111 protein-coding genes (2 of these 111 only partly in view) are annotated in these 113,444 nt (G+C 56.1%); 77 read left to right on the plus strand and 34 right to left on the minus strand.

Translation table 11 applies throughout. The annotated features are described in order from the left end of the window. A protein-coding gene (locus ABWV33_RS01740; RefSeq protein WP_353328865.1) for a trypsin-like serine peptidase crosses the window boundary here: on the plus strand, positions 1-65 show its final stretch. The gene continues 763 nt to the left of window position 1, outside the view; the window shows 65 of its 828 coding nt (coding positions 764-828); its start codon lies off the left edge, out of view; its stop codon occupies positions 63-65. Between the two features lie 4 nt (positions 66-69). Here ABWV33_RS01740 and ABWV33_RS01745 read toward each other — a convergent pair whose 3' ends face one another. Then, positions 70-1,260: a BaiN/RdsA family NAD(P)/FAD-dependent oxidoreductase gene (locus ABWV33_RS01745; RefSeq protein WP_353328867.1), complete on the minus strand. Its 1,191-nt coding sequence runs from the start codon at positions 1,258-1,260 to the stop codon at positions 70-72. A gap of 131 nt (positions 1,261-1,391) precedes the next feature. Here ABWV33_RS01745 and ftsW point away from each other — a divergent pair, with 131 nt between their 5' ends. The 14 genes from ftsW to ABWV33_RS01815 all read left to right on the plus strand — a co-directional run bounded on the left by ftsW (position 1,392) and on the right by ABWV33_RS01815 (position 17,604). Continuing rightward, entirely contained in the window at positions 1,392-2,555 is a 1,164-nt protein-coding gene (ftsW, locus tag ABWV33_RS01750; protein ID WP_113825027.1) for a putative lipid II flippase FtsW, read from the plus strand. A gap of 14 nt (positions 2,556-2,569) precedes the next feature. After that, positions 2,570-3,667, plus strand: a complete 1,098-nt coding sequence (gene murG, locus ABWV33_RS01755; RefSeq protein ID WP_353328869.1) for an undecaprenyldiphospho-muramoylpentapeptide beta-N-acetylglucosaminyltransferase — start codon at positions 2,570-2,572, stop codon at positions 3,665-3,667. After that, entirely contained in the window at positions 3,664-5,061 is a 1,398-nt protein-coding gene (murC, locus tag ABWV33_RS01760; protein ID WP_353328871.1) for a UDP-N-acetylmuramate--L-alanine ligase, read from the plus strand. Before murG ends, murC begins: the two co-directional genes overlap by 4 nt. Positions 5,062-5,065: 4 nt before the next feature. Next, entirely contained in the window at positions 5,066-5,338 is a 273-nt protein-coding gene (locus tag ABWV33_RS01765; protein ID WP_353328873.1) for a DUF2484 family protein, read from the plus strand. Further along, positions 5,335-5,580: a DUF2484 family protein gene (locus ABWV33_RS01770; protein ID WP_353328875.1), complete on the plus strand. Its 246-nt coding sequence runs from the start codon at positions 5,335-5,337 to the stop codon at positions 5,578-5,580. Before ABWV33_RS01765 ends, ABWV33_RS01770 begins: the two co-directional genes overlap by 4 nt. A 78-nt stretch (positions 5,581-5,658) precedes the next feature. Beyond that, positions 5,659-6,582 (plus strand): UDP-N-acetylmuramate dehydrogenase, encoded by a 924-nt coding sequence (gene murB, locus ABWV33_RS01775; RefSeq protein WP_502930889.1) that lies wholly within the window; start codon positions 5,659-5,661, stop codon positions 6,580-6,582. A gap of 106 nt (positions 6,583-6,688) precedes the next feature. Beyond that, the gene (locus tag ABWV33_RS01780) at positions 6,689-7,609 is read left to right on the plus strand and encodes a D-alanine--D-alanine ligase (protein ID WP_353328877.1); all 921 of its coding nucleotides are present in this window, start codon (positions 6,689-6,691) and stop codon (positions 7,607-7,609) included. Then, on the plus strand, positions 7,597-8,616 hold the full coding sequence (locus ABWV33_RS01785) for a cell division protein FtsQ/DivIB (RefSeq protein WP_502930890.1): 1,020 nt from the start codon (positions 7,597-7,599) through the stop codon (positions 8,614-8,616). Before ABWV33_RS01780 ends, ABWV33_RS01785 begins: the two co-directional genes overlap by 13 nt. Positions 8,617-8,623: 7 nt before the next feature. Further along, positions 8,624-9,958 (plus strand): cell division protein FtsA, encoded by a 1,335-nt coding sequence (gene ftsA / locus ABWV33_RS01790; protein WP_113825030.1) that lies wholly within the window; start codon positions 8,624-8,626, stop codon positions 9,956-9,958. Positions 9,959-10,378: 420 nt separating this feature from the next. Continuing rightward, positions 10,379-12,010, plus strand: a complete 1,632-nt coding sequence (gene ftsZ, locus ABWV33_RS01795; RefSeq protein WP_353328879.1) for a cell division protein FtsZ — start codon at positions 10,379-10,381, stop codon at positions 12,008-12,010. A 212-nt stretch (positions 12,011-12,222) separates the two neighbouring features. Beyond that, the gene (lpxC, locus tag ABWV33_RS01800) at positions 12,223-13,143 is read left to right on the plus strand and encodes a UDP-3-O-acyl-N-acetylglucosamine deacetylase (protein ID WP_251134535.1); all 921 of its coding nucleotides are present in this window, start codon (positions 12,223-12,225) and stop codon (positions 13,141-13,143) included. Between the two features lie 121 nt (positions 13,144-13,264). Then, positions 13,265-14,119, plus strand: coding sequence for an outer membrane protein assembly factor BamD (locus ABWV33_RS01805; RefSeq protein WP_113824858.1), 855 nt, complete (start codon positions 13,265-13,267; stop codon positions 14,117-14,119). Between the two features lie 36 nt (positions 14,120-14,155). Continuing rightward, positions 14,156-15,805: a DNA repair protein RecN gene (gene recN, locus ABWV33_RS01810; protein WP_353328882.1), complete on the plus strand. Its 1,650-nt coding sequence runs from the start codon at positions 14,156-14,158 to the stop codon at positions 15,803-15,805. Positions 15,806-15,915: 110 nt separating this feature from the next. After that, positions 15,916-17,604, plus strand: a complete 1,689-nt coding sequence (locus ABWV33_RS01815; RefSeq protein ID WP_353328884.1) for a chloride channel protein — start codon at positions 15,916-15,918, stop codon at positions 17,602-17,604. A 78-nt stretch (positions 17,605-17,682) separates the two neighbouring features. Here ABWV33_RS01815 and ABWV33_RS01820 read toward each other — a convergent pair whose 3' ends face one another. From ABWV33_RS01820 to cobS, 5 genes are all read right to left on the minus strand, one after another. Next, positions 17,683-18,027 carry a DUF427 domain-containing protein gene (locus ABWV33_RS01820; RefSeq protein WP_121999110.1) on the minus strand — a complete coding sequence of 115 codons (345 nt, stop codon included), beginning with the start codon at positions 18,025-18,027 and terminating at the stop codon, positions 17,683-17,685. Between the two features lie 64 nt (positions 18,028-18,091). Next, a complete protein-coding gene (locus tag ABWV33_RS01825) occupies positions 18,092-19,882 on the minus strand; it encodes an aminopeptidase P family protein (RefSeq protein WP_353328886.1) in 1,791 nt (596 codons plus the stop codon). A 159-nt stretch (positions 19,883-20,041) separates the two neighbouring features. Beyond that, complete coding sequence (gene cobT / locus ABWV33_RS01830) at positions 20,042-21,919, minus strand: cobaltochelatase subunit CobT (RefSeq protein WP_353328888.1); 1,878 nt, start codon at positions 21,917-21,919, stop codon at positions 20,042-20,044. Continuing rightward, positions 21,916-22,611 (minus strand): aspartate/glutamate racemase family protein, encoded by a 696-nt coding sequence (locus ABWV33_RS01835; protein ID WP_353328890.1) that lies wholly within the window; start codon positions 22,609-22,611, stop codon positions 21,916-21,918. The genes cobT and ABWV33_RS01835 overlap by 4 nt, the downstream gene beginning before the upstream one ends. 37 nt (positions 22,612-22,648) lie before the next feature. Further along, entirely contained in the window at positions 22,649-23,635 is a 987-nt protein-coding gene (cobS, locus tag ABWV33_RS01840; RefSeq protein WP_113824865.1) for a cobaltochelatase subunit CobS, read from the minus strand. A gap of 406 nt (positions 23,636-24,041) precedes the next feature. Between cobS and ABWV33_RS01845 the strand changes: the two genes are divergently transcribed. The 3 genes from ABWV33_RS01845 (at position 24,042) to ABWV33_RS01855 (ending at position 26,280) form a co-directional block, all read left to right on the plus strand. After that, positions 24,042-25,496 carry an arylsulfatase gene (locus ABWV33_RS01845; protein WP_353328893.1) on the plus strand — a complete coding sequence of 485 codons (1,455 nt, stop codon included), beginning with the start codon at positions 24,042-24,044 and terminating at the stop codon, positions 25,494-25,496. 197 nt (positions 25,497-25,693) lie between these two features. Then, positions 25,694-25,927: a hypothetical protein gene (locus tag ABWV33_RS01850; RefSeq protein WP_113824867.1), complete on the plus strand. Its 234-nt coding sequence runs from the start codon at positions 25,694-25,696 to the stop codon at positions 25,925-25,927. 11 nt (positions 25,928-25,938) lie between these two features. After that, positions 25,939-26,280: an EF-hand domain-containing protein gene (locus tag ABWV33_RS01855; protein WP_353328895.1), complete on the plus strand. Its 342-nt coding sequence runs from the start codon at positions 25,939-25,941 to the stop codon at positions 26,278-26,280. A 163-nt stretch (positions 26,281-26,443) separates the two neighbouring features. Here ABWV33_RS01855 and ABWV33_RS01860 read toward each other — a convergent pair whose 3' ends face one another. After that, positions 26,444-27,409: a sodium-dependent bicarbonate transport family permease gene (locus ABWV33_RS01860; protein ID WP_502930891.1), complete on the minus strand. Its 966-nt coding sequence runs from the start codon at positions 27,407-27,409 to the stop codon at positions 26,444-26,446. A gap of 97 nt (positions 27,410-27,506) precedes the next feature. Here ABWV33_RS01860 and ABWV33_RS01865 point away from each other — a divergent pair, with 97 nt between their 5' ends. Beyond that, a complete protein-coding gene (locus ABWV33_RS01865; RefSeq protein WP_353328897.1) occupies positions 27,507-28,418 on the plus strand; it encodes a hydrogen peroxide-inducible genes activator in 912 nt (303 codons plus the stop codon). Between the two features lie 280 nt (positions 28,419-28,698). On the opposite strand, the gene ABWV33_RS01870 is transcribed toward ABWV33_RS01865, so the two are convergent. Then, the gene (locus tag ABWV33_RS01870; RefSeq protein WP_164620811.1) at positions 28,699-29,322 is read right to left on the minus strand and encodes a J domain-containing protein; all 624 of its coding nucleotides are present in this window, start codon (positions 29,320-29,322) and stop codon (positions 28,699-28,701) included. A 122-nt stretch (positions 29,323-29,444) separates the two neighbouring features. On the opposite strand from ABWV33_RS01870, the gene ABWV33_RS01875 reads away from it, so the two are divergent. Further along, positions 29,445-29,699 (plus strand): BolA family protein, encoded by a 255-nt coding sequence (locus ABWV33_RS01875; RefSeq protein ID WP_353328899.1) that lies wholly within the window; start codon positions 29,445-29,447, stop codon positions 29,697-29,699. On the opposite strand, the gene ABWV33_RS01880 is transcribed toward ABWV33_RS01875, so the two are convergent. From ABWV33_RS01880 to pepN, 7 genes are all read right to left on the minus strand, one after another. Beyond that, positions 29,696-30,208, minus strand: coding sequence for a DUF4177 domain-containing protein (locus tag ABWV33_RS01880; RefSeq protein WP_113824873.1), 513 nt, complete (start codon positions 30,206-30,208; stop codon positions 29,696-29,698). The genes ABWV33_RS01875 and ABWV33_RS01880 overlap by 4 nt on opposite strands. Before the next feature lie 132 nt (positions 30,209-30,340). Then, positions 30,341-32,305 carry an alpha/beta hydrolase family protein gene (locus ABWV33_RS01885; protein ID WP_353328901.1) on the minus strand — a complete coding sequence of 655 codons (1,965 nt, stop codon included), beginning with the start codon at positions 32,303-32,305 and terminating at the stop codon, positions 30,341-30,343. Between the two features lie 304 nt (positions 32,306-32,609). Beyond that, positions 32,610-34,121 (minus strand): Asp-tRNA(Asn)/Glu-tRNA(Gln) amidotransferase subunit GatB, encoded by a 1,512-nt coding sequence (gatB, locus tag ABWV33_RS01890; RefSeq protein ID WP_353328903.1) that lies wholly within the window; start codon positions 34,119-34,121, stop codon positions 32,610-32,612. Between the two features lie 119 nt (positions 34,122-34,240). Continuing rightward, entirely contained in the window at positions 34,241-35,383 is a 1,143-nt protein-coding gene (locus ABWV33_RS01895; protein WP_147232891.1) for a hypothetical protein, read from the minus strand. A 265-nt stretch (positions 35,384-35,648) separates the two neighbouring features. After that, positions 35,649-36,080, minus strand: a complete 432-nt coding sequence (locus ABWV33_RS01900; protein ID WP_353328905.1) for a hypothetical protein — start codon at positions 36,078-36,080, stop codon at positions 35,649-35,651. Next, positions 36,077-36,817: an SDR family oxidoreductase gene (locus tag ABWV33_RS01905; RefSeq protein WP_353328907.1), complete on the minus strand. Its 741-nt coding sequence runs from the start codon at positions 36,815-36,817 to the stop codon at positions 36,077-36,079. Before ABWV33_RS01905 ends, ABWV33_RS01900 begins: the two co-directional genes overlap by 4 nt. Positions 36,818-36,821: 4 nt before the next feature. After that, positions 36,822-39,374, minus strand: coding sequence for an aminopeptidase N (pepN, locus tag ABWV33_RS01910; protein WP_353328909.1), 2,553 nt, complete (start codon positions 39,372-39,374; stop codon positions 36,822-36,824). 223 nt (positions 39,375-39,597) lie between these two features. Here pepN and ABWV33_RS01915 point away from each other — a divergent pair, with 223 nt between their 5' ends. The 3 genes from ABWV33_RS01915 to ABWV33_RS01925 all read left to right on the plus strand — a co-directional run bounded on the left by ABWV33_RS01915 (position 39,598) and on the right by ABWV33_RS01925 (position 43,204). Continuing rightward, positions 39,598-41,733: a malate synthase G gene (locus ABWV33_RS01915; protein ID WP_353328911.1), complete on the plus strand. Its 2,136-nt coding sequence runs from the start codon at positions 39,598-39,600 to the stop codon at positions 41,731-41,733. Positions 41,734-41,804: 71 nt separating this feature from the next. After that, entirely contained in the window at positions 41,805-42,230 is a 426-nt protein-coding gene (locus ABWV33_RS01920) for a GlcG/HbpS family heme-binding protein (RefSeq protein WP_353328913.1), read from the plus strand. A 194-nt stretch (positions 42,231-42,424) separates the two neighbouring features. After that, positions 42,425-43,204, plus strand: a complete 780-nt coding sequence (locus ABWV33_RS01925; RefSeq protein ID WP_353328915.1) for a gamma-glutamyl-gamma-aminobutyrate hydrolase family protein — start codon at positions 42,425-42,427, stop codon at positions 43,202-43,204. Positions 43,205-43,210: 6 nt separating this feature from the next. Here the strand turns inward: ABWV33_RS01925 and ABWV33_RS01930 are convergent, their stop codons facing one another. From ABWV33_RS01930 to ABWV33_RS01940, 3 genes are all read right to left on the minus strand, one after another. Further along, the gene (locus ABWV33_RS01930; protein ID WP_353328917.1) at positions 43,211-45,298 is read right to left on the minus strand and encodes a Hint domain-containing protein; all 2,088 of its coding nucleotides are present in this window, start codon (positions 45,296-45,298) and stop codon (positions 43,211-43,213) included. Between the two features lie 251 nt (positions 45,299-45,549). After that, a complete protein-coding gene (locus ABWV33_RS01935; RefSeq protein WP_353328919.1) occupies positions 45,550-47,790 on the minus strand; it encodes a xanthine dehydrogenase family protein molybdopterin-binding subunit in 2,241 nt (746 codons plus the stop codon). A gap of 3 nt (positions 47,791-47,793) precedes the next feature. Beyond that, positions 47,794-48,258 (minus strand): (2Fe-2S)-binding protein, encoded by a 465-nt coding sequence (locus ABWV33_RS01940; RefSeq protein ID WP_113824885.1) that lies wholly within the window; start codon positions 48,256-48,258, stop codon positions 47,794-47,796. Between the two features lie 100 nt (positions 48,259-48,358). Between ABWV33_RS01940 and ABWV33_RS01945 the strand changes: the two genes are divergently transcribed. Further along, a complete protein-coding gene (locus ABWV33_RS01945; RefSeq protein ID WP_353328921.1) occupies positions 48,359-48,937 on the plus strand; it encodes a TetR/AcrR family transcriptional regulator in 579 nt (192 codons plus the stop codon). Here ABWV33_RS01945 and kynU read toward each other — a convergent pair. Both kynU and ABWV33_RS01955 read right to left on the minus strand, forming a co-directional pair. Beyond that, positions 48,930-50,123: a kynureninase gene (gene kynU, locus ABWV33_RS01950; protein ID WP_353328923.1), complete on the minus strand. Its 1,194-nt coding sequence runs from the start codon at positions 50,121-50,123 to the stop codon at positions 48,930-48,932. The two genes, ABWV33_RS01945 and kynU, sit on opposite strands and share 8 nt — an antisense overlap. A 280-nt stretch (positions 50,124-50,403) precedes the next feature. After that, complete coding sequence (locus ABWV33_RS01955; protein WP_353328925.1) at positions 50,404-51,156, minus strand: SDR family NAD(P)-dependent oxidoreductase; 753 nt, start codon at positions 51,154-51,156, stop codon at positions 50,404-50,406. Positions 51,157-51,279: 123 nt separating this feature from the next. Between ABWV33_RS01955 and ABWV33_RS01960 the strand changes: the two genes are divergently transcribed. From ABWV33_RS01960 to ABWV33_RS01995, 8 genes are all read left to right on the plus strand, one after another. Next, a complete protein-coding gene (locus tag ABWV33_RS01960) occupies positions 51,280-52,242 on the plus strand; it encodes an MBL fold metallo-hydrolase (protein WP_353328927.1) in 963 nt (320 codons plus the stop codon). 69 nt (positions 52,243-52,311) lie between these two features. Beyond that, positions 52,312-52,728: a rhodanese-like domain-containing protein gene (locus ABWV33_RS01965; protein WP_353328929.1), complete on the plus strand. Its 417-nt coding sequence runs from the start codon at positions 52,312-52,314 to the stop codon at positions 52,726-52,728. Next, positions 52,728-53,177: a methyltransferase family protein gene (locus ABWV33_RS01970; RefSeq protein WP_353329229.1), complete on the plus strand. Its 450-nt coding sequence runs from the start codon at positions 52,728-52,730 to the stop codon at positions 53,175-53,177. Before ABWV33_RS01965 ends, ABWV33_RS01970 begins: the two co-directional genes overlap by 1 nt. Positions 53,178-53,307: 130 nt before the next feature. After that, on the plus strand, positions 53,308-54,879 hold the full coding sequence (locus ABWV33_RS01975; RefSeq protein ID WP_353328931.1) for a Re/Si-specific NAD(P)(+) transhydrogenase subunit alpha: 1,572 nt from the start codon (positions 53,308-53,310) through the stop codon (positions 54,877-54,879). A gap of 13 nt (positions 54,880-54,892) precedes the next feature. Continuing rightward, positions 54,893-56,326, plus strand: a complete 1,434-nt coding sequence (locus ABWV33_RS01980) for an NAD(P)(+) transhydrogenase (Re/Si-specific) subunit beta (protein ID WP_353328933.1) — start codon at positions 54,893-54,895, stop codon at positions 56,324-56,326. A gap of 129 nt (positions 56,327-56,455) precedes the next feature. Then, positions 56,456-56,827 carry a MerR family transcriptional regulator gene (locus tag ABWV33_RS01985; protein ID WP_353328935.1) on the plus strand — a complete coding sequence of 124 codons (372 nt, stop codon included), beginning with the start codon at positions 56,456-56,458 and terminating at the stop codon, positions 56,825-56,827. Continuing rightward, on the plus strand, positions 56,820-57,197 hold the full coding sequence (locus tag ABWV33_RS01990) for a carboxymuconolactone decarboxylase family protein (protein WP_353328936.1): 378 nt from the start codon (positions 56,820-56,822) through the stop codon (positions 57,195-57,197). Before ABWV33_RS01985 ends, ABWV33_RS01990 begins: the two co-directional genes overlap by 8 nt. 93 nt (positions 57,198-57,290) lie before the next feature. Beyond that, positions 57,291-58,568: a DUF3422 family protein gene (locus tag ABWV33_RS01995; protein ID WP_353328937.1), complete on the plus strand. Its 1,278-nt coding sequence runs from the start codon at positions 57,291-57,293 to the stop codon at positions 58,566-58,568. On the opposite strand, the gene ABWV33_RS02000 is transcribed toward ABWV33_RS01995, so the two are convergent. The 4 genes from ABWV33_RS02000 to ABWV33_RS02015 form a co-directional block, all read right to left on the minus strand. Continuing rightward, positions 58,504-59,574 carry a YeeE/YedE family protein gene (locus tag ABWV33_RS02000; RefSeq protein WP_353328938.1) on the minus strand — a complete coding sequence of 357 codons (1,071 nt, stop codon included), beginning with the start codon at positions 59,572-59,574 and terminating at the stop codon, positions 58,504-58,506. The genes ABWV33_RS01995 and ABWV33_RS02000 overlap by 65 nt on opposite strands. A gap of 214 nt (positions 59,575-59,788) precedes the next feature. Beyond that, a complete protein-coding gene (locus ABWV33_RS02005; protein ID WP_113824896.1) occupies positions 59,789-60,739 on the minus strand; it encodes an ABC transporter permease in 951 nt (316 codons plus the stop codon). After that, the gene (locus ABWV33_RS02010; protein ID WP_113824897.1) at positions 60,732-61,739 is read right to left on the minus strand and encodes an ABC transporter permease; all 1,008 of its coding nucleotides are present in this window, start codon (positions 61,737-61,739) and stop codon (positions 60,732-60,734) included. The genes ABWV33_RS02005 and ABWV33_RS02010 overlap by 8 nt, the downstream gene beginning before the upstream one ends. Before the next feature lie 99 nt (positions 61,740-61,838). Next, positions 61,839-63,542 (minus strand): peptide ABC transporter substrate-binding protein, encoded by a 1,704-nt coding sequence (locus tag ABWV33_RS02015; RefSeq protein WP_113824898.1) that lies wholly within the window; start codon positions 63,540-63,542, stop codon positions 61,839-61,841. A 284-nt stretch (positions 63,543-63,826) separates the two neighbouring features. Here ABWV33_RS02015 and ABWV33_RS02020 point away from each other — a divergent pair, with 284 nt between their 5' ends. From ABWV33_RS02020 to ABWV33_RS02035, 4 genes are read left to right on the plus strand one after another with little or no spacing between them, the layout of a single operon-like run. Continuing rightward, the gene (locus ABWV33_RS02020) at positions 63,827-65,647 is read left to right on the plus strand and encodes an ABC transporter ATP-binding protein (RefSeq protein ID WP_113824899.1); all 1,821 of its coding nucleotides are present in this window, start codon (positions 63,827-63,829) and stop codon (positions 65,645-65,647) included. Between the two features lie 8 nt (positions 65,648-65,655). Continuing rightward, positions 65,656-66,822, plus strand: coding sequence for an acetylornithine deacetylase (argE, locus tag ABWV33_RS02025; protein ID WP_353328939.1), 1,167 nt, complete (start codon positions 65,656-65,658; stop codon positions 66,820-66,822). A gap of 1 nt (position 66,823) precedes the next feature. Continuing rightward, the gene (locus tag ABWV33_RS02030; RefSeq protein WP_353328940.1) at positions 66,824-67,987 is read left to right on the plus strand and encodes a M20 aminoacylase family protein; all 1,164 of its coding nucleotides are present in this window, start codon (positions 66,824-66,826) and stop codon (positions 67,985-67,987) included. A 14-nt stretch (positions 67,988-68,001) separates the two neighbouring features. Next, a complete protein-coding gene (locus ABWV33_RS02035; RefSeq protein ID WP_353328941.1) occupies positions 68,002-69,165 on the plus strand; it encodes a M20 aminoacylase family protein in 1,164 nt (387 codons plus the stop codon). 354 nt (positions 69,166-69,519) lie between these two features. On the opposite strand, the gene ABWV33_RS02040 is transcribed toward ABWV33_RS02035, so the two are convergent. From ABWV33_RS02040 to moaA, 4 genes are all read right to left on the minus strand, one after another. Beyond that, positions 69,520-69,747, minus strand: a complete 228-nt coding sequence (locus ABWV33_RS02040; protein WP_353328942.1) for an N-6 DNA methylase — start codon at positions 69,745-69,747, stop codon at positions 69,520-69,522. A 305-nt stretch (positions 69,748-70,052) separates the two neighbouring features. After that, positions 70,053-71,096 carry a glycosyltransferase family 4 protein gene (locus ABWV33_RS02045; RefSeq protein ID WP_353328943.1) on the minus strand — a complete coding sequence of 348 codons (1,044 nt, stop codon included), beginning with the start codon at positions 71,094-71,096 and terminating at the stop codon, positions 70,053-70,055. Between the two features lie 3 nt (positions 71,097-71,099). Next, complete coding sequence (locus ABWV33_RS02050) at positions 71,100-72,398, minus strand: 3-deoxy-D-manno-octulosonic acid transferase (RefSeq protein ID WP_353328944.1); 1,299 nt, start codon at positions 72,396-72,398, stop codon at positions 71,100-71,102. A gap of 1 nt (position 72,399) precedes the next feature. After that, a complete protein-coding gene (gene moaA, locus ABWV33_RS02055; RefSeq protein ID WP_353328945.1) occupies positions 72,400-73,407 on the minus strand; it encodes a GTP 3',8-cyclase MoaA in 1,008 nt (335 codons plus the stop codon). Positions 73,408-73,497: 90 nt separating this feature from the next. Here moaA and ABWV33_RS02060 point away from each other — a divergent pair, with 90 nt between their 5' ends. Continuing rightward, positions 73,498-73,944: a hypothetical protein gene (locus ABWV33_RS02060; RefSeq protein WP_113824907.1), complete on the plus strand. Its 447-nt coding sequence runs from the start codon at positions 73,498-73,500 to the stop codon at positions 73,942-73,944. On the opposite strand, the gene ABWV33_RS02065 is transcribed toward ABWV33_RS02060, so the two are convergent. Together ABWV33_RS02065 and ABWV33_RS02070 are read right to left on the minus strand one after the other, a co-directional pair. After that, the gene (locus ABWV33_RS02065; RefSeq protein WP_353328946.1) at positions 73,932-74,618 is read right to left on the minus strand and encodes a DNA alkylation repair protein; all 687 of its coding nucleotides are present in this window, start codon (positions 74,616-74,618) and stop codon (positions 73,932-73,934) included. The two genes, ABWV33_RS02060 and ABWV33_RS02065, sit on opposite strands and share 13 nt — an antisense overlap. A gap of 35 nt (positions 74,619-74,653) precedes the next feature. Further along, a complete protein-coding gene (locus ABWV33_RS02070; protein ID WP_353328947.1) occupies positions 74,654-75,202 on the minus strand; it encodes a pyridoxamine 5'-phosphate oxidase family protein in 549 nt (182 codons plus the stop codon). A gap of 365 nt (positions 75,203-75,567) precedes the next feature. Between ABWV33_RS02070 and ABWV33_RS02075 the strand changes: the two genes are divergently transcribed. The 3 genes from ABWV33_RS02075 to ABWV33_RS02085 all read left to right on the plus strand — a co-directional run bounded on the left by ABWV33_RS02075 (position 75,568) and on the right by ABWV33_RS02085 (position 78,859). Further along, entirely contained in the window at positions 75,568-76,230 is a 663-nt protein-coding gene (locus ABWV33_RS02075; protein WP_113824910.1) for an HAD-IA family hydrolase, read from the plus strand. 82 nt (positions 76,231-76,312) lie between these two features. Further along, entirely contained in the window at positions 76,313-77,509 is a 1,197-nt protein-coding gene (locus ABWV33_RS02080; protein ID WP_353328948.1) for a DegT/DnrJ/EryC1/StrS family aminotransferase, read from the plus strand. 186 nt (positions 77,510-77,695) lie between these two features. Next, positions 77,696-78,859 (plus strand): isovaleryl-CoA dehydrogenase, encoded by a 1,164-nt coding sequence (locus ABWV33_RS02085; protein WP_121999074.1) that lies wholly within the window; start codon positions 77,696-77,698, stop codon positions 78,857-78,859. 82 nt (positions 78,860-78,941) lie between these two features. Here the strand turns inward: ABWV33_RS02085 and ABWV33_RS02090 are convergent, their stop codons facing one another. Next, a complete protein-coding gene (locus tag ABWV33_RS02090) occupies positions 78,942-79,547 on the minus strand; it encodes an OmpW/AlkL family protein (protein ID WP_113824912.1) in 606 nt (201 codons plus the stop codon). A 250-nt stretch (positions 79,548-79,797) separates the two neighbouring features. Here ABWV33_RS02090 and ABWV33_RS02095 point away from each other — a divergent pair, with 250 nt between their 5' ends. The 32 genes from ABWV33_RS02095 to ABWV33_RS02250 all read left to right on the plus strand — a co-directional run bounded on the left by ABWV33_RS02095 (position 79,798) and on the right by ABWV33_RS02250 (position 108,552). Continuing rightward, positions 79,798-81,264, plus strand: coding sequence for an AMP-binding protein (locus ABWV33_RS02095; RefSeq protein ID WP_353328949.1), 1,467 nt, complete (start codon positions 79,798-79,800; stop codon positions 81,262-81,264). Next, positions 81,261-82,865, plus strand: coding sequence for a carboxyl transferase domain-containing protein (locus ABWV33_RS02100; RefSeq protein ID WP_113824914.1), 1,605 nt, complete (start codon positions 81,261-81,263; stop codon positions 82,863-82,865). The genes ABWV33_RS02095 and ABWV33_RS02100 overlap by 4 nt, the downstream gene beginning before the upstream one ends. Before the next feature lie 90 nt (positions 82,866-82,955). After that, complete coding sequence (locus tag ABWV33_RS02105; protein WP_353328950.1) at positions 82,956-84,887, plus strand: acetyl/propionyl/methylcrotonyl-CoA carboxylase subunit alpha; 1,932 nt, start codon at positions 82,956-82,958, stop codon at positions 84,885-84,887. A gap of 80 nt (positions 84,888-84,967) precedes the next feature. Beyond that, positions 84,968-85,822 carry a hydroxymethylglutaryl-CoA lyase gene (locus tag ABWV33_RS02110; RefSeq protein ID WP_113824916.1) on the plus strand — a complete coding sequence of 285 codons (855 nt, stop codon included), beginning with the start codon at positions 84,968-84,970 and terminating at the stop codon, positions 85,820-85,822. An 8-nt stretch (positions 85,823-85,830) separates the two neighbouring features. Then, on the plus strand, positions 85,831-86,619 hold the full coding sequence (locus ABWV33_RS02115; protein WP_353328951.1) for a crotonase/enoyl-CoA hydratase family protein: 789 nt from the start codon (positions 85,831-85,833) through the stop codon (positions 86,617-86,619). A 182-nt stretch (positions 86,620-86,801) separates the two neighbouring features. Further along, positions 86,802-87,167, plus strand: coding sequence for an NADH-quinone oxidoreductase subunit A (locus ABWV33_RS02120; RefSeq protein ID WP_113824918.1), 366 nt, complete (start codon positions 86,802-86,804; stop codon positions 87,165-87,167). Next, on the plus strand, positions 87,158-87,691 hold the full coding sequence (locus ABWV33_RS02125; protein WP_113824919.1) for a NuoB/complex I 20 kDa subunit family protein: 534 nt from the start codon (positions 87,158-87,160) through the stop codon (positions 87,689-87,691). Before ABWV33_RS02120 ends, ABWV33_RS02125 begins: the two co-directional genes overlap by 10 nt. Continuing rightward, positions 87,688-88,293, plus strand: coding sequence for an NADH-quinone oxidoreductase subunit C (locus ABWV33_RS02130; protein WP_113824920.1), 606 nt, complete (start codon positions 87,688-87,690; stop codon positions 88,291-88,293). Before ABWV33_RS02125 ends, ABWV33_RS02130 begins: the two co-directional genes overlap by 4 nt. Continuing rightward, complete coding sequence (locus ABWV33_RS02135; RefSeq protein WP_162930723.1) at positions 88,293-88,466, plus strand: hypothetical protein; 174 nt, start codon at positions 88,293-88,295, stop codon at positions 88,464-88,466. The genes ABWV33_RS02130 and ABWV33_RS02135 overlap by 1 nt, the downstream gene beginning before the upstream one ends. Beyond that, the gene (locus ABWV33_RS02140; protein ID WP_162930722.1) at positions 88,463-88,615 is read left to right on the plus strand and encodes a hypothetical protein; all 153 of its coding nucleotides are present in this window, start codon (positions 88,463-88,465) and stop codon (positions 88,613-88,615) included. Before ABWV33_RS02135 ends, ABWV33_RS02140 begins: the two co-directional genes overlap by 4 nt. Before the next feature lie 2 nt (positions 88,616-88,617). After that, complete coding sequence (locus tag ABWV33_RS02145) at positions 88,618-89,004, plus strand: nuclear transport factor 2 family protein (RefSeq protein ID WP_113824921.1); 387 nt, start codon at positions 88,618-88,620, stop codon at positions 89,002-89,004. Between the two features lie 40 nt (positions 89,005-89,044). Next, positions 89,045-90,259, plus strand: coding sequence for an NADH-quinone oxidoreductase subunit D (locus ABWV33_RS02150; RefSeq protein ID WP_353329230.1), 1,215 nt, complete (start codon positions 89,045-89,047; stop codon positions 90,257-90,259). After that, positions 90,259-91,476 (plus strand): NADH-quinone oxidoreductase subunit E, encoded by a 1,218-nt coding sequence (locus tag ABWV33_RS02155; protein ID WP_353328952.1) that lies wholly within the window; start codon positions 90,259-90,261, stop codon positions 91,474-91,476. The genes ABWV33_RS02150 and ABWV33_RS02155 overlap by 1 nt, the downstream gene beginning before the upstream one ends. Positions 91,477-91,504: 28 nt before the next feature. Beyond that, positions 91,505-91,906 carry a hypothetical protein gene (locus ABWV33_RS02160; RefSeq protein WP_353328953.1) on the plus strand — a complete coding sequence of 134 codons (402 nt, stop codon included), beginning with the start codon at positions 91,505-91,507 and terminating at the stop codon, positions 91,904-91,906. Positions 91,907-91,932: 26 nt separating this feature from the next. Continuing rightward, the gene (locus tag ABWV33_RS02165) at positions 91,933-92,160 is read left to right on the plus strand and encodes a DUF5337 domain-containing protein (RefSeq protein WP_113824924.1); all 228 of its coding nucleotides are present in this window, start codon (positions 91,933-91,935) and stop codon (positions 92,158-92,160) included. 6 nt (positions 92,161-92,166) lie between these two features. Then, positions 92,167-93,462: an NADH-quinone oxidoreductase subunit NuoF gene (nuoF, locus tag ABWV33_RS02170; RefSeq protein ID WP_113824925.1), complete on the plus strand. Its 1,296-nt coding sequence runs from the start codon at positions 92,167-92,169 to the stop codon at positions 93,460-93,462. Between the two features lie 22 nt (positions 93,463-93,484). Then, positions 93,485-93,901 (plus strand): MAPEG family protein, encoded by a 417-nt coding sequence (locus ABWV33_RS02175; protein WP_113824926.1) that lies wholly within the window; start codon positions 93,485-93,487, stop codon positions 93,899-93,901. After that, entirely contained in the window at positions 93,898-94,344 is a 447-nt protein-coding gene (locus ABWV33_RS02180; RefSeq protein ID WP_353328954.1) for a hypothetical protein, read from the plus strand. The genes ABWV33_RS02175 and ABWV33_RS02180 overlap by 4 nt, the downstream gene beginning before the upstream one ends. 98 nt (positions 94,345-94,442) lie before the next feature. Then, positions 94,443-94,847, plus strand: coding sequence for a DUF5333 domain-containing protein (locus ABWV33_RS02185; protein ID WP_113824927.1), 405 nt, complete (start codon positions 94,443-94,445; stop codon positions 94,845-94,847). Between the two features lie 3 nt (positions 94,848-94,850). Next, on the plus strand, positions 94,851-96,884 hold the full coding sequence (gene nuoG, locus ABWV33_RS02190) for an NADH-quinone oxidoreductase subunit NuoG (RefSeq protein ID WP_353328955.1): 2,034 nt from the start codon (positions 94,851-94,853) through the stop codon (positions 96,882-96,884). Continuing rightward, positions 96,881-97,264, plus strand: coding sequence for a YNQ4 family lipoprotein (locus ABWV33_RS02195; protein WP_113824929.1), 384 nt, complete (start codon positions 96,881-96,883; stop codon positions 97,262-97,264). Before nuoG ends, ABWV33_RS02195 begins: the two co-directional genes overlap by 4 nt. A gap of 6 nt (positions 97,265-97,270) precedes the next feature. Then, the gene (nuoH, locus tag ABWV33_RS02200) at positions 97,271-98,308 is read left to right on the plus strand and encodes an NADH-quinone oxidoreductase subunit NuoH (RefSeq protein ID WP_113824930.1); all 1,038 of its coding nucleotides are present in this window, start codon (positions 97,271-97,273) and stop codon (positions 98,306-98,308) included. A 2-nt stretch (positions 98,309-98,310) separates the two neighbouring features. Further along, positions 98,311-98,805 carry an NADH-quinone oxidoreductase subunit NuoI gene (gene nuoI, locus ABWV33_RS02205; RefSeq protein WP_113824931.1) on the plus strand — a complete coding sequence of 165 codons (495 nt, stop codon included), beginning with the start codon at positions 98,311-98,313 and terminating at the stop codon, positions 98,803-98,805. Continuing rightward, on the plus strand, positions 98,802-99,221 hold the full coding sequence (locus ABWV33_RS02210) for a carboxymuconolactone decarboxylase family protein (protein ID WP_113824932.1): 420 nt from the start codon (positions 98,802-98,804) through the stop codon (positions 99,219-99,221). Before nuoI ends, ABWV33_RS02210 begins: the two co-directional genes overlap by 4 nt. Then, the gene (locus ABWV33_RS02215) at positions 99,218-99,820 is read left to right on the plus strand and encodes an NADH-quinone oxidoreductase subunit J (RefSeq protein ID WP_113824933.1); all 603 of its coding nucleotides are present in this window, start codon (positions 99,218-99,220) and stop codon (positions 99,818-99,820) included. Before ABWV33_RS02210 ends, ABWV33_RS02215 begins: the two co-directional genes overlap by 4 nt. A 4-nt stretch (positions 99,821-99,824) precedes the next feature. Further along, positions 99,825-100,130, plus strand: coding sequence for an NADH-quinone oxidoreductase subunit NuoK (gene nuoK, locus ABWV33_RS02220; protein WP_113824934.1), 306 nt, complete (start codon positions 99,825-99,827; stop codon positions 100,128-100,130). Positions 100,131-100,136: 6 nt separating this feature from the next. Then, a complete protein-coding gene (gene nuoL / locus ABWV33_RS02225; protein WP_353328956.1) occupies positions 100,137-102,293 on the plus strand; it encodes an NADH-quinone oxidoreductase subunit L in 2,157 nt (718 codons plus the stop codon). Continuing rightward, complete coding sequence (locus tag ABWV33_RS02230; RefSeq protein ID WP_353328957.1) at positions 102,293-103,834, plus strand: NADH-quinone oxidoreductase subunit M; 1,542 nt, start codon at positions 102,293-102,295, stop codon at positions 103,832-103,834. Before nuoL ends, ABWV33_RS02230 begins: the two co-directional genes overlap by 1 nt. A 15-nt stretch (positions 103,835-103,849) precedes the next feature. Next, on the plus strand, positions 103,850-105,292 hold the full coding sequence (gene nuoN / locus ABWV33_RS02235) for an NADH-quinone oxidoreductase subunit NuoN (protein WP_353328958.1): 1,443 nt from the start codon (positions 103,850-103,852) through the stop codon (positions 105,290-105,292). Positions 105,293-105,346: 54 nt separating this feature from the next. Further along, positions 105,347-106,096 carry a biotin--[acetyl-CoA-carboxylase] ligase gene (locus ABWV33_RS02240; protein ID WP_353328959.1) on the plus strand — a complete coding sequence of 250 codons (750 nt, stop codon included), beginning with the start codon at positions 105,347-105,349 and terminating at the stop codon, positions 106,094-106,096. A gap of 11 nt (positions 106,097-106,107) precedes the next feature. Beyond that, complete coding sequence (locus ABWV33_RS02245; protein WP_113824939.1) at positions 106,108-106,881, plus strand: type III pantothenate kinase; 774 nt, start codon at positions 106,108-106,110, stop codon at positions 106,879-106,881. 3 nt (positions 106,882-106,884) lie between these two features. Further along, positions 106,885-108,552 (plus strand): ribonuclease J, encoded by a 1,668-nt coding sequence (locus tag ABWV33_RS02250; RefSeq protein ID WP_353328960.1) that lies wholly within the window; start codon positions 106,885-106,887, stop codon positions 108,550-108,552. 36 nt (positions 108,553-108,588) lie between these two features. Here ABWV33_RS02250 and ABWV33_RS02255 read toward each other — a convergent pair whose 3' ends face one another. Together ABWV33_RS02255 and ABWV33_RS02260 are read right to left on the minus strand one after the other, a co-directional pair. Next, complete coding sequence (locus ABWV33_RS02255) at positions 108,589-109,290, minus strand: NUDIX hydrolase (protein WP_353328961.1); 702 nt, start codon at positions 109,288-109,290, stop codon at positions 108,589-108,591. 22 nt (positions 109,291-109,312) lie between these two features. Continuing rightward, positions 109,313-109,714: a DUF983 domain-containing protein gene (locus tag ABWV33_RS02260; RefSeq protein WP_353328962.1), complete on the minus strand. Its 402-nt coding sequence runs from the start codon at positions 109,712-109,714 to the stop codon at positions 109,313-109,315. 232 nt (positions 109,715-109,946) lie between these two features. Between ABWV33_RS02260 and ABWV33_RS02265 the strand changes: the two genes are divergently transcribed. Genes ABWV33_RS02265 through ABWV33_RS02280 form a run of 4 tightly spaced genes read left to right on the plus strand, consistent with a single transcriptional unit; the run spans position 109,947 to position 111,876 of the window. Further along, the gene (locus ABWV33_RS02265) at positions 109,947-110,417 is read left to right on the plus strand and encodes an EF-hand domain-containing protein (protein WP_353328963.1); all 471 of its coding nucleotides are present in this window, start codon (positions 109,947-109,949) and stop codon (positions 110,415-110,417) included. A 57-nt stretch (positions 110,418-110,474) separates the two neighbouring features. Then, a complete protein-coding gene (locus ABWV33_RS02270) occupies positions 110,475-111,038 on the plus strand; it encodes an RNA polymerase sigma factor (protein ID WP_251134539.1) in 564 nt (187 codons plus the stop codon). Further along, the gene (locus ABWV33_RS02275; RefSeq protein WP_353328964.1) at positions 111,031-111,390 is read left to right on the plus strand and encodes a hypothetical protein; all 360 of its coding nucleotides are present in this window, start codon (positions 111,031-111,033) and stop codon (positions 111,388-111,390) included. Before ABWV33_RS02270 ends, ABWV33_RS02275 begins: the two co-directional genes overlap by 8 nt. Continuing rightward, positions 111,391-111,876 (plus strand): periplasmic heavy metal sensor, encoded by a 486-nt coding sequence (locus ABWV33_RS02280; protein WP_164620911.1) that lies wholly within the window; start codon positions 111,391-111,393, stop codon positions 111,874-111,876. Between the two features lie 9 nt (positions 111,877-111,885). Here ABWV33_RS02280 and ABWV33_RS02285 read toward each other — a convergent pair whose 3' ends face one another. Then, positions 111,886-113,280 carry a diguanylate cyclase gene (locus ABWV33_RS02285; protein WP_121999052.1) on the minus strand — a complete coding sequence of 465 codons (1,395 nt, stop codon included), beginning with the start codon at positions 113,278-113,280 and terminating at the stop codon, positions 111,886-111,888. Between the two features lie 95 nt (positions 113,281-113,375). On the opposite strand from ABWV33_RS02285, the gene ABWV33_RS02290 reads away from it, so the two are divergent. Beyond that, positions 113,376-113,444 carry the 5' end (the start) of a DUF3572 domain-containing protein gene (locus ABWV33_RS02290; RefSeq protein ID WP_113824945.1) on the plus strand. Its footprint extends 216 nt past the window's final position, so only the first 69 of its 285 coding nucleotides appear in the window; the start codon lies at positions 113,376-113,378; the stop codon falls past the right edge of the window.

A 113,444-nucleotide genomic window follows, 5' to 3' on the forward strand; every position in this document is an offset into this window, starting at 1 on the left:
TCCCATTTGCCAATTTTGCTGCCGCCTTGGAACACGAGCTCAGCCTAGAAGAAACCGGCGACTAACCGATTACTCGGGGTGCACCTGTTTCGCTATTGCTGTCCCGGCTGCGTGCCCAGAGGCCCAGGCCCACTGGAAATTAAACCCGCCAAGCCAGCCCGTGACATCCACGGCTTCGCCAATCACAAACAGGCCGGGCACGGTCTTGGTTTCCATTGTTTTGGACGACAACGCGTTGGTGTCGATCCCACCCAATGTGACTTCGGCAGTGCGATACCCTTCGGTGCCTGAAGGGATCAGCGCCCAACTGCTCATCTGGTCACACAGGGCCTGCAATTTGAGGTCTGATTGATCCGCCAGCTTGCCCTTGATGTCGAATTCCACCCGCAAGTGGTCGACCAATCGGCCGGGCAGGTGATGGGCCAAGACCGTCACAAGATCCTTGCGCCCACTGATCTGGCGCTGTTCGCGCAGTTTTTCAAACAAACCCATCTCTGGGATCAGATTGACCGAAACCGTCTCACCCTCGTGCCAGTAGGATGAAATCTGCAACACGGATGGCCCAGACAGGCCGCGATGGGTGAACAGCAACGCCTCATCAAAGGACGTGCGCGCATTGGACAGGCGGGCAGGCAGGGCCACACCCGCCAATGGTTTGAACCGATCCTCGGAAAAGGTGAACGGCACCAATCCCGGACGGGTGTCGATCACCGGCAAATCAAACTGACGCGCGATGTCATAGGCAATGCCCGTCGCGCCCATCTTGGGAATGGACTTGCCCCCCGAGGCGATCACCAGATTGCGGCAGGTCACAGAGATCCGCTTGCCCTCGCGATCAACCTCCAGCGCAAAGCCACCTTCGGTTTTGCGCAGGTCCTTCATCGAACTCAGCAACCACAGCTCAGCCCCGGCTTTATCCATTTCGGACAACAGCATTGAAACAATCTGTTTTGCGGATCCATCGCAGAACAACTGGCCCAGCGTCTTTTCGTGCCAGTCAATGCCATAGCGATCAACCAGCTCAACAAAGTCCCACTGCGTGTAACGCGCCATGGCCGATTTACAGAAATGCGGGTTCTGGGACAGGAAATTACTCGCGCCTGCATACATATTGGTGAAATTGCACCGCCCACCACCGGAAATACGGATTTTCTCGCCCGGCGCCTTGGCATGGTCCAGCACCAAAACCCGTCCCGAACAGCGGCTCGCGCACATCATGCCTGCGGCACCTGCACCTAATATGATCGTGTCAAATTGCATGACCCTCCCGTGGCGCGGATTGCCGCCAATGGCAAGAGGAAGAGGGTGGCCTGATTCCTTTTTTGTCTGTAGAGTCGCAATCAGATCCCGATAACGGGGCGTTTTACGAGGCAGATAGTGGCGGTATTCCCATGACTGAGATGGTCTATGGCGTGGTCCCTGATAGGGGCGGCGAACCTGTTCTTCCAAAATGGTGGCGGACTCTGGACAAGTTGACGATGTCCTGCGTGTTGATCCTGTTTGGCATTGGGTTGCTCTTGGGGCTTGCGGCATCGCCCCCCTTGGCGTCACGTAACAACTTTGACCCGTTTCACTATGTAGAACGTCAGGCGTTCTTTGGCGGCGTTGCTTTGTTGGCCATGCTGTTTACCTCTATGATGTCGCCCGTTCTGGTGCGCCGTCTGGCCGTGCTGGGCTTTTTGGTCTCGTTTATTGCGCTGGCGCTGCTGCCCGTCTTGGGGACTGATTTCGGCAAAGGGGCTGTGCGGTGGTATTCGCTTGGATTTGCCTCGCTCCAACCCTCTGAATTTCTGAAACCCGGCTTTGTGGTTGTCGCGGCTTGGCTGTTTGCCTCGAGCCAGGAAATCAACGGCCCGCCGGGTAAATTGTGGTCCTTTGCGCTGTGCATGGCGATTGTGGCGATGCTGGTGATGCAGCCCGATTTTGGTCAGGCCAGCCTTGTTCTGTTTGGCTGGGGCGTGATGTACTTTGTCGCCGGAGCCCCGATGCTGTTGCTGGTTGCCATGGCTGGCGTGGTGGTGATGGGCGGCATGGTCGCCTATTCCAGCTCCGAACATTTTGCGCGCCGTATTGATGGGTTCCTGAACCCTGATGTCGATCCCACCACACAGCTTGGCTATGCCACCAACGCGATCCGCGAAGGCGGTTTGTTCGGCGTTGGCGTCGGCGAGGGGCAGGTGAAATGGTCGCTTCCGGATGCGCACACCGATTTCATCGTGGCCGTCGCAGCCGAAGAATACGGCCTCGTTCTGGTGCTGATCATTATCCTGCTCTACGCTTTGGTTGTTGTGCGTTCGCTGTTGCGGCTGATGCGCGAACGCGATCCGTTCATTCGGTTGGCCGGAACGGGTCTGGCCTGCATGTTCGGGGTTCAGGCGATGATCAACATGGGTGTCGCGGTGCGGTTGCTGCCTGCCAAAGGCATGACCTTGCCCTTTGTCAGCTATGGCGGCTCGTCGCTGATTGCGGGCGGAATTGGACTTGGAATGCTGTTGGCGTTTACGCGAACACGACCCCAGGGCGAATTGGGCGATTTCCTCCGCGGACGCGGATAATCTAGGCAGGAACGATGAAGCAGAAATATCTGTTGATTGCGGCAGGCGGCACCGGCGGACACATGTTCCCGGCGCAGGCGCTGGCCGAAGCAATGTTGAAAAAAGGCTGGCGGGTGCGCTTGTCTACGGACGCGCGTGGAGCGCGCTACACCGGCGGGTTTCCCCACACGACCGAAATCGTCCAAGTCTCCAGCGCGACCTTCGCGCGGGGCGGGATCTTGGCCAAAGCCATGGTTGCACCGCGCATTTTGGCAGGTGTCGTTGGTATGGCATGGCAGTTCTTTCGCGATAAACCAGATGTGGTTGTCGGCTTTGGCGGATACCCATCGATCCCTGCACTGGGCGCGGCCACGCTGATGAAACTGCCCCGTATGATCCACGAACAAAACGGTGTGCTGGGCAAGGTTAACAAACTTTTCGCCAAACGCGTCGCGGGTGTGGCCTGTGGTACGTGGCCCACAGACGTTCCTGATGGGGTCGAGGCAGGATATGTCGGCAATCCAGTGCGCGCCGCAGTGTTGGAACGCGCAGGTGCCGGGTATATCACCCCCGGTGACTACCCCATGTCCATTCTGGTGATGGGCGGCAGCCAAGGGGCCCGCATCCTCAGCGATGTTGTGCCCGAAGCGATTGCAAACCTCCCGGCTGATCTGCGCCAATATGTGCGCGTGGCCCATCAAGCCCGTGAAGAAGACCACGAACGCGTCACGGCCTTTTACGCCGATCACGGCATCAGCGCAGATGTGAAACCCTTCTTTCAGGACGTGCCCCGCCGCATGTCCGAGGCTCAGCTGGTGATCAGCCGGGCAGGGGCCTCTAGTGTGGCAGACATCTCCATCATCGGTCGGCCCTCTGTTTTGATCCCTTACGCCGCTGCAACAGGGGATCACCAAACCGCCAACGCCCGTGGTTTGGTCGAAGCCAACGCCGCAATTATGATCCCCGAACGCGCCCTTGACTCCAAAACACTGGCAGAGCAAATCACCGCAGTTCTAACCAACCCAAACGCTGCTTTGCAGATGTCCAACGCTGCTCTAAGCGTCGGCGTCCCGGATGCGACGGCGCGTTTGGTCTCACTCGTCGAAGATCTGGCCGAAGAGGAAACCGCATGACCCCTGCAACCAAACTGCCCACCGATGTTGGCGCGATCCATTTTGTCGGCATTGGCGGCATTGGTATGTCGGGCATCGCCGAAGTGTTGCTGAACCTCGGCTATCAGGTGCAGGGCTCGGACCTCAAGGCCTCGAAAATCACTGACCGTCTGGCCGAACACGGCGCACGGATCTTTGTTGGTCAATCGGCTGAAAATCTGGACGGGGCGGCTGTTGTTGTGGTTTCAACCGCAATCAAACCGGGCAACCCAGAATTGGACGGAGCCCGCACGCAAGGCCTGCCAGTGGTGCGCCGGGCCGATATGCTCGCCGAGCTGATGCGCCTGAAATCCAACATTGCGATTGCGGGAACGCATGGCAAAACCACCACAACCACGATGATGGCTGAACTGATGGTTGCGGGGGGCTTTGACCCGACCGTGATCAACGGCGGCATCATTCACGCCTATGGCTCGAATGCCCGCATGGGGCAGGGCGAATGGATGGTGGTCGAGGCCGATGAATCCGACGGCTCGTTCAACCGCTTGCCTGCCACCATTGCCATCGTCACCAACATCGATCCCGAACACATGGAACACTGGGGCGATTTCGACAAACTGCGCGAAGGGTTCTATGAATTCGTGTCGAACCTGCCGTTCTACGGTTTGGCTGTTTGCTGTACGGACCACGCCGAAGTGCAGGCTCTGGTCGGGCGGATTTCGGACCGTCGCGTGCGCACCTATGGGTTCAATGCACAGGCCGACGTTCGGGCCGTGAACCTGACCTATAAAAAGGGCGTCGCGCATTTCGACATTCACCTGCATCACGAAGATCTCGTGATCGAAGGTTGCACCCTGCCGATGCCCGGCGATCACAACGTCTCGAACGCTCTGTCAGCGGTGGCCGTGGCCCGTCATCTCGGCATGAAGGCCGATGAAATCCGCGAAGCTCTGGCCAACTTTGGCGGCGTCAACCGCCGCTTTACCAAAGTCGGTGAAATCAACGGTGTCACCATCATTGATGACTACGGCCATCACCCGGTTGAAATCGCCGCTGTGCTCAAAGCCGCGCGTCAAGCCACCGAAGGGCGCGTCATTGCTGTGCACCAGCCGCACCGCTATTCGCGCCTGTCCAACCTGTTCGAAGATTTCTGTGCCTGTTTTAACGAGGCAGATGTGGTCGCCATCGCCGAGGTATTCGCCGCAGGCGAAGATCACATCGAAGGGGCGGACCGCGATGCTCTGGTCGCCGGTTTGATCCGCCACGGCCACCGTCAGGCCAGCGCGCTGATGACCGAGGATGACCTTGAAAAACTGGTGCGCGAACAGGCGCAACCGGGCGATATGGTTGTCTGCCTCGGCGCCGGTACCATCAGCGCTTGGGCCAATGCCCTGCCTGCACGTCTAAAGGACTAAGACGATGAATCTGGCCATCCTCCTGGCTTCCTTGTGGGTTTTGGCTGCAACCTGTGTGGCAATGCTGCCGATGCGGCACCAATTTCTGCCGGGCAGTATCCTGTTGGCGCTGGCCCCGGTCCTGATCGGGATGCTGGGCTATCAATTCGGATGGGTTGTCGGGCTCGGCGCGTTTGTTGCCTTTGTGTCGATGTTCCGCAATCCACTGCGCTATTATGCGCGCAAATGGACGGGCCGGGGAACACCGGAATTTGCTGGGGACGAGGCCGACCTGTGACCCTCTCGCTGATCCTTGCTTGTGTTTGGGCTGTGGTGGCCAATGTCTTGGCAATGACGCCCAGCAAAGACAATCACTGGCGACGCGCCTATGTTCTGATCGCGATTGGCATCCCTTTGGTGGGCTATGTCATCTACGAAAACGGGCCGTGGGTTGGTCTTGTGGTGTTGCTCGCGGGCATGTGGATTTTACGTTGGCCGGTGATTTATCTGGGTCGATGGCTGCGCAAGCGGTTCTTGTGACGGCGGGCGACGCTTGATCCGTTAGGTGAATTATGGTTTCCGGGCACACAATAGGCTCGGCAAGCGGAGAAAAAACTGATGAATCTGCCAGAGGTGCGCGGAAAACTGACCCCGAACCGGGACTTGTCAGACCTGACTTGGATGCGCGTAGGGGGTCCGGCGGATTTTCTGTTCCAACCTGCAGATGTCGAAGACTTGCAAGCTTTCCTGCGCCAGCTATCGCCCGAGATCGATGTGTTTCCCATGGGCGTCGGCTCTAACCTGATCGTGCGCGATGGCGGGTTACGTGCGGTGGTGATCCGATTGGGCCGTGGGTTCAACGGGATCGAAGTGGAGGGCGATACCGTCACCGCTGGCGCGGCGGCGCTGGATGCGCATGTGGCACGCAAAGCCGCAGACGCGGGTCTTGACCTGACATTCCTGCGCACAATCCCCGGCTCGATTGGGGGGGCGGTGCGGATGAATGCAGGGTGCTATGGGCTCTACACCGCTGATGTGTTCCAGAAAGCGACAATCGTCACACGCGACGGCGCGCTGCACACCCTCGGCCCCGACGACCTGTCCTTCCAGTATCGTCAAACTGAGTTTCCCGATGGCGCGGTCTTGGTCTCGGCCACGTTCAAAGCCCCAGCAGGTGATCCGCAAGCGCTGCACACCCGGATGGAGGCGCAGCTGCAAAAGCGAAATGACACCCAGCCGACTAAGGACCGCAGCGCCGGATCAACGTTCCGCAACCCGGCCGGGTTCTCGTCAACCGGACACGCGGATGACGTGCACGATCTGAAAGCGTGGAAGGTAATCGACGACGCTGGCCTGCGCGGCGCACGCAAAGGCGGGGCGCAGATGAGCGAAAAGCACTCCAACTTCATGATCAATACCGGGGATGCGACTGCTGCAGATCTGGAACAGCTCGGCGAAGAGGTGCGAAAAAAGGTTTACGATTCCAGCGGGATCAAGCTACAGTGGGAAATCATGCGGGTCGGTGATCCGCAAATCAAATAATACCCCAACCGCCAGACCCGACAGGCACGATTTCAGGGCGCGGTAAGAGGGAAAATAAACCAGACGGGCCAGCAAAATAAGGCCCGGGGACATTGAGGCACTTGTCGTGGGTCAGTCGAGCGAGACACCCCCAAAAGTGGCGGTATTAATGGGCGGACCCTCTGCTGAACGCGAGGTGTCACTGTCCAGTGGGCGTGAATGCGCAGCCGCTTTGCGGGGAGAAGGGTTTGAAGTGGTCGAGCTGGATGCTGGACCAGATCTTTATGCCCGACTACAGGAAATCAAACCGGACGTTGTGTTCAACGCGCTGCATGGCCGTTGGGGTGAAGACGGCTGTGTGCAGGGCATGCTGGAATGGCTGGGCCTGCCCTATACCCATTCAGGTGTTTTGGCCTCGGCGCTGGCGATGGACAAACAGCGCTCTAAAGAAGCGTTTCGTGCCGCGGGCCTGCCGGTTGCCGACAGCGTCATTGTCGAAAAACATCTGGTCGAAGAAAGCCATGTTCTGGACCCACCCTATGTGGTGAAACCAAACAGCGAAGGGTCCTCGGTCGGGATCTATATCGTACACGAGGCCGCCAATGGCCCGCCCAAGCTGGAACCGCATATGCCCGCCGAAGTCATGGTGGAAACCTATGTGCCGGGCCGCGAGCTGACCACCACGGTGGTGGGCGACAAGCCCGTGTCCGTGACCGAAATTTTCGTAGACGGCTGGTATGACTACGAGGCAAAATATGCCCCCGGCGGATCGCGTCACGAAATCCCTGCCAACATCCCGCAGGATATCTTTGATCTCTGCCTTGATTACGCCCTGCGCGCGCATCAGGTGCTGGGATGTCGCGGTGCCAGCCGGACCGATTTCCGCTGGGATGAAGCCCGCGGCGCGGCTGGTCTGTATCTGCTTGAAACAAACACACAACCCGGCATGACCCCAACCTCGCTGGTGCCTGAACAGGCCAGTGAGCTTGGCATGACATTCGGCCAGTTGTGCGCCTGGATGGTGGAGGACGCCTCGTGCCATCGTTGAAACGGTTTAGCCTAGTTCCGCGTGGGTTTTTTGGGTCCCGCGACCTCGCAAAGACAGACGCAGAATTTGAAAGCGGTGAAAAAGCCAACGCCACTGACGAAAGCCGCGCGCGTTTTCGTTTGAATGCAGGTGGTTTGGCCAAGACCCCCGGCAAGCGCTCTGACCCGGCTCCCTCGCGGCTAAGCTATCGCGTGCAGCGCTGGATGCTGACACCGGGCATTCGCCTTGGATTGCGCATCGGCATTCCCTTTTGTCTGGTCTTTGCAATCGGCAGCGGCTTTCTCGCCAGCGAAAAACGCCGCGATGCACTGGATGCCTTTGTGGGTGATATCCGCGCCTCTATTCAAGAACGCCCCGAATTCATGGTCAACCTCATGGCCATCGACGGGGCAGGGCAGAACCTGGCCGAAGACATCCGCGAAGTTGTGCCATTGGATTTCCCCGTCAGCTCTTTTGATCTGGACGTCGAACAGATCCGCGATGTCATCACCGGTCTCGCGCCGGTCAAAACGGCTGCGGTACGCGTTCGTCCCGGCGGGATTTTGCAGGTCGATGTGATTGAACGCCAACCCGTCGTTGTGTGGCGAACTCGTGATGGGATCGAAATTCTGGATCACACCGGCGCTCATGTCGATGATATACCGACGCGCGCGTCGCGCGCTGATCTGCCCTTGATTGTTGGCGGTGGCGCTGACGAAGCAGTCGAAGAGGCGCTGGCCCTGCTGCGCGCGTCGCAGCCGTTGGGCAAGCGTCTGCGCGGATTGCAGCGGATGGGAAACCGGCGGTGGGATGTGGTCCTGGACCGAGGCCAACGCATTATGCTGCCCACCGACCGTGCAGTACAGGCACTGGAACGCGTGCTGGCCGTCAGCGAAGTGCAGGACTTGCTGGATCGTGACGTTGCTGTCGTCGACATGCGGATCGGCGCACGACCAACGATTAGAATGACCGAAAACGCCGTCGAGGAATGGTGGCGGATCAGAAAAACAGGTGGGGTTGGGCAGTAACGATATGATGACGGATCTCTATCAGTCTCAGCGTGCCATGCGGCAGATGCGTCAACAGGCGATGCAGCGCGGTGTTGTGGCTATTCTGGATGTGGGCAGTTCCAAGATTGCCTGCCTTGTTTTGCGCTTTGATGGCACCTCGCGCCTCAGCGAAGACAACTCGATTGGTTCCATGGCCGGGCAGACCGGGTTTCGGGTGATCGGCGCAGCCACCACCCGCTCGCGCGGCGTGCAATTTGGCGAAGTCACTGCGATGCAGGAAACCGAACGCGCCATCCGCACGGCCCTGCAGGCAGCGCAGAAAATGGCCGAAATCCGTGTTGACCACGTGATCGCGTGTTTTTCTGGCGCCAATCCGCGCTCGTATGGCCTCGATGCCGAGGTCGAATTGGAAACGCAGGTCGTGACCGAGGCCGAAATCGGCCGCGTGCTGAATGCCTGCGATGTGCCTGAATACGGGGCAGGGCGCGAGGTTCTGCACGCCCAGCCGGTGAACTTTGCGCTCGATAACCGTTCGGGCCTGATTGATCCACGCGGTCAGCTCGGCCAATCTCTGTCGGTGGACATGCACATGCTGACCGTCGATGGCGCATCGATCCAAAACCTGATCCACTGCATCAAACGCTGTGATCTGGAATTGGCGGGCATTGCCTCGTCGGCTTATGTGTCGGGCATTTCCGCCTTGGTCGAAGATGAACAGGAACTGGGCGCGGCCTGCATTGATATGGGTGGCGGATCGACATCAGTATCGATTTTCATGAAGAAACACATGATCTATGCGGACAGCGTGCGCATGGGCGGCGATCACGTCACCAGCGATATTTCGATGGGTCTGGGCGTGCCGATGGCCAATGCGGAACGGATCAAAACCTTTTGCGGTGGGGTGCATGCCACTGGTGCCGATGATCGCGATATGATCGACATTGGCGGCGACACAGGTGATTGGGAACATGACCGGCGCACGGTAAGCCGGGCAGAGCTGATCGGCATCATGCGTCCCCGGGTCGAAGAAATCCTCGAAGAGGTCCGCGCGCGTCTGGATGCCGCTGGATTTGAACACCTCCCCAGTCAGCAAATCGTTCTGACCGGTGGCGGCAGTCAAATCATGGGGCTGGACGGGCTCGCAAGCCGCATTCTGGGGCAACGTGTCCGACTGGGCCGCCCCTTGCGCGTCCACGGCCTGCCGCAATCGGCAACGGGCCCCGGTTTTTCCAGCGCTGTTGGCCTCAGTTTGTTTGCAGCGCATCCGCAGGATGAATGGTGGGATTTTGAAATCCCGGTCGACAGATACCCGGCCCGGTCGCTCAAGCGCGCCGTCAAATGGTTCCGCGACAACTGGTAAACCGGTTCAACACCAAAACAGGCGCGGGCAGAAGATGACTCGCGCTTTGGATGTATTATCCCAAAATAAAGAGCGTCAATTGCGCGGTCCTGTGGTGACAGTCGTTTTGTGACGTGATAAGGTTATTGCAACAGGCACTCGTCAAAGAGGTGCCATTCGGGCCGAGCAGGTCCCCAAAGCGAAAGTTAAGAAAATCACCCGGTGTTTCCATCGGGGTGTTGGCGTGTGTTGTGTCTGCCGCCTGAACTTCCGCTAGATCTGCGCAGACCGGCGAAATCCCGCAGATCGGGATAGAAAACTTCCATATTTTGTGGCGTTTTTGCGTTTTTGGCGTGACGTTTGACGCTGTGAACGGTAAGATATCTGTGGATAGGTAATAAAAACACGCGCCGTGCAGGCGCTAAAACAGGCGGACAGAGCATGACATTGAACCTTTCGATGCCCGGACAGGACGACTTGAAACCTCGGATTACCGTGTTTGGGGTCGGCGGGGCTGGCGGTAATGCCGTCAACAATATGATTGAGAAAGAGTTGGACGGCGTTGATTTCGTCGTGGCCAACACAGACGCACAGGCGCTGCAGCAAAGCCGCTCGGACAGCCGGGTGCAGCTTGGTGTAAAAGTCACCGAAGGATTGGGCGCCGGCGCGCGTGCCTCCGTCGGGGCCGCAGCCGCCGAAGAAAGCATTGAACAGATCGTTGACCATCTGGCGGGGGCGCACATGTGCTTCATCACCGCTGGTATGGGCGGTGGCACCGGAACTGGCGCTGCCCCCATCATCGCGCAAGCGGCGCGTGAGTTGGGCGTTCTGACTGTTGGTGTTGTCACCAAGCCCTTCCAGTTCGAAGGTGCCAAGCGGATGCGTCAGGCCGAAGACGGGGTTGATGCCCTGCAAAAGGTCGTCGACACGCTGATCATCATCCCCAACCAGAACCTGTTCCGACTGGCGAACGAAAAAACCACCTTCACCGAAGCCTTCTCCATGGCCGATGATGTTCTGTATCAGGGCGTCAAAGGTGTGACCGATCTGATGGTCCGTCCCGGCCTGATCAACCTCGACTTTGCCGATGTCCGCTCCGTCATGGACGAGATGGGCAAAGCGATGATGGGCACCGGCGAAGGCGAAGGCGAAGATCGCGCCACACAGGCCGCCGAAAAGGCGATTGCCAACCCGCTGCTGGACGAAATCAGCCTCAGCGGCGCACGTGGTGTTCTGATCAACATCACCGGCTCGCACGATCTGACATTGTTCGAACTGGACGAAGCGGCCAACCGCATCCGCGAGGAAGTCGACCCAGAGGCGAACATCATCGTTGGTTCGACATTGGATACCAATATGGAAGGCATGATGCGCGTCAGCGTTGTTGCCACCGGTATCGAAGCCTCGGAAATGGTTGGCGATATGCCAGCCCCGCGTCGCCCGATGTCCGCTCCGCTCAAGCAGAAGGTTGCAGCCGAAGAAGTTCAGCCCACACCTACCGCAGCACCGCTGACACTTGAGCAGCCCGCGATGGTACAGACAGCCGAAGTGGCCGAAGAACCCAGCCTGTTTGCTGGCATGGAAGTCGAAGAAGTCGCCGCGCAGGATCTGGGCGAAGACATCTTTGAACCTGTCGATCAGGAACCCATGGGGGATGACGGTCTGCCAATGCCAGCATATCAGCCGCAGCAGTTTACACCCGAGCCGCAGCAGCAACAGATGATGGAGCCCGAGGTCGAGACATTCGTCGCACCGCGCGCCCCCGCACCTGGCACCGTTTCCCCCGAAGCCGCTCAGCGTCTTCAGGCCGCCGTGCAAAAAGTACCCTCTGCTCCGCAGCAGGGACATCAGACGCAAGTCGATGCACATGGCAAGCCTTCGCGCTCCGGATTCAACCGCTTGATCGATCGCATGACCGGCCACGCCGCAGATACGCCTGCGCCAGCGGCAGCCCCCGCACGTCATCAACCGATGATGCGCCAGGCTGACGCAACGGCACCTCAGTACGAGGAAAACGACCCAGAGCAGGATCGCATCGAAATTCCTGCCTTCCTGCGTCGCCAAGCAAACTGATAGCGGTCACATTATTGATTAAAGGGGCCACCTTCGGGTGGCCTTTTTCGTTTGTATTACAGCGCGTTAACAATTCCTGAGCGAAGTTTTGCCGAGTTGTTTCATTCATGTTTCATTCCGTTACAAAGATTGAGTTGAGCGTAACGAACCGACCCCTTAACTCAGTATCAACGCGGCTCACAGAGGTCGAAAATTGTCTCACGAGGCACCCATTGCAAAATACGCTCAAAACATCGGTTACCTTCGTTGGGGTTGGTCTGCACAGCGGCCGCCCTGTGAAAATGATTTTGCGTCCCGCTTCGGCAGGTCACGGAATCTGGTTCAAACGAACAGACATCGATGGACGCGGCGCAATGATCCCGGCGCTCTACCATTTGGTAGAACGCTCGCCTCTGTGCACCCGACTGGTGAATGACTCAGGTGTTTCGGTTTCGACCGTTGAACACATCATGGCAGCCCTTGCAGGATGCGGCGTTCACAACGCATTGATCGAAATCAGCGGCCCCGAAGTGCCGATTATGGACGGCTCCTCGGTTCCGTTCTTGCGCGGAATCATGAAACACGGCGTGCGCACTCAGGCGGCTCCGATTCTGGCCTATCAGGTGCTAAAGCCCGTCACCGTTGAAAAAGACGGCGCACGTGCAACCCTGTTGCCTGCGGATCAGTTCGAGATCGAATTTCACATCTCCTTTACCGATGCAGCTATTGGCACACAGGCCAAGCGTCTTGATATGCGCAACGGCAGCTTCGCACGTGAACTCAGCGACAGCCGCACGTTCTGTAATTTGTCGGATGTGGACGCGATGCGCGCCCAGGGTCTTGCGCTTGGCGGAACCTTTGAAAACGCTGTTGTCGTCGACGACGGAGAGGTCCTCAGCCCCGGTGGCCTGCGTCACTCGGACGAGGCGGTTCGCCATAAGATGTTGGATGCATTGGGCGATTTGGCACTGGCCGGGGGTCCCTTGTTGGGGCGCTATGTCGGCGAACGGGCCGGACATTCCCTGACCAATACTTTGCTGCGCGCTCTGTTTGAAACACCCGGCGCGGTGCGCCCTGTGGAATGTACCCCAGACATGGCCGCACGGATGCCGGGCCAAGGTTTGGTCTGGGCCGAAATCCCTCACGTAGCCTGATCCTTGCGCCTTAATGACCGCAGCGGCTTTTAAGGCGTTTTGCAGCAGAAATTAATGTGCTAGACCAAAGCCCAATCCGGGGGCAATGTCCCCCAAAAGGTAAGACGACAAGGATGGGCGTATGATCAGCAGCAGGGCAGGCGTCAAACTGGTTTGCGCAATCACTCTTTCCGCATTTCTCGCGGCTTGTGACGGTGGCGGATTCAGAGGCAGCGCAGATCGAAGCCAGAACCTCGAAGGGTTCACAGCTGAGCAAATCTTTGAGCGTGGCGAATTTGAACTGTCGCAGACACGGACCAAAGATGCCGTATACTACTTCTCCGAGATCGAGCGTCTGTATCCCTATTCCAATTGGGCCAAGCGGGCACTGATCATGCAGGCCTTTGCCAGCCACAGCGGCAAGGACTATCCCGAAAGCCGCGCCGCCGCGCAGCGCTTTATCGATTTCTATCCCGCTGACGAAGATGCCGCTTATGCGCAGTATCTGCTGGCCCTCAGCTACTATGACCAGATTGACGAAGTCGGCCGCGATCAGGGTCTGACCTTTCAGGCGCTGCAATCCCTGCGCACCGTGATCGAGGTCTATCCCGACAGCGAATATGCGACATCCGCGATCCTGAAGTTTGACCTCGCCTTTGACCATCTGGCAGGCAAGGAAATGGAAATCGGCCGTTATTATCTGCGCAAGCAGCACTATACCGCCGCCATCAACCGGTTCCGTGTGGTTGTCGAAGATTTCCAAACCACCTCGCACACGCCCGAAGCGCTGTATCGCTTGGTCGAAGGGTACCTGTCTCTGGGCTTGGTGAACGAGGCGCAGACCGCCGGCGCTATTCTTGGCTACAACTACCAGTCTTCGGAATGGTACGGGGATGCCTACAAACTGTTGACAGCGCAGGGTCTGAAAATGAGAGACCGCGGTAACAATTGGCTCAGCCAGATTTATCGTCAGTCGGTCAAAGGCCAGTGGCTGTAAGGCGCCGGGTGTCCCCCGAAAGGCTTGAGGCATTTCATGCTGCGTGCACTTGATATTCGCGACATGCTCATCATTGATCGGCTGGAACTCACCTTCCAGCCGGGTCTGAACGTGCTGACAGGCGAAACGGGCGCAGGTAAATCCATTTTGCTCGACAGTCTGGGGTTTGTTCTGGGCTGGCGGGGCCGGGCCGAACTGGTTCGAACCGGCGCTGCCCAGGGTGAAGTCGTCGCCGAATTTGACCTGCCCGAGGGGCATCCCGCCCACGACATCCTGTCCGAGGCTGGTTTGCCCGGTGGCGAGGAATTGATCCTGCGACGTGTCAACACTGCCGAGGGCCGCAAAACCGCATGGGTGAATGATCGACGCTGTTCCGGCGAAGTGCTGCGTGCCCTGTCCGAAACCTTGATTGAACTGCACGGCCAACACGATGATCGCGGTTTGCTAAACCCCCGTGGCCACCGCGCCATGCTGGATGAATTTGCGTCCGTCGAGGGGCAGTTGGCCGAGGTGCGTCAGGCGTGGGTTGCCATGGGCAAAGCCCGCAAAACCGTAGACCAGACCAAAGCCGCCCTTGATGCGGTGCGCGCCGAAGAAGAGTTCCTGCGCCACGCCGTGGCCGAGTTGGATCAACTCGACCCGCAGCCCGGCGAAGACGAAGAATTGGATATGCGCCGTCGCACGATGCAGGGCGCTGAAAAGATCCGCGATGATGTGGTCCGCGCCTTTCACCTGCTGGGTGGGGACGGGGCCGAAGGTGCCATGGGCGATGCGCTGCGCTGGCTCGAAGGCGTCTCTGCCGAGGCGGCCGGCCAGCTCGAAGCACCAATTATGGCGCTTGGACGAGCGATGCTAGAACTGGGCGAAGCGCAAGGCGGCGTTGAACACTGCCTGAACGCGTTAGAGTTTAATCCAGCCGAACTTGAGATGGTCGAAGAACGCCTGTTTGCCATTCGCGCCTTGGCCCGCAAATACGATGTGCTGGCGGATGAATTGGGCGGCTTTGCCGAAGGGCTGCGCGTCAAACTGAACGCGCTGGATGCAGGCGATGTGAATTTGGCCGATCAAATGGCGGCCCTATCGGCTGCCGAAGCCCACTATGACACCTGCGCCCAACGCCTGACAGACACCCGGTACCAATCCGCTGGCCAGTTGGATCAGGCCGTGATGGCTGAACTTGCCCCGTTGAAAATGGAACGCGCTGTGTTTGAGACGCAGATCACCCCCGGTGACGCTGGTCCCGAAGGGCGCGATGTTGTGGCCTTTACCGTTGCCACCAACCCCGGCGCTCCGGCAGGGCCGTTGAACAAAATCGCTTCTGGGGGGGAACTCAGCCGCTTTCTCTTGGCGCTCAAGGTCTGTTTGACCGGGGACGACAGCGATCACACCATGATCTTTGACGAAATCGACCGTGGGGTCGGGGGCGCTACGGCGGATGCGGTTGGCCGCAGACTGGCCGCGCTGGCGGATGGCGGGCAGGTGCTGGTCGTGACCCACTCGCCGCAGGTTGCCGCCCAAGGCGCGCACCACTGGCGGGTTCAAAAACAGGTCGAAGACGGCATAACCCTGTCGACGGTGGTGCCCTTGTCCAAAACCGAACGTGTCGATGAAATCGCGCGCATGGTTGCAGGCGATACCATCACTAAAGAGGCCCGCGCCGCCGCCCGGTCGCTGCTCAAGGCGTAAATTTCGGCTCAAACAGCGCACTTCTTAGTGAGTACACGTTCTTTTCCACAAACCCACTTTTTTGTTGGCATGGCCTCGCTTACACAGAATTAAGCGACTTCGAGCTCGAAATGACCCAATCAACACGTTCCGTCCTGTCCCAACAACTTGGCCAAGCCATTGCGGCGTGCAAGGACGGCTGGCGCATATTGCGTCATCGCGGCCCCAGCCAGATCCAATTCTGGTTCATCGCGTTGCTGATTGGCGTTGCTGCGGGCTTTGCCGCGCTGTTCTTTCGGATGGGCATCAACGCGCTGCAATCCACGCTCTATGGCACCGAAGACGTTCAGTTCATCCACAGTTTCGCTGAACAGTTGCCGTGGTATTGGATCCTGATCATTCCCACGCTGGGCGGTCTGCTGGTCGGGGTGATCTTGCACAACTTCACCGATGACGCACGCGTCCGGGCCCCGGCTGACGTGATCGAAGGCGCGGCACTTAACGATGGCCGGGTCGAGGTCAAAGCCGGGATCGCGTCGATGTTTGCCTCGCTGATCACGCTCAGCTCTGGCGGCTCGTCGGGCCGCGAAGGTCCGGTTGTGCATCTGGCCGGTGTGGTGTCCACATGGGTCAGCAATCGCATTCATGCCGATGGCATCACCGGGCGCGATCTGTTGGGGTGTGCAGTCGCCGCCGCCGTCTCCGCCAGCTTCAACGCCCCAATCGCGGGCGCGCTCTTCGCGCTCGAGGTTGTGTTGCGCCACTTTGCCGTGCACGCCTTTGCCCCGATCGTGATCGCTGCCGTGGCCGGGACGGTCATCAACCGCCTGCACCACGGGGATGTCGCCGAATTCTCGCTGGACACGCCGGGATCACTGCAATTCTACGTCGAATTGCCTGCATTCCTGATGCTGGGTCTTGTCTGCGGTGTCATTGCCGTCGTGCTGATGCGCTCCATCTTCTGGGCCGAGGACATCGGCAACCACTTTATGGATCGCTTTTCGCTGCCCCGCTGGCTGCGCCCTGCGATCTCCGGGGTCATGCTGGGCGCCGTCGCAATCTGGTTTCCCCACATCATCGGGGTCGGCTATGAAACCACGGCGCTTGCGCTGAGTGGCGAGATCGCCCTGCACAACGCTATCGTCTTTGCCGTTCTCAAAACCATCGCCGTCGCCATCACCTTTGGCGGGCGCATGGGGGGCGGGGTGTTCTCGCCTGCCTTGATGGTTGGGGCGCTGTCCGGGCTGGCCTTTGGTCTGATTGCCACCAGTGTCCTGCCGGATGTGTCCGGCACCCATGCGCTCTATGCCTACGCCGGAATGGGGGCCGTGGCCGCCGCCGTGCTGGGCGCGCCTATTTCAACCACGCTGATCGTGTTTGAACTGACCGGCGATTGGCAAATCGGGCTTGCGGTCATGGTGTCGGTGTCCATGTCCACCGCGCTTGCTTCACGTCTGGTGGATCGCTCGTTCTTCCTGACACAGCTCGAACGCCGGGGCATCCATCTGGCCGCGGGTCCACAGGCCTATCTCTTGGCGATGTTGCGCGCCTCATCCGTGATGCGGGATCTAAAAGACCCCCGGTGCGCCTCGTTGCAGGATTGCGAAAGCCTCATTGATCAGGGTCTCTGCGTCGAAGCCAATTCCACGCTCGAAGCGGCGATGCCCTATTTCGACCGCGCCGATATTCCCTACATTCCTGTGGTGGTTCATGACGAAGAGGGGGCGATCAAACGGATTGTGGGGGTTCTCTATCACATTGACGCGCTCAAGGCCTATAACCGCGCCCTCGCCGCGACCGCCGCCGAAGAGCACTCGTAACCCCCCCGCTATGTCTGAGTGCCAAAAGAAAAGGCCCCATCGGGGCCTTTTGCAACGTCTCAATAATGTGGGCGTGACTTACAGACGCTCAACCTTGACCGTGTCACCCGTGACAAAGGCAAGGTAGCCCTTGATTTCAGCCACAGCGTCAATCGGGTTTTCATAGCTCCATACCGCGTCTTTGGTGACGGACGACATGTTCACGATTGAAAAATAGGTGGCATCGCCCTTGTGTCGACAATGGCTGGTCTTGTCGGACTGATCCAAAAAGGCCATCGCGATGTCAGCGCGCGGGAAATATACCACCGGTTCAAGATCGCCTTCATGCAGTTCCAGCGCGTTCGAGCTTTCGCCCAAAATTGCGCCGCCTGAACGAACAGCCCATTTGCCATCTGCTTTGTAGATCTTGATGTGATCAGTCATTTAGATTCCTTCCCCAACAATTCGCGTGGGCTGTCTTGTCGCCCCGTCATGTAACACCCCGGTGTCAAATCGGAGCAGTTGCGGCATCCAACCACATGCGTGTGGCGCTGCCGACCCGTGGTCCGATGTGTTCCGCAACCTGACGATGATAGTCATTCAGCCAGCTGCGCTCCGAGAAGGTCAATGTATCTACGACGATGAGCCGGCGGTCAATGGGTGCAAAGGTCAGTGTTTTCCAGTTCAGCATGGCGCGCTCCGGGTCTGCTTCGGCCAAGGCCAGGGCCTCTTGCGCCACAACAAGGTTTTCGATGCGAATCCCAAACGCCCCTTCACGGTAATACCCCGGTTCGTTTGACAAAATCATGCCCGGCTCTATCGGCACATGACTGGTGCGCGCCAACCGTTGCGGACCCTCGTGTACGCTCAGATAGGCACCCACACCATGACCAACCCCGTGGTTGAAATCCTGCCCCGCAGCCCACAGCGGCGCACGCGCGATGCATTCGATATCCCGCCCTGCCAGCCCGACGGGCCACTGCAGCATCGACAGGGAAATCATGCCTTTCAGAACCCGGGTAAAGGCCCGCTTTTCCGCCCCTCCCACGGTGCCAATGGCCACTGTGCGCGTCACATCCGTTGTGCCGTCCAGATATTGGCCGCCACTGTCCAGCACCAACAAATGCCCATCCTGCAAGGTGCTGTCGGTTTCCTCGGTCACGCGGTAATGCATGATTGCGCCATTGGGTCCGGTCCCGGCAATGGTCTCAAAGCTGATGTCCTGCAAGGCATTATCGACCCGACGACAGGCCTCCAGATGCGACACGACCTGTGTCTCACTGATGCTGCCGGGGGGCTGTTGATCCAGCCACGCCAGCACCTCGACCAGCGCCGCCCCATCGCGCAGATGCGCCTCGGCTGAGCCTGCAATCTCGGCGGCGTTCTTGCGCGCTTTGGGCAGGGCACAGGGATCGCCTGCGTCGTCAATTTGCCCGCTCAGCTTGGTTGCGACGATGTCTGGCAGCGTGCCCATATCAACGCGTACACTGCCCTCAAGCGCCTCAACCGCGCCCAAGAACTGATCTGGCGTATGCACACGCACACCTGCGCCCAAATGATCGCCCAACCCCTCTAGTTTCGAAGGGGCCATAAACAAATCAACCTGCCCATCCGCATGCAGGATCGCAAACCCATGCGCCACGGGATTGCGCGGAATATCTGCACCGCGAATGTTCAACAGCCACATGATCGAATCCGGCAGGGTGATCACGGCAGCAGCATGCCCCGCCTTGCGCAGATCCCGACCCAAGCGGGTGCATTTTTCAGCGGCACTTTCCCCTGCGAATTCAAGTGGATGCGCCTTGGCAGGCTCCATCGGTGGCGCAGGTTGATCCGCCCAAATCCGATCCACCAGATTGGCGCAGTCCACCAGCTCAATCCCGGTTCCGTCCAGATCTGCCCGCGCCGCCTTGATCTGCCCTGCGCTGTGCAGCCACGGGTCAAACCCAACGCGCCCACCTTTTGGCAATTGCTTTTTCAACCACGCGGTCAGCGTCACATCCGGCCAAGGCACCGGCGTGTACACATCCGCGACCTGATCCTTGACCTGCGTCCGATACCGCCCATCGATGAACACACCCGCGATATCCCGCAGCGCCACGCAAAACCCAGCCGACCCGGTAAAGCCGGTCAACCAGCTCAGCCGCTCATCATGCGCCGCGACATATTCCCCCTGATGCGCATCCGCGCGCGGGATCAAGAACCCGTCCAAGCCCTCAGCCATCAACTCACCCCGCAGGGCCTCTAACCGAGGGGGGCCCTGTTCCGGGCGTGCGGTCACTTCAAATGTCTGGAACATATGGGCCTCGTCTTTTTCAATGCGATGTGTCGGGCGAAAAGTGGGCGGCAGGCTGGCAAATGTCCAGCCGGATAATCACGCAATCCCAAAAGCAGGGACGACAAAAAAACGGCCCGCAAACATGCGAGCCGTTTCTAAATCTCAACACAGATCCGCAGATCAGCCGACGTTGCGCATCCCCATCACGCGCGCACGGGCGCGCGGGTCACTGTCGAACAAGGCCGCCAACTGCTCGGTCATCGCACCAGCCAGCTGTTCCACATCGGTAATCGTCACCGCGCGGTCATAATAGCGGGTCACGTCGTGGCCGATCCCAATCGCCAACAGCTCTACCTGTTTGCGCTTTTCGACCATGGCGATCACATCACGCAGGTGCTTTTCCAGATAGTTGGCCGGGTTCACCGACAGGGTGGAGTCATCGACCGGCGCGCCATCCGAAATCACCATCAGAATCTTACGCTGCTCTTGGCGCGCAATCATCCGGCGATGCGCCCATTCCAGCGCCTCACCGTCGATGTTTTCCTTCAACAGGCCCTCTTTCATCATCAGGCCCAGATTGGGTCGTACTCGACGCCATGGCGCATCGGCGCGTTTGTAGATGATGTGGCGCAGATCGTTCAGACGGCCCGGCGTTTGTGGGCGGCCATCGTTCAGCCACGCCTCACGCGCCTGTCCACCTTTCCACGCTCGGGTGGTAAAGCCCAAAATCTCGACCTTGACGTTGCACCGTTCCAACGTGCGCGCCAGAACATCGGCACAGATCGCCGCGATCGAAATCGGACGGCCCCGCATCGAACCCGAGTTATCCAGCAGCAGCGTCACAACCGTGTCGCGGAATTCGGTGTCGCGCTCGATCTTGAAACTCAGCGGCGTGGTTGGGTTGGCCACAACCCGCGCCAGACGCCCGGCATCCAGGATACCTTCTTCCTGATCGAATTCCCAAGACCGGTTCTGCTGTGCCTGCAAACGGCGCTGCAATTTGTTGGCCAGACGCGACACCGCGCCCTTCAACGGCTCCAGCTGCTGATCCAGATAGGCCCGCAGCCGCTCCAGTTCCGCAGGTTCCGCCAGATCCTCGGCGGCAATCTCTTCGTCATGCTCGCCCAGATAAACCGCATACTCAGGATCGGCATCAGACACAGGCGCTGGGGCAGGGGGCTCCATCGGGGCCTCACCCTCGGGCATTTCCGTCTCTTCGCCCATCTCCTGATCGGCCATCTCATCCATCGAGACTTGGGCCTGCTGCTGATCCTGCTGCTCTTCCTGCGATTGCTCAGGATTGGCATCCGCGTCCTGATCGTCTTGCTGATCATCCCCGGTGCTGTCGGGATCGGGCTGCTCTTCGGCGTCGTCTTCGGCGTCGTCCTGCTGATCCTCGTCCAGCTCGTCCGGGTCTTCGCCCAACTGATCGCCATAGCCCAGATCATCAATGACCTGACGGGCGAATTTGGCAAACTCAGCCTGATCGTTCAGAATATCCTGCAGGTTTTCCAGCGTGCCGCCGGCCTGCTCTTCGATAAATCCACGCCACAGGTTCATCACGTTATCCGCACCGCGTGGCAGATCCCGCCCGGTGGCCAGATGACGGATCAGATATCCCGCCGCAACGGGCAAGGGCGCCTCAGACGGCTGTTTGACCTGATCATAGCCCCGACGCAGCGCCTCATGGGTGATTTTCACATCAATGTTGCTGGCGGTACCGGGCATATCGCGCGCACCCATCGCCTCACATCGCGCGGTTTCCATCGCTTCGTAGAGATCACGCGCCATGTCACCGGGAGGGGCATAGCGGTTGTGCGTTGCCTCATTGTGGTACTTGCGCTGCAACGCCAAAGCATCGGCCGTGCCGCGCGCCAACAGAACCTCATCGCGGGTCATCCGGCGCGAGACTTGCGGCAGGCGCATGGAATCGCCAGAAACCCCCGAGGGATCAACCGTATAGCTGACGCTCAGCTCGGGATCATTGGCCATAACCTTGGTCGCTTCGGCCAAGGCTTTCTTGAACGGATCGGCGGGGTTGTCGTTGGGCTTTTTCATAAGGACAAATCCTGCGTTTTCAGGGCGTCAGAGGCAAGAAGAAACAGGTGTTCGACATGCACATCGATGGCGTCCACAACTGGGAAACCGGGGCTTTGACCATCAAATGCCAGGCCAAGGTCTGTCCCAGCCAGCACAACAGCGTCCGCTCCCATTTTCTCAATCATTCTGCGCCCTGCGGTAAAAAACAAGCCTCTTGCAGAGTCCGTAGACCGCCCCGCAAGAGCCGTATCGATATAGGCCTGCCCAACTTCGGCAATCTGCCCCTCTGGTATCACGGTCTTGGTTCCGGTCATGCGGCCATACAGATGGCTGCGCATCACCGTTTCAGTTCCAAGGATCCCAATCGTACCTATGCCTTGCGTCACAAAATGATCATCGAGTGCGCCAAAGGCACTGACCAAAGGCAAGGCAGACAAGGCGCGGGTTTCATCTTCGCAAAAACTACCCCCGATTGACGTGATGGCAGCGGCCTTTGCTCCGGCTGCTGCCAATCGGTCAATGAGCTCTGCATAGATTGCAGCCTGATCATCCCGGCAATCGGCCTGCGCATTGTGCGCAAGCGTTTGAATGTCTGCATTCACGATGGTCAGGTCTAGCGGAACACCTGCGTCACGACAGCGACCAACCAGCTTGAGATAATAAGCTGCAGTTGCTGCGGGACCAATTCCGCCTATCAGGCCAATATGCATCACGTCCCCCTTTGAGAGACCTTAGCTGAGGTCAAGTTCACCCCATGCTCGTGCTTGCAGCACTTTCAGGCAGTTCCTGATCGAAACAACGCTGATAGAACTCAGCAACGGTCTGGCGCTCCAGTTCGTCACATTTGTTCAGGAACGACAGACGGAACGCATAGCCCACATCGCGGAAGATCTCGGCGTTTTGCGCCCAGTTGATCACGGTCCGGGGTGACATGACGGTCGACAGATCGCCATTCATGAACGCGGTTCGTGTCAGATCCGCAACCGTCACCATCTGGCCAACGATCTTGCGACCCTCGGCGGTGTTGTAATGGGGTGCCTTGGACAGAACGATCATGGTTTCCGCGTCATGGCTCAGATAGTTCAACGTCGCGACCAGGGACCAACGGTCCATCTGGGCTTGGTTGATCTGCTGGGTGCCGTGGTACAGACCGGTTGTATCGCCCAGACCAACGGTGTTGGCCGTGGCAAACAGACGGAAATTCGGGTTCGGAGTGATGATTTCGTTCTGATCCATCAGGGTCAGCTTGCCGTCATGCTCCAGAACACGCTGGATCACGAACATCACGTCCGCACGACCCGCATCATATTCATCAAACACGATCGCAACAGGGTTGCGCAGCGCCCAAGGTAGGATGCCCTCGTGGAATTCGGTCACCTGAACACCATCGCGCAGTTTGATCGCGTCTTTACCGATCAGGTCGATCCGCGAAATGTGGCTATCAAGGTTCACACGAACCGATGGCCAGTTCAGGCGCGCCGCAACCTGTTCGATGTGGGTCGACTTACCCGTCCCGTGATAGCCCTGCACCATGACACGGCGGTTGTGCGAGAAACCCGCCAAGATCGCCATCGTGGTGTCAGCGTCAAATTTGTACGTATGATCGATCTCAGGCACACGGTCGGAACGTTCCGCGAAACCCTTGATGGTCATATTTGTGTCAATGCCAAACACCTCACGGACCGAGATCTCTTCGGTGGGTTTTGCGTTACTATCGATCGATCCGTCAGCCATGCTTCTCGCCCTTATCCTCTGCCCCAAATGCGGGGTCTGAACCCGCATGTGGTGCAACATCTTTTGTCCAAGAGCAAGGGGAACCGGGCGTTCCAAACCGGCTGTATCGGTAAAAGGGGTCAAACTGGACTTATGAAACCACCTTAGGGGTGAAAAATTCCAGTTTTCGGGGTGATTTCCAACCGGATTTAGCCAGTGATGAGATTTTTTTTATCAGTTTCGGCAATCGTGGTTATAATGATCACATTGAACCGGGCCGTGGCTTTTGCACGATACGACCGGCCCAGATTTCGAACTCAATTTTTGAGGGAGTGAAATAACTGAAATGAAATACTTTAAGCGAACAATGCTCGCCAGCGTGTTAGGGCTGGCCTGCGCTGTGCCAGCTATGGCCCAGGACAAACCGATGAATTACCTGATTATTTGGGGGGATGACGTCGGGCTCTGGAACATCAGCGCCTACAATCAGGGGATGATGGGGTATGAAACCCCCAACATTGACCGTATCGCCAACGATGGGATGCTGTTCACCCACGGTTACGGTGAACAATCCTGTACCGCAGGGCGCGCCTCCTTTGTGACGGGGCAAAGCGGCTTTCGAACTGGCCTGCTAAAGGTGGGTCTGCCCGGCGCCAAAGAGGGGATGTCTGAGAAAGACCCGACCATCGCCGAATACATGAAATCCAAAGGCTACATGACCGGCCAATACGGTAAGAATCACTTGGGCGACCGGGATGAGCATCTACCGACCAATCATGGCTTTGATGAATTCTTTGGCAATCTCTACCACCTGAATGCCGAGGAAGAACCCGAAAGCGTCGACTATCCCAAAGACCCCGAGTTTCGTAAAAACTTTGGTCCGCGCGGCGTGATCAAATCCTCATCTGATGGCACGGTCGAAGACACCGGACCCCTGACGCGCAAGCGGATGGAAACCATTGACGAAGAAGTCACCGCAGGCGCCATCGACTTTATGGGACGTGCGGTCGAACAGGATAAACCCTTCTTTCTGTGGTACAACACCACCCGAATGCACATCAACACACACCTGAAACCCGAAAGTGAAGGCGTGACAGGTCTGGGCATTTACCCCGATGGCATGGTTGAACATGACGGCATGGTGGGCGAAATGCTCGACAAACTCGAAGAGCTGGGCATCGCCGACAATACCGTGGTGATGTATTCCACCGACAACGGAGCCGAGGTGTTCTCGTGGCCCGATGGCGGCACCACGCCGTTCAAAGGGGAAAAGAACGACAATTGGGAAGGCGGCTATCGCGTTCCAATGATGATCAAATGGCCTGGTGTCATCGAACCGGGGCGTAAGTCCAACCAGATCATCAGTCACCTCGATTGGTTCCCAACCTTTATGTCCGCCTCTGGCGATCCTGACATGAAGGAAAAGATGCTCACCGGGTCTCAATTCGGCGAGGGCAACGAAGGTGTCCACCTCGATGGTTATGACTTCATGCCCTACTTCAAAGGCGAAACCGAAAAGGGACCGCGCAAGGAGTTCTTCTATTTCTCCGATGGCGGCGATCTGGTGAACCTGCGGTATGACCGCTGGAAACTGGTCTTTGCCGAACAACGCGCCGAAGGCTTCGACGTCTGGGAAGAACCCTTTATTCCGCTGCGGGTGCCAAAACTGATCGATCTTTACAGCGATCCGTTTGAACGTGCGCAGGAAGAGGCCGCAGCCTACGTCCAATGGCGGTTCGAACGCCTGTACCTGCTGGTTCCGGCACAGGTCTTTGTGGGCAAGTTCCTCGAAACCTTCATCGACTATCCACCACGTCAGGAACCCGCCAGCTTTTCGATTGATCAGGTCCTAACCAACCTGCAACGCAATCAGGGCGGCTGATGCTTTGAACACAGATTGCAAAGCCGCGCTTGTGGCTTTGCAGATCAGCGCGAAAACGCGCAAGTCCACTGAAAAGTGGCGCATTTTAGCCTGAAAATTTGTTCCCGCTGCAACTCCTATAGGGATAAGCTAAAAGCATAAGAAGGGTACCGCCTCTGGCTTGCCCTAAAGAACGATCCTGAAAACGGGAGATTCACGTGAATTCAAAACTAAAACTGGCATCCCTCGCGGCATTGATCGCCATAACTGGTGCCTGCTCAAATAACCCGGCCGCGCAACACGAAGTGGCCTGTGTCGGCGGCGTCTTGACCGGCGCAGTTCTTGGTGGAGCGATCGGTAACCGCTTTGGCGGTGGAACCGGACAAACACTCGCCACAGCGGCTGGCGCTTTTGCAGGGGGCGCTGCGACTGGCACAGCGTTAAATTGCTAATGGGACACACAATGAAGCGCGTTACATATTCTGCTATCGTTGCCTTGGCATTTGCCTCAGGCGCAATAGCTCAAACCATGCCCGGCGAGGCCCTGTTGCTGCTCGACGGGGACGGGGACAGCCAAATCACCCTCAACGAGTTCACCGAACAAATGGATGCTATGTTTGGGGGGATGGACACCAACAAGAACGGTCAGCTTGAAGCCTCAGAGGTCGACAGCTTTCTTGCGCAAGACCTGTTTGATGCCACGGACGCAAATGCCGATGGCCGCATTTCAAAAATCGAGTATGACGCGCAAATCCAAAAAGACTTTGCCAACGCAGACAAGAATTCCAGCGGCGCGCTTGACTGACCAAGACTGGATCAAATCTCGTCCAGCCTGAAACCGAAAAACGAACAAAGGGCACCTTAATCAGGTGCCCTTTCTGACATGACAAATACTGCATCGGCGTCTCACCGCGCGTTCGTGACGCGGGATGACAACAGGCAGAGGGACCACAGGCCCCTCCGAGGTTTCAGACCATTCCCGCAAGCCAGAGATAAAGAGGCAGACCAACGGTAATGTTGAACGGAAAGGTCACGCCCAGAGAGAGCGTCAGGTAAATGCCTGACTCAGCCTGTGGCAGCGCGATTTTCATCGCTGCCGGCACTGCAATGTAAGACGCCGAGGCCGCCAGAACCATCAGCAGAAATAAGCTGCCGGTCTGCAACCCGATCACTGTACCCACCACCAACGCAAGCACCGCGCCAATGATTGGCATCATGATGCCAAAGGCAAACAGCCCTGCGGTCAATAGATGCCGGTTGCGCAACAGGCTGCGCCCCGCCGACAGGCCCATATCCAGCAGAAACAGGCAGAGGATGCCGGTAAACGGGGTCACGACGAAGGGGGCGATCATCTCCATGCCTTTGTCCTGCGTCAGGACGCCGATAACGAAAGCGCCGGTTAAAAGCACGATAGAGCCATTGGCGAACAGCTCTCGGACTGGCACGCTTCCTGTCGAGTCCTCCCGTCCAAAGCGATTTGCGATCCATAACGCAGAAAGGATCGCCGGAACCTCCATCGTTGCGGCCACAGCGACCATGTAGCCATCCGAAGCAATGCCAGTCAGGTCCAGAAGGCTGGAGGCCGCGACAAAGGTCACGATGGAGATGGAGCCGTAATGCCCCGCCACCGCGGCCGCGTTCAGCGCATTCAACTGGGTCATACCGCGCAGCAGGGCGTAGGCGATAAACGGGATCAAAAAGGACAGCACCAGCCCTGCACCAAGGGCGGTAAAGACCTCTGCGCTCAACCCATTTTCCGCCAGACTGTGCCCACCCTTGAACCCTATCGCCAGCAACAGATAGAGCGACATGAACTTCGCGGCACCTTCCGGAATCGAAAGATCACTGCGCACGACCGCAGCCAAAAGGCCAAGGACAAAGAACAAAATTGTCGGCACCATCAGGTTGCCCACAAGGCTTTCAAATATCTGCATGATTTGTGTCTCCGGAACAGGTTTGATGCCTGTTGCCCGAAATTATTCAATAGTTTAAATACAAAAGAATGACACCAAAGATAGCATGAGGCTATGAATGCGCCCGACACTACGTCAGATGGAATACATCGTTACGATCCATCAGTTGGGCAGCTTCGGTCTTGCAGCTGAAACGCTGCACGTCAGCCAACCCAGTCTTTCGAACCAGGTGGCTGCGGTGGAAACCGATCTGAGGGTGCGGCTTTTTGAACGTGGCCGGGCCGGTGCGCGCACGACGGCACGCGGCCTGGAATTTGTCACCCGCGCCCGTCGCATCCTGTCCGAGGTCGAAGCATTGCGGGGTACAATGCTCTCAGACCTGCCTTTTGGGGGCAGACTGCGGTTGGGCGTGCTGCCGTCAATCGGGCCATATCTCCTGCCGCAAGCGATGAAGGCCCTGCATGAATCCGAGCCGAACCTGCGCGTCATTGTGCGTGAGGAAAACACACTAAGCCTCGACGAGGGGATTAGGAACGGGCGTTTCGATGCGATCATCTCGACACCCGAAGATCACCCAAACACATTCCAGCATCAGCTGTTTGTTGAACCGCTCTGGGTCGCGATCGCGCAGGACCATCCGCTGGCGGGGCGCGCGCAAGTCGCGGCAAAAGACCTTGCCGGGCAAAGGCTGCTGACGCTCGACACGGGCCACAGGCTGGCGCGTATTGTCTACGGCATTGCCGGAACGAGCGGGGCCACGGTCTCGGACGATTACGAGGGCACAAGCCTCGACTCCATCGTGCTGATGGCGGCGACCGGCGCAGGTATCGGAATTCTCCCCGACCTCTTTGCGCGACGACAGGGCATCCACCGCACCGAAGTCCGTGTCATGCCACTTACCATGCCGGGTGCGGATCGAACGATCAGCCTCCTCGTTCCAAACGACAGTGCCGAACATTTTTCCGCTGCGCTGGCAACAATCCTGTGCCGCGCCGCCGAAGCGCTCGAACTGGAAGTGAACGTGACCTGAACGAGGGCTGCAACCGACGTGGTGATCGCTGAATAAGGATGCGCCGGCAGGGGCACTTTCGTTAGGGTGTCATCCAAACACGAACACCTGTTCTAGACTGTCCCCTTCACGACACCGGCCCATGCTGCCAATGGGGGGCTGCATCAGATGGGGGCTTGGATCTGGATGAACGCACGCACTGCCAGAAATATGCTGCGATGTTCTTAGGTAACCACAATACAACGCAAAACGGGACGCCTCATCGAAGCATCCCGTTCAAAATTCAAACCTGAGCAGACCGTCACTTAAAGTTGCGGCTTTCTTTAATCTGATCCCAAGCCCAGACCACCTCTTGCAGCTGTTCTTCCTGACTGCGATCCCCACCGTTCATGTCCGGGTGCAGCACTTTGATCAGCTTCTTATACGCCTTGCGCATCTCGGCTTTGGTCCAGTGATCCTTACCTTCCAAAATCTCGACCGCACGGCGCTCGGTGGGCGGCAGACGTTTGCCACCACCACCACCTTTACCGGGGTTGCGCGTCGCGTTGGCACCCAGAACCTGATGCGGGTCTTCGATGCCCAACCGTTCCCATGCGCGCGCTTCAGGATCGCCAATCGGGCGGGTCTTGCGCTCCCAGACCTTGTCCTTGGACTGCTGTGCGTTCAGCTCGGCCTCGGTGGTTCCATCAAAGAAATTCCACTTGAGGTTATATTCGCGCACGTGCTGCTGGCAAAACCACTTGAATTCATCCAGAACGTCCGGCGCTTTGGGCGCACGGAACTTGCCCGGCTCTTCGCAGCCCTCGTGTTCGCACACGCGCTGTGATGTTTCAGACGCTCCCGACATGCCACGACGACCCCTAGGGTTCTTTTTCTTGGCAGTGGAGACGGACATATCAAACCCAAAGGGATCAGATTTCGTCATAACAGGCACCTTATGGATACTACTTCTCGACTCGGAGGAGACAGTCTAATCTATGTGGCAGAAGATAGAAGAGGGCACGGCGAATATATTTCTTCGTCGGCGAAAAAATGAAGGCACCCCCTATGAGCATAACCGACGAAATGCGCGCAAAACTGCAGGCTGCGTTTGATCCCCGTGAATTGGACGTCGTAGACGACAGCGAAAGCCACCGCGGACACGCCGGCCACCGCGAAGGGGGCGAAACACATTTCAACGTGCGCATTCGCTCACACGCCTTTGAGGGCCAATCCCGCGTGCAACGCCACCGTGCCGTTCACAAGGCGCTGGGCGATATTGTGCCCCGCATTCATGCCCTTGCGCTGGATTTAGACACCTAGGACCGGTCGGACTCTTCGCCGTCTTTCTCGATCACGGGCGGCTTGGGGCTCACCTGTTCGGCACGGGTTTTCAGCGCGGCGCTCAGAACTGGCGTGGTCTCGCTTTCGTCCTCTTGCATCGCCTCAACCGCGTCTTTGCTTTGCTCACTGGTCAGCGGCGGATCTTCGACAGGCTGTGAAATCGGGGCGAGGGGGGGCTCAGGCGCGGGCGCCGGTTCGTCATCTTCCTGTGGGGTCGCGTCGTCCTGCACTTCATCTATCGGCACAGAAACCGAATCAAGCGTCCGACGAAACACCAAGACATTGCGCCAATTCACCGTTGTGCCGGTCAGACCAGAGCGTTCATCGCTCGGCAACAATTCAGCCCGCTGATATTCCCAGCCTGACGCGCCCATCTGATTGAGCAGTTGTTCGATGGACAAAGCAAACCGTCCTTCGGGGGTTTTGATACCCTTGGCTTTGGTCCCCTTGGGCGGGGCCGGTAAGACTTTGTATTCATAACGCGGCATTATCGCCCTCCGAACGCACTGTGATGGGCAGGTGTAGCGGATGTGCACGAGGCGTCAAGGTTTCACCACCCCAACGCCCCACCTGAGCGCCGGTATGCCCCCAAATCGCAACATCACAGCGCGGCTGAGGCATCAGTCGATGAAATCGGGCGCGTCTTCAACAAATTCATAGCCACCTGATCGCCCGCCAACGGTCTTGGCCAGAAAATCTTCGCGCAGCCGGGCCTGGCGCAGTTTGTCCCGCCAATGGCGCACGCCATGCCCTGCATTGGGGAAATAATGCACCTGCACATCCTTGCCCGCCATATGTGCGTCGGTTTCGAAATTCCGCACTTGTTGAATCGCAGTGATCTGATCTTTCTGACCGCCCAAAACCAATATTGGCCCGTGGAGCCGCGCAATACGATCTGATGGCGAAAACCTCTGCATCTTGTCTACATCCTCGGGCACATCAATATCCCCGAAATACCGTGTCCAGGTCTCCAGAGAGTTGTTCCAGAACCCGGGGTGATGTTTGGTTTGAAACTCTGCATCCAACATTGGGAACTCAACAATCGCCGCATCAAACAGACCGGGGTCGCGGGTCATTGCCAGCGCGGCAGAATAACCGCCGTAACTCATGCCCATGGCGACCAAGGCATCTGTATCGGCCATCCCCTGATCCACCAGCCATAGGGCCGCGTCAGCAATATCATCCTGCATCGCGCGCCCGAATTCTCGATACCCTTTGGCTTGAAATTCCTTGCCAAATCCGATTGAGCCGCGAAAGTTGACCGACAAAACACCATACCCCCGGTTCACCAGAAACTGGGTGCCATGCCCATAGTCAGGTCCAACCTGACCGGCAGGGCCCCCATGAATGAAAACGATAAACGGGATCGGGCCAGCCACATCCTTGGGCATGGTCAAAACGGCCGGAATCTCCAACCCATCGCGTGCTGTGAACGTCACCACCTCTGGCTGAACCAAATGATCCTTGAACCGGCGAAAGTGATATTCGCCCAGCACTTCATACCTCTTTTCCTGCAGATCAATCAGCAGATAGACAAAGGATTTGCTTTGCGGCGATATCGCTTGGGTGACGTATCGCCCCGAAGCGGTCGTTGCTGTCGCACCCAATGAAACAGGCTGCGGAAATTCAGCCAGAATATCCAAAAACACCTGTCCGCGCTCGGTCAGCGCAACTTTCTCATGGGTATTGGTGCCCATTCGAATGAAGTCAGGCTCCCGAGCATAGGTCAGCGCGGTGGTTCCCCCAACATCCTCATCCGGGTTTTCGATCAGCACAGTTTCTTCTGCCGTTTTTGTGTCAAACGACACCAGCGCCACTTTGTCTCGCCCGCGCGAGGATCGAACCAGAACCGTCCCATCCGCCCGCACGTTGGACACCGGTTGGAAAGTGTCATTGATATGGATGTCGATCAGCTTTTCCCAACCATTCTCCGTGGATCGCACCAACCGGAGGGTGGCCGTATCCAAGCTGTCTATGCGCAAAAGTGGGGTGTCATTTTCATCTAAGAGCCAGCTTTGTGTTTTTGAGGTTCCCTTCGTGATGATTTCGGCTGTGACCCCATCCTGCGAGACATGCCACAAATGCGGGTGTTCGCGGTTGTTCCGTTTCCCCAAAACCAGGGCCGGCAGCGTGTCGTCTGTTGGGTAGCCCTGTTTTATCCACCACCCCGACAGCGATATAGGGCTGGTGCGGGTCCAGTTCTCAGGCTCTGGCGATTTTGGGTCGGCCTCCCATTCGTTGCCTTTGTGGATGAACCGCAACAAATGTTTGGTTGGGTGCCAGCGATATCCCGACAGATCACCCGGGAACTCAGCGATGGTCTTTTTCGTGGCAACCTCTTGCACGGTGATGCTGCGCCCGAAAATGCTGGCCTGCTGAAACGCCACCAACGACCCATCGCTTGATGCGACGTACCCAAAGGCCGAGCGCGGATCTGCGTAAAACGCCCGCGTCGGGATCAGCGGCGGTAGAGCGCTGGCTTTCAAAACGGGGTGAGTGGGGGCCGTATCACGGGTCAGATACAGGCCGGTACCTGCAGCAACCGTGGCAACCGCCGAAAGACCGATTAGTAAATTTTTAAACACTGCAAACCTTCAAATAAAAAAACCAAACACGTTGGGAAACTCTACTATAGCGAGAATTGTTCGCAAGAAGGCTCGGTAAGATAGATCTGGTTTGACGGATCTTTTCAGTGGCGTGTTTCGGGGGGGGAGTGCACGATTTTGGCGCCAAGACCCAAAATCAGTGCCTCACAGCAACGTACGCAACCTTTTGGAAACTGATTTCGTACGAAATCAGGGGGTAATCCTACAAATAGCAATTTTTGGGGTGTTTTTGACGTGCGGAGAGCGGGCCATTTCGTACGAAACGGCCCACATTTCCTACGATTTACTGCGCCAGTTTCTGCGCAACCAGCTGGTTGACGGCCTTTGGATTGGCCTTGCCACCGGTGGCTTTCATCACCTGACCGACGAACCAACCCGCCAGTTTTGGGTTCTCTTTGGCTTTTTCGACCTGCGCCGGATTGGCCGCGATGATCTCATCCAGAGCCGCCTCAATCGCGCCGGTGTCCGTGACCTGCTTCATGCCACGTTTCTCAACGATATCAGCAGGATCGCCGCCTTCGGTATAGACGATTTCAAACAGATCCTTGCCGATTTTGCCCGAGATTGTATCCGCCGAAATCAGCTCAATAATGCCACCCAACTGCGCCGGGGAAACCGGGCTGTCGGTGATATCATGATCCTCTTTTTTCAGACGGCCAAACAGCTCGTTGATAACCCAGTTCGCCGCCAGTTTCCCGTCGCGCCCTTTGGCCACAGCTTCGAAATAATCCGCAGATTCCACGTCAGCGGTCAGCACCGAAGCGTCATAATCGCTCAGCTTGAAGTCGTTGATAAAGCGCGCTTTTTTGGCGTCTGGAAGCTCGGGCAAATTCGCTGCAATATCATCAACCCACGCCTGTTCAATCTCCAGAGGCAGCAGATCAGGATCAGGAAAATAGCGGTAATCGTGCGCTTCTTCCTTGGATCGCATTGACCGCGTTTCACCCTTGTCAGGATCGTACAGGCGGGTCTCCTGATCCACAGTTCCACCGCCTTCAACAATCGCAATCTGACGACGCGCTTCGACGTCGATCGCTTGCTGAATGAACCGCATCGAGTTCATGTTCTTGATCTCGCAACGGGTTCCCAGATGGGAAAAATCGTTTGCTTCCTGATACTTCTCGTACTGACCCGGACGACAGATCGACACGTTCACGTCCGCACGCAAGTTGCCGTTCTGCATGTTGCCATCGCAGGTCCCAAGGTAGCGCAGGATCTGACGGATCTTCGCAATATAGGCCGCCGCTTCTTCAGGACCACGGATATCCGGACGCGAGACGATCTCCATCAAGCACACACCGGTCCGGTTCAGGTCCACGAAAGACATGTTCGGATCCATGTCGTGAATCGACTTACCAGCGTCCTGTTCCATGTGAATACGCTCCACACCCACCAGACGCGCGGTGCCATCGCCCATCTCAACCAACACTTCGCCTTCGCCTACGATGGGATGATAAAGTTGTGATATTTGATAGCCTTGCGGCAAATCTGGGTAAAAATAGTTCTTGCGGTCAAAGGCGGAATTCAGGTTGATTTCAGCCTTCAGACCCAGACCCGTACGAACCGCTTGCTCAACGCAGTATTCGTTGATCACCGGCAGCATGCCGGGCATCGCTGCATCCACAAACGCCACATTGGAATTCGGCTCAGCACCAAATTTCGTGGACGCCCCGGAAAACAGTTTCGCATTCGAGCTGACCTGCGCGTGCACTTCCATACCGATCACCAGTTCCCAATCGTGCTTGGCTCCGGCAATGGTTTTGATTTTTGGCGTTTCGTAGGTCAGGTCCAGCATGGGTCGCCTCTTGTCCTCAGGATATCGCTTCGGGTTCTAGGCGAGGTCGGCAGAGGGGGCAAGAGGGCAATGCGCCCAGAGTCGGGCGATCTTAAGCGGCATAGTTGGCCCGATAGAGGTTAAATTGGGTCCATCTGCGGGCCTTGTGCGGTGAAAGTTATCCGCTGCCCCCGACTTATTTCGTCTCGAAACAGGTTGGAAATTGCATGAAGCGCATCTGCGCGACCACGCGCAGCAAACCTGCTGATTGATGTGACCGGGGCGTTATTGTCAAACCCGTCTGTTGCGTGCGCCCAAATCAGCGGATGAACCTCAGTCAGGTGATCCCGGATCAACCAGTCTGCAGCATCACAAATCTGGCCACGCGCCAGATCGGCTTCTTCGTGCAGACCTTGCCCATTTCGCAAGGCAACCGCACAATAAGAGGCTAGCAAATTGACCATCTCCTGCTGTGGCCGGGCTTGCAGGATATCACGTAGCCCATCGATAAAGAAATCAACGTCAACACGTGCACAGGCTTCTTCGTCGGTCGCAATCGCATCAAAACATACCCAGGTGTAGCCACCGGCCCCCCAGATATCTTGGGTACGGGCGGCGGTCCGGCGGGCCTCCAACTCCAACTCTGCATAGGAGCCGAACCAGCGGGGCAACAGGTGGTTGCCCAAGGCGCGCATATGACGGTGGTTGTGCGGGGCCAGATCGATAAGGTCTTCGTAATCGTCAGCAACGCGGGCCTTAGGATTGCGGCGTCCAGCCAAAAGCGCACATCGGGTGGCGGCTAAAGCGGGGCTATCAAGTTCAATTCCGCAGAACGGTTCCAAAATCTGCTTGGCTCGGTCAAAATGAGCTGCACAGCGTTGTCGGTTCAGCTGCGGCACAATTGTGTCCCAGCCTGTGCCACGCCATGCCCAAGCCACGTCGATATGGGTTTGGGCCATGACCAGCGCAATGGCTGGATCATGGCGATATTCGTTCAGGATTTCTTCGAACCCTAAGATACCATCGGCCATTGGGCCAGTTTCAGTCGAGACACAGTCCGAAAGGGCGTGTTCCATTGCGCTGACAACATCCAATCTCGCCCCAAAGCTTAGCAATTCAGCGATGGGCATGCCGTTGGGAGTTGTTGCGCGCGCTTTGTCGGCAGCACGCAGCTCTGCTGAGAGGTCCTTCCACCGGTCTTGGCGGGCCAAAAACTGGCCCCGGTTCCGGGCATCTGCACAGGCTGCTTCTTCTTGCGTGTGATCCATGATGGGAACACTCAAGTGTTCTTCTGGACGCAGAAACGTTGGGCGCGGGAGCGCTGGGACAGCAGACGTGCGAAACCGCTTTGGCAAAAAAGAGGTCAAAATTGGCAGGTTTCGAAGTGTCAGGCGAGAGCGGTTTAACATCACAAATCCAAGTCAGCGGAACAATTAATACACTGCTGAATGTGATGGCGATTTGAGGCACAATCATGGCCCTGTTGAGGTGTTTCGCTGCACCTTTTGTGGAAACCTCGGGCCAAACGCCTGAATGGTGAACAATGGGCTAAAAAAGAGCGAAATGATGCCGGGTGACACGCAGGTCCCGGTTCTGAAATTCTGTCTCTAGTCTGCGGTGGGGGGGCAGGGCCTCGTAAGGCAGGCGCACTTTCTCTCCGGAGTTTAGAACCGCAGTCACCCGCACAGACATATCCATGCGAGTGTCAAACCGCATGTGATCAATTTTATCGAGGTCGAGATCTGCCGACCGCTTGCCGGTAAACCACTCTAGCTTGTGTTCTGTTATGGACAGCCCGGCGCTTGTGTCAGCGTAAAGGTCCCACAGGGCGGGCAGCGTGAACAGGCCCAGTACCGCCATCAACCACCACGCTGCATCAATCAGGATCACGGCTCCGATCAACGCCGCATAGATGCAGATCAGGATTGTGACCGTTCTGGGATTGCGATTGTGGCGAGTGAAATGAAACGAGTCGCTCATCTGCCGCCCGAGACATCCAAAGTCGTGCCGGTAACATAAGATGCCTGATCTGACAGTAGGTAGAGCACAGCCTCGGCTACCTCAATTGGGGTTCCAGTGCGTTGCATCGGGACGTTTGGAGCCAGACGCTCTGCGCGTCCCGGTTGGCCGCCCTTGGCGTGGATTTCGGTTTTGATCAGGCCGGGACGCACTGCATTCACCCGAATGTTCTGGGTTGCGACTTCGTCTGCTAGACCTTTGGTAAACGCATCTATCGCGGCTTTGCTGGCGGCATAATCGACATATTGATTGGCAGAACCAAGCCGCGCTGCGACAGAGGATATATTGACGACTGCCCCCCCTTGGCCGTGGGCCAACATACGCCGCACTGTTTCTTTGGCGACCAGCATTGCCCCAATTACGTTGATATCGAACATTCGCCGCAAACGTTCATGCGTGAAATCTGTCACCGGCACTGCAACATCCACAATACCGGCATTGTTCACCAACGCATCAAGTCTGGGGAAATGCGCATCAATTCGGGCAAAGATTTGAGCAATCCCTTCAGGAGACGCAACATCACCCTGACACAGCACAACCTGCGCCCCGGCGTCTTTGGCGGCTTGGGCCGTCGCTTTGGCGCCGTCATGATCACTCAGGTAGTTCAGGGCGATGTCATAGCCGTTCTCAGCAGCCAGTCGGGCTGTGGCCGCGCCGATACCCGCGCTGGCCCCCGTCACAAGGAGGGTTTTACGCATGCTCTCATGCCTCCCGGATGCGAGTGATCATTTCAGTTGTGTCGCGTGACAGGTCAGGTGTCGCTGCGATCCGATCCAACTGTATCTTGATCAGAGCCTGACGATCCGCGTCATACCGTTTCCAAGTTTGGAAGGCGGAACACATGCGAGCCGTTGTTTGGGGATTCAGGGGGTCGAGTTTGATCAGCCAGTCGGCCAAAAGGGAATAGGCGTCACCACTGATGTGATGGAAACCTGCATGGTTCATCGCTAGGGCGCCCATGACAGCACGGAACCGGTTCGGGTTCTTCATATCAAACAGCGGGTGCTGGGTCAGCGTGGCTGCGATTGCGGCCGTCTTTTCAGGCGTTGCAAAGGCGACCTGCGCGGCAAACCATTTATCCATGACCAAACGGTCGTCTTTCCATTGGTCAAAGAACGCCTGATTTTGCTCGGCGCCTTTATCAATAGAAAGCAAGCAGACAAGCGCAGCATATTGCAGGGTCATGTTATCGGCGCTGGCGAATTGTTGGGCGGCTTGATCGCCACCGTCCAAGCGGGACAACAGAGCCAACATGCGGAAGTTTAGCATGCGATTGCTCGCCCCAACCGCATCTGGCTGATAGGGGCCCTCGACAGTGGTTGCCGCATAAAGCCGGGGCAGACTGTCGGCCAAGGTTTGGGCCAGCGTTTGAGCCATAGTTTCTGACGCATCATAGATCGCTTGCGGGTCGGGGGCGTGTTCGTTTTCAAAAAGGGTCTGCGCAAGGTCTGAAGCGCTTGGTGGCTGTAAGACCAACGCGCGGAAACCGGGATCTAGATCGTCATCGCGCACCAATTTTTGCAAAGCATCCAGGTAATCCGCGTCGGGTGCGGCCCCCTTGGTGATCATGTTCAGCCGTGCGTCTTTGGCTAAGGCGTTGCCCGCCTCCCAGCGATTAAAGGGATCGGTATCATGTGCCAATAGGAACGCGCGCTCTGCGTTTGTGCTGTCACGCTCCAGGATCACCGGGGCCGAGAACTCGCGCAGAATGGAGGGCGTGGGTCGGCTGGATAATCCGTCAAAGGAAAAGCTCTGACTTGCTTCGGTCAGTTCCAGCATTTCGGTTTTGCGGACTTCGTCACCGTTTGAGCCAAGCAAGCCCACGGCAATTGGGATGACCCGCGGGTCCTTGTGTGGCTGGCCGGGGGTGGCTGGTGTGCTCTGGGTAAAGGTCAAAGTATATGTGCCATCGGTCCAGTCTTCGGTCACATTCACGCGGGGGGTGCCAGCTTGGCTGTACCAGCGTTTGAATTGCGTCAGATCGCGGCCTGTGGTGTCTTCAAAGACCTTGAGCCAGTCCTCGATCGTACAGGCCTGACCGTCATGGCGGGCAAAATACAGATCTACGGCTTCGGCGTAAGCCGCATCGCCCACCAACCGTTTGAGCATGCCGATAACCTCGGCGCCTTTTTCATAAACCGTGGCAGTGTAAAAGTTATTGATCTCCTGAAAGCTTTCAGGACGCACGGGGTGTGAGAGCGGGCCATTGTCTTCGGCAAACTGGCGTCCACGCAGGTCAATCACATCCCGGATACGCTTGACCGGGGCTGAACGGAGGTCAGAGGTGAATTGACTGTCACGGAAAACTGTCAGCCCTTCCTTCAAACACAGTTGAAACCAGTCCCGGCAGGTGATGCGATTGCCGGTCCAATTATGGAAATACTCGTGGGCGATGATGGCTTCGATCCGCTCGAAATTGTCATCCGTGGATGTTTCGGGGGATGCAAGAACACAGGATGAGTTAAAGACGTTCAGACCCTTGTTCTCCATCGCACCCATGTTGAAATCGTCTACTGCGACGATGTTGAACACGTCCAGATCGTATTCTCGGCCATAGACCTGTTCATCCCAGATCATCGATTTTTTCAGCGCTTCCATGCCAAAGGCGCATTTCCCTTCGTCGCCGGGGCGGACATAGAGATTGAGATCGACATGTTTGCCCGACACGGTTGTGAAGGTGCTGGAATGGGCCAGCAGTTCGCCCGCGACCAGTGCAAAAAGATAGGCGGGTTTGGGCCACGGATCGTGCCATTCAGCCCAGTGCGGGCCGGCATCCACGGGGTTCCCGTTCGATAGCAAAACGGGATGGGGGCCATTGATGCGCACGGTAAAGACGGACATCACATCAGGGCGGTCGGGGTAAAAGGTGATCTTGCGGAACCCTTCGGCCTCGCACTGGGTGCAGTACATGCCGTTCGACATGTACAGCCCCTCGAGTGCGGTGTTGTTGGCCGGGTCAATTTCAACCACGGTTTCCCACGTGAAGGGCGCGTTGGGGACATCACAGCTTAATCCCTGTTCCGTCACTGTTGGGGATATGGCAATCCCGTCAATCTTGGCGCTGATGAGCTTGAGCTGTTCGCCATGTAGGAAAAACGACCGATCGGTGGCCTCGGGGTTTGGTGTGAAAGCAATCTGGGATGTGACGCGTGTTGAATGCGGTTCTAGGTCAAATGTCAGATGGACGCTGTCCACGACATAACCGAATGGGGTGTAATCCTTGAGGTAGATCGTGGTGGGGGCAGCGTCGCGCATGGGGGCCTCTGAAACTGATGGAGTGTTGCGGGGACGTTAGGGGACCAGTGCAGGGCCTGCAAGCACGTGCAGGGCGCGGGCCAGTGCGCATTACCCAGATTTTCTTGAAACAGTCATTTGTGAAATTGGTAAATTCGTTTTACCAAAAAGTTGCCTATCGGAAACTTTTGTTCTATTCAACTTCGGGAAACCAGAATAGCACGGATCAGAGGGAGAGATTTAGATGGGCGAGAGACTGAATTTGAACGGTTTGCAGGTCGCGGCTGAATTGGTGGAGTTCATCGACTCCCGTGCATTGCCGGGCACCGGTGTCGCAGCTTCTGATTTTTGGGCCGGTTTGGCCCGAATGGTCTCAGAACTGGGCCCCAAGAACCGTGCATTGCTAGCCGAGCGGAGCGAAATCCAAGGTAAGATTGATGCCTGGTACACCGCGTCCCGCGGAGGCTTGCCCGGATTTGAGGCACAACAGTCCTTTTTGAAAGAGATCGGCTATTTGGTCGAAGAAGGCGCAGAGTTTGCGATTGATACCGCGAATGTGGATCCTGAAATCGCCCTGACCCCCGGCGCACAGCTGGTTGTGCCGATTACAAACGCTCGCTTCGCTCTGAACGCCGCGAATGCGCGTTGGGGCAGCTTGTATGATGCGCTGTATGGCACCGATGCGATGGGGGATCTGCCACAAGCGGGCGGCTATGACGCCGCGCGCGGCGATCGCGTCATTGCATGGGCCAAATCATTTCTGGATGATGCCACGCCGCTGGCCAGTGGATCTTGGGCAGATGTTCAAAGTGTCCGCGTCGAGAACGACGCTTTGGTTCCGGGGCTGGGCGATCCGGCACAGTTCGTTGGATTTGGGGGCGCGTCGGACGTTCCAGACTTTGTCGTGCTGAAAAACAATGGTTTGCATGTTCAGATCATTATCGACGCTGCCAGCACGATTGGAGCGACTGATGCTGCGGGTATTTCTGATGTCCGTTTGGAATCCGCATTGTCGACGATCATGGATTGCGAAGATTCGGTCGCCTGTGTGGATGCCGAAGACAAAATCGTGGCCTACAGCAATTGGCTGGGTCTGATGAAAGGCGATCTTAGCGAAGACGTGACCAAAGGCGGGCAGAGCTTTACGCGCACACTGGCCGAGGATTTGAGCTTTACCGCTGCCGATGGTTCAGCTGGCTCCCTTAAGGGGCGATCATTGATGTTGATCCGTAATGTTGGGCACTTGATGACCAATCCGGCTGTTTTGGATAGTAACGGTGATGAGATCGGCGAAGGGTTGATGGATGCTTTGTGCACAACACTGATCGCGATGCATGACCTGCAACGGGATGGCGGAAATTCCGTTCATGGATCGGTTTACGTCGTTAAGCCTAAGATGCACGGACCTGCCGAGGTCGCCTTTGCTAATGAGATCTTCACGATGGTCGAAGAGATCCTAGGCCTGCCGCAGAACACCGTGAAATTGGGCATTATGGATGAAGAGCGGCGCACGAGTGCCAATCTCAAGGAGTGCATTCGCGCCGCCAAATCCCGCGTGGCTTTCATCAACACCGGGTTTTTGGATCGTACTGGTGATGAGATTCACACCGCTATGGAGGCAGGCCCCATGCTACCCAAAGGCGACATCAAGACCACGCCTTGGATTCTGTCCTATGAGGACCGCAACGTTGATATCGGTCTGGCTTGTGGGTTGCGCGGCAAAGCGCAAATCGGCAAGGGCATGTGGGCCATGCCGGATCGTATGGGCGAGATGCTGGAGGCTAAAATCGGCCATCCGAAATCAGGCGCGAACTGTGCTTGGGTGCCATCCCCGACAGCCGCGACGCTGCACGCGACCCACTATCACAAGGTTGACGTCTTGGCGCGCCAAGATGAGATTGCTGCGGGCGGTCCACGTGGAACGCTTGAGGATCTGCTGACCGTGCCCCTGCTGGGCGGGCGCAATTTAAGTGATGCGGAAATCGCGCAAGAGATCGAGAACAATGCGCAAGGTATCTTGGGATACGTTGTGCGGTGGGTTGATCAGGGGGTTGGCTGTTCCAAGGTTTTGGATATTCACGACGTGGGCCTAATGGAGGACCGGGCGACCTGCCGGATTTCCTCTCAGGCGCTGGCGAATTGGTTGCACCACGGCGTTGTGAGCGAAGATCAAGTGATGACCGCAATGAAAAAGATGGCTGTTGTGGTTGATCGGCAAAATGCCAGCGACCCGCTGTATTCGGCGATGGCCCCAGATTTTAACGGTGTCGCCTTTCAGGCTGCTTGTGATCTGGTGTTCAAAGGGCGCGTTCAGCCGTCGGGGTATACCGAACCGGTTTTGCATGCTCGCCGGTTGGAGCTGAAAGCACAATTGAGCTAAAGAAATTCAAGAGAGCAGGGCGGAGATCGCTCTGCTTTTTCAAATTGTGGCAAACGATAAAGGAAACTGGGATGTCAATTTCGCTGAGACGCGCACGCACCATCATTCGTAAGGCGCTTGAAAAAGGGCGCGAAATGGAGCTCAAGCCACTGTCTGTTGTTGTGTTGGACGCAGGCGGTCATGTGCAGGCCTTTGAACGCGAAGATGGGGCAGCCCCCGGAAGGTTCCCGATTGCGCACGGCAAGGCTTACGGGGCTGTTATGCTGGGTATGGCCGGCACAGCTCAGATGAAGCGCGCCGAGGATCAGGCTTATTTCATGGCTGCGGTGAACGGTGTGTACGGTGGGCAGGTTATTCCGGTGCCGGGTGGCGTTTTGGTGCGGGACAAAAAGGGGGCTGTGATCGGTGCCATTGGTGTAACGGGCGACACATCGGACAATGATGCAATTGCGGCGATGGCCGGGATCGATGCTGTTGGGTTGACCGGCGAGATTTGATCTTGGCCGCACGCTGCTTAGGATGAGGTCGGTATGCTGTACCGCTCGGGCGCAAACACCACTGGTGTCTGCGCCCATTTTTTACGCACTGTGCGTGGTTGAACACGCGCTTGCGCCATGGTGCAGGGGGTGCGTTGTTGCACGTCTGATCGGCGCGCTGTAGCGTCAAGCCAGAATTAAAAACAGGAGCACTCATGGTTCGCCCGGTCATCGGTATCATCGGCAATTCATATTTGATGAATGATCAATATCCCACGCACGCGGGGGGCACGATGAATTCAGATGCAGTGGCCAATGTGTCGGATTGCATGCCAATGCTCATTCCGGCGGACCCTCGATATCTGTCTGTTGAAGAGCTGCTTGAAACCTGCGATGGGTTCTTGCTGACCGGTGGACGCCCGAATGTGCACCCCGAGGAATATGGCGAAGCAGAGACCGAAGCGCACGGAGCTTTTGACCGTGCACGGGATGCGATCGTTCTGCCATTGGTCCGGGCTTGCGTCGAACGGGGGCAGCCGTTTTTGGGGATCTGCCGTGGCTTTCAAGAGGTCAACGTGGCCATGGGAGGCACGCTCTATCCTGAAATCCGGGATCTGCCGGGGCGGATGAACCACCGGATGCCGCCCGATGGAACGCTGGAGGAAAAATTTGCGCTACGCCATCCGGTTAAATTGACCGAGGGCGGAGTGTTTCATCAGGTGTTTGGGGCCCCCGAAGTGATGACCAACACATTGCACGGGCAGGGGATTAAACGCGCCGGATCGCGGATTGTGATTGACGGATTTGCACCTGACGGAACACCTGAGGCGATATATGTAAAAGACGCGCCCGGTTTTACCTTGTCGGTTCAGTGGCACCCTGAATGGGACGCTGCAAATGATCCTGTATCGCGCCCTCTGTTTGAGCGTTTTGGTCAGACGGTGCATGGATGGCAGGCGACGAAAACGCAGCAAGCGTTTCAAAAATCGGCATAATTAGACTTAGGCAGCAAGAACTCGGGCTTCGTGTGCCTTGAGGCACAGTCGCGCTGTGTCGCCGAATGCACCGTGATGGCTTCGCAGTTCGGGGAACAGATTGAACATCTCGTGGCGGCTCTGCCCGGTCAGTGCTTCAATGGCGGTGTCACCTGGGAAAAAGCTCTCGGTCGCGGCGCCATTTGCGTAAATCACTTCGTGCTGATCCAGCATCAGATGCATGTAAGTGACGGAACCGCCCTGTATGCGGGTGACTGCCGGATGGTTCAGCAGATGGCGCGCAGCCACAAGAACTTCGGTTTCGCCAAACAGCATCTGCGCGCGAGACCCGCTCCAGAGCATGCGATGCTGAGGGGAGACGATCAAAGGCGCGCTGGCAGCCTGCAGTAGCGAAGTATCCAGACGGATGGGGGCAAGATCGCCCTGTGCTTCGACCGTGCGGGTGCCTATCCAACGCAGGGGCTGTAGACCGTTGTCACGTGTCACGATCAGATCGCCCACTTTCAGATCCTGAATGAGGCGGGGCCCTTGGGCAGTGGAGATCAACGTACCCGGGGTAAAACAGATGATCCGTTCAATATTGGAAAAGGTGACGATGGACCCATCGGTCATCTCAACAGTCCCGGCCAGTTCGCCGGGGATATCTGTTGTCAGGTTGAGGGATCCATCCACGGTCTGACCGTTCAAATCCAGAACGTCACCATCGGTTTCATCGCCTTCGCCACCGACAATCGTAATGCCTGCAGTACCAGCTTCTCCAAGATCGGTCAGGACGAAGAGATCGTCGCCATCGCCGCCCGCGATCGTGTCACCTTGTGCCGCGTTGACAGTGTCGTTCCCTTCTCCACCGTCAACCGCGTCCTCTCCCCGGCCACCGGCCAAAAGGTCATCCCCACCTTCGCCGAACAGGGTGTCGTTGCCAGAGCCGCCGAACAAGGCATCGTCGCCATAGGTCTGAGGAATGGGTTCAAAGAAGACGTCTGTAACCCAAATGGCTTGTGTTCCGTCCAAGGCATTTTCGTAGATGATGTCGATACGCGCGACCGGGCCTTCCACTTCAACCAACACAGATCCCGCGGCGTCAGCCTGGGATTCACCTGAATCCCCGGCGGTCACCGTATTGTCGGAAACCGTATCGGTCGCACCGCCATTGGGGGTTGGTGTCAGGGTAACGGTTACCGGATTGCCATCTGCGTCGAAAGCGTTGACGGTGATCACATCGCGGTGGTTGCCGTCGGCGTAATCCACATCATTGATGCGAAAGGTGACGTTTTCAACTTCGTCCTGTACGTCTGCGCCCGTCGCAGCGTCGAAGCTCAGGGTCGTTGTTGACGTGGCACCGTCACCGTTGCCATACAAATACAAAGAAGATTGTTCGCTGAACGGTTCGTTTGCGTCGACATATTGTGTGTCGCTGCTTTCAATCGAAAACTCGGGTGAGTTGTTGCCATTGTTCGTAAAGCTGACGGAAACATCGACATCGCCGGTGTTTTGGGTAAACCCGCCGGAAACATCGGTTTCATCCGGCGCCTGTGAATCCCAGTTCAGGGATTCAATTGAGCGATCACCATAGAGCAGGTCGTCACCCTGATTGCCGCGCAGGGTGTCGTCGCCCGTACCGCCCAGCAACCAATCATCTCCGGAAAGTCCGCGTAACTGGTCATCTCCTGAATACCCAAGCACCAAGTCCGCGTTGTCAGCACTGTCATTCAGGCTGTCGCCATTGCTGTCGGTATAGGTGTTATCAATCGTATCATCGCCCACGGTGCCGTCGACTACGTTGTCGGGGATGTCTGAGGGCGGATCAAAAGGGGATGGGGCAGTATAGGTCGGGGCAGTGACCGTGTCGGCAGCCGTCAGCGTATCAACTTCGCCAAAATCAGGAACGAAATAGACGTTTCCGTCTTCGGCGAGGTAAAATTGGCCCGGTTCTTGTTCGTCAGTGAATGTGGTGCCGTCGTCGACCCCGGTAAACACCCACTGACCAGCTCCAAGAGCTGTCTGTGTGTTGAAAAAAGTCCATGGTCCACCGATGACATCATTCGGTGTAAGCGCATTGTCCGCGCCTAATGTGACGAGATACCCGGAAGGCATTGAACTTTATTCCTATTTCGATGCACAGATTCTTGTGATCTGTTGCTGAACTGCTCTTTCCAGAGATGCCTGAAGAGTTGGCGCTCTCTGATCCTGACGCTCTGTGTAAAGACCTGTTGCGGCCAAAGAGCGGAGGAATTGAGACAAATTCGCGTGGGAAATAGGGAAACAATGCCTTAATTGTTTCTAAATTGAGAACGATGCACAGGCCCCGTGTTTTACAGGACCTGCGTTGGAGTTTGTGATTGCAGTCAGACCAACAGATCGAAATGCTGGTTCAGCGGAAGCGTGCGCGCCCGCTTTCCTGTCAGGTCAAACAAGGCATTGCCCAAGGCTGGGGCTGCAGGTGGGGTGCCGGGCTCCCCTGCACCGCCCATAAACCGGTTGGTCTCCAGAATTTGGATATCTACCTGCGGTGCAGTGTGCATGCGCACTGCATCATAATCCGGGAAGTTGAACTGCTCGACCTCACCGTCAGCAAAGGTGATTTCACCAAAACTTGCAGCTGATAGCCCGTACATCATGCCACCAAACATCTGTGCCTTGACCGTGCCGGGATCGAGTGCCAAGCCCATGTCGCAGGCGATCCAGGCTTTGTTGATCCTAATGGTGCCATCTTCATCGACGACTTCGATCACTTGTGCGACAGGCGTGCCAAAGCTGTAGGCAAAGGCCACACCGCGCCCAACGCCGTCGGGGGTCTTGCCGGTCCAGCCTGACATATCACGCACGGTTTCCAGAACCCGCGCGGCAACATCCCATTCGGGACGTGCCATTTCTAGACGGAATTCAAGCGGATCGCGGCCAGCTGCATGGGCCATCTCATCCATGAACGTATCATGGAAGAAAGCGTTATGGCTGTTGCCGACTGAACGCCAGAAACCGGCCGGGATTTTGAGATCAGATATATACCCGCTCATACGGTAGTTCGGAATGGCATAGGGTTGGTTGAAAAAACCCTCGACCAGCACTTTGTCTGGCCCTGCGCCAGCCATGCCAGTGATCCGCTCCATAGCTTGTTGGGTGGGTGATTGGGTTGCAAGGTGCCCGTCCATCAAGACCGCTTTGCCGTCTTTGATTGCACCGCGCATTCGCGCGATTGCACCGGGGCGATAGTAATCGTGACGCATGTCCTCTTCGCGGGACCACGTGGTTAGGATAGGGGTGCCGGGCATTGCCATGGCAACTTTGACCGCGACTTCGACAAAGTCCAATTCTAGGCGACGACCGAACCCGCCTCCAAGATAGGTTGTGTTGATTTCAACCTGCTCTGTTTCTAACCCGGTAACGTAAGCCGCACGCGATTGCGCAAAGGTGGGTGTTTGTGTGCCGGTCCAGACCTGCAACCCATCGCTGTTGAGCCGTGCAACCGCTGTCATCGGCTCCATTGTCGCGTGGGCAAGGAAGGGCACGGAGTAGTCGGCGCTGAATTCGGTTGCACCATCGGGCAGGGTATCCACGTCGCCATCGTCACGCATGGTTGAGTTGGGGGAGCCATCAAAGGCTTTTGCCAAAGTTTGGAAAATCGCATCGGTTTCCGGGGGATAGGGTGCGTCTTCCCACTCGATCTCGACGGCTTCGGCAGCTTGAATGGCAAGCCAGGTGTTGGTAGCAATCACGGCGATGCCGTCGCCCAAATCAACAATCTTTTCAACGCCGGGCAAGGTTTTTGCTTCCTTACCATCGAACGAGACCATGCCGCCGCCCAATTTGGGGTTTCGGCGTACGGTGGCAAATTTCATCCCCGGCAGTCGCACGTCAATTGCAAACTCGGCGGTTCCGGTGGCTTTGCCGACCATATCCAAACGGGGCAGGTTCTGGCCCAGCTTTGTCCAAGTTGTCGGATCTCTGAGCTCGGCTTCAATCGGATCAACGCTGGCGGCAGCAACAGCCAATTCGCCGTATGGGATTTTTGAGCCATCAGGGGTGATAACGTGACCAGCCTGTGTTTTGAGCTGGTCGCGACTGACCCCCAATTGGTCAGCTGCGGCTTGTTTCAGGGTTTCACGGGCGCTGGCGCCGGCTTCGCGCATCCGGATGAACCCGTCCTTCATGGATGTGGATCCGCCTGTTGCGTGCAATGACAAGGATTTGCCAATCACGCCAAGCGCTTCGCCCAGATTGTGCATGAAATCGGATGTGTCATACCCCTTACCAGGGAGACCATCAGCGACGAAGGCTGAGTTGTAATACGCTGCAGCTGCTGGTCCGTGCAGAACAGTGACTTGATCAAGTTCGACATCCAACTCTTCTGCAATAAGAGCGGCCCATGTGGTTTGGACGCCTTGACCCATTTCCGCACGAGGGGCGAACAAGGTGACGCCGTTCTGGTCAATCATAACAAATGGGTTCAGCGCAGCTTGTCCCTGACCCGGTTTCAAGGGGTTGGGGGCGGGGGAGCGCACTTTGTAGACGCCAAAGGCAACACCTCCAACCACGGCGACAGAGCCTATCAGAAACGTACGACGAAGGATTTTACCGATGCTGGCCATGGTTCAAACCTCCTTCATTTTGTCTGAGGCGGCATGAATGGCGGCCCGGATGCGAGGGTAGGTGCCACAGCGACACAAATTGCCCTGCATTGCCTCGTCAATTTCTGCATCGGATGGCTCGGGGATCTCAGCAAGCAGGGACGCGGCCTGCATGATTTGTCCGGACTGGCAGTAACCGCATTGCGCGACTTGATGGTCGACCCAGGCTTGTTGAATTGCCGCCATAGCATCAGGGGTGCCGATGCCTTCGATGGTGGTGATTGGGCCGTCCACGTCGGCCAAGGGAACCTGACAGCTGCGGACGGCTTCGCCATTGATATGAACTGTGCAGGCGCCGCAAGCTGCAACGCCGCACCCGAATTTGGTGCCGGTCAGGCCGACTTCGTCGCGGAGCACCCACAAAAGAGGCACATCATCAGGCAAATCCACCTGATGTGCTTTACCGTTGATCGTAAGGGACGTTGGCATGGCGCGTTTCTCTCCGCTTCAGCTAGGGTGTCTGACACATTTAATCATAAGTGTCAGGATGTCAATTGACATTTTTTTATTGAAGTGTCAGATATTCGACATGAAAGACTCGAATGCCGATCCCAAACAAAATGCGATTGTGACGTCTGCTTGGCAGGCCTTTGCGACCTATGGGTTTCGCAAAACCTCTATGGATGACATAGCGCGCGGTGCGGGAATGTCCCGTCCGGCGCTCTATCAGCACTATCGCAACAAAGAGGATATCTTTCGCAGCCTCGTGCAGCATCACTATGACGAGGCGCGTGTAAGTGTGCGCGACGCTTTGCAGATGGACGGGAGTGTGATCGAGGTTTTGACCAATGCTTTGCAAAAGCAAAGCGAAGGAGCGGCAGAACTGCTGATGTCGCCTCATGGTATGGAATTGCTGGATGTCGGTTCGACAACAGCTCCAGACATAGTTGAGGCCGGAGAGGCCGCTTTACAGGTTCTATATGCTGACTGGTTAGAGCGGCAAGTGGCGCGGGGCAGCGCAAAACTGCCCGGCGAAGCCAGCGTTGTGGCTGCTATGCTCACAACGGCGCTAAAGGGGATCAAGGCCCATGCCCCGGACGTTGCCAGCTATACTGCACGGGTGCAGCTGTTGGGTGCGTTGGCCGGGGCAGGTTTATCGGTCAGGTGACCTTGTTGCGGACTTTGTATTCTGGCTGATCCCACAGATTATTGGTCATGACATCGGCAATTATTGCGACCGCTGCGCGTACATCCGCTTCGTCGACGTACAGGGGGGTAAAGCCAAACCGCATGATGTCAGGTGCACGGAAATCACCGATCACACCACGTGCAATGATCGCCTGCATTGCGGCATACCCTTCTTCGAACCGGAACGAGACCTGGCTGCCACGAGCGTGTGGATCGCGTGGGCTGGCCAGCGTCAGCATCGGGCAGGCGGCTTCGATTTCAGAGATAAATAGCTCGGTCAGCTCGATGGACTTGGTGCGCACGTCCTGAATATCGGCCATGTCCCAGACATCCATAGCAGTTTCCAAGGCAGTCATCTGGATCACGGGTGGCGTGCCAACGCGCATCCGTTCAATGCCGGAGCCGGGACGATAATCAAGATCAAAGGCAAAGGGTGATTCATGTCCCAACCACCCGGATAGAGCGGGTCGAACCTGATCCATATGGCGCGGAGCCACATAAATGAACGCAGGCGCGCCGGGACCACCGTTGAGATATTTATAGGTGCACCCGACCGCGAAATCAGCGTTGCATCCGGCCAGATCAACAGGGAAAGCCCCGGCAGAATGCGCCAAATCCCAAACGGTGACGATGCCCCTAGCGTGCGCCAGTTCTGTCAGGGCCTTCATGTCGTGTTTGCGGCCTGTGCGGTAATCGACTTCGGTGATCATCATCACGGCGATATCGTCGGTTAGGTTGTCAGCCACTGCTTCGGGGTCAACCACGCGCAGTTCATAATCATCGCCCAGCGATCGCAGCAATCCATCCGCCATATAAAGATCTGTTGGGAAGTTGCCGTTGTCTGACAAGACCACTTTGCGGGTTGGGTTCAGTTCAAGCGCTGATGCGACAGCCTGATAAACTTTGATCGACAAGGTGTCGCCCATCACAACGCTGCCCGGTTCGGCTCCGATCAAGCCACCAACCCGGTCGCCCAGATCGGTGGGTTTCGCCATCCAACCGGCTTTGTTCCAACCGGTGATCAGCAGGTCACCCCATTCGTCTTGTAGCATGGTCCCAACACGGGCAGCTGCTGCCTTGGGCAGGGGACCAAGAGAGTTGCCATCCAGATAAAGGACGCCCTCGGGCAGGTGAAACATAGCTTTGGTCGCAGCAAAGTTTGTCATGTGGGGCCTTCCGCATTTACTTTAAGCTTGAAGTATCTCTATTGGGCGTATCGGGTCTTGGACGATGTGTCCAGTGTTTGTCATATCCGTCAGGGACATCACAAGGGGTGGCAATAATCGCGCATGATTGCACCACCCGTCGATAAAGTGTTGTTTTAGATGGATTAAGATATCAGTTTTTCACTGCTATCATGATGTCTGAAGGCCGCTGACAAAAATGCGATAGCCAGACTGATCGCTTCGGCACCCAATCCAATGGGCAGGTGCCAAAGCATTGGGATTACATCTGACCACCGGCGATTTCGATGTTTTGGCCATTGATGCTCTGGGAGCCGGGGCCAACCAACCACATGGCGGCGGCTGCGACTTCTTCTGGGGCAATCAAGCGTTTGTGGCGGTTAGCGCTGACCATCATCTTGAGCGCTTCATCAGAGCTGACTCCGGCGCGCTGTGAAATCGACGCTGTGTTGCGATCCACGATTGGGGTGTCCACGTATCCGGGGCAGAGATTGTTAAAGGTATAAGGCTTGCCCATGAACTCTTCGGAATAAGTACGCGTCAACCCGATCAGCCCATGTTTCGAGGCAGCATAAGCGCCAGCACCGGGCGCACCACGCAGACCGGCGATTGAGGCAACTGAAATCACGCGCCCCCAGTCGGTCGTCACCATAGAACGCAGGCTTTCACGGATGGTCAGAAATGCGCCATCCAAATTCGTTGCCATTATATTGCGCCAAAATTCCATATCGGTCTTTTGCAGGGTCTTGCCTTCGGCAATACCGGCGTTTGCAACGCAAATCTGGATCGGGCCGTGGGCATCCACCGCTGACGCGATGGTGCTCACAACATCTTCTTCATTGCGAACATCCATTGCGCGGGCGCTCATTCCGTCCGTGCATACTTGATCCAGAACCTCTTGGCGGCGTCCGGTGATGGTTACGTGCGCACCCTCTGCTGCGAGTGCTTTGGCGATGGCCAGACCAATGCCAGTGCCACCACCAGTGACCAGAGCATGTTTTCCCGTTAAATGCATTTCGCGTCCTCCGTGTTTAATGACCACGTTAGTCGCTAGATGGCCTGTGACAAGACGCGCCGCTCCGTCACTTTACGGTATCATTCACACATGCGAATGTGTCTCCTGAATGAGGGAGTTTTCATGACACGTCTTTTTGTTATTGCCGGTATTACCGCAGGTGCACTTTCGTTGGGGACATTGGCCCATGCCAGTCAGGATATCGTGGATCAGTATCCGCAGTCTGAGTTGTACTCCAAACCCGTCGAAGTGATTCCACACGTCTTTTCAGCTATCGGTGCCACGGCCCCGCCCACCTATGAAAACGCAGGTCACAACAACAACCTGTCGTTCATTGTGACCGACGAGGGGGTTGTCGTGATCAACAGCGGGGCCTCGTCCCGGCTTGCTGCAGCCTTGCATGACGAAATCAAAAATGTGACGGACCAGCCCGTTGTCTTGGTGATCAACGAAAATGGTCAGGGTCATGCGATGCTTGGCAATGGGTATTGGCGTGATCTGGGTGTTGATGTTCTGGCGCATGTGGATGCCGTGGCAGAGACTAAGGAAAATGGCGATTTCATTTTTCAGGGCATGCAGGCCTATAACAAAGATCGTGCCGAAGGCAGCCGCGTTGAGCATGCTAATCTGACGTTTGAGGACAAATATGACCTGTCTTTAGGCGGGGTTGATATCGAGGTGCTGCATCTTGGCCCTGCGCATGATCCGGGCGATGTTCAGGTCTGGATCCCACAGTGGAGTATGATGATCGCGGGCGATATCGCCTTTCATGAACGGATGCCGCCGATTTTCCCGCATACGTGCACCAGCTGCTGGATCGAAACGTGGGACGAGGCGCTGGAACCGATGAACCCAACTTATGTTGTCCCTGGCCACGGGCACCCGACAAATCTGGCGCAGGTGCGGCGCTATACCGTCGATTATCTCAAGGATCTTCGCGCTAAGGTCGGTGCGCATATCGAAGAGGGCGGTGATCTTGCTGGGGCCTACTACGTGGATCAGGAAAAATGGCGCACTCTCGATACGTTTGAGGAACTCGCGACCAAGAACGCAGGGCGTGTGTTCGAGGAAATGGAATGGGAATAAGACCCCGGTAAACTGGTTTGGGGCCCGCTGCATGGGCTCTGAACACCCTTACGACAAAAGGATCTTTGTATGACCCTTGTCAAATCGCTGATGATGTCGCTCTGTCTAGTCAGCCCCGCTTTGGCAGCGGACGAAGCGGTTACCGACGCCGTGATCGAATATATGGATTTTGCCACTTACGAAAGCGGCATCATCCTTCCTGCTCAGCTGAGCAAGGATGTGTTCCAAGCGGCAACGTTTGTTGATGTGCGGGACGCAGAGCAGTATGCACAATCCCATATTCCCAGTGCAATCAACATTGAATGGCGCGAAATCCCCGGACGGATAGATGAATTGCCCGAAACCGGGTTGGTCATTTTGTATTGCAACACAGGCACCCTGTCTGCACAGGCGACATTTGCAACCCGTCTGTTGGGGCACGAAAACGTTGTTGTGTTACAAACCGGGATTACCGGGTGGACTGAAACAGCCGAGTATAAACCATGATGAAATACTTTGATTTGCCGCCGATCTGGTTGGCAGGCTTTGCCGCGTTGGCATGGGGACAATCCCGCTACTTTCCAATGGGACTATCACTAGACGGTGGGATAACGGATTTGTTGAGCGGCCTGTTGATTGGCGGCGGCATTGTTCTGATGCTTATGGCCGTTGTGGAAATGCGCCGGCACCACACAACGTTGAATCCACATGGCGCCCCACAAACACTGGTGCAGTCCGGGATCTTCAAGCGCAGCCGGAATCCGATCTATGTGGGCGACGTTTTGATCCTCAGTGGGCTGATTCTCCGGTTTGATGCTGTGTTGGCGCTACCGTTGGTGCCAATCTTTGTTTGGACACTGGAGCGTCGATTTATCATACCTGAGGAAAATCGGCTCAGGCGGGCGTTTCGGATGGATTTTGCCCGTTATGAAGGCAAAACCCGACGCTGGGTGTAGGAGTTTTGCGACACTGGACCTAACGTTCTGAATGCTGCGCTTGCGAAATAATGTTGCGCAGGATAGAGGATTGCTTTGCGAACCGAACCATTCTGCGCCTGATTTTGGGCGAAATAGGGGGACCTGACGGGTGAAAATAGGCACACCAAAGGAAATATTTGACGGAGAAGCGCGCGTTGCGATGACTCCGGACTCAGCACTGCAGTTGCAGAAACTGGGTTATGACTGTGCGATCGAGAGCGGAGCCGGTGCGGCTGCGGGTTTCTCGGATGCGCTGTACGAAGCAGCAGGTGTTGAGGTCGTCAAGACCGCAGCGGACCTCTGGGCCACGGCGGATATCATCGCCAAAGTCCGTCAGCCGGATGCAAACGAACTAGAACATCTGACCGACGCGAAAACGTTGATCTCGTTCTTTAACCCAGCCGCAAACACCGAAGGCATGGACGCTGCCAAAGCCAAGGGCGCCAACGTGATCGCCATGGAAATGGTGCCACGTATCTCCCGCGCGCAGAAAATGGACGCATTGTCGTCGATGGCAAACATCGCGGGCTACCGTGCTGTCATCGAGGCGGGCAACAACTTTGGTCGCTTCTTCACGGGGCAGATCACGGCGGCGGGCAAAGTTCCCCCGGCTAAGGTTCTGGTTGTGGGCGCGGGTGTTGCGGGTCTTGCCGCGATTGGCACCTCGACCAGCTTGGGTGCGATTACATTGGCATTCGACGTGCGGCCCGAAGTGGCCGAGCAGGTTGAATCCATGGGCGCTGAATTCGTCTATCTGGATTTCGAAGAAGAACAGCAGGATGGCGCGGCCACCGGCGGTTATGCTTCTGTGTCCAGCCCAGAATTCCGCGAAGCGCAGCTTGCCAAGTTCCGCGAACTGGCCCCCGAAGTTGACATTGTGATCACCACGGCGTTGATCCCGAACCGCGAAGCGCCCGAATTGTGGACCGCTGACATGGTTGCGGCGATGAAGCCGGGCTCGGTGATCGTTGACCTTGCGGCTGAAAAGGGCGGCAACTGTAAGCTGACCGTGATGGACGAGAAAATCGTAACTGAGAATGGCGTGACCATTGTTGGCTACACCGACTTCCCATCGCGCATGGCTGCACAGGCTTCCTCGCTGTATTCGACCAACATCCGTCACATGATGACTGACCTGACCCCTGAAAAAGACGGTCAAATCAATCACGACATGGAAGACGATGTGATCCGCGGTGCCACCGTGACCCATAAGGGTGAGATCACCTTCCCACCGCCGCCGCCCAAAGTTGCAGCGATTGCGGCCAAGCCCAAGGAAACCGTTCCAGAGCTGACGCCTGAAGAAAAGCGCGCCGCCGAAGTGGCTGCGTTCAAGGCTCAGACCAAGAACCAAGTTACCCTGTTGGCTGTTGGTGGGGCACTGTTGCTGTTGGTGGGGCTGGTTGCTCCGGCAAGCTTCATGCAGCACTTCATCGTGTTTGTTCTGGCGGTCTTTGTCGGCTTCCAGGTGATCTGGGGTGTTGCGCATTCATTGCATACACCGCTGATGGCTGTGACCAACGCGATCTCGTCGATCATCATTCTGGGCGCTCTGATGCAAATCGGATCGGGCAGTTTCTTGGTCATTCTCCTCGCCGCGCTTTCGGTCTTTATGACCGGTATCAACATCTTCGGTGGCTTCCTCGTGACACGGCGCATGCTCGCCATGTTCCAGAAATCTTAAGGAGACGAGGACAATGGAATTTGGATTTACTACTGCCGCTTACGTAGTTGCGGCTGTTCTTTTCATCCTGTCTCTGGGCGGTTTGTCCGGACAGGAAAGCGCGAAACGCGCCGTCTGGTACGGCATCGTTGGCATGGGGTTGGCGATCTTTGCCACTCTGATCGGCCCCGGTGCCGGTCTGTGGTGGCTGTCGATATTGCTGATCCCGGCCGGTGGTATCATCGGCTATATGCTTGCGACACGTGTGCAGATGACACAGATGCCAGAGTTGGTAGCTGCGATGCACTCACTGGTTGGTCTGGCGGCTGTGTTCGTCGGCCTGATTGCGCATATTGAGCTGGGCAATGTTCTGGTGATGGATGACAGCGCCAAAAAATCCCTCGAAGGGTTCGCGTCGCTGCTGGCCAAGAAATCCAGCGTTGAGGTCAGCATTCTGCGGGTCGAAGTGTTCCTGGGTATCTTTATCGGTGCGGTGACCTTTACTGGGTCAGTTGTGGCTTATGGCAAATTGGCGGGCAAAGTTTCGTCTGCTGCAACGAAACTGCCCGGCGGTCACATGTTGAACGCCGGTGCGGCCGGCCTCTCGCTTCTCTGCCTGATTTGGTACTTCAACACGGGTGGGTTCTTCCCTCTGTTCATCATGATTTTGGCGGCGCTGTTCATCGGTTACCACCTGATCATGGGCATCGGTGGGGCTGATATGCCGGTTGTTGTGTCGATGCTGAACTCGTATTCGGGTTGGGCTGCGGCTGCGATTGGTTTCAGCTTGGGCAATGATTTGCTGATCGTTGTTGGTGCGCTGGTTGGTTCGTCGGGTGCGATCCTGTCCTACATCATGTGTAAGGCAATGAATCGCTCGTTCGTCAGCGTTATCCTTGGTGGTTTTGGTGGTACATCTGGCCCCGCAATGGAAGTCGAAGGCGAGCAGATCGCAATCGACGCCGATGGTGTTGCTACAGCTTTGGAAGAAGCCGACAGCGTCATCATCATTCCTGGCTACGGCATGGCAGTTGCACAAGCGCAGCAGAATGTTGCTGAGCTCACACGTCGTCTGCGCGCAAAAGGGAAAGAGGTTCGCTTTGCGATCCACCCAGTTGCGGGTCGTCTGCCTGGGCACATGAACGTGCTCTTGGCCGAAGCCAAGGTGCCTTATGACATCGTGATGGAGATGGACGAGATCAACGACGACTTCCCATCCACTGATGTGGCAATCGTGATCGGCTCCAACGACATCGTTAACCCTGCAGCACAGGAAGACCCCAACAGCCCCATCGCCGGTATGCCGGTTCTGGAATGCTGGAAGGCGAAACAGGTGTTTGTCTCCAAACGTGGTCAGGGTACTGGTTATTCCGGTATCGAAAACCCGCTGTTCTTCAAAGACAACACCCGTATGTTCTATGGCGATGCCAAAGCGTCTCTGGACACTTTGTTGACTATGATCAACTGATCTCAACATCACTGTAGATGTGAAAAGGGCGCTCTGATAGAGCGCCCTTTTTCTTTTTCAATTAGGGCTTGAGCTGGAGTGCACTCCAGCTCGTAAAGTGGCGCGACTCACAGAGAATGGAGCATGTGTATGAAGATCTCAGAGGTGACCGCGCAAACAGGGCTTAGCGTTGATACGCTCCGGTTTTATGAGAAAATCGGGCTAATTGATCCTCCGCCGCGCGATGATGGGGGGCGGCGTAACTACAACACAGAGGTGTTGGGGTGGATCCGGTTTCTGGATCAGCTGAATGCAACGGGAATGAAACAAGCAGATCGTGTGAAGTATGCTGATTTGCGTCGACAAGGCCCAGAAACCTATGCCGTACGGCGTGAGATGCTAGAGGCACATCGAGTTGAGGTCGCTTCAAAGCTGGAGCAAATGCGCCAAACTCTGGATCTGATGGATGCGAAAGTGGCACTGTATCAAAAGTTAGAGCAGGAGCAGATCGCCCATGTCTGAGGCATTAAAAAAGGGTCGCGCTTTGGTCGCGAACATGAACCCTGGCTTGGAAACCACGCTGGCAGAGCGCTATGACGCCGCGGTTCCTGACATGGCGGAGACTTTGGTGGAGTGGGCCTATGGTCGTCACTACGCGCGTGAAGGGGTCGATCTGAAAACCCGTCAGCTTTGCACGATCGCAGCACTGACCGCGCTTGGGGGGCACACTGCGCCGCAACTAAAGGTGAATATCGATCACACATTGGCTGCAGGTGCCAGTGAGCGCGAGATTCTTGAAATCATTTGGCAGATGTCCGTTTACGGTGGAATGCCCGCTGCAATCAACGGCTTGAACGCTGCGATGGATCGTTTTCAGGAACTGAAGCGATGAATGTATACCACCGTATTCCTGTAAGTTTATGAAATAAAAAGATATTTGTGGATTTTGTTTGTGCGGCTATAGTGACCCGAATTGGAGAACCAAATGCCGCCCATTCATGATCACCCCCTTCGCTACGCTCTGGCAAATGAGCTGCATGCGCGTCCCTTTCCGATTTCCACCGCGCCTTGCTCGGTCGTTTTCCTCGCAATAAAACAGACAGCCGAAGCTGCTGGGCGCGATCGCAGTCAGGATCGTGAGCACTTGTTGAACTTACTGGATCGGCATGGCGCGCCGCATCCGCAGCCAGAGGCAACGCATTACGCCGGGCAGATCGGGCGCCATTGGTTGAAGTGGGAACAACATACTGAATTTGTGACCTATACGGCATTTTCCGAAGGCGTCAGCGAGCGCGCCTTTAATCCTGCGGATTTTGAGGTGTTTCCAGCGGAATGGCTGGATCAGGCACCCGGGCAGAGGATTACGTCATCGTTGTTACGGGTGGTGCATAGGCCGGACCAAGGAACGATCAAAGCCAATATGTCGGACTGGTTTGTGCCAGAAAGCCTGGCCGTGTCTCGCGTGCTCGATGATGCCGCCGTGGCCGCGGGGGATTTCAGAATAGATCCTGCAGGACATATGCGGTTTGCCGTCTTTGTGACTGAGGGAACCGGGCAACGACGCATTGGACGTATCATTCAACGTTTGTGCGAGATCGAAACCTACAAGGCTATGTCTATGCTTGGGTTTGCACGTGTAAAGCAATTGAACCCAAAACTCGGCGCGTTGGACGCTCGGGTTACTGAGTTGATGAACGAGATGACCGATGGTCCAGCTCCTGCAGATGAAATGCTGCCGCAGTTGCTTTCGACGTCAACGGAGTTGGAAACAATGGCCGCTCGGTCTTCGTTTCGATTTGGGGCGACAGGGGCCTACGAGGCTATCGTCAACCAGCGGATTTTTTCATTGCGTGAGGAAAGGTTCGAAGGGCGCCAAACCTTTGCTGATTTCATGATGCGCCGATATGAACCTGCCATGCGAACCGTGAACTCGACCGAAACCCGCTTGCGGATGCTATCGGATCGGGCGATCCGGGCGGGCGAACTGTTGCGGACACGGGTCGATGTCGAACGCAGCGCCCAAAATCAGGCGCTGCTGGAAAGTATGGACCGCCGGGCCGATATGGCATTGCGCATGCAACACACTGTCGAAGGGCTCTCAGTTGTGGCGATTAGCTATTACGCGGTCTCATTGGCCGGGTATTTGCTCTATCCGCTGACGGCGTTGGGGATCAGCAAGGGGATGCTGACCGCACTGGTCACTCTGCCGGTTGTGGGCTTGGTGTGGCTGGGGATCCGGCAGATCCGGAAGCGCCTTGAATAACAGCCTGTGTAGCGAGTGCTCCGCCTGCGATTGAAACCAGCGCCAGCAGGGCTGCAAAGCTAAGCGTGGGAACACCTGACAAGCCCGCGCCAACTGTGCAGCCTCCGGCCAGAACGCCGCCAACACCCATCAACGTGGCGCCGGTCAGGTATCGCCCGGTCTGACGGGGGCTTTCAAAGCTCTGCCATTGAAAGCTGCCGAACACGAGCGACGAGAGCAGAGCCCCCAGAAGGACACCGCCCATCAGACCAGCCCCAAACCCAGCAGGGATCGAACTGGCGGCGATGGTGTAAAACAGGCTGTCTGCAGCAGGAGAGGTGAAGGATAAGCTCTCCATGGCGATGGGGTCGAATTCGTCGAGCAGAATGAACCCGGTGCCAACCCAAGCCAAGGGCACCAGCGCACCGATAAGAACCGCCATCAAAAGGGTCACCGGCCGGTTGCCAGAACGCAGCGCGACCCCCAAGGCTGCAGCAGCGATAAGTCCGCTCCAGATCCAAGCACCACCGGGCAGGGTGGCCAACGATGTGGTGGTCCCTAAATCCAGTGTGACAGACCCAACCGCAACGCGCAGCGGTGCCAGCACCCCTTTGAGCATGGCGTGTGCGACAATGGCAAACACCACCAGAACCAGCAAGGCCCGCAGATTGCCAGAGCCGCTAAGCACGGTCAGCCGAGACACGCACCCGCGCGTTAACACCATGCCAGCTCCAAACAGGGCGCCGCCGGCTATAATGGCAAGGACCGGCAGTTCAGCCGCCATGAACCGATGATCGTCAAAGGAGATGAGTTCTGCGCTTACAGCGAATTGGGTCCCGATGACGGCGACGGCCAGCGCCATCAGCCAGACACCAGCGGCGGCGCGACGGTCGTCGCCAACGACGGCGCGACGGAAACAGAACTGGATCCGCTCGGCTAAAAGACCAAATAGGATACCAATACCAAGGGCAAACAGAACGCTGACCTCTTTGGCGGTGGTTTCTTCGAAACCAAATGATTCGAACATGACGATCTCCGCATTGAAATTGGAATTTTTTCCCAATTGGCGCAGATATTGCCATCAATCAAGAGTATATGAATGTGTTTAAGCGTTCATGGTTGGAACAAAATTCCGTTGAGCCTGAAGTCGCGCCGACAGAGTTTCGTATAAGCGCAGTGCTACAAAACAAACAGCCGCCCGAAGTGGGGCGGCTGTCTGGTATTGTTCTTTTTCGTGCTTCTCAGCGTCCGCGGATCCGAGGATCAAGAGCATCCCGTAGACCATCACCAAGATAGTTTACACTCAGCACCGTCAGCGAGATCGCCAAACCGGGCCAGAGCACGCGCTCGGGAAAGTTCTCCATCCGATCGACGGCATCGGCCAGCATCTTACCCCAAGTCGGGAAGTCCGAGGGGAACCCGACGCCAAGGAAGGACAGGGCGCTTTCTGTGATGATTGCGGTGGCAAGACCCAAGGTTGCAGACACCATGATCGGGGACAGTACGTTAGGCAGAATGTGCCGCTTGATCATGTTGGTCTGGGTCGTGCCGATTGACCGAGCTGCCAAAACGAACTCGCGCTCCTTCAGGGCCAGTACGTCACCCCTTACAATACGCGCAGTGGGCATCCAGCTGGTGATACCGATGATTGACACGATCAGAATGAACATGCCGCCTTCGGGACCAAAGCTGGCGCGCAGGGGTTCGCGAAACAGGGTCACTGCCACCAGAAGCAAGGGCAGGATTGGCAAGGACAGGAACAAATCGGTCAGGCGCATCAAAGGACCGTCCAGCCGTTTGAAGTAACCTGCAACCACGCCAATAATTGTGCCGATGCCCAAGGTCAGCAACATGGCCGTCCAGCCCACAGCCATAGAGGCGCGGCCACCGGCCATCAGATTGGCTAGGCCATCCCGACCCAACTGATCCGTGCCAAGTGGATTGGCCCATCTCACTTTGGCATCGCTATCAAACAGTGCGGTAAAGATCGGCCGCAGGTCCCGGTTCCGGATGTCGATCTTTTGCGGATCGATGGTCCAAATATAGGGGCCAAACAAAACGCCCAATGTGATGAACAGCAGAAAGCCACCGCCCAGCATTGCGCCTTTGTGCTTGCCCAGTTGGGTCCAGATATCCAGCCACTTGTTACGCGGTGGTTTAGCCGGAAGCGGTTCTATCGAAATATCAGTCATAACGGATCCTCGGATCAAGCACACCGTAGAGAATGTCTGCGATCAAGTTGAACAGCACGATCAGTACCGCAAAGATAAAGGTGAGGGTCTGCACCATGGGCAAATCATTGGCGAAGAGGGCGGTGATCAATAGTTGACCGATACCGTTTACCTTGAATACCACCTCGGTGATGATGGCGCCGCCAAAGATCGCGGGCATTCCCAACGCAATCACGGTGATCACTGGAATCATCGAGTTGCGCAAAACATGAACCATAACCACCACGAATTCACTCAGGCCCTTGGCGCGGGCGGTGCGCACGTAATCTTGGTTGAGGTTGTCCAGCATCGAGGCGCGCATATACCGGCTGATCTGCGCGGTGGTCTGCAGCGCCAGTACCATGACCGGCAAGATCATTTGTCGGAATTGCAGCTTGAAGCTTTCCCAGTCGTTGACCACGTGCGTTGTGTCATACACTGATGGAAACCATCCCAAATGGACCGCAAAGATCACGATCAGAAGCGGGCCGGTAAAGAAGGGTGGGATCGAAAAGCCGATCATCGACACGAACGTACCTGCCTGATCGAACATCGAATACTGCTTATAGGCTGAATAGATCCCAATCGGGATCGCGATCAGGATGCCTACGATATAGGCCGTTCCAACAACCCAAATTGTCTGTGGAATACGCTGAACAACGATGTCCATAACGGGCGAACGGGTCTGCCAGCTAATGACACGCAATTTGCCTTCGGCAAAGGTGGTGCCAAAATAGTGGTCAATCAGAACCTGCGGTTCGATCCAGAAGAATTGCACGATCCATTTCCAGTACCGGACATGGAGGGGCTCGCCCAGGCCAAGGGCCAGACGCATTTTTTCTTTGACTTCGGGCGGAACAGTCAGGGGCACCTGCGCCATCGGATCGCCCGGAGCGAGCTCGAGCAGCAGGAAAATCGCAAGACTGATGAACAAAAGCGTGGGAACCGCCAGAACCAAGCGTCGGATAGTGAAGGTCAGCATTCAGGTGCGCCTTTGTTTATGAGTCTTTTTCTTGGGTCAGAGTGCCAGAGGCCGCGCCCCGATAATGATCGGAGCGCGGCTTTGCAAGAGGTAGAAGGCTTAAGAACCTTCTTTACGGTACCAATCGGCTGCATTCCACAGCTCGCTGTCCCAAACGTTCAGAACAACGCCACCCAGAGTGTTGGCGTGTGCTGACAGACGACCACGGTGAACCAGCGGGATCATGCCGCCGTTTTCAACGATGATGTCGTTCAGACGTTTGCTGATTTCAGCGCGCTTGGCGATGTCAGCTGTTGTTGTCAGCTCAGCATGCAGTGCGTCGAATTCATCGTTACAGAAACGGCTGATGTTCTCACCCTGCCACTGCGACGCAGGCGAAGGTGCTTTGTCACATAGACCGTTGGCCAGGTAAGACTGAGGGTCGGTGCCGTTGAAGGTGTTGGCGTACATTTCAACGTCAGCATAGAACTTCTGGAAGGTGTCAGGCGAGCCGGGATCACCACCAAAGAAGACAGAACCGCTGATGTTGCGCAGCTCGGATTGAATGCCGATTTCGCTCCACATCTGTTTGATCAGAGCTTGGAAATCCTGACGCACAGCGTTGGTCGAGGTCTGATAGACCAGCGACAATGGAACACCGTCTTTTTCGCGGATGCCATCACCGTCGGTGTCAACAATGCCTGCATCATCGAGCAGCTTGTTGGCGCCAGCGATGTCCTGAGTCGAACAATCAAAGGTGGTAGAGTTTACTGCAGCAGGGGCAGGGATCCAGTTACAGGTAACTTTCCCGGCTTTACCATAGCCAACTTCCACCAGAAGCGGACGGTCGATCGCCATGGACATGGCTTTGTAAACGGCCGGATCGCTCAGGAATGGGTGCGGACGGATGACCGAACGCTCTTCTGCGCTGAGGGATGGATCAGGGTTGGTGTTATTGAGCATGATGCGCTCAACCAAAGGACCAAAGCCCGCAACGGGTGTACCCTTGCCGCCTTCTTCCATCTTGGCAATCACGTCGGGTGCCAGTTGAAGGTTCCAAGCGTAGTCAAATTCGCCGGTTTCCATAACCGCACGACCTGCAGAAGTCGCGTCGCCGCCACCTTTGAACGTCAGCGATGCAAAGGCAGGCTTTGCAGGATCACGGTAGTTGTCGTTGGCCTTCATGGTGATCACGTCGTTCGGTTTGAACTCAGTGACAACAAACGGGCCTGTGCCAAGAGGGTTAAAGTTCGCTTCGGTACATTCAGGAGCCTTGGCACCCATGCACTGTTCGAACTGAGCCTTTTGCAGGATGGGGCTTTCACCACCAACAAAGGGGCCATAAGGGAAAGGTGTCGCGCCACCAAAGGTCACTTTGACTGTCAGATCGTCAACAGCTTCAACCGATGTGACACCTTCGAATTTGGTCACCTGCGCGCAGCCACCTTCTGGGTGCATGCAGTAGTCAGCCGTGAATTTAACGTCAGCTGAGGTAAACGCGGATCCATCCGACCATGTGATTCCCGGTGAGATTTTCCAGGTGATCGTTGTCAGATCTTCGCTCACGCCGCCGTTTTCAACGGTTGGGATTTCCGACGCCAGATATGGAACCATGGTGCCGTTTTCGTCATAGCGTGCGAGGGGCTCGATCACCAACGATGCGGCTTCCACATCTTTGGTGCCACCCGACAGGAACGGGTTCATGATCGAGGGCGCCTGCCAGTAAATAATGCTGACGTTGCCGTCCGATCCACGCTCGGCCATGGCCATCGGGGCCATTGCCGTGCTTGCGATCGCACCCATCAATAAGGCTCTGAGTTTCATTCTACACTCCTTGTTGGACACGTTTGTGCCTCGATTATCTCCGCAATAGCCGCGGATTAAGCTTGTGCCGTTTAAGGGGTAAATCTTTGAAACCAAACATGTAACATGTTGACGTTACGTGAATGTCGCTCTTCCCCCGGGAACGGTTACGCCACGTATCGAAGCAGAGTTTCAGAAAATTGCAAGCCTTGCTGTTGGGAAAAAATCTATGGGTTTGACTTTCCCTACGTCCCAGCCTTAGCGTCGGACACTTGAACAACTACGCGGCCAAAGGGAGCGCACCGGTGCTGGATCAGCCTATTGCACAAATCAAGAATCTTCGGGTTGAGTTCCAAACCAAAGACGGACCCGTCGTCGGCGTGGAAGATGTCTCGTTCGAGATAAGCCCTGGCGAAACCCTCTGTATCGTTGGCGAATCCGGGTCTGGGAAATCGGTTTCATCGCTGTCCCTGATGCGTTTGGTAGAGTTTGGTGGCGGCGAAATTGCCGGAGGCCAACTGCTGTTTGATCGCCGTGAGGGCGGCGAAGTTGACCTCGCACAGTCCGAGCAGGATCTGATGAAGCAGATTCGCGGAAACGAAATCGGAATGATTTTTCAGGAGCCGATGACCGCTCTGAACCCGGTTTTTACGGTTGGGCGTCAGCTCACCGAAGGTCTGCGGGTTCATAAAAATATGTCCAAGCGCGAAGCTGAGGCACGCGCGATTGAACTGTTGCGCGAAGTGCGAATTCCTGAGCCTGAGCGACGCTTGAACCAATACCCGCATGAACTGTCGGGCGGAATGCGCCAGCGCGTCGTGATTGCTATGGCAATGGCTTGCGAGCCGCGCTTGCTGATCGCGGATGAACCGACCACCGCGTTGGATGTGACCATCCAGGCCGAAATTCTGGCGCTGATGGACCGTCTTAAGCGGGAAACCGGCACCGCTGTTATGTTCATCACCCATGATATGGCGGTGGTTGCGCAGATGGCTGATCGGGTTGTTGTCATGTTCCGCGGCAACAAAGTCGAAGAGGGCACGGTTCAAGAGATATTTGAAAACCCGACCCATGATTATACCAAGGCCCTGTTGGCGGCTGTGCCCAAATTGGGCGAAATGACCGGCAAGGCGGCACCAGAGCCGATGAAACTGCTTGGCGTTGAGGGGCAAAATCTGGACCCGATTCCGGGCACCGAAGAGGTGCTGTTGCGGGTCAAAGGGCTGACTACCCGATTTGAAGTAAAAGGCGGCTTTTTCCGTCGAACCGTCGCCAACGTGCACGCGGTCGAAGATGTGTCTTTCACCATCAACAAAGGGCAAACACTTAGCCTTGTTGGCGAATCCGGCTGCGGTAAATCCTCGGCAGGGCGGTCGATTCTACGGTTGGTTGAACCCATGGCGGGTGAAATTGACCTGGATGGCAAAGACATTATGCAGTTGAACCAAAACGGTCTGCGTCAGGCGCGCCTGGATATGCAGATGATTTTTCAGGATCCGTTTGCTTCGCTCAATCCCCAAATGCAGCTGTCAGATCAAGTTGCTGAACCGATGTGGAATTACGGTATGGGATCCGCCAGCGATATCAACGCGCGGGTCGAAATGCTGTTTGACCGGGTGCATCTGCCGCGCAGCTTTATGCGGCGGTACCCCCACGAGATGTCCGGTGGTCAACGGCAGCGGATTGCCATTGCCCGGGCTTTGGCCTTGAACCCGAAATTGATCATCGCAGATGAGGCGGTCTCGGCGTTGGATGTTTCGGTGCAGGCGCAGGTTCTGAACCTGATGATGGAGTTGCAGTCCGAACTGGGCCTGTCGTTCCTGTTTATCAGCCACGATATGGCCGTCGTCGAACGCGTGAGCCATCACGTGGGGGTAATGTATCTGGGTCGAATCGTGGAAATGGGCCCCCGAAGCCGAGTATTCGAGAACCCGCAACACCCCTATACGCAGGCCTTGATGAAAGCGGTTCCCATCGCGGATCCAAATCGTCGAAAGTCTGAAAAAGACCTGAACTTCAAACCGATTCCGTCGCCCATTCATCCGGTGGATCACGTGGTTGAACCTTCAGTGTATAATGAGGTTGAGTCAGGGCATTATGTTCTGACAACCGATAGCGGATACTGAGACATCTCATGACAGACCGTTTGTCGCCCAAGGCGATTATGGACAAGCTGATCTCGTTTCCAACGGTCAGCCGCGATAGCAATTTGCCGCTGGTCGACTGGGTCGAATCCTATCTGAACAGCCACGGGATCGAGGCGCACCGTCACTATGACGAAAGCGGTGAAAAGGCGGCGTTGTTTGCCCATGTCGGCCCGTGGATCGAGGGGGCTGTGATTTTATCTGGGCATACGGATGTGGTGCCTGTCGATGGTCAGCCTTGGGACAGTGATCCCTTCACCGTGACTGAGCGGGATGGCAAGTATTTCGGCCGCGGCACTTGTGACATGAAAGGGTTCGATGCCATTGCGATTTGGGCTCTGGTCGAGGCACAGCACCGGGGCGTGACGCGACCTCTGCAGTTGGCGCTCAGCTATGATGAGGAAATTGGCTGCACCGGTGCCCCACCGATGATTCGCGCCATGCAGCCTGTTCTACCCAAAGGATCGGCGGTGATCGTGGGCGAACCATCGATGATGAAGGCGGTGACCGGACACAAAGGCGGATACGGCTACGCGACTCACGTGCAGGGATTCGAGGTGCACAGTTCGTTGATCCACACCGGGGTGAGCGCGATTATGTTTGCTGCGCCTTTGATCGAGTGGGCCAACCGAAGCAACGAAGCCAACCGAGACAAAGCCCCGGACGAGATCGCCGCGATGTTCGAACCTTCTTGGACCACGCTGCATGTCGGCGTCATCGAAGGCGGCACTGCGCAGAATATCACGGCCAAGGATTGTCGCTTTAGCATGGATATGCGGGTTGTTCCGAGTGAAAGCGCGGATGACTGGGGCGATGCTTACAAAGCGCGGGTGCGCGAAGTCGAGACCCAGATGCAGGCGATTCACCCCGAAACTCGGATTGATGTCACGCAGACTTTCAATGTTCCAGGATTAAAGCCGGAAAAAGACGGCGAAGCCGAGGCCATTGTGCGCCAGATCACAGGCGATAACGAAAGTCATGTGGTTAGTTACGGCACCGAGGCCGGACAGTTCCAGGAAGCGGGGTATTCCGCTGTGGTGTGTGGCCCGGGCAGCATTGCCCAAGCACATCAGCCTAACGAATATATCTCCGTTGCTCAGTTCCAAGCCGGCGTAGATTTTGCCGACCAATTGGTTGCGCGATTACAGGAGGGCTGAAATGCCAATTAAGAATCGTCTGGCCGAAATGCATGCAGAAATTACCGGCTGGCGTCGGCATTTGCACACAAACCCAGAATTGCTTTTCGATGTGCACCAGACTGCGCAATTTGTCGTCGACAGACTGACTGAATTCGGTGTCGATGACATCACTACCGGGGTCGGGCGGACCGGCGTAGTGGCGGTGATCAAAGGCCGTACAGATACCAACGGTCGGGTCATTGGCTTGCGCGCAGACATGGATGCGCTGCCGATCGAAGAAGCGACCGGGTTAGAATATGCCTCACAGGTTCCGGGGAAAATGCATGCCTGTGGGCACGATGGTCACACAGCAATGTTGCTAGGGGCGGCCAAATACTTGTCCGAAACGCGCAATTTCGATGGAACGGCTGTGCTGATCTTTCAACCCGCCGAAGAAGGTGGCGGTGGCGGCAAAGAGATGTGTGATGACGGCATGATGGAACGCTGGAATATCCAGGAGGTCTATGGCCTGCACAACACTCCGGGTTTGCCCGTCGGTGAATTTGCGATTCGTCCGGGGGCGCTCTTGGCCTCGTCGGATGAGTTCGAAATTACTGTGACCGGGCAGGGCGGCCATGCTGCTGCGCCGCATGAGGCGATCGATACCACACTGGTCGCAGCGCAGATCCTGATCTCGTTGCAGACGATTGTATCGCGCAACGTCAACCCAGTGCAGCGGGTGGTTTTGACGGTGGGCACCTTTGAAACCGACAGCGTGGCCTCTAATGTGATTGCGCATACCGCTCGGTTGAAAGGTACCGTTCGGACCCTCGACCCCGAAAACCGCGCATTGGCAGAGGCCAGAGTACAACGCGTCGCAACTGATACGGCGTCAGCCTTTGGCGCGCAGGCCACAGTGAGATGGGATGCCGGGTATCCCGCCACCATCAACACCGAAGCTGAGACTGAATTCGCCGCAGAGGCGGCGCTGGCTGTCGCAGGCAAGGTGGACAGTGACGTGGATCCGATCATGCCGTCGGAAGATTTCTCCTACATGCTTGAAGAGCGCCCTGGAGCCTATATCTTTCTTGGTAATGGGGACACGGAAACCTGTCACCACCCCGCCTATAACTTCGAAGATGAGGCAATACCCGCTGGTTGTAGCTGGTTTGCTGAATTGGTCGAACGACGAATGCCTGTTTAAGGAGAGAGAAACAGATGCCTGTCAAGAACCGCTTTGCAGAAATGCAGCCCGAGATCACCGCATGGCGTCGTGATCTGCATGAAAACCCCGAAATTCTGTTCGAAACGCACCGCACCAGCGCTGTCGTGGCTGAAAAGCTGCAAGAGTTCGGCTGTGACGAGATCGTAACCGGCATAGGGCGGACAGGTGTTGTCGGCGTGATCAAGGGGAAATCTGATAGCGCGGGCAAGGTGATCGGTCTGCGGGCTGATATGGATGCTCTGCCAATTCATGAGCAGACCGGACTTGAGTATGCTTCGAAAACCGATGGGGCGATGCATGCCTGTGGCCACGATGGGCATACAGCCATGTTGTTGGGCGCTGCCAAATATCTGGCAGAGACCCGCAATTTCGATGGCACGGTTGTTGTGATCTTTCAGCCCGCAGAAGAAGGCGGCGGTGGCGGCAAAGAGATGTGCGACGATGGCATGATGGACCGTTGGAATATCCAAGAAGTTTATGGCATGCACAACTGGCCGGGCAAACCGACCGGTAGCTTTGCAATCCGCCCCGGCGCCTTTTTCGCTGCGACAGATCAGTTTGATGTCACGTTGGAAGGGCACGGCGGTCACGCGGCTAAGCCTCATGAAACCGTTGATACAACAGTGATGGCGGCGCAAACCGTTATGACATTGCAGACGATTGCATCACGCAATGCCGACCCTGTGGATCAGATTGTTGTGTCGGTCACTTCTTTCGAAACATCTTCAAAGGCGTTTAACGTCATCCCGCAGCGGGTGCAGATAAAAGGTACAGTGCGTACCATGAGCGGCGAGATGCGTGATCTGGCTGAAAAGCGGATCAAAGAGATTTGTTCGGGTGTCGCAACAACATTTGGCGGAACAGCGGATGTCACCTATCACCGCGGCTATCCGGTCATGGTCAACTCCGAAGAGCAGACCCAGTTTGCAGCGAACGTTGCCCGCAGCGTGTCCGGGGAGTGTGAAGATGCAGACCTGGTCATGGGTGGAGAGGATTTCGCTTTCATGCTCGAAGAGCGCCCCGGTGCTTATATCCTTGTCGGGAATGGGGACACTGCAATGGTCCATCACCCCGAATACAATTTCAACGATGAAGCGATTCCAGCCGGTTGCAGCTGGTGGGCTGAAATCGTTGAACAGCGGATGCCTGCCGCTTAGGTACCCATAACAGGTTGAGCTTAGAAGATAGGGTCTGAGAACAAACCAGCCCATGGATGAATGTTGAAAGGGCGCGTCGATGATCTCGGCGCGCCTTTTATTTGTTTTCCATAGTGTTCTTCGAAGAACCGTCCGCTGACGTCCACGCCAAGCGCTCATGTTGGGACTACCTTCCCATTCAAGAGTTTTTTTGGCTGCGAGGATATCTACCACCACGGTGGAAGGGGCGGTATTATTGATGAGTTTCTGACTGGCCGCTTGCATTCAGCTGCCGGGAACAAGCGGTGCATCTTAGAGGCGTAGATGAGTGGCATCTCGGCTCTGCAATTTGACATCTTCGGCAAGTCCAAAGGACTAATTCTTTTTCAGGATAGGCAAGCGAGCGGGAATAGCTGTGCCGTAGACCAACTGACTGGGCAGCGGGATCTTGGCATCCACGGAGTCGGAATTGAAGTTGGCACAACGGGCCTCCCTCTTGCCACTGGGTTTCCGTGACATTGACCCGTTGACCAGCTCTATGCCGCCAATTCCCGGTGCGGATAGGGCAGGCGTGGATATGTTGGAGGCGAGCAAAGTAAACATTGCTCACTGCCAGGACCCTGAGCACATACCGCTTATTTTCTTACGTAGAAGGTCACTGGATCACCCTTCGCTGTTTTTCCCGAGGAGGAGAAAGTACGCTGACTTAGAGATATCGCCGCTCCGATATTCACCCGATCCAGAAACTTTGCATCAGCAGTTTGTTGGTCCATCTTCCCTTACCAATCAAAAGAGGCAGAGCGGCATGTACGAGAGCCGATTGGTGGGGGGAGACTATTAACATTTGTCGCATGGGACGGCGCCGATAAGGGCGGTCGTGATTGTTTAGGTAGGGGGGCTAGAGAGATTTAATTCTGGGTCCAAAGCATGTCATAAACAGCGTTTATTCCAGCGGCTTCGCGCGCCGAACTAAACCCATTCACGGCAATATCCCGAGCTGCGCGACTGAGCGCAGTGTGACGGTCGGGGTTTTTCAGGATCGTAAGGGCGGCTTTGGCCGCATCCTCTGGGGCCTCCACTGGAACTATCTGACCTGACTTTCCCTGGGATGAAAACGCGCGATAGTACCCGGCCTCGCTACCAACAAAGGGCACGCCGCTGGCCATCCCTTCCAAGGGGGCCATGCCGTAGCCTTCGTATCTGGGAAGTTGCATAACCAATGACAAACCCCGCATCGTCGAAGGAAGGTCCGCCGCAGGTATTTCGCCGGGGAACAGAATGCGATCACTCAAGCCAGCCGCTGCGATACGTTCCTGCAGGGATTTCTGAAAGGCATCGTGTTTGCCACCGGCCCGCCCAATCACCAAAGCAACCGCTCCGGGCAGGGTGGGTAGCAGGCGTAGCATTGCGTCTACAAAAACGTCAGTCCCTTTCTCGGGGCGAATGCGACCGACCGTGGCAATGCCGACAGACCCGCCATAGCCAAGTTTTTGCCACGCTGAGGCGCGTTCTTCGGCGGGGGTGAACACATCGGTGTCGACGCCATGGGGGACGACAGCACGCACATGCGGCACAAAATCAGCAGCGCGTTCCGTCGTCGCAATCACAGCATCCATCCGGCTGATTAACCAGCGCGGATAGGCCGAATGACGGCGCTGAGCAGCAGAGGTAAACACGATGCGAATGGGCAATCGCAGCACATCACGCGCCCAAATCGCCACGCGCATTTCAGGGTTACGCCGTACGTGCCAGATCGAAAAGGTCTTATCGACGGGAGGGTGTTTGGACTGGTTTCGCGCCGCAGCGGCCGTAATCGGGGTGGGACATCCAGGCAACGCGCGCCCTACAAGTTGCATGTCGAACTGGTGCGATTGCTGTCGGATAACGTTGGCAGCTGTTGCCGAAACCCCAGTAAAATTACGATTGAAATTTGTAACGTAAAGTTCTGACATAGCTTATAATTTTAACTCTTCGCAGAGAGTGTCAATTACGGAGTCCAGTGCGGTTTGCTGTGTGTTGACATAGGACCGCGCCGCCGTGCACGCAGCTTCGAAATTACTCTGATTGCCCAGCCATTTATCTACGGCAGCGGTCAGGTCGACGGCATCGCGCACCTCAACCGCACCGCCTGCCGCGATCATTGCATCAAAGGTTTCTGCAAAGTTGAAAAAGCCCGGTCCGGTAATAACAGCGGCTCCGGCTTGGGCAGGTTCAAAGGGATTGTGGCCCCCGATATCTTGCAAAGACCCCCCGAGAAAAACAAGGGGGCAAAGCGCGTACCATGTCCCGGTTTCACCAAGGGTATCTGCCAGGTAGACTTCGGTCTCTGGTGATATGTCTTCTTGCATTGATCGCCGCGCACATGTGAACCCAGAGTTCGCGATCAATTGCTGCACGTCTTGGCCCCGGTCAGGGTGTCTGGGGATCAATAGCAAGAGCAAATCTGGATGCCGTTTCAGAAGCGCCCGGTGAGTTTGCAACACAACCTCTTCCTCGCCCGGGTGAGTGGAGCTTGCGACCCAGACAGGTCGATCCCCAATGCTCTTGCGCATGCGCGCGCACAGCACCTCGTCAACAGGCAAAGGACCAGATAACGCTTTGAGGTTGGTACCGGGTTTCACACGTTCCGGAACCGCCCCCATTGCGCGCAAATTGTTGGCGGTCTTTTGGTTTTGGGTCAGAAAGAGATCGAATTGACCCAAGATAAACTGGGCTGTGTCAGGGAAGCGCTGCCATCCCCTTACGGATTTATCAGACAGGCGGGCATTGAGCAGAGCCAAATGCACGCCCGCTTTGCGCCCTTTGACCAACATCTGTGGCCATAGTTCGCTTTCAACGAATATTCCAGCATTGGGACGCCAGTGGTGATAGAACCGATTCACTGGACCATTTGCATCCAGAGGTGGGTATTGATGAATCGTGCGCGGTGGCAGGCGTTTAGCAATCAGAGCGGCTGATGTCGGTGTGCCGGATGTGATGAGGAACTGTGCCTGTGGCAGGCGTTCGCCCATCCGCGTAATCAAACTCAGGACCGAAAGGCTCTCTCCGACGCTGGCCGCGTGAAACCATATTAGCTGTCCAGCGGGTCTGGATTGACTGGCCACCCCCAAGCGTTCGTGCTGGCGCTCAACGGGTACATGCGCGCGTCGCAGTTTGCGGGCTACGGAATACCAAGCAAACGGGGCCAACACGGCAGATATTGCACGGTAAGCATAATAGAGCAGCGTTGCCTTGCCACCATTAGGCCGGGACATCTCAGCCGCCTGTGTGGCTCATGTGGCGGGTCATCTGACCATCGGCACGTTGGCGAGAATAGTCAAAGTCATGGCCTTTGGGTTTATGCTCAATAGCGGCACGAATGGCTTGTTCCAAAGGCTCTTCGGTGGTGGGGTGATCACGCAACTGCGCACGCAGATCTACCATGTCCTCTTGGCCAAGGCACATGTACAGCTCGCCAGTGCAGGTCAGGCGGACCCGATTGCAACTTTCGCAGAAGTTATGACTGAGCGGCGTTATGAACCCTATCTTTTGCCCGGTTTCTTCGAGGCGAACATAACGCGCGGGCCCACCCGAACGTTCTGCAAGATCGGTTATGGTGTAATGCTCAGCATAGCTTTTGCGGACATCTGACAGGGACCAGTACTGATCTAACCGATCCTCGTTGCCGATATCGCCCATGGGCATAACTTCGATCCAAGTCAGATCCATATCACGCTCAGCACACCATTGCGTAATGGTCGGCAGTTCGTCTTCGTTGAAGCCCTTCAGCGCAACAGCATTGATTTTGACGCGCAAGCCTGCTTTTTGCGCGGCATCAATGCCTCGCAAAACCTGTGCTAAGCGACCCCAGCGGGTGACGTCTGCAAATTTTTTCTCATCCAATGTATCAAGCGAGATATTCACACGCCGCACACCGGCATCATAGAGGTCTTGCGAAAATCGCTCTAGCTGGGAACCATTGGTCGTGAGGGTCAGTTCTTTGAGCGCGCCGCTTTCCAAATGCCGCGACATGCCTTGGAAAAAGGTCATGATGTCTCGACGCACGAGTGGCTCACCCCCGGTGATACGCAGCTTTTCGACCCCCAAGCCGATGAAGGTGGAACACATGCGATCAAGTTCCTCCAGCGTCAGCAGTTCCTTTTTCGGAAGAAAGGTCATGTTTTCCGACATGCAGTACACACAGCGGAAGTCACACCGGTCCGTTACAGAAACACGGAGGTATGTGATGGCGCGGGCGAAGGGATCGATTAGCGGAGCTCTCATGCCACATAGGTAAAGCGGAGCCCCGCCAGCGGCAAGGACAATGTGTCTTTTGGGTGGCGCCCCCTTCAGGCCAAGGCTAGGGTCCAAGGCATGAGATATATTCTATGCCTGAGTTTCGTTTTGATTGCTGGTTGTGACCAGATCCGTTCAACCAAAGACCGCCTGTTTCAAAAACCGCCGGCCGAATCGACCATTGTGGATCCGGACACGGGCCCCGCAGAAGAGGGACCCGCAGTTGAGCCAACCGAAGAAGCGTCGGCGGAGCCTGTCGCGTCGAATCCCGGTTGGGAGGGGAGCAAATCCACAATTGCGGGTCTGGGCGATCCAACCAAGGCGGGGCGGTGGATGGAGACTCCAATTGTGAGTTCGGAAATCAACGGACGTATCGTGGCACGCAAAACTGGCGCTTCGGCCTATGTGACCCTTGTTCCAAGCGGTGGCGCGCCAACTTCGGGCAGTCATCTGTCCTTGGATGCCATGCGTGCGCTGTTGGCGCCATTGGATGAGCTTGTCGAGCTAGACGTTTATTCCAATTGATTTTTTAGGAACCTGAACGCCTCTTTACGGGCAAAGGGTTTCATCGCTTCACCATGTTGATCTAAGAAATCAATCACGCGTTGCGCGTCATGCTTTGACAATTCGCGCAGCCACCATGCGATGGCTTTCTGAATGAACCAATCCCGATCCGGAACATAAGATGCCGCCCAGCCCAAAATGCGATCGCGATGTTCCAGATCCGCCTCTGATGGGTGGTTCTGTTTAGTCCAGGGCAAGGTGGCAACCAAGGCTGCGCGACGGGTCCACATATGCTCGGACTGGGTCCATTCCTGCACTTGATCCAGACGCGTTGGATCGGCTGTCAGACGCTTCTGGGCCGCCATGCAGGCGTGATCCGCAATCGCCCAACTGTCAAAATCCACAAGCCATGATTGCAACAAAGCCCAAGCCCCTTCGTCTGGTCTGATCCTTGCTTGGGTCAGTAATTTTGCTGCGGCAAGCCGGGCTTCGTAGATATCGGTTTTCCATAATTCCTCGGCCAAAGTCACACGATCGTCAACGGACAGGCTTTGTCGCCAGCTTTTGGTTAGGTCGTTGATCACAGGATTCGACACGCCGATATAGACACGCGACATCTTGTGATACGCCGCCATACCTTTGGCGCGCTCGAGGTCGGCGTGTGCTTTGATCTGGTCAAGGTGCTCTGTCAGCATAGAGGAGGGGCCTTTTTCAGCAGGGTAAGAAGGAATTAAGAGCCCGTTGGAACATCCGTGTCCATCCCATCAATGGTTTTGGTGTTCTTTTCTACCCAATAATCACGTAATTCCGTGTCAGATTTCGCATCGACCCATTTCTGCATTGTGTCACGCTCGGCTTGATAGTCCATGAAAGGCACTGCGTAGCCACACGAGGTTTGCACCATATCAATCGAAAGGTCGAAAATTTGCCGGGCACTGCGGTGGGCCGGGAAATGTTCAGCCAGTTCGGACCATCCAGCATCGTTGGTGTGATATGTGCGCGCTGTGCCGTAAGCCCGTAAGATAAGTGGGCGCGTTGTGAAGGAACACCACATCAAGGTCATGCGCGGAATATCTCGTAAATGACCGGCAGTTTCGTTGCCGCTGCCTGTTAGGTTCATCCACAAGATTCTGTTGGGTCCAAGGATCCGAAGGGAATCCATGCCTTTTGGGGAAAGGTTTACCCGCCCATCCCGCGCGGCGGACCCGGTGAAAAAGATATGCTGCTGGTGGATGAAATCCTGATGAGGCGTTTCAAGTTTTTCAAATTGCTTGGCCATGTTTGCCCTTGCTTCAGAAGAATGAATTCACGTTGATCCAAGCCTGCACGGACTGGACGATGAAAACAATATATACGAGTGCCGTGTACTGCGCCTCCACGCTATGACAGGGTGGATTGGAAGTGTTTTTGCCAAATAGACTCTTTGACCGCATATCTTTTAAGAACATTTTTTTGCGTTTTTCTTTTTAATATTCTATTTTTATATAAATTTTCAACTATTTTGCAATTTACGCACCGAAAGCACATCTCGGTGTCGAAGTGTTGATTTTCTTTGTGTTTCGTATGGTTCGGACGTATCCCAAATATAGAAAATCCAACACATGCATGAACGCTCAAGTGGCGGCGACGAATGGGGAGAGCGAGATGCGTACCGTAATTTTTGATCTGGATGGAACGCTTGCAGATACATCTGGTGATCTGTTGGCGGCAGCCAATCAGTGTTTTCAGAAAATGGGATATGGCGATGTTCTAATCCCCGGTCAGGATGCAGGCGTGGCCTTGCGCGGCGGGCGGATGATGTTGACCAAGGGGTTGGAACGTGTCGATGCATTTGATGCCGCGATTGTTGAACAGTATTACCCGGTTCTGCTCGAGGCCTATGCCGCAGCCATTGATTTGCATACGTTTATGTACCCCGGCGCCATGGATGCGGTCGAGCAATTGAAACGGGATGGGTTCGGTGTTGGGATTTGCACCAACAAACCGGCTGCGTTGGCAGAGCAATTGCTTTCCAATCTGGGGGTCAGGGATGCGTTTCACTCGATGGTTGGTGCGGACACGTTGCCCGTCCGAAAACCAAACCCAGAACCGTTGTTTGAGGCGGCCCGCCGCGCCGGGGGCGACCCTGCGCAGTGTATACTCATCGGGGATACGGATACCGACCGCAAAACAGCCAGGGCCGCGGGGGTGCCGTCAGTTTTGGTAACGTTTGGGCCCGCAGGCGGTGATATGGCGGACCTCGAACCAGAAGCACTGTTAGATCATTTCGATGACCTGCCGGGTGTTGTGGCCGGGCTTTACGCGTGAATGGCTGAAATCTCGGATTTGGGAAAGCCGAATTCAGGGCCGTGGCCTTGACGCACATATCAACGCGTCGCAGAAACGGCTTATGACAGATAGATTTACAGGCAGTTTCACCCAGCAAGAGCCGATCCCCGAAGCCGGGATCGAAGCCGCGTTGGCCGTGCTGCGCCATGGTCGGTTGCATCGTTATAATGTCGCTGATGGTGAATTGGGCGAAACGGCCCTTTTGGAACAAGAATTCGCATCGCAAACAGGGGCGAAATACTGCCTCGCGGTGGCCTCGGGCGGCTATGCCATGGCAACTGCGATGCGTGCAGTTGGGGTGCAGCCGGGGGATGCGGTCTTGACCAATGCCTTTACCCTTGCGCCAGTGCCGGGCTCGATCGCCGCATTAGGCGCACGTCCCATCTTTGTTGGCGTCACCGAAGATCTGACAATTGATCTCGAGGATTTGGCCGCAAAGGTACATTTGGCCAAGGTTCTTTTGCTAAGCCACATGCGTGGTCACCTGTGTGACATGGACCGGTTGTTGCAGATTTGCGATGCCGCTGGCGTTTTGGTGATCGAAGACTGCGCACACACTATGGGGGCTGCTTGGAACGGGATTGCGTCGGGGCGCCAAGGCATCGTTGGCTGTTATTCCTGTCAGACCTACAAGCACGTTAATTCAGGTGAGGGCGGGCTGTTGGTGACGGATGACGCGGAAATCGCGGCCAAAGCCATAATGCTCTCGGGTTCATATATGTTGTTTGAACGGCACTTGGCTGCGCCACCACAAGATGTGTTTGATCAGATAAAATATGAAACGCCCAATATCTCGGGGCGTATGGATAACCTGCGCGCCGCGATTCTAAGGCCGCAGTTGCAAGGTCTCGATAAGCAAGTGGCGCGGTGGAATGAACGCTACCGCCAACTCGAATCAGGATTGCGGGATATTCCGGGTCTGACCATGATCGAGCGCCCTGCAGAAGAGACCTATGTTGGCTCGTCCATCCAATTTTTGTTGTTGGATTGGTCAGCGGATGCGGTTCAACAGGTGCTTGCCCGCTGTGCGGCCCGTGGGGTCGAGTTAAAATGGTTCGGAGCGTCGGAACCTGCTGGTTTCACCTCGCGTTACGACAGTTGGCGCTATGCTGACAGCGAACCGATGCCTGCAAGTGACCGCGTTCTGGCGGGGATCGTTGATATGCGTGTACCGCTTACCTTTAGCCTGGACGATTGTGACCTGATCACACGGATCATTCGCAGCGAAGTTGGGGCAGTATTCCAGACGCATGCCTAATCTAAGAAAGGCGGACGATGTCCCGACCATGCTTGTTTTGACGCCCTGCCGTTTCGGTGGGGCGTTTTTTGTTTGCAGCGGGGCGGGACTGTTGGTCGCGGAGGGAACGCGAATGTTGACGCATTTCAGATTCGCTGCTATCTCGTTATTGAACACTTGTTCATATAACGCTGGAGGGAGAGCGCGATGTTCAACGCAACCATGCAATTCGATCTTGGTGAGGACGTAAATGCACTGCGTGAAATGGTGCATCGCTGGGCGCAAGAACGCGTTAAGCCGATGGCCGCCGAAATTGATCAATCCAACAATTTCCCAGCCGAGCTGTGGAAAGAGATGGGTGAACTGGGCCTTTTGGGCGTGACCGTGTCCGAAGAGTTCGGCGGTGCTGGTATGTCCTACCTTGCCCACACGATCGCCGTGGAAGAGATCGCGCGGGCAAGTGCCTCGGTTTCTTTGTCCTACGGGGCACATTCAAACCTGTGTGTGAACCAGATCAAGCTGAACGGCTCGCAGGAGCAAAAGGCGAAATATCTGCCGCGTTTGTTGTCGGGCGATCATGTTGGCGCCTTGGCGATGTCCGAGGCGGGCGCCGGGTCCGATGTGGTTTCGATGAAGCTGCGGGCGGAAAAGCGTAACGGGTATTACCGCCTGAATGGCAACAAATACTGGATCACAAATGGCCCGGATGCCGACACTTTGGTGGTCTACGCAAAAACCGATCCCGACGCGGGTTCCAAAGGTATGACCGCTTTCATTATCGAAAAGGATTTCAAAGGGTTCTCGACCTCTCCTCATTTCGATAAGCTGGGGATGCGCGGCTCCAATACAGCCGAGCTGATCTTTGAAGACGTCGAAGTTCCGTTTGAAAATGTTCTGGGCGAAGAAGGTCGCGGTGTGGCAGTTCTGATGTCTGGTCTCGATTATGAACGTGTCGTTCTGGCCGGGATCGGCACGGGGATCATGGCCGCCTGTCTGGACGAAGTGATGCCGTACATGGCCGAGCGTCAACAGTTCGGTAAGCCGATTGGCTCGTTCCAGCTGATGCAGGGTAAGATTGCGGATATGTACACCGCAATGAACTCGGCACGTGCCTATGTCTACGAAGTTGCCAAATCCTGTGATCGTGGCACTGTGACCCGTCAGGATGCGGCCGCTTGTTGTCTCTATGCCTCAGAGCAGGCGATGGTGCAGGCGCATCAGGCTGTTCAAGCCTTTGGCGGCGCAGGCTATCTGTCCGACAACCCTGTTGGACGGCTCTTCCGCGATGCCAAGCTGATGGAGATTGGGGCAGGAACATCTGAGATCCGCCGGATGCTTGTCGGTCGTGAACTAATGGCGTCGATGGAGTGAGACAGAAAAGGCCCGCATGACGAGGTGACATGCGGGCCTTAAATGTTGCCGGGCCCATCGGGCCCGCCACAATTTCGGAGGATCAGAAGCGGTGAATGTAGGATACGCCAACGATCAGGGGATCGATTTCGGCTTTGCCGATGCTTGCGCCATTCAGGGTCGCGTCGCTGCTGATTTTCATCCAACGCAGATCCAAACGGACCGCGCCGTTATCGCTGATTTGATAATCGGCACCGGCGTGCAAAGCGACACCAAAGCTATCGTCCAGTTCCAGAGTTCCCAGTCGCGAAGATTCTTCAAAGAACGTGGTGTAGTTCAGACCGAGACCAACAAACGGCTTGATCGGGCCGTTGGTTTCGAAATGGTAGTTAACCGAAAGGGTGGGCGGCAGCTGTTTGGTCTTGCCGATGTTACCCAGACCACCCAATGCGATCTCGTGCTCAAACGGCGTGGCCAACAGCAACTCGATACCGATGTTGTCGCGGACGAAGTATTCAAATGTCAAAGTCGGGCGGGTGCTGTCATCAATGCTGGCCGGAGCGCCAGCCAAAGTCCCGTTCGAAGATTTGGGGTTCACATTGGCGACACCCACACCGACGGTCCAATCCCCTTGGGATTGAGCGGCGAGAGGGGCTGCAAGGGCGACGAGGGCAGTGGTCAAAGCCAGTGCAGAGATCGTGCGTTTCATAGGTTTGCCTATTTTGATGTTGGTCTGTCTTCTAGTGACCTTGTGACTGTGCAGGTCGCAGGGGCACACAGCTCTGATCTGAATCAAAATCGAAATGAAAAATGCACTGTAGTGGGCTCAAATCATGTCTAGAAATCGTGTTTCTGCACCTGCTCAGCGGAACTCTGCTCAAACCACTGGCGAGCGTGCTACTCAGCACATACCGGGGTTGTCAGGTGGGACTAACTGGGTGCTTCCAGAGCGTTTGAATATGGCGAGGCAGTGTTTGTCTTGGGATGCGGATCAGATTGCGATTCGTGATCTAAACTCAACAACTCCTGAAAATGTGACATTCGGTCAACTTTCAGACCGCGTTGATGCAATCGCACGGAGGTTGTTGCGAGATGTCGCACCTGGTGACCGGGTGGGCGTGCTGCTCAATCAATCCGCTTGGTGTGCGGCTGCGCATTTGGCGATTTGGAAAATTGGCGCAATCTCAGTGCCCTTGTTCAAGCTGTTTAAACACGACGCGCTGCAATCTCGGGTGGGGGATGCTGGCGTCGAGCTGGTTTTGACGGATCCTCAAGGGGCTATGTTGTTGGGCGATCTGGCTCAGCCGTTGATGGTGGATCAGATTGGCGAAGACGGTGCAGACGTTCCCTATGCCGAAACACGTCCAGACGACCCAGCCGTCTTGATCTATACCAGCGGCACCACGGGCACGCCCAAAGGCGCGTTGCACGGGCATCGTGTGTTGACCGGGCACCTTCCGGGGGTGTCGATCAGCCACAATCACTTAGGCCAAGACGGGGATTGCCTGTGGACCCCGGCAGACTGGGCATGGATCGGCGGTCTGTTTGATGTGCTGATGCCGGGATTGGCCTTGGGCATTCCCGTCGTAGCGGCGCGGTTGGATAAGTTTACACCAGAGCGCTGTGCCGAAGTGATTGCACAGGGCGGCGTTCGCAATGTGTTCTTCCCCCCGACAGCTTTGCGCATGCTCAAAGCAGCAGAGCAGGGGCTCGACGGTCTGCGCTCGGTTGCCTCTGGCGGAGAGCCCCTGGGCGCAGAGATGCTCGCATGGGGCGAACAGGCGTTTGGGGTGACGATCAACGAATTCTACGGCCAGACCGAGTGTAATATGACGGTGTCATCTTGCAGCGCTGATTTTCCCGTGCAGCCCGGGTGTATCGGCAAACCGGTGCCGGGGCACACTGTACAGGTCGTTGATGAAGGTGGGCTGCCAACACGCGAAGAAGGGGACGTCGCCGTGTGTCGGGGATCCGCCTCGATGATGCTGCGCTATTGGAACCGCCCTCAGGAAACCGCCCTGAAGTATCGTGGCGATTGGTTGATCACCGGGGATCGCGGTGTCTGGGAGGGTGGCTACCTGCGTTTTATTGGGCGGGATGATGATGTCATCACCTCGGCAGGGTATCGCATTGGTCCCGCTGAGATCGAAGATTGCCTGATGACCCATCCCGACGTGGCCACCGTAGGGGTGGTGGGCAAACCAGATCCGCTTAGGACGGAAATCGTCAAAGCCTATGTCGTGCCAAAGCCGGGGGCGCAGGCTACGGCCAAAGAGTTGCAGACCTATGTCAAAGACAGGTTGGCAAGTTATTCCTATCCAAGAGAAATCACATTTCTGGACACGCTCCCTATGACCGTGACTGGGAAAGTAATCCGCAAAGAACTCAAGCGTCGCGCAGCGGCGGAACAGGAGGCTCAATCATGAAGCTATCATCCAAGGCTCTGCCTTCGTCCGAAGGTTTCAAATCCAACCGCGCCGCGCATCTGGAGGCACTGGGGTTGATCAGCACAGCGGCCGAGGCCGCGCGACTGGGCGGTGGTGAAAAATCCCGGGTCCGCCATGAAAGTCGGGGTAAAATGTTGCCGCGTCGCCGGGTTGCGAATTTGCTGGACCCCGGTTCTCCGTTTTTGGAAATCGGTGCGACGGCGGCGCATGACATGTATGGCAATGCAGCGCCCGCTGCGGGTGTGATCGCCGGGATTGGCCGGGTGCATGGCCAAGAGGTGATGGTGGTTTGCAACGATGCCACAGTCAAAGGTGGCACCTATTTTCCGATGACGGTCAAAAAGCACCTGCGCGCGCAGGAGATTGCCGAGGAAAACCATCTGCCCTGCATCTATTTGGTGGACAGCGGCGGGGCCAACCTGCCGCAGCAGGACGAAGTGTTCCCTGATCGCGACCATTTTGGCCGGATTTTCTATAATCAGGCGCGCATGTCATCCAAGGGCATCCCACAGATTGCGGTGGTGATGGGGTCCTGCACCGCAGGCGGTGCCTATGTTCCTGCGATGTCGGATGTGACTATCATCGTCAAAGAACAAGGAACTATCTTTTTGGCGGGCCCACCGCTGGTCAAAGCCGCAACTGGCGAAGTTGTGTCAGCCGAAGATCTGGGCGGCGGTGATGTTCACACGCGTCTGTCAGGTGTGGCGGATTATCTGGCCGAGGATGACAGCCATGCGCTGGCCTTGGCCCGGCGCGCAGTTCAATCGCTGAACCGGCACAAGCCATTAACAGTAAACTGGGCCAGCTCCGAAGAACCTGCTTATGACCCTGAGGAAATTCTTGGCGTGGTGCCCGGGGACCTGCGCACACCCTATGACATCCGCGAAGTGATCGCGCGTCTGGTGGATGGCTCTCGGTTTGATGAATTCAAACCACGTTTTGGCGAGACACTCGTGACTGGGTTTGCCCATGTAAAAGGCTGCCCCGTGGGTATCGTCGCCAACAATGGCGTGCTGTTTTCCGAAGCGGCGCAAAAAGGCGCGCATTTTGTCGAACTATGCAGCCAGCGCAAAATCCCTCTGGTGTTCCTGCAAAACATCACCGGCTTTATGGTTGGCCGCAAATACGAAAACGAAGGCATTGCGCGGCATGGGGCCAAGATGGTGACGGCTGTGGCCTCGACCAATGTACCCAAGATCACCATGCTGGTGGGGGGCTCGTTTGGGGCTGGCAACTACGGCATGGCCGGACGGGCTTATCAACCAAGGTTCTTGTGGACGTGGCCAAACAGCCGTATTTCGGTTATGGGCGGCGAACAGGCAGCGGGCGTTTTGGCCACCGTCAAACGCGATGCCATTGAACGGCAGGGCGGCGACTGGTCGGCTGAGGAAGAGGCCGAATTCAAACGCCCCACCATCGAGATGTTCGAAGAGCAAAGCCATCCGCTCTATGCGTCAGCACGCCTGTGGGATGACGGCATCATCGATCCACGTAAATCACGCGATGTACTGTCGCTGTCCCTAAGCGCCGCCCTGAACGCCCCCATTGATGAGACACGTTTCGGCGTGTTCCGGATGTAAGGCGGTTCGGTATGTTTCATCTTTTCAAAACGACTCCGGGGGTGTGGGGCATGATCCCTACGCTGTTCCCAGAACAAAAGGATCGCTCGGATGCTTAACAAAATTCTGATTGCAAACCGTGGTGAAATAGCCTGCCGCGTGATGGAAACTGCCCGCGTGATGGGCGTGAAAACTGTGGCTGTGTATTCCGATGCGGATGCCGCGGCCAAACATGTGCAGATGGCGGACGAGGCCGTGCATATTGGTGGACCGGCCCCGGCGGATAGCTATCTGAAAGGTGACGTTATTATTCAAGTCGCGTTAGAGACGGGCGCGCAGGCGATCCACCCCGGATATGGATTTCTGTCTGAAAACCCTGAATTCGTAGACGCTGTTGAGGCCGCTGGCCTGACTTTTATCGGACCTTCAGCCCATGCGATCCGCTCGATGGGGTTGAAAGATGCCGCTAAGGTTCTGATGGAGGAGGCTGGCGTGCCGGTTGTCCCCGGGTATCACGGCGACAATCAGGACCCGGAACATCTGGCAGGGGCGGCAGACACCATCGGCTATCCTGTTCTGATTAAAGCAGTCGCAGGCGGTGGCGGTAAAGGCATGCGCCTTGTCGAAGCTCCCGAAGAGTTCTCCGCAGCGTTGGCGAGCGCGCAGGGCGAGGCCAAGACGGCCTTTGGCAATGACGCGGTGTTGGTTGAAAAATTCGTCTCCAAACCCCGCCACATCGAAATTCAGGTTTTCGGTGATGGTAAACATGCGGTGCATTTGTTCGAGCGCGACTGTTCCTTGCAGCGTCGCCACCAAAAGGTGATCGAAGAGGCGCCCGCGCCAGACATGACGCAAGAGATGCGCGATGCGATGGGGCAGGCGGGCGTGCGCGCTGCCGAGGCGATTGGCTACAGCGGTGCGGGTACGGTGGAATTCATTGTGGATGCCTCCGAAGGGCTGCGCCCGGATCGGTTCTGGTTCATGGAAATGAACACGCGTCTGCAAGTTGAACACCCTGTGACAGAGGCGATCACCGGCGTTGATCTGGTGGAATGGCAATTGCGCGTTGCCGGGGGCGAGAGCCTGCCAAAACAGCAAGACGAACTGTTTATTACAGGTCATTCGTTCGAAGCGCGCCTGTATGCCGAAGACGTGCCCAAGGGTTTCTTGCCCGCGACCGGAACACTGACCCATCTGCATTTCCCTGCAGATTGCCGGGCGGACAGCGGCGTGCGCGCCGGGGACACCATCAGCCCTTGGTATGATCCGATGATTTCTAAGGTCATTGTGCATGGGCCAGCGCGGGCTGTGGCGCTTGCCAAGTTGGATCAGGCGCTAGAGGGCACGCAGGTCGGCGGTACGGTCACTAACCTTGCCTTTCTGGGCGCGCTAACACGGCATGCTGGCTTTGCTGCCGGGGACGTTGATACCGGTCTTATTGGGCGCGATATTGATACGTTGGTACAGGCACCGGCAGTAATGCCGCGCCACAAGGCAATGGCTGCGATGGTCGCGCTGGATCTTGTTGACGTCTCGGAGGACACTGGCTTCTCTCTCTGGGCCCCCTTGCACCGCGCGGTGCAGCTGAGCTGGCAGGACGAGGTGTTTGATGCAGATGTGCAAGTCGACGGTCCAAATCGCCAACTCTGGCAGGTTGGGGATGATCAGGTTCTTGCAGAACGCATTGGTGGGGCTTGGCGTGTTGACGAACAGGCAATGGCCGATGTCGTTCAGGCAGGCAGCGAGATCACCGTATTCGAAGGCTACGGTATGGCCTTTCAGGTCATTGATCCTTTGAACCGCGCCGCAAGTGCAACAGGCGATGGAAACTTGATTGAGGCGCCAATGCCGGGACTGGTCAAGGCCGTTTTTGCAAAAGCCGGGCAAGAGGTCAAAGAAGGCGACCGTTTGGCCATTCTCGAAGCCATGAAGATGGAGCATTCGCTGCTGGCCGCGCGCGACGGTGTCGTGGCCGAAGTTTTGGTCGGTGACGGTTCGCAAGTCGAAGCGGGTGCGGCACTTGTTCGATTGGAGGATGCCTGACCTTGCCAAATCCAACACCTAAGCGCAGGCTGCAGGTGTTGGATCTATTATCCTGAATAAAACCAAGAGAAGGGCACGAGATGAGCGAACGGGTCGAGATTTTCGAAATGGGGCCACGCGATGGTCTGCAGAACGAAAAACGTGAAATTCCTGTCGCTGAAAAAGTGGCGTTGGTTGATTGTCTCAGCCGGGCCGGGTTTCAGCGGATCGAAGTCGCAAGCTTTGTGTCTCCCAAGTGGGTGCCTCAGATGGCGGGCAGTGCAGATGTATTGGCAGGGATCGCCCGTGCTGAAGGGGTAAGATATGCGGCACTGACGCCAAATATGCAGGGATATGAGGGCGCAATGGGGGCCAAGGCGGACGAAATCGCAATTTTTGCGTCTGCATCCGAGGGGTTTTCGAAGGCCAATATCAACGCCACAATCGAAGAATCGATTGCACGCTTTGTTCCGATCCTAGAAGCGGCGCGTCACATTGATATGCCGGTTCGGGGGTATGTGTCTTGTGTAACAGATTGTCCTTTTGATGGTCCGACTGCGCCAGAAAAAGTTGCTGAGGTGGCCGATCGCCTCTTTTCGCTGGGGTGTTACGAAATTTCCCTAGGGGACACGATCGGGCATGGCACACCGGATAGTATTGCCCGGATGCTGTTGGCGGTGCGTGAACGCGTGCCTATGACCCGGATCGCTGGGCATTATCATGATACAGCCGGACGTGCGCTTGAGAATATTGATGCGTCCCTTGCGATGGGCGTGCGCGTATTCGATGCTGCGGTTGGAGGATTGGGTGGATGCCCTTATGCCCCGGGTGCTGCAGGCAACGTCGCAACCGAAGCTGTGGCCGAACATCTTGAACGGCTGGGATATCAAACAGGCCTCGATATGGCAGTGGTGCAAGAGGCCGCTGAAATGGCGCGCGCAATGCGTACAGAATAAGGACTAAAATGTACGAAACTCTAAAATTGGAGGTGGACGCGCGCGGCGTGGCCACCTTGACCCTGAACCGCGTTGAAAAGCACAACGCGATGTCGGCGCAAATGTTGGCGGAGCTGACGGCAGCAGCAAACCGACTGGCAACAGATGATGCCGTGCGAGTCGTGATCCTTACCGGGGCCGGCAAAACATTTTGCGCTGGCGGTGATCTGGCATGGATGCAGGATCAAATGGCGGCTGATGCGGCCACACGGTTTGTCGAGGCCCGTAAGCTGGCTGAGATGCTGCAAGCGCTCAATACTTTGCCTAAGCCCTTGATCGGGGCGCTACAGGGGAATGCCTTTGGCGGCGGCGTTGGGATGGCGTCGGTCTGTGATATTGCGATCGGTGTCGACAGCTTGAAGATGGGGCTGACGGAAACCCGGCTAGGGATCATTCCAGCCACCATTGGCCCCTATGTCATTTCGCGCATGGGCGAGGCGCGCGCGCGCCGGGTGTTCATGTCGGGGCGGATCTTTGGTGCGCAAGAAGCCTGTGATCTGGGGTTGTTGGCCCGCGTTGTGCCCGCTGACCAGTTGGAAGACGCGGTTGAGGCTGAAGTTGTGCCATATCTGAGTTGTGCGCCCGGCGCTGTGGCAGCAGCTAAACAGCTTACCCGGGATCTTGGAACGCCCATCAATGACGCAGTGATTGATCATACAATTCGGGCTTTGGTCGACCGTTGGGAAACCCAAGAAGCCAATGACGGGATCCAGGCCTTTTTCGATAAACGGAAACCTGCATGGATGACTCAGGTTTGAGACAATCGTAGAAAGTCGCCAGAATCCGAAATATTGGGTAATTCCCGCGACCTATTGCCTTGATTAAACCGGCTGTCCGAGCGTTCGCTTGGTTGACGCTCAGACGGCACGCGGTTAGAAATCACCGAGTCTATACGCCAATTGACGGCGCGCAGGTATGACGCGCAAGAAAGGAGCCACTCGTGGATGAACTGTTGCGGGAATATCTCCCGATATTAGTTTTTCTGGCTGTTGCGGTCGGTCTAGGGGTCGTTCTGATCCTTGCAGCTGTCGTTTTGGCAGTTCGAAACCCCGATCCTGAAAAGGTGAGCGCTTACGAATGCGGCTTCAACGCATTTGATGATGCGCGGATGAAGTTCGACGTTCGGTTCTATCTGGTTTCGATCCTTTTCATCATTTTCGATTTGGAAATTGCATTCCTGTTCCCTTGGGCGGTTGCCTTTAAGGATGTGAGCATGGTTGGCTTTTGGTCGATGATGGTCTTCTTGGGTGTGCTGACCATTGGGTTCGCCTACGAATGGAAGAAGGGAGCCTTGGAATGGGAGTGATGACTGGGGCGAATACAGCTGGTGCCGACAAAGAAGTTGCGACACAGGCGTTGAATGCAGAGTTGCAGGACAAAGGGTTTCTGCTGACCTCTTCCGAGGATATCATCAACTGGGCCCGGACCGGGTCGTTGCATTGGATGACGTTCGGTCTTGCCTGCTGCGCGGTCGAGATGATGCACACCTCCATGCCGCGATATGACGCCGAACGATTTGGGATCGCGCCGCGTGCGTCTCCGCGTCAGTCCGACGTCATGATTGTTGCGGGTACGTTGACCAATAAAATGGCACCGGCCCTGCGCAAAGTTTACGACCAGATGCCTGAGCCACGCTATGTGATCTCGATGGGGTCGTGCGCCAACGGCGGCGGGTATTACCATTATAGCTATTCAGTAGTGCGTGGCTGTGACCGGGTTGTTCCTGTCGACATTTATGTTCCAGGGTGCCCTCCAACGGCTGAGGCGCTGCTGTATGGTTTGATGCAGCTACAACGTAAAATTCGCCGCACGGGGACGATCGTACGATGAGTGATGCACTGAAAGAACTTGGCGCCTATCTCGAGCTGAAGCGCCCTGATTGTGTTTTGGTCTGGGATGTGACCCACGGTGAACTGAATGTGAACGTGGCGCCGTCCAACATCGTTGATTTCATTGATTTTCTGAAAACTGACCCGACCTGCAAGTTTTCGAGTCTCGTGGACATAACGGGTGTTGATTACCCAGAGCGCGCCAAGCGGTTTGATGTGGTTTACCACTTTTTGTCAATGTATCAGAACCATCGTATCCGTCTGAGGGTTTCGATCCGTGAAGACGACATGGTTCCCTCGATTTCAGATGTGCACCCCTCGGCCAATTGGTTCGAGCGCGAAGTCTTTGACATGTTCGGTATTCTGTTTTCAGGACACCCGGATCTGCGCCGCATCCTAACCGACTATGGATTCCGCGGATATCCGCTGCGCAAGGATTTCCCGACCACTGGGTATACCGAGGTGCGTTATGACGAGTCGCAAAAGCGAGTTGTCTATGAACCCGTGAGCTTGGTTCAGGAGTATCGCCAGTTTGACTTCATGAGTCCCTGGGAGGGGGCGGAGTACATTCTGCCAGGGGATGAAAAGCAGGAGGCCAAGTAATGGGTTTCATCATCTGGATGATCATTGCCGTAGCGACGGTTATACCTCTGCTTAAGCTGCTGCCGCACTTTGGCATCAACAAGCTTTGGGCGCTGGCCTGTCTTATCCCACTGGGACTTTTGGTTCTGTTGTGGGTTATGGCGATAAAGTTGCAAGAATTGGATCGCAGATGACATTTTCTTTGCTTGGTGAACTTGTGGCGCTTGGTGCGCTGGGGCTGTTGTTGGCGGGGGCTGCGGGGCAGGTTGCGGCTGCAGCAGACAAGGCGCGCGTGAAAGCAGAAGCCAAACGTGCGGGTTCCTCAAAGAAGCGGAGCACGTGAAAATGGCGCAAGACATGACCACTGTTTTCGATCAGGTGAATGCAGTTGCTTATGCATATTGCACGGCATTGAACGAGGCCGATGGCGATACTTTGGACGCCTTGTGTCATGACCGATTTCTGATGACATGGGTCAAAGACGACGGCACACCGCGTTTTCTAAACAAAGAAAAGTTCGTTGGTGGCATTCGAACGCTTGAGGCAGACAAAGACGCGCTGTCGTGTGAGGTGATCTCGGTCGATGTCGAGGGAACGGACATTGCGCATGTGAAGCTTTGGGTCGACATGCCGCCACGACGATACATGGATTACCTCGGATTTTTCCGGGTCGAAGGCGAATGGCGCTTGATTACGAAACTGTTCCGCGTGGCCAAAGGTCCCGAGCTTTAAGAAAAAGCCGGGTGAAGGCCTGGATTGGAGTACTAAGATGATGGATGGCGGCAAGGGCTTTGATGATGCGCTGACAGGCGAGCAGAAGATCCGCAATTTCAATATCAACTTTGGCCCGCAACACCCTGCTGCCCACGGCGTATTGCGCTTGGTGCTTGAGCTGGATGGCGAAATCGTGGAACGCTGCGATCCGCATATCGGCTTGTTGCATCGTGGCACAGAAAAGCTGATGGAAAGCCGGACATATCTGCAAAACCTGCCGTATTTTGATCGGCTGGATTATGTGGCTCCGATGAATCAAGAGCACGCTTGGTGTTTGGCGATTGAAAAGCTGACGGGCGTTGAAGTTCCGCGTCGTGCGTCGCTGATCCGGGTGCTCTATTCCGAAATTGGCCGTATCCTGAACCATCTGCTGAACGTGACAACGCAAGCGATGGATGTTGGCGCGCTGACGCCTCCGCTTTGGGGCTTTGAAGAGCGTGAAAAGCTGATGGTATTCTACGAACGTGCCTGTGGTGCGCGTTTGCACGCGGCCTATTTCCGTCCCGGCGGCGTTCATCAGGATTTGCCTGATGATCTGTTAGACGATATCGAGGCATGGTCGCACACCTTCCCGGCTGTCATGGATGACATCGATGGGTTGCTGACAGAAAACCGGATCTTCAAACAGCGGAATGCTGATATCGGTATCGTGACCGAAGAAGATATTTTGAACTACGGATTTTCCGGGGTAATGGTGCGCGGTTCTGGTTTGGCTTGGGACCTGCGTCGTTCGCAGCCTTACGAATGTTACGACGAGTTCGAGTTCCAGATCCCAGTCGGTAAGAACGGCGATTGTTATGATCGCTATCTGGTCCGCATGGAAGAGATGCGCCAGTCGCTTTTGATTATCCGTCAGGCGATTGCCAAGATCCGGGAATGTCCCGGTGATGTTCTGGCACGGGGCAAGATCACGCCACCGAAACGTTCGGATATGAAAACCTCAATGGAGAGTTTGATCCACCACTTCAAACTTTATACCGAAGGGTTCCACGTTCCCGCCGGTGAAGTCTACTCCGCCGTTGAGGCGCCTAAAGGTGAATTTGGGGTTTATCTGGTTTCAGATGGCTCTAACAAACCATACCGCAGCAAGATCCGCGCGCCGGGTTTCCTGCATTTGCAAGCCATGGACCATGTTGCCGGAGGCCACCAGTTGGCCGATGTGGCTGCTATCATCGGTACCATGGATGTCGTATTTGGAGAGATTGACCGCTAATGCTCCGCCGCCTGCATAAAGACCAACCCGAAAGCTTTGCCTTTACACCAGCCAATCTGGCGTGGGCTGAAGGGCAGATCACCAAGTACCCCGAGGGCCGTCAGGCCAGCGCCATCATTCCATTGCTGTGGCGTGCTCAGGAGCAAGAGGGCTGGTTGACCCGCCCTGCGATTGAAGCTGTCGCGGATATGCTTGAGATGGCGTACATTCGGGCGCTTGAAGTCGCTTCGTTCTATTTTATGTTCCAACTGCAACCGGTTGGGTCGATCGCGCACATTCAGGTGTGCGGCACGACGTCTTGCATGATCTGTGGTGCTGAAGATTTGATTGCGGTCTGCAAAGACAAAATTGCGAACAAAGCGCATGAAGTGTCTGCAGACGGCAATTTTTCGTGGGAAGAGGTGGAATGCCTTGGGTCTTGTACGAATGCGCCGATGGCGCAGATCGGCAAAGACTATTACGAGGACCTGACTGCTGAAAGTTTTGGTCGCCTGATCGATGAACTATCTGAGGGTAAAGTGCCAACACCGGGACCTCAGAATGGGCGCTATGCTGCTGAGCCATTGAGCGGTCTGACCAGTTTGACAGAGTATGACAGTGGCCAAACCCAGTACAATGCGAGTGTCCAGCTGGCAAAAGACATTGGCGATACCGTCAAGCGTATAGATGGAACCGAAGTTCCGTTGTTGACCCCGTGGGTTGGCAAAGATGCTCCCAAAGCTGCTGCTGCTGAGAAAGCTGAGCCTGTGGCTGCCGCTCCTGTCCCTGTTGAAAGCGTTCAAGAGCCCGTGGCGCTTGTTAAACCTTCGACCCCTTTGCCGGGACAGGTTGAGCTGGCGGAGCGTAAAGGCAGTTGGAAATATGAAGGTCCAGAAGAAGTTGAAGATACCGAAGGCGCGAATGTTCCTGAAGCATCTGACGCCGGGAAGCAGCCTGTAACCTTGGATGCTGCGCGAGAAGGCGGAGCAGATGATCTAAAATTGATCAAAGGGGTCGGTCCGAAATTGGAAGGTGTGCTGAATGGCATCGGTGTGTTCCATTTCGATCAGATTGCAGCCTGGACAGAGGCCGAAGTGGCTTGGGCTGACCAGAACCTTGTTGGGTTCAAGGGGCGCGTAAGCCGGGATAATTGGGTGGATCAAGCAAAAGCTTTGGCCGCCGGAGAAGAGACAGAGTTCGCGAAGCGAGCAAAGAAAGATGGGATTTACGACGACTAATACATCAATGGGATAGGAGGCCCCTGACATGGATACTTCGACTGATCAAACAGGCTGCGCAGCGCGCAGTTGGCGCGTTGCCGTGTACGGCGGTATTGCGGTGGCAGTACTATTCATGGCGATAGGCGGGGCCGGACTGTTTCAGGCAATAATCGCCGGTGCGGTATCTGGCGGCGTGTTAGGGTTCGTACTGACCCGGTATTTGTGCTCCGAAACGGCCGAGGAACCTGCGACGCAGATGTCGCCCCCGCAGCCTGATCCGGCACCCGCGCCCACTGCGCCAGAGATGTCAGACCAGCAGGTCGCGGAGGTTGCTGAACCTGAAATGATCAGTTCGCTGGTCAAGCCGTCGAAAGATTTGCCCGGACAGCAGGAGCTGTCCAATCGTAAGGGCACTTGGAAATACAAAGGACCTAACGCCACAGCCTGACAGGGTCGTGGGGACAGCAGGAAAGAATGAACAAGGATCTAGACAACGCCATCGCTCAGAAAGGGCGCCACATCGGGCTGGTTATTGCTGGCACGACTGTGCTGTGGCTAGCCACGACCCTTTTCCTTGGGCCAGCTTTAGGGCTGCCCGGGCGGTATGCGTTGTTGTTCGATCTCGCCGCTCTGGCAGGGTTCATTTATGCAGTGATCAACATTTTTCAACTCTGGCGTATGCGCCAGGACAGCCAAAGGTAGCCACACATGCTGAAGGATCAGGACCGGATCTTTACCAATCTCTACGGGATGCATGACCGCACGCTGAAAGGCGCGCAGGCGCGGGGCCATTGGGATGGTACTGCGGGTATCATTCAGAACGGGCGTGACTGGATCATTCAGCAGATGAAGGACAGCGGTCTGCGGGGCCGGGGTGGCGCGGGTTTTCCCACCGGCCTGAAGTGGTCTTTTATGCCCAAAGAAAGCGATGGTCGCCCTGCGTACCTGGTTGTGAATGCAGATGAATCTGAGCCAGGCACCTGTAAAGACCGTGAGATCATGCGCCATGATCCGCACACGTTGATCGAAGGCTGCCTGATTGCCTCGTTCGCGATGCAAGCGCACGCATGTTATATCTATATTCGCGGTGAATACATCCGCGAGCGCGAAGCACTGCAAGCGGCGATCGACGAAGCTTATGACGCCGGTTTGCTAGGAAAAAACGCAGCGGGTTCGGATTGGGATTTTGACCTGTATCTGCACCACGGGGCCGGGGCCTATATCTGCGGTGAAGAAACGGCATTGCTGGAAAGCCTTGAAGGCAAAAAGGGTATGCCACGGATGAAGCCGCCATTCCCCGCCGGGGCTGGTTTGTATGGCTGCCCGACCACAGTGAACAATGTGGAATCCATCGCCGTTGTGCCAACGATCCTGCGTCGTGGACCAGATTGGTTCAGCTCGTTCGGTCGCCCGAACAACGCGGGTACCAAGTTGTTTGGCATCTCGGGTCATGTGAACAACCCTTGCGTCGTCGAAGAGGCGATGTCGATTTCGTTTGAAGAGCTGATCGACAAGCATTGCGGCGGTATTCGCGGCGGGTGGGATAACCTCAAAGCGGTTATTCCGGGCGGGTCATCGGTGCCATGTGTAACCGGCGCCAACATGCGCGACGCGGTTATGGATTTTGATGCGCTCAAGGATAAAGGATCGTCTTTGGGCACTGCTGCTGTGATCGTGATGGACAATTCGACCGACATTATCAAAGCGATTTGGCGGCTTTCGAAATTCTATAAACACGAAAGCTGTGGTCAGTGTACACCTTGTCGCGAAGGGACAGGCTGGATGATGCGCGTCATGGATCGTCTGGTCAAAGGCGAGGCTGAGATCGAAGAGATCGACATGCTGCTTAGTGTTACCAAACAGGTCGAAGGTCATACCATCTGTGCGTTGGGCGATGCGTCGGCTTGGCCCATTCAGGGATTGATCAAGAACTTCCGCGAAGAAATCGAAGACCGTATCAAAGCCAAGCGCACCGGGCGCATGGGTGCGATGGCGGCAGAGTAAGAAGTGTAAGGAAGGGGCGAACATGGAGAATTTTGCAGAATACGGACACGCAATTGCGTCGTTGGTGCTGTTCGCACTGATTATTCTACTGATGTCGCCCTTGTCCGCCTTAGCCAAGCAAAAGGGTGGGATGGCCCCGGGTGCAACACCATCTGAGGATTACGCCGACCGCGCCTATCGCCTGAACCGGGCTTACTTGAATGGGACGGAAACGCTGCCTGCGTTCCTGACTGTGACGGTTGCCGCGATGCTGGCCGCTGTTGATCCGTTTTGGGTGAATGTGCTGGCATCTGTGTTCTTGGTGAGCCGGGTTTTGATGCTGGCTATTCATATAGGCGGCGTCGGTGCGCCCCACAGTGGGTTGCGCTCTATCACCTATGTTCTGGGCTGGGCTTGTCTGGTTGTGATTGCGGCGATGACATTGGTGGCTGTGCTATGACGGGATTTCACCTGCGTGCAGAGCGCAAAACAGTGATGAATGAAACGATCCCGGATGCGATTGGCGTCTTGGGGGCAGAAAAGCGAAATCTGATGACCCATAAAGCCACGTTAGTTGTTGCTGTTTGTGTTGTGGCTTTGGCCGCCGGTTGCAACCGCGTGAAAAAGGAAGATCGGATTCTATTCGATGGGTTCTATTTCCCGACCAAAGCCTCAGCCGTGGATAAAAAGGCGACGCTGTCGCAATTCGATGTGCAGGTAAAAGACGCGGGTTCGTCGATTGAAGGCGCGCGCGAAGCCGGTCGATATGCGGGCACGCGGTACTGTATCGAAAAATATGGGTCTTCTGATATTATTTGGTCAGTGGGTCCGGACAGCGATCCCTCACAGCTGCGCGTTGTTGATGGCTCACTTAATCTTCGTGGGACCTGTCAACGTCCATGAGCAAAAAACCGACATATCCTGACGTATTGGGCGCCCTGTTATTGCATAGCAAGGGCACACCCAGCCGTTCTGAGGGCATCAGAACGAAAGGAAATGTCATGTCTGTTCTAAAGTACTCTGTTCTCGCATTCTTGATTGCGCTGCCAACCAGCAGCTGGGCCAAACCACACCTCAGAGAGGTGAGCGAAATCGATGACTCGTTGTATTGGATCGCACTGGCCAGTGAGATTTCGAAGAAATGCGACTCGTTGGGTGCGCGTCGTCTCAAAGGGTTGAATGAACTGTGGCGCCTAAAGGGGCTCGCAAATGATATGGGATATTCGGACACCGAGATCCGAGCCTATGTTGAATCAGATGTAGAAAAAGCGCGTATGCGCAAAAAGGGCGAAAGTTATTTGGTCGCTCTTGGTGCCAACTACGACAAACCGGAAACATTCTGTGCGGTCGGGCGTGCAGAGATCAAGAAAAACAGCGCGATCGGCGTGTATTTGAAGGCGAATTAGATCATGTCTGACCTCCGCAAGATCAATATTGACGGAAACGAGATCGAAGTTGAGGGCGCGATGACCCTGATTCAGGCCTGTGAGCAGGCCGGGGTCGAGGTTCCGCGCTTTTGCTATCACGAGCGCCTGTCCATCGCTGGCAACTGCCGCATGTGTCTGGTCGAAGTTGTAGGTGGCCCGCCAAAGCCTGCAGCGTCTTGCGCCATGCAGGTTCGGGATTTGCGTCCGGGACCCGAGGGCCAAGCACCGGTGGTAAAGACGAATTCACCCATGGTCAAAAAGGCCCGCGAAGGGGTGATGGAGTTCATGCTCATCAACCACCCGTTGGATTGCCCGATTTGCGACCAAGGCGGTGAGTGCGATTTGCAAGATCAGGCCATGGCTTACGGCATCTCGGCGACCCGATTCAACGAACCCAAGCGCGCGGTGGATGATTTGGATCTAGGGCCGCTTGTTTCGACTGCGATGACCCGTTGTATTTCTTGTACGCGGTGTGTGCGGTTCACTTCCGAAGTGGCCGGGATCTCCCAGATGGGGCAGACGGGACGTGGTGAAGATGCCGAAATCACATCCTATCTGAATGAAACACTGGTTTCGAATCTGCAGGGCAACATCATTGATCTGTGCCCGGTTGGGGCGCTGACCTCAAAACCTTATGCCTTTACTGCCCGCCCTTGGGAGCTGAGCAAAACAGAAACGATTGACGTTATGGATGCGCTTGGATCGAACATTCGGGTTGATACCAAAGGTCGCGAAGTGATGCGGATTTTGCCGCGCAATCATGATGGGGTCAACGAAGAGTGGATTTCTGACAAAACCCGCTTTGTCTGGGATGGCCTGCGCCGCCAGCGTTTGGATCGTCCGTTTGTGCGTGTGAATGGCAAATTGAAACCCGCAAGCTGGCCAGAAGCATTGGCGGCTGCTGCGACAGCGATCAACGGGGCCGAGAAACTGGCCGGTGTTGTCGGAGATCTGTCCTCGGTTGAGGCTGCGTTTGCCCTTAAGCAACTGGTTGAGTCCAAAGGCGGCGTGGTCGAAAGCCGTCTGGATGGGGCTAAGTTGCCAGCCGGAAACCGCAGCGCCTATGTTGGCACCGCCGCAATCGAAGATATCGACACCGCAGGACGCATTCTTTTGATTGGTACCGATCCGCGCAACGAAGCGCCTGTGTTGAATGCGCGTATTCGTCGGGCTTGGATCAATGGTGCCGAAGTTACTCTGGTTGGTGAAGCCGCCGATTTGACCTATGAATATCATCACATGGGCAATGATCGTGAGGCCCTGCAAGAGGCGCTTGATATGGGTGGCTCGGATGAAATCCGGGAAAAGCCATCCTTGGTGATCGTTGGGCAGGGCGCCTTGCAAGAGGCAGACGGCGCAGCGGTTCTGGCTGCGGCACAAAAGATCGCTCTGAACACAAACAGTGGATTGCTTGTTTTGCACACCGCAGCGTCGCGCGTTGGTGCGATGGATGTGGATGCCACGAACGAACGTGGTCTGGACGCCGTGAGCGAAGCGGATGTTCTGATCAACCTCGGTGGCGATAACATCGAAGTGGCCCCACGCGAAAACGGCGGCGCTTTTGTGATCTATCAAGGAAGTCACGGAGATCGCGGCGCGCACCGCGCGGATGTTATTTTTCCGGGCGCGGCCTACACCGAAGAGTCCGGTTTGTTCGTGAACACCGAAGGGCGACCACAGATTGCGCAGCGTGCTGGTTTTGCACCGGGTGAAGCCAAGGAAAACTGGGCTATCCTGCGCGCGCTGAGCGCCGAGTGTGAAGCAGTGCTGCCTTATGATTCACTGGCGCAACTGCGGCAGGCCTTGGTCGCGGCTGTTCCGCACCTTGGAAACGTGGATGTCGTTGCCAGTAATGAGGTTCAGGAATTGGTGCCTGCGTCTTTGGGTACAGCGACATTCCAGCTGACGATCAAGGATTACTATCTGACCAACCCAATCGCGCGTGCTTCGGAATTGATGGCAGAGCTGTCAGCCGGGGCCAAGGCGCGCAATGCGGAGAAAATGGCCGCAGAATGAAGCGTCTCGCACCCATATCCCTCTGCGCGTTGGCCGCCTGTGGTCCACCGCCGGTCGACGTGACACGGTTCGCACCAGATTATCTTGGTGTGGAAACTGCGTTGCTCGAAGGGGATCTGGTGCAATTTGACGTGCAGATGGCAGGCGCACGGGATGGCACTGATTTGGATGCCTATGCCGAATGTGCTGCCGCGCAATACGCGCTGATCCGGGGATACGGGTTTGCGCGTCACTTGCGTACAAATGTGAACGAGAACGACGGCGTATGGGCGGCTGATGCCATTTATACCATTTCGCCATCACTGCCGCGTGGGCTGCAGACCATCGACGCCGAAGTCGTGGTCGCAAATTGCGCGGAAAACGGAATACCCACGGTGTGAGGACCTATGGCTGAATTCTTTAACACCCCAGGCGGCATAGCCGTGATTATCTTGGCGCAAGTGCTTGCAGTTGTTGCTTTTGTGATGATTTCACTGCTGTTCCTGGTGTACGGCGACCGCAAAATCTGGGCCGCGGTCCAAATGCGTCGCGGACCCAATGTTGTGGGGGCTTTTGGCCTGCTGCAATCTGTTGCGGACGCATTGAAATATATTGTCAAAGAGGTGGTAATCCCAGCCGGTGCAGACCGGGCTGTGTTTATTCTGGCTCCACTGACCTCTTTCGTTTTGGCGATGATCGCTTGGGCGGTTATCCCGTTCAACGACGGATGGGTTCTGTCAGATATCAACGTTGCGATCCTGTATGTGTTCGCTGTGTCATCGCTTGAAGTTTACGGCGTGATCATGGGGGGCTGGGCATCCAACTCGAAATACCCATTCCTTGGGTCGCTTCGCTCTGCAGCGCAGATGATTTCTTACGAAGTTTCGATTGGCTTGATTATCATCGGCGTTGTCATTTCGACGGGTTCGTTGAACTTTTCGGCCATCGTTGCGGCGCAAGATGGTAATCTGGGCCTGTTTAACTGGTACTGGTTGCCACACTTCCCGATGGTGTTCTTGTTCTTCATCTCGGCATTGGCCGAAACCAACCGTCCGCCGTTCGATTTGCCAGAAGCTGAATCCGAATTGGTTGCGGGCTATCAGGTTGAATATTCGGCAACGATGTTCCTGCTGTTCATGGCGGGGGAATACATCGCGATCTTCTTGATGTGCGCGCTGATCTCTTTGTTGTTCTTTGGTGGCTGGCTGTCGCCGATTCCTGGACTGCCCGACGGCGTCCTGTGGATGGTCGGGAAGATGGCGTTCTTCTTCTTCCTGTTTGCGATGGTTAAGGCGATCACACCGCGTTACCGCTATGATCAGTTGATGCGCTTGGGGTGGAAGGTTTTCCTGCCATTCTCATTGTTCTGGGTTGTTTTCGTGGCCTTCGCGGCAAAATTTGACTGGTTCTGGGGTGTATTTGCACGCTGGACCGTGGGGGGCTGATCATGGCGAACATCGACTATACCCGCGCGGCAAAATATTTCCTTCTTCAGGATTTCTTTGTCGGCATGAAGTTGGGGCTCAAGTACTTTTTTGCCCCCAAAGCGACGCTGAATTATCCGCACGAAAAGGGGCCATTGTCGCCGCGGTTCCGGGGTGAACATGCCCTACGCCGTTACCCAAACGGCGAAGAACGCTGCATTGCTTGCAAACTCTGCGAGGCGATTTGTCCTGCACAGGCAATCACCATTGACGCCGAACCCCGCGAAGACGGCAGCCGCCGCACCACGCGCTATGACCTTGACATGACAAAATGCATCTATTGCGGGTTTTGTCAGGAAGCTTGCCCCGTGGATGCAATCGTAGAGGGGCCGAATTTCGAATTCGCCACCGAAACCCGCGAAGAGTTGTTCTATGACAAGGACAAATTGTTGGCGAACGGTGAGCGGTGGGAAGCTGAAATTGCCCGTAACCTCGAATTGGATGCTCCGTACCGATGACAGATCCTAAGAACCCATTCGAGATGATGATGAAACAGGCGCAGGATATGGCAAAAACCATGAACCCTGCACTGGAGAATTTCTCACCCACCGACGCCTTTAAGGGCTTCGAGGCCATGTGGCCCAAGATGCCCAAAGAAGTTATGGAAATGATGTTTGGCAACACGGTCAACAAAGGCGGGCTGGATGCCAAGACCCGGTTGTTGCTAACGCTGGCCGGACTGACCTGTCAGGGCGCGCAGGCAGACAGCGCCGTGCGTCAGACCGTGCGTCACGCGGTTGAGGCAGGCGCCAAGAAACAAGAGATCGTTGAAGCGATTGGACAGATGTCGGTTTTCGCTGGCATTCCGGCCATGACCCGCGCGCTGGAACTGGCGCAAGAGGTCCTGGGCGAAAATGGGGACGACGAAACATGAGCGTATTTGCTTTCTACCTCTTTGCGATCAGCGCCATCACGGGCGGGCTGTTCACGGTGATCAGCCGACAGCCAGTGCATTCGGTGTTGTGGCTGATCCTATCCTTTATCTCTGCGGCGGGCCTGTTCGTGCTGTTGGGCGCTGAATTCGTGGCCATGCTTTTAGTGATCGTTTATGTTGGCGCGGTTGCGGTTTTGTTCCTGTTCGTCGTGATGATGTTGGATGTTGATTTCGCAGAACTGAAAGCCGAAATGGCCCGTTACATGCCGCTGGCCTTGCTGATCGGTCTGGTTATCCTGATGCAATTCGTCATGGCCTTTGGCGCATGGGAAAGCGCACATGGCGCGGCGGAGCAGCTGGCCCAACCGATCCCGGCAGACAGACACAATACCGAGGCGCTTGGCCTCATTATCTATGACCAATATTTCCTTCTGTTCCAACTCGCAGGACTGATCCTGCTGGTCGCAATGATCGGTGCAATCGTGCTGACACTGCGTCATCGCACTGACATCAAACGTCAGGACATCGTCGCGCAGATGATGCGTGATCCAGCCAAAGCGATGGAACTCAAGGACGTCAAACCGGGGCAGGGGCTGTAAGCGCATGATCGGACTTGAACATTATCTAACCGTCGCGGCGACGTTGTTCGTCATCGGCATCTTCGGGCTTTTCCTGAACCGTAAGAACGTAATTATCCTGTTGATGAGCATTGAATTGATGCTGCTCGCAGTGAACATAAACCTAGTCGCCTTTTCGTCGTTCCTCGGCGATTTGGTGGGCCAGGTCTTTACGTTGTTCGTGCTGACGGTGGCTGCCGCCGAGGCTGCGATTGGCCTTGCAATCTTGGTCTGCTTCTTCCGCAACCGGGGTACTATCTCGGTCGAAGACATCAACGTGATGAAGGGCTAAGCGACAATGGAAACCACTATCCTCTTCGCCCCTTTGGTCGGCGCGCTAATTTGCGGATTTGGCTGGAGATTTATCGGCGAGACAGCCGCCCTGTGGACCGCGACAGGTCTCTTGTTTCTGGCGGCCTTGCTCAGCTGGATTGTGTTCCTGTTCTTTGATGGGCACACCCAGCACATTGAGATCTTTCGCTGGATCGAAAGCGGGTCACTCAGCACATCTTGGGCCATTCGTCTGGATCGTATGACGGCAATCATGCTGATCGTCGTGACCAGTGTCTCAAGCCTCGTTCACCTGTATTCATTTGGCTACATGGCGGATGATCCGCAATGGCGGAAGGGCGAAAGCTATAAACCGCGTTTCTTTGCCTATCTGTCGTTCTTTACCTTTGCTATGCTTATGCTGGTGACAGCGGACAACCTGGTTCAGATGTTCTTTGGCTGGGAAGGTGTAGGCGTCGCATCCTATCTGCTGATCGGTTTTTACTATCGCAAGCCAACAGCCAACGCCGCCGCGATGAAGGCCTTTATTGTGAACCGGGTCGGTGACTTTGGGTTTGCGTTGGGCATCTTTGCGCTGTTCATGCTGACCGACAGCATCAACTTTAACGACATCTTTGCAGCAGCACCGCAGATTGCTGAAATGAAGCTCACCTTCCTGTGGGCCGATTGGAATGCGATGGAAGTTGTTTGTGTGTTGTTGTTCATCGGCGCGATGGGCAAGTCGGCGCAACTGTTCCTGCACACATGGCTGCCTGATGCGATGGAAGGTCCGACACCTGTGTCGGCGCTGATCCACGCTGCTACTATGGTGACCGCAGGCGTTTTCCTCGTTTGCCGGATGTCGCCGCTGATGGAGTTTGCCCCCGCGGCAACTGGGTTCATCACGGTTATCGGCGCAACCACCGCATTTTTTGCGGCCACCGTTGGCTTGGTGCAGACGGATATCAAACGCGTTATTGCTTATTCGACCTGTTCTCAGCTGGGGTATATGTTCGTTGCGGCAGGCGTTGGGATGTATTCAGCGGCGATGTTCCACTTGTTCACCCATGCGTTCTTTAAGGCGCTGTTGTTCCTTGGGGCTGGTTCGGTCATCCATGCGATGCATCACGAGCAGGACATGACCAACTATGGTGGTTTGCGGAAGAAAATTCCGTTCACGTACTGGTCAATGATGATTGGGACATTGGCCATCACCGGCGTTGGTATTCCACTGACGCATATTGGTTTTGCGGGTTTCCTGTCTAAAGATGCGATCATTGAGAGCGCTTATGCCGGTGGATCCGGCTATGGGTTCTGGATGCTGGTTATCGCGGCGGCTATGACCAGCTTCTACAGCTGGCGTCTGATTTTCCTCACATTCTTTGGTGCGGCACGTGGCAACAAGCATACACACGACCATGCGCATGAAAGCCCCAAAGTGATGTTGATCCCGTTGGGTGCATTGTCCGTGGGCGCCGTTTTGGCAGGTATGTTGTGGTATGCGCCATTCTTTGGCAGCACCGAACGCGTCAGTACATTTTATGGTATCCCACAGGCAGACGCATCCGGTCATGGGGAAACCACCTCGCACGGCGCGTCGAGCACCGATACCGTTTCGCATGATGCACCTAAAGCGGATGATCACGGCACGTCTGAGGCGGGCGCGAGTGATCACGCATCGGATGCAGAGGGACACGGCGACGGGCATCACGCGATGTTTGCAGGCAAACCCGGCGAGGGGGCATTGTACTTTGCACCTGACAACAATGTCCTGAATGATGCGCATTCTGCTCCCAAGTGGGTCAAGGTGTCACCGTTCATCGCGATGTTGCTGGGGCTTGGCTTGGCGATCTGGTTCTATCTGGTCAACACCACGTTGCCTGCGCGCTTGGCTGCGACGTTCCAGCCGCTCTATTTGTTCCTCAAGAACAAATGGTACTTTGACGAGCTGTATGACGTTGTATTCGTCAAACCTGCTTTGGCAATTGGTCGGTTCTTGTGGAAGCGCGGGGATGGTAATGTCATCGACGGGTTCCTGAACGGCGTTGCCATGGGCATCGTTCCCTTCTTTACCCGCCTCGCAGGCAAGGCGCAGTCGGGCTACATATTTACCTATGCCTTCTGGATGGTTCTGGGCATTGCTGCCCTTGTCACCTGGATGTCGATCGGCGGAGGCGCACACTAATGGATAATATCCTCTCCATCGTCACCTTCGTTCCAGCACTGGCTGGTCTGATCCTGGCGGTTTTTCTCCGGGGCGAGGATGCGGCAGCGCAACGTAATGCCAAATTGGTTGCGTTGTTTGCCTCAACTGTCACGTTTCTGGTGTCCATCGGCATCTACACAGGCTTTGACCCTGCAAATACAGGGTTTCAGTTTGTAGAAGAAGGCGAATGGCTGCTGGGCTTGAAATACAAGATGGGCGTGGACGGCATTTCGGTTCTGTTCGTCTTGCTGACAACGTTCATCATGCCACTGACCATTTTGGCCAGCTGGAATGTCACCCATCGCGTCAAAGAATACATGATCGCCTTCTTGCTGCTTGAAACGCTCATGCTGGGTGTGTTCATGGCGCTGGATCTGGTGCTGTTCTATCTGTTCTTCGAGGCTGGGTTGATCCCGATGTTCCTGATCATTGGGATTTGGGGTGGCAAAGAGCGTATCTACGCGAGCTTCAAGTTCTTCCTTTATACTTTCCTTGGGTCGGTGCTGATGCTGGTCGCGATGGTTGCGATGTATGCAGACGCTCAAACCACAGACATCACGGTTCTTTTGACGCATCAATTCTCTGCCGCGAGCTTCTCGGTGCTTGGGGTACATGTGGTCGGCGGGATGCAAACGCTGATGTTCATCGCGTTCTTTGCGTCGTTCGCTGTGAAAATGCCAATGTGGCCGGTACATACTTGGTTGCCTGATGCGCACGTTCAGGCCCCGACAGCGGGTTCGGTGGTTCTGGCTGCGATCCTGTTGAAGATGGGCGGGTACGGCTTCTTGCGCTTTAGCTTGCCGATGTTCCCGGTGGGGTCTGATGTATTGACCCCTATGGTTCTTTGGATGTCGGCGATTGCTGTAGTCTACACATCCTTGGTCGCCATGGTGCAGGAAGACATGAAAAAGTTGATCGCTTATTCGTCTGTCGCGCACATGGGTTTTGTGACGATGGGGATCTTTGCAGCAAATCAACAAGGTGTGGATGGGGCAATCTTTCAGATGCTCAGCCACGGTTTTATCTCTGCTGCGTTGTTCCTGTGTGTCGGTGTAATCTATGACCGGATGCATACACGCGAGATCGACGCATATGGCGGTCTGGTCAGCCGGATGCCTGCTTATGCGCTGGTGTTCATGCTGTTCACGATGGCGAACGTCGGCCTTCCGGGAACTTCCGGGTTTGTTGGGGAATTCCTGACGCTGATGGGCACCTTCCAGAAAAACACTTGGGTAGCGGCGGTTGCGGCAACTGGGGTCATTTTCTCGGCCGGATATGCCTTGTGGTTGTACCGTCGTGTCGTATTTGGGGATTTGATCCGAGAAAGCCTCAAATCCATCACGGATATGGATAGCCGCGAACGCCTTGTGTTTGCGCCATTGATCGTGATGACCATCCTGCTTGGTGTTTATCCATCACTCGTCACCGATATTATCGGCCCGTCAACTGCGGCGCTGGTTTCGAATTTTGACTCGGCTCTGGCCGCGGCTGACACCGCGACCCAAGTCGCATCGCACTAAGGGAGCTTTGGGAAAATGATCCAGGCTGATCTGATCGTAATTCTGCCAGAGATCCTTCTGGCTGTTTACGCCATGGGCGCCCTTTTGGTGGCGGTGTACACAATCAAGGATGGCATGGCGCCAACATTGGTCTGGTTGACCAGTGCCATCATGGTATTTCTCGCTGCGGTGATTATCACCGGCGGTGAAGGAACAAATGTTGCCTTTAATGGGATGTTTGTTGACGACAGTTTCTCGCGCTTTGCCAAGGCTGCGGTTTTGTTGTCAGGGGCCGCCGTTTTGGTGATGAGCCAAGAGTACATGTCGCGTCGCGGTTTGCTGCGATTTGAATACCCATTGCTGATCGCGTTGGCCTCAGTCGGTATGATGATGATGGTCTCGGCAGGTGATTTGATGTCGCTGTACATGGGCCTCGAACTGCAATCTCTGGCGCTTTATGTGGTTGCTGCACTGCGCCGCGATAGCATCAAATCGACCGAAGCTGGCCTGAAGTATTTTGTGCTGGGCGCGCTTAGCTCTGGATTGTTGCTGTATGGCGCATCTTTGATCTACGGCTTTTCTGGCACAACCCTGTTCTCGGGCATCATTCAAACTGCGCAACATGGGTCGGTTTCGGTCGGGTTGTTGTTTGGCTTGGTGTTCCTGATCTCAGGTCTTGCGTTCAAAGTGTCGGCTGTACCGTTCCACATGTGGACCCCGGATGTTTACGAAGGCTCTCCAACGCCAATCACCGCCTTTTTTGCCACCGCACCTAAGGTCGCTGCAATGGGCCTGTTTGCGCGCGTTCTGCATGATGCCTTTGGTGCGGCTGTTTCTGACTGGCAGCAAGTTCTAGTTGTTCTGTCGGTGCTGTCGATGTTCCTGGGCGCGGTTGCCGCGATCGGACAACGCGACATCAAGCGACTTATGGCGTTTTCTTCGATAGCTCACATGGGGTATGCGTTGATCGGTCTTGCTGCTGGCACCGTTCTGGGTGTGCAGTCGATGCTGATCTATATGGCAATCTATGTCACGATGAACGTTGGGACCTTTGCCTTTATTCTGATGATGGAACGTGACGGACAGCCAATCACCGATATTGACGCACTGCGGATGTATGCAAGCCGTGAACCTGCCAAAGCGTTGGCTGTCCTTGTGTTGATGTTCAGCCTTGCGGGTGTCCCGCCATTTCTTGGGTTCTTTGCCAAGTTCGGCGTTTGGCAAGCTGCTATTGAAGCGGGCCTGATGGGCTTGGTTGTTGCCTCTGCCATCGCCTCTGTCATTGGTGCCTTCTATTACTTGCGGATCGTGTTCTACATGTATTTCGGCGGGGAAACAGATGAACAGCTGGACACACACTCTTCACCAGTTTTGTGGACTGCTTTGATGGGGTCGGCTGCTTTGATGATGATTGGTGTCTTTTACCAATTTGGGATCGAAGGGGCTGCTGCCTCTGCGGCTGCAGCACTTGTTAACTGATTTCGTTTTCAAACTAACAGAGGGGGCTCGGTCGTTTGACCGGGCCTTTTTGCGATGAACGACTGGCCAATTGGATACGGAAAGCGGGTGCTCGCAGAAGTCGACAGCACCTTGAACGAAGCCGCACGCATCGCGCCGACCCTGACGGGTCCCGAATGGATATTGGCCCTCCGTCAGACTTCGGGCCGAGGGAGGCGGGGACGGGCCTGGACAGATCCACGCGGCAATCTGGCCTCGACCTTGGTCATGCGCCCAGAAGGGGAGCCAGGACAGATCGCATTGCGTAGTTTTGTAGCGGCACTTGCGCTGTTTGATGCTTGTGTCGCGGTGACTGGGCGTGCGACTGGGCTGTCGCTGAAATGGCCAAACGACGTTTTGCTAAATGGTGGGAAATTGGCTGGGATCTTGTTGGAAAGCGCTGGCCAAGCGGGCAGTGTGACACATCTTGCCATCGGGATTGGTGTTAACTTGGCTGAAGCACCACCAGTTGAAAACGTCGAAAACGGGGCGCTGCGCCCTGTCTCTTTGTTGTCTGAAACGGGTGCACTGGTCACGCCTGAGGCGTTCTTAAGCGAGTTGGCCCTTGCATATGACCGTTACGAGGCCCAATTCACCACTTATGGATTTGAACCGATCCGAACGGCCTGGTTGTCCCGCGCCGCGAAATTGGGCGAAGTGATTACAGCCCGTACCGCAACGTCCGAGACGGTTGGAACCTTTGAAACGGTGGACGCCACAGGCAACCTTGTCTTAAACACCGCTAAAGGCCGGGTTACCATTCCGGCGGCAGATGTATTTTTCTGAGGGTCTAAGACATGCTATTGGCGATTGATTGCGGGAATACGAATACTGTTTTCTCGATCTGGGACGGTGAAAGTTTTCTGTGCACGCTGCGAACGTCGACCCATCACGCACGTACGGCGGATGCATATTTCACTTGGTATTCGACGCTGGTGAAACACTATGGGATCGAAGTGGACATCACGGATGTGATCATTTCCTCAACCGTGCCTAGGGTTGTGTTCAACCTGCGTGTTTTTGCTGATCGGTTTTTTGGGTGCCGTCCGATCGTGGTCGGCAAGCCCGAATGTCTGTTGCCTCATCTTCCGCGTGTTGATACCGGGACGCAGGTCGGGCCTGACCGGCTGGTCAATACGGCGGGCGCCTATGATCGCCATGGTGGGGATCTGGTCGTGGTTGACTTTGGAACGGCGACAACATTCGATGTTGTGGCACATGATGGTGCCTACATTGGTGGTGTGATCGCGCCGGGGGTGAACCTGAGCCTCGAAGCGCTACATCAGGCAGCAGCGGCCTTGCCTCATGTCGATATTTCGAAGCCGCAGAATGTGATCGGAACCAATACGGTTGCTTGTATGCAATCGGGGGTGTTCTGGGGATATGTGGGTCTGGTGCGGGAAATTTGCACGCGGATCAAAGAAGAACACGAGCGTCCGATGAAAATCGTTTCGACTGGTGGGCTGGCACCTTTGTTCCAGCAGACCGTCGATTTGTTCGATGCGTTCGAAGATGATTTGACGATGCACGGATTGACCGTGATTCATCGCTATAACAAGGAAAACAGCTGACCCATGAGCAGCGAACGTTTGATATATCTGCCCCTCGGTGGGGCGGGCGAAATTGGCATGAATGCCTATGTCTATGGTTATGGTGCGCCTGACAAGGAACGCTATATCCTAGTCGACCTTGGTGTTGCCTTTCCCGATATGGATGGCACCCCGGGTGTTGACCTGATCATGCCTGATATTGCTTGGCTGCGCGAACGCGCAGACCGGCTGGATGCGATTTTTGTCACCCACGCGCACGAAGATCACATCGGTGCAGTCGCGCATTGTTATGGGGATCTGGGTGCGCCAGTATATGCACGCCCTTTTACCGCCAACATTGCGCGTCGCAAAATGGAAGAACACGGCCAACCAGAGGATGCCGTGATCACTGCGATGCCTTGGCCCGAACAGGTCAGTGTCGGCCCTTTCAAAGTTGGCTTTTTGCCAATGTCGCACTCGATCCCGGAAAGTGCGGGATTGGTGATCGACAGCCCAACAGGGCGTGTGGTGCATTCGGGTGATTTCAAACTGGATCCAACCCCGATCGTTGGCGAAGCCTTTGATCCAGATCTGTGGACCGAGGTCAGCAAGCCCGGTGTCAAAGCGCTGGTGTGTGACAGCACGAATGTGTTCTCGCAACATCCCGGGCGCTCGGAGATCGAAGTTGCCCCAGAGATCACTAAACTGGTGTCTGGCGCCTCGGGCATGGTGGTTGCAACCACATTCGCCAGCAACGTTGCGCGGGTTAAGTCGCTGGCCGAAGCCGGTGAACGGGCAGGGCGGTCTGTTGTATTGCTGGGGCGCGCGATGCGTCGCATGATCGAAGCGTCGATGGAAACCGGTGTTCTGACTGATTTCCCCAAGGTGATCAGCCCAGAAGAAGCGCGTGATATTCCCCGGGATCATGTGATGCTGATCGTGACTGGCAGCCAAGGTGAACGTCGGGCGGCTAGCGCCCAGTTGGCACGTGGCAAATACCGTGGGTTGGAATTGAAGCAGGGCGATTTATTCTTGTTCTCTTCCAAAACCATTCCGGGCAATGAAAAGGGTGTGATCCGTATTATCAACCAACTCAGTGAGAAGGGCGTGGATGTTGTGGATGACAGCTCTGGGCTTTATCACGTTTCTGGGCACGCCAACCGGCCAGACCTAGAGCGGTTGCACGGGATTGTTGATCCGCAGATGGTTATCCCGATGCATGGGGAACACCGCCACCTACGTGAACACACCAAACTTGCTGAATCCAACGGACGGACCGGTATTGTGGCCGTGAATGGGATGATGCTGGACCTGTCTGGCAATGCCCCCAAGGTTGCCGAATACATCGAAACCGGACGGACCTATCTGGATGGGTCGACCAAAATTGGTGCAATGGATGGCGTGGTCCGTGACCGGATTCGGATGGCGTTGAACGGTCATGTGACTGTCACGGTGATCTTGGACGAAGAGGACGAGCCTTTGGGCGAGCCGTGGTGTGACACCATGGGGCTGGCCGAAACCGGTAACTCCAAGGCGGCACTGGTCGAAATCCTTGAAGCTGACCTGAATCAGTTCTTGATGCGGTCCGGTGATAAGACCCGCAAAGACGACGATAAGCTGGAAGAGGCGCTGCGCCGTATCGTGCGCCAGACGTCACAAGCTGAGATCGGTAAAAAGCCCGAGGTCACGGTTGTGATCAGCCGGATGCGCTGACCGCATCCTGACCGTCACAAAGAAAGCGATGTCCGATCAGGGGTGATCGGGCATCGGATACCCCCGCAACCGCAAGAACAAACTGGCCTCGTCGTTGTTGTGGAAATAGGGAACGGATTGAGGGGGCGTTGGGTCTGTGACGCGACCGGCCACTTCGGCCAGGACCACCTCGGTGATGAAGGGCAGATCAAATTTTCGAGCTTCGCTCAGTTTGACCCATTGCAGATGTGAAAGCTCGTCTGAGGCGTGGGTGAAATCGTCCAGATCCCCCTGAATCTCGTCCGCATCCACCAAAAAGAACCTCGCGTCAAAACGCCGTGGGCGGCCAGGTGGGGTTAAGGCACGGAACACAAATTGCAGCCCATGAGCCACGGGCATATGCCCTGTTGACGCAAAACTGGTCCAATCTGCAGGAACATTATCGGCCCATTCGCCGGGGCGGCCAAGGATGAGGCCTGTTTCTTCCCAGAGTTCACGAATAGCGGCCACGGCAAGGGCGTGATGCAGATCTTCCGGTGCACTTTCTCGGAGGCGATCTGTGCACACCTCTGGAAGTGGGGTTGCAAGCGGGATCTGGGCATCTTCGGCATCCACAGCGCCGCCGGGGAAAACGAATTTATTAGGCATAAACGCGGCTTTAGCCCCGCGTTGCCCCATCAGGATCGATGGGTCCTGCAATCGGTTTCGAAGTACAATGACCGTCGCGGCATTGCGGATTGCTGTCTTATCTATACTCATGGCCCCTCGCGTGTTTGAAGGGTCAGTCGTCATTTCCGAACCCGTGCATCCGGCGCGCCCATTGATAGGCGACAACGACCCCCTTCAGTCTGGGTAGAAGGTAGAGTGACAAGCTCAGACAACCAAGGGCAAAGATTGCAAATAGGGTCAAAGGGTCCTGGCGAAATTGAACAAAGACAATATGTAATAGCGGGGCGAAAAGGTGGCCGACAATCAGAATGGTCAGATAGGCGGGGCCATCATCCGCGCGGTGGTGCACGAACGCTTCGCCACAGTCTGCACAGGCGTCATTTACTTTGAGATAACTGTGCAAAAGCTTGCCTTTGCCACAGTTTGGGCATTTGCCGCGAAATCCACATCGAACCGCCGGCCATGTCGGGCGGTCATCTCGCGACAGCGTCTGCACAGTGCTTTGATCCGTCATAGGGAACTCATTATGTTCTTCGCATTTGTGATGGGTGTCCGGATAAAGGGAAAGAGCATATGGCGTCGTTGCGGCGGGATGCCGCAAAACATGAGAATTGCGCCTCGTTATTCCGCTGATTGTATCGAGATGAAAAAAAACTTTGGGGAAGTGCGACGGAACCAGTGATGTATCCCGTTTGAACTGTATGATCGGCGGCAAGGGGCCGCTGAACAACACAGGAAGACCCGACATGAAACATGCAGGCATTATCGCAGGGATCGTATTGGCAGCCTCGAGCATCGTTGCCACAGGTGCGTTGGCCAAGGGGCCGGGTCATGGACCACAGGTCACGTTTCAGGAATTGGACGCCGACAACAACGGTGAAATCACCAAAGAAGAAATGCAGGCACACCGAAAGGCGCGATTTGCAAAGGCAGATGCCGATGGCGATGGTAAACTAAGCTTGGAAGAGATGCAGGCAAATGCAGAAGAGCGGGCCAAGGCACGCGCTGGTAAGATGATGGAACGTCATGATGCCAACAAAGACGGGTTTCTGAGCGAAGATGAAATGCCCAAGCCACGCAAGGCGGGAAAATTCTTTGATCGTATGGATGCCGATGACAACGGCTCCATCTCGGAAGAAGAATTTGCAGAAGCCAAAGCCCGTATGCAGAAGCATGGGAAATGGGGTAAGGGCAAAGGGTCAAAAAACAAGAATTGATCAGGTGTGGATGATCTTGCCTCAATTTCGCAAAGTACTCATGGCGGGACACCTGCCATGAGTACACCCAGCGATGATGCGCTGTTGGTGTTGTTTGCCAATGGAGATCCAGAGGCTGCGCGCATGCTGACGGATCGGCTGGGTCCGCGCACTTTTAATGTTGCGATGCGCGTGCTGGGCAATCGCGCCGAAGCCGAAGACGTGGCACAAGACGCGATGATGCGGCTTTGGCGCATGGCCCCCAAGTGGGAGCAAGGGCAGGCCAAGGTTTCGACCTGGCTTTATCGTGTGACGTTAAACTTGTGTTTGGACCTGAAGCGTCGGCGGCGAACCGTCGATTTGGATGCGGTGGCCGAACCAGAAGATCCCGCGTGCAGTGTTCCAGAACGGCTGCAGAATGCCGCGCGTTTTGATGCGTTGCAGGCGGCCCTGATGGAATTGCCTGAACGGCAACGCCAAGCGGTGGTTTTGCGCCACATTGAAGAGCTTTCAAACCCCGAGATTTCGGGGATCATGGACATCAGCGTTGAGGCGGTCGAAAGTCTGACCGCCCGAGGCAAGCGAACGTTGGCCAAGGCTTTGGCCGGGCGGCGTGCAGAATTGGGGTATAGCGATGGCTGACGAAGATCTGGATCTACTTTTTTCCCAAGCGCGGGACACGCGCAATGCGATGCCGTCTGACCTGGTGACCCGAATGTTGCAGGATGCAGATGCTGTACAGGCTGAGATAAGCGCCCCATCTATACCCGAGCAAGCGCGCCCCCACAGAGGGCTGTGGGCACAGGTGCAGCAGGCTTTGGGCGGATGGGCGGGACTGAGCGGATTGGCGACTGCCTGTGCTGCTGGCGTTTGGATTGGGTTGGCGCCCCCGGATTTCTTACCGGATCCGGTCGAATTGGTGCTGCAACAACAAATGGAAGCGGATCTGTTCCAAGAAACTGGGTTGGGCATATTCCTGACCGAGGAGGGGTAAATGAGCGAACCTAAACAGAAATCGCGGCTTTGGTTGCGGATCCTTCTGGGAGTTTCCTTAAGCCTGAACCTACTGGTTGTGGGATTGGCGGTTGGGGCCGTGATGCGATTGGGCGGGCCAGACGGGATGCGTCCGCCACCATCTAGTCTGGGCTCTGCCTTGTTCCGAGCCATGCCGCGTGAACATCGATCCGAAATGCACCAGAAGTTTCGCGATCGTCGCAGCGACAAAGGCAAGGCTAAGATCAAGGACGCACAGGCGGTTGCCGCGCTTTTGCGGGCGGTGCCATTTGATGCAGCAGCGTTGACTGAGGCGCTTAAAAAGCAAAAGCAGGACCGAGATGCGTTCTTTGAGACGTTGCAGGTTTCATGGTTGGAACGGATCAACCTTATGAGCGATGCCGAGCGTTCAGAGTATGCGGATCGTCTGGAAAATATGGCAAAGCACAAACGCAAGTGGTCGGACCGAAAGCGTGAGGGTAACTAATCCGCTAAGTCACGCAGCGGACGCGATCATCGACACTTGGTTGCGTCCCGCTCCTTTGGCCTCGTAAAGCGCGCGATCTGCCTGTTCGATCAGGTCAGGCACATCATTTGACCGTATTTTTTTGCTGCGAGTTTCACTGCGCCGAAGAACAAGCCCGATACTGGTCGTAACTTGAATTGGTTCTGGCAATCCACGGATTTCAAAGGGTTCCCCATTAATACGACGGCAGAGGCGATCCGCTATTTGCAGGGCTTCTATCCGTGTGGTGTTGGGCAGGACAATCATGAATTCTTCGCCACCAATCCTGGCAATTAGGTCCGTCGGGCGCAATTGCGTGCGTAGGCGATTGGCCGTTTCGACCAGCACTTTGTCTCCGACGGGGTGACCATAGGCATCGTTGATGCCTTTGAAGTGATCCAAATCAGCGAGCATGACTGCAAAGCTTTCGCCGGTTTCAGCTGCGTTGCGTGCAATGCGGTGTAGTTCGGGCAAAGCAAAGCGGCGATTGTGTAATCCGGTCATCGGATCAGTCAAAGCCGCAAGAAGACCATCGCGTACCGTATCTCGGTAACTCTCGGAACGGGCGCGTCGACGCAATTGTGTTTCGAGCCGAAGCACAAGTTCATCGGCACAAAAGCCCGCAGGCATGACATCGTCGGCGCCGCGATCTAGTGCATCGGCTGAGAGGTAAGCATTCGCAGGGTTGGGTATGGCAATGACAGCAGCGTGGCGAGTGCTGCTGCGCGCGCGCAGATCAGCCAGGAGGCGCAACCCGGTTTCACTGTCGCACAGTTCGACGATGATGGCGTCCGGGATGCGATCACTCAGCAAACTTTGGATGTCGTCGATTTTGTGCAGATCCAGCTGATGACGGGTATTGCCTTTGAGACGGGCGCGCCAGATGGCTCCAGTGCCGGGACTCTGCGTGACCACGGCGATGTTGGCGGCCGGTAAGAGGGTTGGAAAGCCAGCTGCGGGTTCAGCCATGCCTACAGGCTGTGCCCCGCTTTGAATACGAAGCTCTTCAGCGGTTGTGTGGGCACGGATCAGGCTGCGGATGCGGGCAAGGAGGATCACATCGTCATAAGGCTGACTAAGCACATCTTCGATCCCGGCACCAAGGGCGCGGAAATTGGCGTTGCGATCGTTCTCGGCAGTCACCGCGATTATGGGAATGCCTGCGAGCTCTTCATCCAACTGCAAGGCGGCACGCACGTCGAGCGCATCCCCATCGGGCAAAGACATCGCCGTCAAAATAAGGTCGGGTCTGACGCGGCGCACAAGGGGCACCAGCCCCTCGAGCCGGTCACCTTGAGCCACGCGATACCAAGCAGCCGAGAGCTGTACCTTGAGCATGATCCGATTGGTGGAGACACCATCGAGTACTAATATTGTTCCCTGCACGGCGTTAGCCTTTCGACTATTGCTTTCATTTATTGTTAAATTGTTTATGAGACAGGTTAACAAACCCTTTCCGCGCCAGAGACACGGGAACATTTATGCAACTTTCCGCCGATGCATCCGAAACCCTGGCGCTGAAAGCGTTGGCTTGGTTGGTCACCAATGAT

Source organism: Phaeobacter sp. NW0010-22, assembly GCF_040365955.1.
In the GTDB taxonomy this organism is placed as follows: Bacteria; Pseudomonadota; Alphaproteobacteria; order Rhodobacterales; family Rhodobacteraceae; genus OMPR01.

Excerpts from the sequence above, each read along its gene's own strand:
- ABWV33_RS02210 (WP_113824932.1), top strand. The coding sequence starts at position 98,802 with ATGACAGATCCTAAGAACCCATTCGAGATGATGATGAAACAGGCGCAG.
- nuoI (WP_113824931.1), top strand. The coding sequence starts at position 98,311 with ATGGCGAACATCGACTATACCCGCGCGGCAAAATATTTCCTTCTTCAG.
- ABWV33_RS02130 (WP_113824920.1), top strand. The coding sequence starts at position 87,688 with ATGAGTGATGCACTGAAAGAACTTGGCGCCTATCTCGAGCTGAAGCGC.
- ABWV33_RS02050 (WP_353328944.1), bottom strand. The coding sequence starts at position 72,398 with ATGTCCCGGCCTAATGGTGGCAAGGCAACGCTGCTCTATTATGCTTAC.
- ABWV33_RS02095 (WP_353328949.1), top strand. The coding sequence starts at position 79,798 with ATGGCGAGGCAGTGTTTGTCTTGGGATGCGGATCAGATTGCGATTCGT.
- cobS (WP_113824865.1), bottom strand. The coding sequence starts at position 23,635 with ATGGCTGACGGATCGATCGATAGTAACGCAAAACCCACCGAAGAGATC.
- ABWV33_RS02155 (WP_353328952.1), top strand. The coding sequence starts at position 90,259 with ATGCTCCGCCGCCTGCATAAAGACCAACCCGAAAGCTTTGCCTTTACA.
- ABWV33_RS01905 (WP_353328907.1), bottom strand. The coding sequence starts at position 36,817 with ATGCGTAAAACCCTCCTTGTGACGGGGGCCAGCGCGGGTATCGGCGCG.
- ABWV33_RS01940 (WP_113824885.1), bottom strand. The coding sequence starts at position 48,258 with ATGCCAACGTCCCTTACGATCAACGGTAAAGCACATCAGGTGGATTTG.
- murC (WP_353328871.1), top strand. The coding sequence starts at position 3,664 with ATGACCCCTGCAACCAAACTGCCCACCGATGTTGGCGCGATCCATTTT.
- ftsA (WP_113825030.1), top strand. The coding sequence starts at position 8,624 with ATGACGGATCTCTATCAGTCTCAGCGTGCCATGCGGCAGATGCGTCAA.
- ftsW (WP_113825027.1), top strand. The coding sequence starts at position 1,392 with ATGACTGAGATGGTCTATGGCGTGGTCCCTGATAGGGGCGGCGAACCT.
- nuoF (WP_113824925.1), top strand. The coding sequence starts at position 92,167 with ATGCTGAAGGATCAGGACCGGATCTTTACCAATCTCTACGGGATGCAT.
- ABWV33_RS02245 (WP_113824939.1), top strand. The coding sequence starts at position 106,108 with ATGCTATTGGCGATTGATTGCGGGAATACGAATACTGTTTTCTCGATC.
- ABWV33_RS01945 (WP_353328921.1), top strand. The coding sequence starts at position 48,359 with ATGAAAGACTCGAATGCCGATCCCAAACAAAATGCGATTGTGACGTCT.
- ABWV33_RS01930 (WP_353328917.1), bottom strand. The coding sequence starts at position 45,298 with ATGCCTTCCGGGTATCTCGTCACATTAGGCGCGGACAATGCGCTTACA.
- recN (WP_353328882.1), top strand. The coding sequence starts at position 14,156 with ATGCTGCGTGCACTTGATATTCGCGACATGCTCATCATTGATCGGCTG.
- ABWV33_RS02280 (WP_164620911.1), top strand. The coding sequence starts at position 111,391 with ATGAGCGAACCTAAACAGAAATCGCGGCTTTGGTTGCGGATCCTTCTG.
- ABWV33_RS01825 (WP_353328886.1), bottom strand. The coding sequence starts at position 19,882 with ATGTTCCAGACATTTGAAGTGACCGCACGCCCGGAACAGGGCCCCCCT.
- ABWV33_RS02135 (WP_162930723.1), top strand. The coding sequence starts at position 88,293 with ATGGGTTTCATCATCTGGATGATCATTGCCGTAGCGACGGTTATACCT.
- ABWV33_RS02090 (WP_113824912.1), bottom strand. The coding sequence starts at position 79,547 with ATGAAACGCACGATCTCTGCACTGGCTTTGACCACTGCCCTCGTCGCC.
- ABWV33_RS01900 (WP_353328905.1), bottom strand. The coding sequence starts at position 36,080 with ATGAGCGACTCGTTTCATTTCACTCGCCACAATCGCAATCCCAGAACG.
- ABWV33_RS02195 (WP_113824929.1), top strand. The coding sequence starts at position 96,881 with ATGAAGCGTCTCGCACCCATATCCCTCTGCGCGTTGGCCGCCTGTGGT.
- ABWV33_RS02110 (WP_113824916.1), top strand. The coding sequence starts at position 84,968 with ATGAGCGAACGGGTCGAGATTTTCGAAATGGGGCCACGCGATGGTCTG.
- ABWV33_RS01765 (WP_353328873.1), top strand. The coding sequence starts at position 5,066 with ATGAATCTGGCCATCCTCCTGGCTTCCTTGTGGGTTTTGGCTGCAACC.
- ABWV33_RS02150 (WP_353329230.1), top strand. The coding sequence starts at position 89,045 with ATGGATGGCGGCAAGGGCTTTGATGATGCGCTGACAGGCGAGCAGAAG.
- ABWV33_RS02040 (WP_353328942.1), bottom strand. The coding sequence starts at position 69,747 with ATGTTTACTTTGCTCGCCTCCAACATATCCACGCCTGCCCTATCCGCA.
- ABWV33_RS02080 (WP_353328948.1), top strand. The coding sequence starts at position 76,313 with ATGACAGATAGATTTACAGGCAGTTTCACCCAGCAAGAGCCGATCCCC.
- kynU (WP_353328923.1), bottom strand. The coding sequence starts at position 50,123 with ATGACAAACTTTGCTGCGACCAAAGCTATGTTTCACCTGCCCGAGGGC.
- ABWV33_RS01820 (WP_121999110.1), bottom strand. The coding sequence starts at position 18,027 with ATGACTGATCACATCAAGATCTACAAAGCAGATGGCAAATGGGCTGTT.
- ABWV33_RS02070 (WP_353328947.1), bottom strand. The coding sequence starts at position 75,202 with ATGGCCAAGCAATTTGAAAAACTTGAAACGCCTCATCAGGATTTCATC.
- ABWV33_RS02065 (WP_353328946.1), bottom strand. The coding sequence starts at position 74,618 with ATGCTGACAGAGCACCTTGACCAGATCAAAGCACACGCCGACCTCGAG.
- ABWV33_RS01855 (WP_353328895.1), top strand. The coding sequence starts at position 25,939 with ATGAAGCGCGTTACATATTCTGCTATCGTTGCCTTGGCATTTGCCTCA.
- ABWV33_RS02085 (WP_121999074.1), top strand. The coding sequence starts at position 77,696 with ATGTTCAACGCAACCATGCAATTCGATCTTGGTGAGGACGTAAATGCA.
- ABWV33_RS01835 (WP_353328890.1), bottom strand. The coding sequence starts at position 22,611 with ATGCATATTGGCCTGATAGGCGGAATTGGTCCCGCAGCAACTGCAGCT.
- pepN (WP_353328909.1), bottom strand. The coding sequence starts at position 39,374 with ATGCGCGACGCTGCCCCCACCACGATCTACCTCAAGGATTACACCCCA.
- ABWV33_RS02275 (WP_353328964.1), top strand. The coding sequence starts at position 111,031 with ATGGCTGACGAAGATCTGGATCTACTTTTTTCCCAAGCGCGGGACACG.
- ABWV33_RS01815 (WP_353328884.1), top strand. The coding sequence starts at position 15,916 with ATGACCCAATCAACACGTTCCGTCCTGTCCCAACAACTTGGCCAAGCC.
- ABWV33_RS02115 (WP_353328951.1), top strand. The coding sequence starts at position 85,831 with ATGTACGAAACTCTAAAATTGGAGGTGGACGCGCGCGGCGTGGCCACC.
- ABWV33_RS01985 (WP_353328935.1), top strand. The coding sequence starts at position 56,456 with ATGAAGATCTCAGAGGTGACCGCGCAAACAGGGCTTAGCGTTGATACG.
- ABWV33_RS01980 (WP_353328933.1), top strand. The coding sequence starts at position 54,893 with ATGGAATTTGGATTTACTACTGCCGCTTACGTAGTTGCGGCTGTTCTT.
- ABWV33_RS02015 (WP_113824898.1), bottom strand. The coding sequence starts at position 63,542 with ATGAAACTCAGAGCCTTATTGATGGGTGCGATCGCAAGCACGGCAATG.
- ABWV33_RS02185 (WP_113824927.1), top strand. The coding sequence starts at position 94,443 with ATGTCTGTTCTAAAGTACTCTGTTCTCGCATTCTTGATTGCGCTGCCA.
- ABWV33_RS02010 (WP_113824897.1), bottom strand. The coding sequence starts at position 61,739 with ATGCTGACCTTCACTATCCGACGCTTGGTTCTGGCGGTTCCCACGCTT.
- murG (WP_353328869.1), top strand. The coding sequence starts at position 2,570 with ATGAAGCAGAAATATCTGTTGATTGCGGCAGGCGGCACCGGCGGACAC.
- ABWV33_RS02160 (WP_353328953.1), top strand. The coding sequence starts at position 91,505 with ATGGATACTTCGACTGATCAAACAGGCTGCGCAGCGCGCAGTTGGCGC.
- ABWV33_RS02125 (WP_113824919.1), top strand. The coding sequence starts at position 87,158 with ATGGGAGTGATGACTGGGGCGAATACAGCTGGTGCCGACAAAGAAGTT.
- murB (WP_502930889.1), top strand. The coding sequence starts at position 5,659 with ATGAATCTGCCAGAGGTGCGCGGAAAACTGACCCCGAACCGGGACTTG.
- nuoN (WP_353328958.1), top strand. The coding sequence starts at position 103,850 with ATGATCCAGGCTGATCTGATCGTAATTCTGCCAGAGATCCTTCTGGCT.
- ABWV33_RS01955 (WP_353328925.1), bottom strand. The coding sequence starts at position 51,156 with ATGCATTTAACGGGAAAACATGCTCTGGTCACTGGTGGTGGCACTGGC.
- nuoH (WP_113824930.1), top strand. The coding sequence starts at position 97,271 with ATGGCTGAATTCTTTAACACCCCAGGCGGCATAGCCGTGATTATCTTG.
- ABWV33_RS01990 (WP_353328936.1), top strand. The coding sequence starts at position 56,820 with ATGTCTGAGGCATTAAAAAAGGGTCGCGCTTTGGTCGCGAACATGAAC.
- ABWV33_RS02145 (WP_113824921.1), top strand. The coding sequence starts at position 88,618 with ATGGCGCAAGACATGACCACTGTTTTCGATCAGGTGAATGCAGTTGCT.
- ftsZ (WP_353328879.1), top strand. The coding sequence starts at position 10,379 with ATGACATTGAACCTTTCGATGCCCGGACAGGACGACTTGAAACCTCGG.
- nuoG (WP_353328955.1), top strand. The coding sequence starts at position 94,851 with ATGTCTGACCTCCGCAAGATCAATATTGACGGAAACGAGATCGAAGTT.
- ABWV33_RS02250 (WP_353328960.1), top strand. The coding sequence starts at position 106,885 with ATGAGCAGCGAACGTTTGATATATCTGCCCCTCGGTGGGGCGGGCGAA.
- ABWV33_RS01960 (WP_353328927.1), top strand. The coding sequence starts at position 51,280 with ATGACACGTCTTTTTGTTATTGCCGGTATTACCGCAGGTGCACTTTCG.
- ABWV33_RS02035 (WP_353328941.1), top strand. The coding sequence starts at position 68,002 with ATGCCTGTCAAGAACCGCTTTGCAGAAATGCAGCCCGAGATCACCGCA.
- ABWV33_RS01995 (WP_353328937.1), top strand. The coding sequence starts at position 57,291 with ATGCCGCCCATTCATGATCACCCCCTTCGCTACGCTCTGGCAAATGAG.
- ABWV33_RS01845 (WP_353328893.1), top strand. The coding sequence starts at position 24,042 with ATGAATTACCTGATTATTTGGGGGGATGACGTCGGGCTCTGGAACATC.
- ABWV33_RS02255 (WP_353328961.1), bottom strand. The coding sequence starts at position 109,290 with ATGAGTATAGATAAGACAGCAATCCGCAATGCCGCGACGGTCATTGTA.
- ABWV33_RS01745 (WP_353328867.1), bottom strand. The coding sequence starts at position 1,260 with ATGCAATTTGACACGATCATATTAGGTGCAGGTGCCGCAGGCATGATG.
- ABWV33_RS02105 (WP_353328950.1), top strand. The coding sequence starts at position 82,956 with ATGCTTAACAAAATTCTGATTGCAAACCGTGGTGAAATAGCCTGCCGC.
- ABWV33_RS02230 (WP_353328957.1), top strand. The coding sequence starts at position 102,293 with ATGGATAATATCCTCTCCATCGTCACCTTCGTTCCAGCACTGGCTGGT.
- ABWV33_RS02075 (WP_113824910.1), top strand. The coding sequence starts at position 75,568 with ATGCGTACCGTAATTTTTGATCTGGATGGAACGCTTGCAGATACATCT.
- cobT (WP_353328888.1), bottom strand. The coding sequence starts at position 21,919 with ATGAAAAAGCCCAACGACAACCCCGCCGATCCGTTCAAGAAAGCCTTG.
- ABWV33_RS01970 (WP_353329229.1), top strand. The coding sequence starts at position 52,728 with ATGAAATACTTTGATTTGCCGCCGATCTGGTTGGCAGGCTTTGCCGCG.
- nuoK (WP_113824934.1), top strand. The coding sequence starts at position 99,825 with ATGATCGGACTTGAACATTATCTAACCGTCGCGGCGACGTTGTTCGTC.
- ABWV33_RS02045 (WP_353328943.1), bottom strand. The coding sequence starts at position 71,096 with ATGTCAGAACTTTACGTTACAAATTTCAATCGTAATTTTACTGGGGTT.
- ABWV33_RS01920 (WP_353328913.1), top strand. The coding sequence starts at position 41,805 with ATGTCAATTTCGCTGAGACGCGCACGCACCATCATTCGTAAGGCGCTT.
- ABWV33_RS01965 (WP_353328929.1), top strand. The coding sequence starts at position 52,312 with ATGACCCTTGTCAAATCGCTGATGATGTCGCTCTGTCTAGTCAGCCCC.
- ABWV33_RS02270 (WP_251134539.1), top strand. The coding sequence starts at position 110,475 with ATGAGTACACCCAGCGATGATGCGCTGTTGGTGTTGTTTGCCAATGGA.
- ABWV33_RS02260 (WP_353328962.1), bottom strand. The coding sequence starts at position 109,714 with ATGACGGATCAAAGCACTGTGCAGACGCTGTCGCGAGATGACCGCCCG.
- ABWV33_RS01925 (WP_353328915.1), top strand. The coding sequence starts at position 42,425 with ATGGTTCGCCCGGTCATCGGTATCATCGGCAATTCATATTTGATGAAT.
- ABWV33_RS02100 (WP_113824914.1), top strand. The coding sequence starts at position 81,261 with ATGAAGCTATCATCCAAGGCTCTGCCTTCGTCCGAAGGTTTCAAATCC.
- gatB (WP_353328903.1), bottom strand. The coding sequence starts at position 34,121 with ATGCTGGACCTGACCTACGAAACGCCAAAAATCAAAACCATTGCCGGA.
- ABWV33_RS01805 (WP_113824858.1), top strand. The coding sequence starts at position 13,265 with ATGATCAGCAGCAGGGCAGGCGTCAAACTGGTTTGCGCAATCACTCTT.
- ABWV33_RS02180 (WP_353328954.1), top strand. The coding sequence starts at position 93,898 with ATGACGGGATTTCACCTGCGTGCAGAGCGCAAAACAGTGATGAATGAA.
- ABWV33_RS01860 (WP_502930891.1), bottom strand. The coding sequence starts at position 27,409 with ATGCAGATATTTGAAAGCCTTGTGGGCAACCTGATGGTGCCGACAATT.
- ABWV33_RS02265 (WP_353328963.1), top strand. The coding sequence starts at position 109,947 with ATGAAACATGCAGGCATTATCGCAGGGATCGTATTGGCAGCCTCGAGC.
- ABWV33_RS01865 (WP_353328897.1), top strand. The coding sequence starts at position 27,507 with ATGCGCCCGACACTACGTCAGATGGAATACATCGTTACGATCCATCAG.
- ABWV33_RS02175 (WP_113824926.1), top strand. The coding sequence starts at position 93,485 with ATGGAGAATTTTGCAGAATACGGACACGCAATTGCGTCGTTGGTGCTG.
- ABWV33_RS02165 (WP_113824924.1), top strand. The coding sequence starts at position 91,933 with ATGAACAAGGATCTAGACAACGCCATCGCTCAGAAAGGGCGCCACATC.
- ABWV33_RS02030 (WP_353328940.1), top strand. The coding sequence starts at position 66,824 with ATGCCAATTAAGAATCGTCTGGCCGAAATGCATGCAGAAATTACCGGC.
- ABWV33_RS01915 (WP_353328911.1), top strand. The coding sequence starts at position 39,598 with ATGGGCGAGAGACTGAATTTGAACGGTTTGCAGGTCGCGGCTGAATTG.
- ABWV33_RS01875 (WP_353328899.1), top strand. The coding sequence starts at position 29,445 with ATGAGCATAACCGACGAAATGCGCGCAAAACTGCAGGCTGCGTTTGAT.
- ABWV33_RS02240 (WP_353328959.1), top strand. The coding sequence starts at position 105,347 with ATGAACGACTGGCCAATTGGATACGGAAAGCGGGTGCTCGCAGAAGTC.
- ABWV33_RS02000 (WP_353328938.1), bottom strand. The coding sequence starts at position 59,574 with ATGTTCGAATCATTTGGTTTCGAAGAAACCACCGCCAAAGAGGTCAGC.
- ABWV33_RS02005 (WP_113824896.1), bottom strand. The coding sequence starts at position 60,739 with ATGACTGATATTTCGATAGAACCGCTTCCGGCTAAACCACCGCGTAAC.
- ABWV33_RS01870 (WP_164620811.1), bottom strand. The coding sequence starts at position 29,322 with ATGACGAAATCTGATCCCTTTGGGTTTGATATGTCCGTCTCCACTGCC.
- ABWV33_RS01880 (WP_113824873.1), bottom strand. The coding sequence starts at position 30,208 with ATGCCGCGTTATGAATACAAAGTCTTACCGGCCCCGCCCAAGGGGACC.
- nuoL (WP_353328956.1), top strand. The coding sequence starts at position 100,137 with ATGGAAACCACTATCCTCTTCGCCCCTTTGGTCGGCGCGCTAATTTGC.
- ABWV33_RS02215 (WP_113824933.1), top strand. The coding sequence starts at position 99,218 with ATGAGCGTATTTGCTTTCTACCTCTTTGCGATCAGCGCCATCACGGGC.
- ABWV33_RS02140 (WP_162930722.1), top strand. The coding sequence starts at position 88,463 with ATGACATTTTCTTTGCTTGGTGAACTTGTGGCGCTTGGTGCGCTGGGG.
- ABWV33_RS02060 (WP_113824907.1), top strand. The coding sequence starts at position 73,498 with ATGAGATATATTCTATGCCTGAGTTTCGTTTTGATTGCTGGTTGTGAC.
- argE (WP_353328939.1), top strand. The coding sequence starts at position 65,656 with ATGACAGACCGTTTGTCGCCCAAGGCGATTATGGACAAGCTGATCTCG.
- moaA (WP_353328945.1), bottom strand. The coding sequence starts at position 73,407 with ATGAGAGCTCCGCTAATCGATCCCTTCGCCCGCGCCATCACATACCTC.
- ABWV33_RS01935 (WP_353328919.1), bottom strand. The coding sequence starts at position 47,790 with ATGGCCAGCATCGGTAAAATCCTTCGTCGTACGTTTCTGATAGGCTCT.